This window comes from Amycolatopsis sp. NPDC104775 (assembly GCF_055583325.1).
In genome coordinates, this window is the sequence record NZ_JBVJOE010000002.1 from 286,153 (window position 1) to 401,082 (window position 114,930).

At 68.8% G+C, this 114,930-nt stretch carries 99 protein-coding genes and 1 pseudogene (1 of these 100 only partly in view); 61 read left to right on the forward strand and 39 right to left on the reverse strand.

Annotated features, from left to right (window positions below):
• Positions 1-207: 207 nt before the first annotated feature.
• Complete coding sequence (locus tag ACZ63D_RS10150) at positions 208-2,445, reverse strand: hypothetical protein (RefSeq protein ID WP_465353955.1); 2,238 nt, start codon at positions 2,443-2,445, stop codon at positions 208-210.
• Between the two features lie 128 nt (positions 2,446-2,573).
• Here ACZ63D_RS10150 and ahcY point away from each other — a divergent pair, with 128 nt between their 5' ends.
• Complete coding sequence (gene ahcY, locus ACZ63D_RS10155; RefSeq protein WP_465353956.1) at positions 2,574-4,046, forward strand: adenosylhomocysteinase; 1,473 nt, start codon at positions 2,574-2,576, stop codon at positions 4,044-4,046.
• Between the two features lie 51 nt (positions 4,047-4,097).
• On the opposite strand, the gene ACZ63D_RS10160 is transcribed toward ahcY, so the two are convergent.
• Positions 4,098-4,640, reverse strand: a complete 543-nt coding sequence (locus tag ACZ63D_RS10160) for a helix-turn-helix domain-containing protein (protein ID WP_465353957.1) — start codon at positions 4,638-4,640, stop codon at positions 4,098-4,100.
• Between the two features lie 47 nt (positions 4,641-4,687).
• Here ACZ63D_RS10160 and ACZ63D_RS10165 point away from each other — a divergent pair, with 47 nt between their 5' ends.
• Positions 4,688-5,152 (forward strand): YbaK/EbsC family protein, encoded by a 465-nt coding sequence (locus ACZ63D_RS10165; protein WP_465353958.1) that lies wholly within the window; start codon positions 4,688-4,690, stop codon positions 5,150-5,152.
• Between the two features lie 3 nt (positions 5,153-5,155).
• Here the strand turns inward: ACZ63D_RS10165 and ACZ63D_RS10170 are convergent, their stop codons facing one another.
• The gene (locus ACZ63D_RS10170; protein ID WP_202508091.1) at positions 5,156-6,118 is read right to left on the reverse strand and encodes a hypothetical protein; all 963 of its coding nucleotides are present in this window, start codon (positions 6,116-6,118) and stop codon (positions 5,156-5,158) included.
• A 290-nt stretch (positions 6,119-6,408) separates the two neighbouring features.
• Between ACZ63D_RS10170 and ACZ63D_RS10175 the strand changes: the two genes are divergently transcribed.
• A complete protein-coding gene (locus tag ACZ63D_RS10175) occupies positions 6,409-6,729 on the forward strand; it encodes a hypothetical protein (protein ID WP_465353959.1) in 321 nt (106 codons plus the stop codon).
• Positions 6,730-6,755: 26 nt separating this feature from the next.
• Positions 6,756-7,397: a dTMP kinase gene (locus ACZ63D_RS10180; RefSeq protein WP_465353960.1), complete on the forward strand. Its 642-nt coding sequence runs from the start codon at positions 6,756-6,758 to the stop codon at positions 7,395-7,397.
• On the opposite strand, the gene ACZ63D_RS10185 is transcribed toward ACZ63D_RS10180, so the two are convergent.
• A complete protein-coding gene (locus ACZ63D_RS10185; protein WP_465353961.1) occupies positions 7,394-7,966 on the reverse strand; it encodes a TetR family transcriptional regulator in 573 nt (190 codons plus the stop codon). The two genes, ACZ63D_RS10180 and ACZ63D_RS10185, sit on opposite strands and share 4 nt — an antisense overlap.
• 84 nt (positions 7,967-8,050) lie before the next feature.
• Between ACZ63D_RS10185 and ACZ63D_RS10190 the strand changes: the two genes are divergently transcribed.
• Positions 8,051-8,953, forward strand: coding sequence for an SDR family oxidoreductase (locus ACZ63D_RS10190; RefSeq protein WP_465353962.1), 903 nt, complete (start codon positions 8,051-8,053; stop codon positions 8,951-8,953).
• Here the strand turns inward: ACZ63D_RS10190 and solA are convergent.
• The 3 genes from solA to ACZ63D_RS10205 all read right to left on the reverse strand — a co-directional run bounded on the left by solA (position 8,943) and on the right by ACZ63D_RS10205 (position 13,274).
• Positions 8,943-10,067: an N-methyl-L-tryptophan oxidase gene (gene solA / locus ACZ63D_RS10195; protein ID WP_465353963.1), complete on the reverse strand. Its 1,125-nt coding sequence runs from the start codon at positions 10,065-10,067 to the stop codon at positions 8,943-8,945. The genes ACZ63D_RS10190 and solA overlap by 11 nt on opposite strands.
• Entirely contained in the window at positions 10,064-12,298 is a 2,235-nt protein-coding gene (locus ACZ63D_RS10200) for an FAD-dependent oxidoreductase (protein WP_465353964.1), read from the reverse strand. The genes solA and ACZ63D_RS10200 overlap by 4 nt, the downstream gene beginning before the upstream one ends.
• A 190-nt stretch (positions 12,299-12,488) precedes the next feature.
• On the reverse strand, positions 12,489-13,274 hold the full coding sequence (locus ACZ63D_RS10205) for an IclR family transcriptional regulator (RefSeq protein WP_465353965.1): 786 nt from the start codon (positions 13,272-13,274) through the stop codon (positions 12,489-12,491).
• A 173-nt stretch (positions 13,275-13,447) separates the two neighbouring features.
• Between ACZ63D_RS10205 and mtrA the strand changes: the two genes are divergently transcribed.
• The 6 genes and pseudogenes from mtrA to secA form a co-directional block, all read left to right on the forward strand.
• Entirely contained in the window at positions 13,448-14,125 is a 678-nt protein-coding gene (gene mtrA / locus ACZ63D_RS10210) for an MtrAB system response regulator MtrA (protein WP_005150760.1), read from the forward strand.
• 7 nt (positions 14,126-14,132) lie between these two features.
• The gene (gene mtrB, locus ACZ63D_RS10215) at positions 14,133-15,863 is read left to right on the forward strand and encodes an MtrAB system histidine kinase MtrB (protein WP_465353966.1); all 1,731 of its coding nucleotides are present in this window, start codon (positions 14,133-14,135) and stop codon (positions 15,861-15,863) included.
• Positions 15,860-17,629: an LpqB family beta-propeller domain-containing protein gene (locus ACZ63D_RS10220; RefSeq protein WP_465353967.1), complete on the forward strand. Its 1,770-nt coding sequence runs from the start codon at positions 15,860-15,862 to the stop codon at positions 17,627-17,629. Before mtrB ends, ACZ63D_RS10220 begins: the two co-directional genes overlap by 4 nt.
• Positions 17,630-17,878: 249 nt before the next feature.
• The gene (locus ACZ63D_RS10225) at positions 17,879-18,361 is read left to right on the forward strand and encodes a ComF family protein (RefSeq protein WP_465353968.1); all 483 of its coding nucleotides are present in this window, start codon (positions 17,879-17,881) and stop codon (positions 18,359-18,361) included.
• Positions 18,362-19,503: 1,142 nt separating this feature from the next.
• The gene (hpf, locus tag ACZ63D_RS10230; protein ID WP_465353969.1) at positions 19,504-20,187 is read left to right on the forward strand and encodes a ribosome hibernation-promoting factor, HPF/YfiA family; all 684 of its coding nucleotides are present in this window, start codon (positions 19,504-19,506) and stop codon (positions 20,185-20,187) included.
• A 262-nt stretch (positions 20,188-20,449) separates the two neighbouring features.
• Positions 20,450-23,006, forward strand: a pseudogene (gene secA / locus ACZ63D_RS10235) (preprotein translocase subunit SecA); the annotation flags it as partial.
• Between the two features lie 581 nt (positions 23,007-23,587).
• Here secA and ACZ63D_RS10240 read toward each other — a convergent pair.
• Complete coding sequence (locus ACZ63D_RS10240; protein WP_465353970.1) at positions 23,588-24,067, reverse strand: Rv3235 family protein; 480 nt, start codon at positions 24,065-24,067, stop codon at positions 23,588-23,590.
• A 169-nt stretch (positions 24,068-24,236) separates the two neighbouring features.
• Between ACZ63D_RS10240 and ACZ63D_RS10245 the strand changes: the two genes are divergently transcribed.
• On the forward strand, positions 24,237-24,620 hold the full coding sequence (locus ACZ63D_RS10245; protein ID WP_465353971.1) for an HAD-IA family hydrolase: 384 nt from the start codon (positions 24,237-24,239) through the stop codon (positions 24,618-24,620).
• On the opposite strand, the gene ACZ63D_RS10250 is transcribed toward ACZ63D_RS10245, so the two are convergent.
• Positions 24,613-25,377 (reverse strand): TrmH family RNA methyltransferase, encoded by a 765-nt coding sequence (locus tag ACZ63D_RS10250; RefSeq protein WP_465353972.1) that lies wholly within the window; start codon positions 25,375-25,377, stop codon positions 24,613-24,615. The two genes, ACZ63D_RS10245 and ACZ63D_RS10250, sit on opposite strands and share 8 nt — an antisense overlap.
• A 34-nt stretch (positions 25,378-25,411) precedes the next feature.
• Between ACZ63D_RS10250 and ACZ63D_RS10255 the strand changes: the two genes are divergently transcribed.
• Positions 25,412-26,809: a WS/DGAT/MGAT family O-acyltransferase gene (locus ACZ63D_RS10255; RefSeq protein ID WP_465353973.1), complete on the forward strand. Its 1,398-nt coding sequence runs from the start codon at positions 25,412-25,414 to the stop codon at positions 26,807-26,809.
• Positions 26,806-27,297: a DUF6912 family protein gene (locus ACZ63D_RS10260; RefSeq protein WP_465353974.1), complete on the forward strand. Its 492-nt coding sequence runs from the start codon at positions 26,806-26,808 to the stop codon at positions 27,295-27,297. The genes ACZ63D_RS10255 and ACZ63D_RS10260 overlap by 4 nt, the downstream gene beginning before the upstream one ends.
• Positions 27,298-27,392: 95 nt before the next feature.
• On the opposite strand, the gene ACZ63D_RS10265 is transcribed toward ACZ63D_RS10260, so the two are convergent.
• The 3 genes from ACZ63D_RS10265 to rsgA all read right to left on the reverse strand — a co-directional run bounded on the left by ACZ63D_RS10265 (position 27,393) and on the right by rsgA (position 30,511).
• The gene (locus tag ACZ63D_RS10265; protein WP_465353975.1) at positions 27,393-28,190 is read right to left on the reverse strand and encodes an SCO4651 family lipoprotein; all 798 of its coding nucleotides are present in this window, start codon (positions 28,188-28,190) and stop codon (positions 27,393-27,395) included.
• Between the two features lie 152 nt (positions 28,191-28,342).
• Positions 28,343-29,251, reverse strand: coding sequence for an SCO4651 family lipoprotein (locus ACZ63D_RS10270; protein WP_465353976.1), 909 nt, complete (start codon positions 29,249-29,251; stop codon positions 28,343-28,345).
• A gap of 240 nt (positions 29,252-29,491) precedes the next feature.
• The gene (rsgA, locus tag ACZ63D_RS10275) at positions 29,492-30,511 is read right to left on the reverse strand and encodes a ribosome small subunit-dependent GTPase A (protein ID WP_465354745.1); all 1,020 of its coding nucleotides are present in this window, start codon (positions 30,509-30,511) and stop codon (positions 29,492-29,494) included.
• A gap of 112 nt (positions 30,512-30,623) precedes the next feature.
• On the opposite strand from rsgA, the gene ACZ63D_RS10280 reads away from it, so the two are divergent.
• The 3 genes from ACZ63D_RS10280 to ACZ63D_RS10290 all read left to right on the forward strand — a co-directional run bounded on the left by ACZ63D_RS10280 (position 30,624) and on the right by ACZ63D_RS10290 (position 32,817).
• The gene (locus ACZ63D_RS10280) at positions 30,624-31,379 is read left to right on the forward strand and encodes an SOS response-associated peptidase (protein ID WP_465353977.1); all 756 of its coding nucleotides are present in this window, start codon (positions 30,624-30,626) and stop codon (positions 31,377-31,379) included.
• Positions 31,376-31,984, forward strand: a complete 609-nt coding sequence (locus ACZ63D_RS10285) for an alpha/beta hydrolase family protein (protein ID WP_465353978.1) — start codon at positions 31,376-31,378, stop codon at positions 31,982-31,984. The genes ACZ63D_RS10280 and ACZ63D_RS10285 overlap by 4 nt, the downstream gene beginning before the upstream one ends.
• A 155-nt stretch (positions 31,985-32,139) precedes the next feature.
• Positions 32,140-32,817: a response regulator gene (locus ACZ63D_RS10290; RefSeq protein WP_465353979.1), complete on the forward strand. Its 678-nt coding sequence runs from the start codon at positions 32,140-32,142 to the stop codon at positions 32,815-32,817.
• 3 nt (positions 32,818-32,820) lie between these two features.
• On the opposite strand, the gene ACZ63D_RS10295 is transcribed toward ACZ63D_RS10290, so the two are convergent.
• Positions 32,821-33,993: an alpha/beta hydrolase gene (locus ACZ63D_RS10295; protein ID WP_465353980.1), complete on the reverse strand. Its 1,173-nt coding sequence runs from the start codon at positions 33,991-33,993 to the stop codon at positions 32,821-32,823.
• A gap of 156 nt (positions 33,994-34,149) precedes the next feature.
• Between ACZ63D_RS10295 and ACZ63D_RS10300 the strand changes: the two genes are divergently transcribed.
• The gene (locus ACZ63D_RS10300; RefSeq protein WP_465353981.1) at positions 34,150-36,132 is read left to right on the forward strand and encodes an ATP-binding protein; all 1,983 of its coding nucleotides are present in this window, start codon (positions 34,150-34,152) and stop codon (positions 36,130-36,132) included.
• A gap of 280 nt (positions 36,133-36,412) precedes the next feature.
• On the opposite strand, the gene ACZ63D_RS10305 is transcribed toward ACZ63D_RS10300, so the two are convergent.
• Together ACZ63D_RS10305 and ACZ63D_RS10310 are read right to left on the reverse strand one after the other, a co-directional pair.
• Complete coding sequence (locus ACZ63D_RS10305) at positions 36,413-37,828, reverse strand: carboxylesterase/lipase family protein (protein WP_465353982.1); 1,416 nt, start codon at positions 37,826-37,828, stop codon at positions 36,413-36,415.
• Positions 37,825-38,721 carry an MBL fold metallo-hydrolase gene (locus tag ACZ63D_RS10310; protein WP_465353983.1) on the reverse strand — a complete coding sequence of 299 codons (897 nt, stop codon included), beginning with the start codon at positions 38,719-38,721 and terminating at the stop codon, positions 37,825-37,827. Before ACZ63D_RS10310 ends, ACZ63D_RS10305 begins: the two co-directional genes overlap by 4 nt.
• 169 nt (positions 38,722-38,890) lie before the next feature.
• On the opposite strand from ACZ63D_RS10310, the gene ACZ63D_RS10315 reads away from it, so the two are divergent.
• Both ACZ63D_RS10315 and ACZ63D_RS10320 read left to right on the forward strand, forming a co-directional pair.
• Entirely contained in the window at positions 38,891-39,865 is a 975-nt protein-coding gene (locus ACZ63D_RS10315) for an Lrp/AsnC family transcriptional regulator (protein WP_465353984.1), read from the forward strand.
• 26 nt (positions 39,866-39,891) lie between these two features.
• Positions 39,892-40,611 (forward strand): class I SAM-dependent methyltransferase, encoded by a 720-nt coding sequence (locus tag ACZ63D_RS10320; protein WP_465353985.1) that lies wholly within the window; start codon positions 39,892-39,894, stop codon positions 40,609-40,611.
• Here ACZ63D_RS10320 and ybaK read toward each other — a convergent pair.
• Positions 40,608-41,087, reverse strand: coding sequence for a Cys-tRNA(Pro) deacylase (gene ybaK / locus ACZ63D_RS10325; protein WP_465353986.1), 480 nt, complete (start codon positions 41,085-41,087; stop codon positions 40,608-40,610). The genes ACZ63D_RS10320 and ybaK overlap by 4 nt on opposite strands.
• Before the next feature lie 188 nt (positions 41,088-41,275).
• Here ybaK and ACZ63D_RS10330 point away from each other — a divergent pair, with 188 nt between their 5' ends.
• Both ACZ63D_RS10330 and rsrA read left to right on the forward strand, forming a co-directional pair.
• Positions 41,276-41,902 (forward strand): sigma-70 family RNA polymerase sigma factor, encoded by a 627-nt coding sequence (locus tag ACZ63D_RS10330; RefSeq protein ID WP_451997833.1) that lies wholly within the window; start codon positions 41,276-41,278, stop codon positions 41,900-41,902.
• The gene (rsrA, locus tag ACZ63D_RS10335; protein WP_465353987.1) at positions 41,899-42,222 is read left to right on the forward strand and encodes a mycothiol system anti-sigma-R factor; all 324 of its coding nucleotides are present in this window, start codon (positions 41,899-41,901) and stop codon (positions 42,220-42,222) included. Before ACZ63D_RS10330 ends, rsrA begins: the two co-directional genes overlap by 4 nt.
• A 71-nt stretch (positions 42,223-42,293) precedes the next feature.
• Here rsrA and ACZ63D_RS10340 read toward each other — a convergent pair whose 3' ends face one another.
• Positions 42,294-42,368: a 50S ribosomal protein bL37 gene (locus ACZ63D_RS10340; protein WP_098515123.1), complete on the reverse strand. Its 75-nt coding sequence runs from the start codon at positions 42,366-42,368 to the stop codon at positions 42,294-42,296.
• A gap of 193 nt (positions 42,369-42,561) precedes the next feature.
• Between ACZ63D_RS10340 and ACZ63D_RS10345 the strand changes: the two genes are divergently transcribed.
• Positions 42,562-44,082 carry a sensor histidine kinase gene (locus ACZ63D_RS10345; protein ID WP_465353988.1) on the forward strand — a complete coding sequence of 507 codons (1,521 nt, stop codon included), beginning with the start codon at positions 42,562-42,564 and terminating at the stop codon, positions 44,080-44,082.
• 44 nt (positions 44,083-44,126) lie between these two features.
• Entirely contained in the window at positions 44,127-45,086 is a 960-nt protein-coding gene (locus ACZ63D_RS10350) for a GNAT family N-acetyltransferase (protein WP_465353989.1), read from the forward strand.
• 261 nt (positions 45,087-45,347) lie between these two features.
• On the opposite strand, the gene ACZ63D_RS10355 is transcribed toward ACZ63D_RS10350, so the two are convergent.
• Both ACZ63D_RS10355 and ACZ63D_RS10360 read right to left on the reverse strand, forming a co-directional pair.
• Positions 45,348-45,602 carry a WhiB family transcriptional regulator gene (locus tag ACZ63D_RS10355; RefSeq protein ID WP_009082948.1) on the reverse strand — a complete coding sequence of 85 codons (255 nt, stop codon included), beginning with the start codon at positions 45,600-45,602 and terminating at the stop codon, positions 45,348-45,350.
• A 271-nt stretch (positions 45,603-45,873) separates the two neighbouring features.
• Entirely contained in the window at positions 45,874-46,800 is a 927-nt protein-coding gene (locus tag ACZ63D_RS10360) for a diacylglycerol/lipid kinase family protein (protein ID WP_465353990.1), read from the reverse strand.
• A gap of 333 nt (positions 46,801-47,133) precedes the next feature.
• Between ACZ63D_RS10360 and ACZ63D_RS10365 the strand changes: the two genes are divergently transcribed.
• Together ACZ63D_RS10365 and ACZ63D_RS10370 are read left to right on the forward strand one after the other, a co-directional pair.
• Positions 47,134-47,616 carry a hypothetical protein gene (locus tag ACZ63D_RS10365; RefSeq protein ID WP_465353991.1) on the forward strand — a complete coding sequence of 161 codons (483 nt, stop codon included), beginning with the start codon at positions 47,134-47,136 and terminating at the stop codon, positions 47,614-47,616.
• Positions 47,617-47,736: 120 nt separating this feature from the next.
• Positions 47,737-49,320 (forward strand): alpha/beta hydrolase, encoded by a 1,584-nt coding sequence (locus ACZ63D_RS10370; RefSeq protein ID WP_465353992.1) that lies wholly within the window; start codon positions 47,737-47,739, stop codon positions 49,318-49,320.
• 41 nt (positions 49,321-49,361) lie between these two features.
• Here the strand turns inward: ACZ63D_RS10370 and ACZ63D_RS10375 are convergent, their stop codons facing one another.
• Positions 49,362-49,844, reverse strand: coding sequence for a GNAT family N-acetyltransferase (locus ACZ63D_RS10375; protein ID WP_465353993.1), 483 nt, complete (start codon positions 49,842-49,844; stop codon positions 49,362-49,364).
• Between the two features lies 1 nt (position 49,845).
• The gene (locus ACZ63D_RS10380) at positions 49,846-50,436 is read right to left on the reverse strand and encodes an acid phosphatase (protein ID WP_465353994.1); all 591 of its coding nucleotides are present in this window, start codon (positions 50,434-50,436) and stop codon (positions 49,846-49,848) included.
• A gap of 86 nt (positions 50,437-50,522) precedes the next feature.
• Here ACZ63D_RS10380 and ACZ63D_RS10385 point away from each other — a divergent pair, with 86 nt between their 5' ends.
• Positions 50,523-50,999 carry a hotdog fold domain-containing protein gene (locus ACZ63D_RS10385; protein WP_465353995.1) on the forward strand — a complete coding sequence of 159 codons (477 nt, stop codon included), beginning with the start codon at positions 50,523-50,525 and terminating at the stop codon, positions 50,997-50,999.
• 124 nt (positions 51,000-51,123) lie between these two features.
• A complete protein-coding gene (locus tag ACZ63D_RS10390; protein WP_465353996.1) occupies positions 51,124-52,746 on the forward strand; it encodes a GMC oxidoreductase in 1,623 nt (540 codons plus the stop codon).
• Here ACZ63D_RS10390 and ACZ63D_RS10395 read toward each other — a convergent pair.
• Complete coding sequence (locus tag ACZ63D_RS10395; RefSeq protein ID WP_465353997.1) at positions 52,743-53,351, reverse strand: dTDP-4-dehydrorhamnose 3,5-epimerase family protein; 609 nt, start codon at positions 53,349-53,351, stop codon at positions 52,743-52,745. The genes ACZ63D_RS10390 and ACZ63D_RS10395 overlap by 4 nt on opposite strands.
• Positions 53,352-53,727: 376 nt before the next feature.
• Between ACZ63D_RS10395 and ACZ63D_RS10400 the strand changes: the two genes are divergently transcribed.
• Together ACZ63D_RS10400 and ACZ63D_RS10405 are read left to right on the forward strand one after the other, a co-directional pair.
• A complete protein-coding gene (locus tag ACZ63D_RS10400; protein WP_465353998.1) occupies positions 53,728-54,909 on the forward strand; it encodes an NAD(P)-dependent malic enzyme in 1,182 nt (393 codons plus the stop codon).
• 108 nt (positions 54,910-55,017) lie between these two features.
• Positions 55,018-55,887, forward strand: a complete 870-nt coding sequence (locus ACZ63D_RS10405) for a TIGR03620 family F420-dependent LLM class oxidoreductase (protein ID WP_465353999.1) — start codon at positions 55,018-55,020, stop codon at positions 55,885-55,887.
• 7 nt (positions 55,888-55,894) lie between these two features.
• On the opposite strand, the gene ACZ63D_RS10410 is transcribed toward ACZ63D_RS10405, so the two are convergent.
• Both ACZ63D_RS10410 and ACZ63D_RS10415 read right to left on the reverse strand, forming a co-directional pair.
• Positions 55,895-57,148: an ATP-binding protein gene (locus ACZ63D_RS10410; RefSeq protein ID WP_465354000.1), complete on the reverse strand. Its 1,254-nt coding sequence runs from the start codon at positions 57,146-57,148 to the stop codon at positions 55,895-55,897.
• A gap of 155 nt (positions 57,149-57,303) precedes the next feature.
• Positions 57,304-58,728, reverse strand: a complete 1,425-nt coding sequence (locus ACZ63D_RS10415; RefSeq protein ID WP_465354001.1) for a bis-aminopropyl spermidine synthase family protein — start codon at positions 58,726-58,728, stop codon at positions 57,304-57,306.
• Between the two features lie 96 nt (positions 58,729-58,824).
• Between ACZ63D_RS10415 and ACZ63D_RS10420 the strand changes: the two genes are divergently transcribed.
• The 4 genes from ACZ63D_RS10420 to ACZ63D_RS10435 are packed head-to-tail and all read left to right on the forward strand — an operon-like array spanning position 58,825 to position 62,196.
• Positions 58,825-59,913: an ABC transporter ATP-binding protein gene (locus tag ACZ63D_RS10420; protein WP_465354002.1), complete on the forward strand. Its 1,089-nt coding sequence runs from the start codon at positions 58,825-58,827 to the stop codon at positions 59,911-59,913.
• Positions 59,913-60,605, forward strand: a complete 693-nt coding sequence (locus ACZ63D_RS10425; RefSeq protein WP_465354003.1) for an ABC transporter permease — start codon at positions 59,913-59,915, stop codon at positions 60,603-60,605. Before ACZ63D_RS10420 ends, ACZ63D_RS10425 begins: the two co-directional genes overlap by 1 nt.
• A complete protein-coding gene (locus ACZ63D_RS10430; RefSeq protein WP_465354004.1) occupies positions 60,602-61,306 on the forward strand; it encodes an ABC transporter permease in 705 nt (234 codons plus the stop codon). The genes ACZ63D_RS10425 and ACZ63D_RS10430 overlap by 4 nt, the downstream gene beginning before the upstream one ends.
• Entirely contained in the window at positions 61,303-62,196 is an 894-nt protein-coding gene (locus ACZ63D_RS10435) for an ABC transporter substrate-binding protein (RefSeq protein ID WP_465354005.1), read from the forward strand. The genes ACZ63D_RS10430 and ACZ63D_RS10435 overlap by 4 nt, the downstream gene beginning before the upstream one ends.
• Before the next feature lie 19 nt (positions 62,197-62,215).
• On the opposite strand, the gene ACZ63D_RS10440 is transcribed toward ACZ63D_RS10435, so the two are convergent.
• The 3 genes from ACZ63D_RS10440 to ACZ63D_RS10450 form a co-directional block, all read right to left on the reverse strand.
• The gene (locus tag ACZ63D_RS10440; RefSeq protein ID WP_465354006.1) at positions 62,216-62,743 is read right to left on the reverse strand and encodes a GNAT family N-acetyltransferase; all 528 of its coding nucleotides are present in this window, start codon (positions 62,741-62,743) and stop codon (positions 62,216-62,218) included.
• A gap of 67 nt (positions 62,744-62,810) precedes the next feature.
• Positions 62,811-64,010, reverse strand: coding sequence for an MFS transporter (locus ACZ63D_RS10445; RefSeq protein ID WP_465354007.1), 1,200 nt, complete (start codon positions 64,008-64,010; stop codon positions 62,811-62,813).
• Positions 64,011-64,069: 59 nt separating this feature from the next.
• Positions 64,070-65,308 (reverse strand): FAD-dependent oxidoreductase, encoded by a 1,239-nt coding sequence (locus tag ACZ63D_RS10450; protein ID WP_465354008.1) that lies wholly within the window; start codon positions 65,306-65,308, stop codon positions 64,070-64,072.
• Positions 65,309-65,457: 149 nt separating this feature from the next.
• On the opposite strand from ACZ63D_RS10450, the gene ACZ63D_RS10455 reads away from it, so the two are divergent.
• Positions 65,458-65,907 (forward strand): nitroreductase family deazaflavin-dependent oxidoreductase, encoded by a 450-nt coding sequence (locus ACZ63D_RS10455; protein ID WP_465354009.1) that lies wholly within the window; start codon positions 65,458-65,460, stop codon positions 65,905-65,907.
• 58 nt (positions 65,908-65,965) lie between these two features.
• Here ACZ63D_RS10455 and ACZ63D_RS10460 read toward each other — a convergent pair whose 3' ends face one another.
• Positions 65,966-69,661, reverse strand: coding sequence for a multifunctional oxoglutarate decarboxylase/oxoglutarate dehydrogenase thiamine pyrophosphate-binding subunit/dihydrolipoyllysine-residue succinyltransferase subunit (locus ACZ63D_RS10460; RefSeq protein WP_465354010.1), 3,696 nt, complete (start codon positions 69,659-69,661; stop codon positions 65,966-65,968).
• A gap of 580 nt (positions 69,662-70,241) precedes the next feature.
• On the opposite strand from ACZ63D_RS10460, the gene ACZ63D_RS10465 reads away from it, so the two are divergent.
• From ACZ63D_RS10465 to ACZ63D_RS10485, 5 genes are all read left to right on the forward strand, one after another.
• Entirely contained in the window at positions 70,242-70,514 is a 273-nt protein-coding gene (locus tag ACZ63D_RS10465) for a hypothetical protein (RefSeq protein WP_465354011.1), read from the forward strand.
• 239 nt (positions 70,515-70,753) lie between these two features.
• Positions 70,754-71,095, forward strand: a complete 342-nt coding sequence (locus ACZ63D_RS10470) for a PadR family transcriptional regulator (RefSeq protein ID WP_465354012.1) — start codon at positions 70,754-70,756, stop codon at positions 71,093-71,095.
• Positions 71,085-71,468 (forward strand): DUF1048 domain-containing protein, encoded by a 384-nt coding sequence (locus ACZ63D_RS10475; RefSeq protein ID WP_465354013.1) that lies wholly within the window; start codon positions 71,085-71,087, stop codon positions 71,466-71,468. Before ACZ63D_RS10470 ends, ACZ63D_RS10475 begins: the two co-directional genes overlap by 11 nt.
• Before the next feature lie 26 nt (positions 71,469-71,494).
• A complete protein-coding gene (locus ACZ63D_RS10480) occupies positions 71,495-72,235 on the forward strand; it encodes an ABC transporter ATP-binding protein (RefSeq protein ID WP_465354014.1) in 741 nt (246 codons plus the stop codon).
• Positions 72,232-72,993, forward strand: a complete 762-nt coding sequence (locus tag ACZ63D_RS10485; RefSeq protein ID WP_465354015.1) for an ABC transporter permease — start codon at positions 72,232-72,234, stop codon at positions 72,991-72,993. The genes ACZ63D_RS10480 and ACZ63D_RS10485 overlap by 4 nt, the downstream gene beginning before the upstream one ends.
• A gap of 408 nt (positions 72,994-73,401) precedes the next feature.
• Here the strand turns inward: ACZ63D_RS10485 and ACZ63D_RS10490 are convergent, their stop codons facing one another.
• Positions 73,402-77,157, reverse strand: a complete 3,756-nt coding sequence (locus ACZ63D_RS10490) for an ABC transporter ATP-binding protein (RefSeq protein ID WP_465354016.1) — start codon at positions 77,155-77,157, stop codon at positions 73,402-73,404.
• Positions 77,158-77,705: 548 nt separating this feature from the next.
• A complete protein-coding gene (ald, locus tag ACZ63D_RS10495; RefSeq protein WP_465354017.1) occupies positions 77,706-78,821 on the reverse strand; it encodes an alanine dehydrogenase in 1,116 nt (371 codons plus the stop codon).
• Between the two features lie 191 nt (positions 78,822-79,012).
• Between ald and ACZ63D_RS10500 the strand changes: the two genes are divergently transcribed.
• Positions 79,013-79,954: a zinc-binding dehydrogenase gene (locus tag ACZ63D_RS10500; protein WP_465354018.1), complete on the forward strand. Its 942-nt coding sequence runs from the start codon at positions 79,013-79,015 to the stop codon at positions 79,952-79,954.
• Complete coding sequence (locus ACZ63D_RS10505) at positions 79,951-80,403, forward strand: pyridoxamine 5'-phosphate oxidase family protein (RefSeq protein ID WP_465354019.1); 453 nt, start codon at positions 79,951-79,953, stop codon at positions 80,401-80,403. Before ACZ63D_RS10500 ends, ACZ63D_RS10505 begins: the two co-directional genes overlap by 4 nt.
• Here ACZ63D_RS10505 and ACZ63D_RS10510 read toward each other — a convergent pair.
• Both ACZ63D_RS10510 and ACZ63D_RS10515 read right to left on the reverse strand, forming a co-directional pair.
• A complete protein-coding gene (locus ACZ63D_RS10510) occupies positions 80,372-81,940 on the reverse strand; it encodes a PucR family transcriptional regulator (protein ID WP_465354020.1) in 1,569 nt (522 codons plus the stop codon). The two genes, ACZ63D_RS10505 and ACZ63D_RS10510, sit on opposite strands and share 32 nt — an antisense overlap.
• A 71-nt stretch (positions 81,941-82,011) precedes the next feature.
• Positions 82,012-82,500 carry a hypothetical protein gene (locus tag ACZ63D_RS10515; RefSeq protein ID WP_465354021.1) on the reverse strand — a complete coding sequence of 163 codons (489 nt, stop codon included), beginning with the start codon at positions 82,498-82,500 and terminating at the stop codon, positions 82,012-82,014.
• 170 nt (positions 82,501-82,670) lie between these two features.
• Between ACZ63D_RS10515 and ACZ63D_RS10520 the strand changes: the two genes are divergently transcribed.
• Complete coding sequence (locus ACZ63D_RS10520) at positions 82,671-83,978, forward strand: bifunctional o-acetylhomoserine/o-acetylserine sulfhydrylase (RefSeq protein ID WP_465354022.1); 1,308 nt, start codon at positions 82,671-82,673, stop codon at positions 83,976-83,978.
• On the forward strand, positions 83,975-85,102 hold the full coding sequence (gene metX, locus ACZ63D_RS10525; protein WP_465354023.1) for a homoserine O-acetyltransferase MetX: 1,128 nt from the start codon (positions 83,975-83,977) through the stop codon (positions 85,100-85,102). The genes ACZ63D_RS10520 and metX overlap by 4 nt, the downstream gene beginning before the upstream one ends.
• 60 nt (positions 85,103-85,162) lie before the next feature.
• Here the strand turns inward: metX and ACZ63D_RS10530 are convergent, their stop codons facing one another.
• Positions 85,163-85,936: an SGNH/GDSL hydrolase family protein gene (locus tag ACZ63D_RS10530; protein ID WP_465354024.1), complete on the reverse strand. Its 774-nt coding sequence runs from the start codon at positions 85,934-85,936 to the stop codon at positions 85,163-85,165.
• Positions 85,937-86,131: 195 nt separating this feature from the next.
• Between ACZ63D_RS10530 and ACZ63D_RS10535 the strand changes: the two genes are divergently transcribed.
• From ACZ63D_RS10535 to ACZ63D_RS10575, 9 genes are all read left to right on the forward strand, one after another.
• Positions 86,132-86,722 (forward strand): SACE_7040 family transcriptional regulator, encoded by a 591-nt coding sequence (locus tag ACZ63D_RS10535; RefSeq protein WP_465354025.1) that lies wholly within the window; start codon positions 86,132-86,134, stop codon positions 86,720-86,722.
• Between the two features lie 52 nt (positions 86,723-86,774).
• Entirely contained in the window at positions 86,775-87,272 is a 498-nt protein-coding gene (locus ACZ63D_RS10540) for a hypothetical protein (protein WP_465354026.1), read from the forward strand.
• 120 nt (positions 87,273-87,392) lie between these two features.
• On the forward strand, positions 87,393-89,006 hold the full coding sequence (locus ACZ63D_RS10545) for a carboxyl transferase domain-containing protein (protein WP_009082875.1): 1,614 nt from the start codon (positions 87,393-87,395) through the stop codon (positions 89,004-89,006).
• A gap of 5 nt (positions 89,007-89,011) precedes the next feature.
• On the forward strand, positions 89,012-90,997 hold the full coding sequence (locus ACZ63D_RS10550) for an acetyl/propionyl/methylcrotonyl-CoA carboxylase subunit alpha (protein ID WP_465354027.1): 1,986 nt from the start codon (positions 89,012-89,014) through the stop codon (positions 90,995-90,997).
• On the forward strand, positions 90,994-92,151 hold the full coding sequence (locus tag ACZ63D_RS10555) for an acyl-CoA dehydrogenase family protein (RefSeq protein WP_465354028.1): 1,158 nt from the start codon (positions 90,994-90,996) through the stop codon (positions 92,149-92,151). The genes ACZ63D_RS10550 and ACZ63D_RS10555 overlap by 4 nt, the downstream gene beginning before the upstream one ends.
• A 70-nt stretch (positions 92,152-92,221) precedes the next feature.
• Positions 92,222-92,731 (forward strand): GNAT family N-acetyltransferase, encoded by a 510-nt coding sequence (locus ACZ63D_RS10560; RefSeq protein ID WP_465354029.1) that lies wholly within the window; start codon positions 92,222-92,224, stop codon positions 92,729-92,731.
• A 61-nt stretch (positions 92,732-92,792) separates the two neighbouring features.
• The gene (locus tag ACZ63D_RS10565; RefSeq protein ID WP_465354030.1) at positions 92,793-93,659 is read left to right on the forward strand and encodes an SDR family oxidoreductase; all 867 of its coding nucleotides are present in this window, start codon (positions 92,793-92,795) and stop codon (positions 93,657-93,659) included.
• 103 nt (positions 93,660-93,762) lie between these two features.
• Positions 93,763-94,818 carry an alpha/beta hydrolase gene (locus tag ACZ63D_RS10570; RefSeq protein ID WP_465354031.1) on the forward strand — a complete coding sequence of 352 codons (1,056 nt, stop codon included), beginning with the start codon at positions 93,763-93,765 and terminating at the stop codon, positions 94,816-94,818.
• A 97-nt stretch (positions 94,819-94,915) separates the two neighbouring features.
• Entirely contained in the window at positions 94,916-95,863 is a 948-nt protein-coding gene (locus ACZ63D_RS10575; RefSeq protein WP_465354032.1) for an NADPH:quinone reductase, read from the forward strand.
• A 10-nt stretch (positions 95,864-95,873) separates the two neighbouring features.
• On the opposite strand, the gene ACZ63D_RS10580 is transcribed toward ACZ63D_RS10575, so the two are convergent.
• Positions 95,874-96,800, reverse strand: a complete 927-nt coding sequence (locus tag ACZ63D_RS10580) for an NADP-dependent oxidoreductase (RefSeq protein ID WP_465354033.1) — start codon at positions 96,798-96,800, stop codon at positions 95,874-95,876.
• A gap of 76 nt (positions 96,801-96,876) precedes the next feature.
• Between ACZ63D_RS10580 and ACZ63D_RS10585 the strand changes: the two genes are divergently transcribed.
• The 3 genes from ACZ63D_RS10585 (at position 96,877) to ACZ63D_RS10595 (ending at position 100,605) form a co-directional block, all read left to right on the forward strand.
• Positions 96,877-97,245, forward strand: coding sequence for a winged helix-turn-helix transcriptional regulator (locus ACZ63D_RS10585; RefSeq protein WP_465354034.1), 369 nt, complete (start codon positions 96,877-96,879; stop codon positions 97,243-97,245).
• 314 nt (positions 97,246-97,559) lie between these two features.
• Complete coding sequence (locus ACZ63D_RS10590) at positions 97,560-98,300, forward strand: hypothetical protein (RefSeq protein ID WP_465354035.1); 741 nt, start codon at positions 97,560-97,562, stop codon at positions 98,298-98,300.
• 637 nt (positions 98,301-98,937) lie between these two features.
• Positions 98,938-100,605 carry a P-loop ATPase, Sll1717 family gene (locus ACZ63D_RS10595; protein ID WP_465354036.1) on the forward strand — a complete coding sequence of 556 codons (1,668 nt, stop codon included), beginning with the start codon at positions 98,938-98,940 and terminating at the stop codon, positions 100,603-100,605.
• Between the two features lie 159 nt (positions 100,606-100,764).
• On the opposite strand, the gene ACZ63D_RS10600 is transcribed toward ACZ63D_RS10595, so the two are convergent.
• The 5 genes from ACZ63D_RS10600 to ACZ63D_RS10620 all read right to left on the reverse strand — a co-directional run bounded on the left by ACZ63D_RS10600 (position 100,765) and on the right by ACZ63D_RS10620 (position 106,575).
• Positions 100,765-101,133, reverse strand: a complete 369-nt coding sequence (locus ACZ63D_RS10600; RefSeq protein ID WP_465354037.1) for a hypothetical protein — start codon at positions 101,131-101,133, stop codon at positions 100,765-100,767.
• Between the two features lie 278 nt (positions 101,134-101,411).
• Positions 101,412-102,623: an acyl-CoA dehydrogenase family protein gene (locus tag ACZ63D_RS10605; protein WP_409462718.1), complete on the reverse strand. Its 1,212-nt coding sequence runs from the start codon at positions 102,621-102,623 to the stop codon at positions 101,412-101,414.
• A gap of 28 nt (positions 102,624-102,651) precedes the next feature.
• Positions 102,652-103,947: an acyl-CoA dehydrogenase family protein gene (locus ACZ63D_RS10610; protein WP_465354746.1), complete on the reverse strand. Its 1,296-nt coding sequence runs from the start codon at positions 103,945-103,947 to the stop codon at positions 102,652-102,654.
• Between the two features lie 101 nt (positions 103,948-104,048).
• Positions 104,049-105,227 (reverse strand): low temperature requirement protein A, encoded by a 1,179-nt coding sequence (locus tag ACZ63D_RS10615; protein ID WP_465354038.1) that lies wholly within the window; start codon positions 105,225-105,227, stop codon positions 104,049-104,051.
• Between the two features lie 163 nt (positions 105,228-105,390).
• Entirely contained in the window at positions 105,391-106,575 is a 1,185-nt protein-coding gene (locus tag ACZ63D_RS10620) for a TetR/AcrR family transcriptional regulator (protein ID WP_465354039.1), read from the reverse strand.
• Between the two features lie 159 nt (positions 106,576-106,734).
• On the opposite strand from ACZ63D_RS10620, the gene ACZ63D_RS10625 reads away from it, so the two are divergent.
• The 5 genes from ACZ63D_RS10625 to ACZ63D_RS10645 form a co-directional block, all read left to right on the forward strand.
• Positions 106,735-107,946, forward strand: a complete 1,212-nt coding sequence (locus ACZ63D_RS10625) for an acetyl-CoA C-acetyltransferase (protein ID WP_465354040.1) — start codon at positions 106,735-106,737, stop codon at positions 107,944-107,946.
• Between the two features lie 8 nt (positions 107,947-107,954).
• Positions 107,955-110,126, forward strand: a complete 2,172-nt coding sequence (locus ACZ63D_RS10630) for a 3-hydroxyacyl-CoA dehydrogenase NAD-binding domain-containing protein (RefSeq protein ID WP_465354041.1) — start codon at positions 107,955-107,957, stop codon at positions 110,124-110,126.
• 256 nt (positions 110,127-110,382) lie between these two features.
• On the forward strand, positions 110,383-113,196 hold the full coding sequence (locus tag ACZ63D_RS10635; protein WP_465354042.1) for a hypothetical protein: 2,814 nt from the start codon (positions 110,383-110,385) through the stop codon (positions 113,194-113,196).
• A 124-nt stretch (positions 113,197-113,320) separates the two neighbouring features.
• On the forward strand, positions 113,321-113,857 hold the full coding sequence (locus tag ACZ63D_RS10640) for a DUF3761 domain-containing protein (RefSeq protein ID WP_465354043.1): 537 nt from the start codon (positions 113,321-113,323) through the stop codon (positions 113,855-113,857).
• A gap of 52 nt (positions 113,858-113,909) precedes the next feature.
• Positions 113,910-114,930: the 5' portion of an MFS transporter gene (locus tag ACZ63D_RS10645; protein WP_465354747.1), read on the forward strand. It continues 461 nt past the right edge of the window; 1,021 of the gene's 1,482 nt are visible here — the first part of the coding sequence; the start codon lies at positions 113,910-113,912; its stop codon lies beyond the right edge, outside the window.

Sequence of the window (114,930 nt, forward strand, 5' to 3'; positions counted from 1 at the left end):
AAGATGCCTTGACAAGCACCCGCCGCCCGCGTTTTTGGCTTCGTATCGGGGTGCGGGGGAGTGTGGGTGCCTTGGGGGGTTGGGTGCGTGGGGTGCGGTTTGGTGGGTGGGGCGCGGGGGGTGGGTGTTGGCGGGGTGGGTTCGCGGGTGCGGTTGAGTGGTGGGTTTGCGGGTGGGCTGTGAGGGGGCCGCACGGAAGTTCTGGGGTTAGCGGGGGCGGGGTAGGTCGCCGAAGAGGGAGCCTTGTTCGCCTAGAGCTTTGGCGCGGCCGTTGGGGCGGCCTAGGCCTGCGGCCATGGCTACGGCGTTGTCCCATTCCGGATCGGCCAGGTACTCGGTGTGTTTGAGGACGCCGGGGGCCCAGCGGCGGCGGCCGTCGGGGGCGCGCAGGGGGTCGGGGACCCAGTGGTCGCCGCCTAGGACCAGGACTCCCGCGTCGTCTGGGGTGGCTTCCAGGGCTCCCCATTTGCCTTCTGGGAGGTAGCCCTCGCCTAGGAGGTGGCCGTTGCTTGTTTGGTGGCGCCAGGTGGTTACGCCGCCGCCGAAGATGTCGGTGCCTCGGCATAGGGCTCGCCAGCGGCCGTCCAGGGAGGCGAACAGTTCCGCCAGCGAGTCTTGGGGCAGGACTGCGGGGAAAGCGCGCTGGTAACCCCATTGAAGAGGCGAGCCTGCGGTGAGGAGGCCGACTCGGTCGCGTTCGTCGGGGGGTAGTTCCGCGCACAGTTGGGCGGCGGTGAGCACAGTGAGGATGCTGCCCAGGTTCAGGCCGGACAGTACGACTCGCGTGCCGGGTTCGGCGAGGTGTTCCTTGACGCGATCTGCCAGTTCGGGCACGACCTTGAGGGCGTAACAGGGTGGTACGCCGGGGTGTGCGGCGCGTGGCCAGAAGGACACGAGGTCCGACAGTGCGCCCAGGTGCCGGCTGCGCTGCGGGGATTTGGCTGCGGAGTAGACCACTCGGAGCAGTCCGGCGGCCAGTGCGCCGAGGGCGAATACGCCGATCGCGGAGACGGTGGTGAACCAGCCTGGTTGCAGGTTGAAGCCGAAGCGTACGACTAGCAGTGCGATCGCGCCGACGCACAGGCCCAGTGCGACGATCACCGCCAGGTGGTGCAGGTGGCGGCGTTCCCAGGCGGAGCGGGCCCAGGCTCGGGCGGCGTCTTGTTCTTGCTGTTCGTCGTGTTCCATCAGTTCGACGATGGGCGGGATGCCGCGTCGGCGGCGACGCAGGGGGACGCCGATGGCGTAGCCCGCGATGGCGAGCAGGGCCATCAGGCCCAGTCCGCCGCCCCACAGGACGGTGACCAGGTCGTACGTCGTGGGCAGGGCGAGCTTTTCAGCGCGGAGCAGTTTTCGGATGGCGATCGCCAGTCCGGCGCCGAAACCGCCGCCTAGGAGGCCGGCCAGGGCGAGGACGGGGGCCGCTGCCCAGCCGCCGAGCCAGGGGCGGAGCCGGCGGGGGCGGTCGCGCCAGGCGGGGCGGGCCAGCAGGGCTGACGGGATGAGGGCGAGCGCGAAAAGCAGGGTGACTACCAGCAGCGAGCCGCCGAGGCCTTCGACGGTGTTGTCTACGCCGGGGAGCCGGTCGCCGACCGGTGCGGCCAGCACGGTGGCGTAGATGACCAGCAGCGTGGCGAAGGTGAGCAGGCTCCGGCGCGCGATGGGGCCGGTGTCGCTGCCGATCGCACCGCCGACCAGTACCGCGAGGACCAGCGCGAGCGTGCAGATCCAGCCGATCAGCTGCGGGATTTTCGTCGGCACGTGGAACGGCCCGCCCAGCAGCAGCAAGGAGATGCAGGCGAGTGCGGCGACCGCGTGCGTCGCGGACATCCCGGGCGCTTCCGGATCGGCGCGCAACCGCATCGGGACGCCTTTGCGGGCGGGATGACCAGACTGGCGCACCCGCCAGTTCGTGGACGAGATCCGGTGCAGCGTATAGACCAGCGCGAGCAGCACCGCCACGCCGACGCCGATCCGCAGCGGTCCCTTGCGCAGTTCCGGGGTCACCCAGGTGAGGCAGGCGCGTCCGGGTGCGAGGCATTGCGTCGCGACGAGGTCCAGCACCGCTGCCGCGACCTGGCTGACCAGCAGCATGGTGAGCAGCACCGACGCGATTCGCAGCAGGCCGCGGCACAGGCCGCCGAGCCAGTGGGCGCGGTGGACCGGGGGCAGCATCCAGAACGCGACGTTCGCCAGCGAGAACGGGAACAGCAGCGCCCAAGCGGCCTTCGCGACGCCGCCGGAGGTCATGCCGCTCCACAGGTAGCCTTCGACAGTGCGCGGGACCGACCGGCCGAGCGCGGGCACCACCGGACCGGGAGCCGGACGCCGCAGCCGGTCGGCCGGGCGCACCACGCGGCCGAGTTCGTCGCCGGCGACGTCGACGGTCTGGACCGTGTCGAGGAGCGTTTCGCCGCTCGTGCCCACGAGTCCGGACACCCTCATTTCGACGATGCGGGTGTCAGGGCCGGGGAGCGGGGCGGGCACGGTGTATTTCTCCTCATCCGTTCAAGTCAGGGTCGAGCCGACAACGGTACTGTTCAGGTGCCATCAAACCTTGGAGGAACCGCACTATGACCCCCGAAAGCGTTGTCAAGCGGCACGACACCCGGGGCGGCCTCGAATTCGCCGTCGCCGACCTCGAGGCCGCCGAGTTCGGCCGCAAGGAGATCCGGCTCGCCGAGCACGAGATGCCCGGGTTGATGGCGCTGCGTCGCGAATACGCTGAGGTATACCCGCTGCGCGGGGCGCGAATCGCCGGCTCGCTGCACATGACCGTGCAGACCGCGGTGCTGATCGAGACGCTGGTGGCGCTCGGCGCGGAGGTGCGCTGGGCTTCGTGCAACATTTTCTCCACCCAGGACCACGCCGCGGCCGCGGTCGTCGTCGGACCGCACGGCACGCCCGAGGAGCCCAAGGGCGTCCCGGTGTTCGCGTGGAAGGGCGAGACGCTCGAGGAATACTGGTGGTGCACTGAGCGAATGCTCACGTGGGAGGGCGAAGGCCCGAACATGATCCTCGACGACGGCGGCGACGCCACCATGCTGGTGCACAAGGGCACCGAGTACGAGAAGGCGGGCGTCGTTCCGCCGGCCGACGACGAGGACCCCGAAGAGTGGAAGGTCTTCCTTGAGCTGCTGCGCGCTTCTGTCGCGGCGGACAAGGGCAAGTGGACCGCCATCGGGCAGAGCGTCAAGGGCGTCACCGAGGAAACCACCACCGGCGTGCTGCGGCTGTACCAGCTGGCGGCCGCGGGCGAGCTGCTGTTCCCGGCGATCAACGTCAACGACTCGGTGACCAAGTCGAAGTTCGACAACCGCTACGGCATCCGGCACTCGCTGATCGACGGCATCAACCGCGGTACCGACGTGCTGATCGGCGGCAAGGTCGCGGTGGTCTGCGGCTACGGCGACGTCGGCAAGGGCGCGGCGGAATCGCTGCGCGGCCAGGGCGCCCGGGTGATCGTCACCGAGATCGACCCGATCTGCGCGCTGCAGGCGATGATGGACGGCTACGAGGTCAAGCGCTTGGAATCGGTGCTGGACGAGGGCGACATCTACGTGACCACCACCGGCAACAAGAACGTGGTGATGGTCGAGCACATGGCGCGGATGAAGCACCAGGCCATCGTCGGCAACATCGGCCACTTCGACAACGAGCTCGACATGGCCGGCCTCGCGCGCTACCCCGGCGTGCGGCGCGTGAACATCAAGCCGCAGGTCGACGAGTGGGTGTTCCCGGACGGCAAGAGCATCCTCGTGCTGTCCGAGGGACGGCTGCTGAACCTCGGCAACGCGACCGGGCACCCGAGCTTCGTGATGTCGAACAGCTTCGCGAACCAGGTCATCGCGCAGATCGAGCTCTTCACCAAGACCGAGGAGTACGACAAGGAGGTCTACCGCCTCCCGAAGAAACTGGACGAAAAGGTCGCCCGGATTCACCTCGAAGCGCTCGGCGGCGAGCTGACGAAGCTGTCGAAGGAGCAGGCGGAATACATCGACGTGGACGTCGAGGGCCCGTTCAAGTCGGAGCACTACCGTTACTGATCGCTGATCCCGAAGCCGCCCCGGAATACGTTTCGGGGCGGCTTTTGCGTTCTAGCGCGGATACCGCATCGTCAGCACCGCAGTAGCCGGTCCGCCGATTCCGCGGTACACATGGTCCGTTTCCGCGATAAACGTATGCGTCTCCGCCGCGGAAACCGTCGCTGGCGAGTCAGCCGGACCCACCTCGGCTGTCCCGGTCAGCACTGTCAGCACCTCCCGCACGCCAGGACGGTGCGGCTGCGACACCTGAACCCGCTCGTGGATGGTCAGCCGGTACACCTCGGTCACGCCGTCGGCGTCCTCCCATCGCCCGAGCAGCGTCGCCGCCACGCTGTCGCCGTGCGCTTCGGCCACCCCGTCGTCGCCGAAGAGCAAGTCGCTCAACGGGATCGACAGCGCCGTGGCGATGGCGAACAGCGTGTCCAGTGTCGGATTCCGGCGGCCGTTTTCCAGTTCCGACAACGTTCCCTTGCCGAGTCCGCTGTCGGCGGCGAGCGTGGTCAGGCCGACGCCCGCGCGGGTGCGCAGCGTCCGGATGCGGGTACCGACCGCCGCGGCGAGCGCGCGGCCGTCCGGGGCGGATGACGTCGACACCCGGCCTAGTCTAGTGTTCTGTTTACAGAACAGTTGGAGGTGTTCGGATGTCAGCAGTGCGAAACGTGCAGGACGCGCTCGACGCGGCGGGGGTCGAGGGCCGGGCGCGGACCCTTCCGCAGTCCACGCGGACGGCGGCCGAGGCGGCGGACGCGCTCGGCTGCCCGGTCGGCGCGATCGCGAACAGCCTGGTGTTCCTGGCCGACGACGCCCCGCTGCTGGTCTTGACCAGCGGCGCGCACCGGGTGGATGTCGAGGCGCTCGCCGCGCGGCTCGGGCGCGGCCGGATTCGCCGCGCCAAGCCGGACGAGGTGCGCGCGGCCACCGGGCAGGTGATCGGCGGGGTGTCGCCGGTCGGGCATCCGGCTCCGCTGGAGACGGTGGTCGACGAGGCGTTGCGGCAGTATTCCGAGGTGTGGGCCGCGGCCGGGACGCCGAACGCCGTCTTCCCGACGACGTTCGACGAACTGGTCCGGATCACCAAGGGCACGCCGGCGCGGGTGGACGGGTAGAGCTCAGTTCCATTCCACCGCGATGCCGGCCAGCCCCGGTCCGGTGTCGCGGAAATACCCGCTCGTCACGCCGCCGGTGTCGCACGGCAACTCCTCCGCCTCGACCGGCAGCGCGTCGTCGCGGGCGCGGACCTCCCGGGTGATCCGGGCGGGCATCGCGGTGGGCGCGAACTGCAGTTGCAGCAGATAGCTCGCGCACTGGTCGCGCAGCATCCGGTAGTACCCGGGGAACGTCACGGCGGAATTGTCGTGGATTTCGAAGCAGAAAACGTGGATCTCGCCCTCGGCGAGCTTCCGGTCGAAAAGCAGCTCCGTCGCCATCGTCTCGCGGGCCGGATGCCTGCGGATCCGGCCGACGCGGCAGCCTTCGGCGGTGATCAGCTCGACGTCGTCGATCCGGCAGCCGGGATCGCCGTTGTAGACCGCCACGTACCGGTCCGGGCCGTGCCGTCGCGCGCGGGTGACCAGCCGGGTGCGAAATTTAACCTGATGTTTTTGCTCGTCGATGGTGATCTGGTCGTGCACCGACAGCATTTCCAGGTCGGAGTTCGACTGCCGCGACGTCGGCGGCGCGCCGAGATCGCTCATCAGCTGCTCGACGATCGCGCCCATCTCGCCCGAGCGCAGGTCGTGGAACGACGCCGCGGCCTGGTGCCCGCGCGGGCGCGCGGTACGCGGCCCGATCAGCACCACGAGCGAGTCCGCGGGCAGCTGCAGCACCGACTCCAGCGCCCGGACCGCGGGCAGCGCCTTCGGCACCTCGGGCTGGCGCAGGCCGCGCTGCCAGTAGCTCAGCGTCGACTGTCCGATGTGGACGCCGCGGAGCGCGAGGTGCGCCCGCAGCCTGGCGAGCGACAGGCCGCGATGCGCGATCGCGAGCCGCAGCGCCTGGTGAAATTCTCCGGATCGCAGTGCTTCGCCGAGCTCGGGCGGCAGTTCACCCGCGCCGCGCCGGCCAGGTTCCATGATCAGTGGGCCATCCCCGTCTCGTGCCACCGCTGTCCCTTCAACGCGCCCGTGCGCTGGGCGTGAATGCCGCGGAACGTTCACGTTAGCAGCGCGCGGTAACGGGTCCGGCCCCCGTTTGGTGTGCTTGGCCACGGAAGGGTAACCGTTCCGTGTTCCACGGCCGACCCGGAACACCCTCGTCACCGGACGGGCATCTTGCTCGGAGTGATCGACCAGTTCACCGTTGTGACCACCACTGGCCACGTCTAGGCGGGAGGTGCGTCGTGGGTCTGGGGAAACCGAATCACGTGGAGAGCACTGCCGGGCGGGTCCGGCGGTCCTCGACCACTTGCCGAAGGCACGTCGGACGCTTGCTGCTCCTCGGGGCGTTCACGGGCCTGGCGTTGCCGGTGTCGGCTCCGGGCGCGGGCGCGGCGCAGCCCGCTGACACCGGCAACGCCCACCTCACTGCCGTGCCGCGCGGCGAGGTGGTGCCGAGGGACGGCCAGAGCACGCCGGCGCAGCCGCACGGCGACGACTGGATTCCGCTGCTCTGTCTCGCCGGCCTGCTGGTCGCGGTGCCGGTGGGCTACTTCGGCTACGTCCGCGCCCGCCGAGAGACGGCCTGAGCACGCCACCAAGTATCTTCGACAGCGTGGGGCGACTGGTCGTAATCGAAGGTCTGGACGGCGCGGGCAAGCGCACGCTGTCCGAGGGGCTGACCGCTGCGCTGAAAGACATCAGCGCGAGCGTTGGCAGTCTCGCCTTCCCGCGTTACGGCCGCAGTGTGCACGCCGACCTGGTGCGGGAAGCGCTGCATCGCGGGCACGGAGACCTCGCCGACTCGGTGTACGGGATGGCGATGCTCTACGCCCTCGACCGCAGCGGTGCCGCCGACGAGATCCGCGCGCTGCTCGCGGCCAACGACGTTGTCCTGCTGGACCGTTACGTCGCCTCGAACGCCGCGTACGCGGCCGCGCGCCTGCGTGAGCACGCGGATGGCGCTGTGGTGCAGTGGGTTTGGGACCTTGAGGTGACGCGGTTCGGGTTGCCGCGGCCGGACGCGCACCTGCTGCTGCGGGTGAGCCCGGAGGTCGCGGCCGAGCGGGCCGTGCGCCGGGCGGAGTCGGACGCGGCGAGGACGCGGGACGCGTTCGAATCGGACGATTCGCTGCAGCAGCGTTGTGCCGCGGTGTACGACGAGCTGGCCGCGGTGTCGTGGCTCGCGCCGTGGCAGGTGCTGGACGGTGTGGCCGGCGTCGATCTGCCGACGCTGGCGAAATCCTTGCTCGCTTAGCCGAGTGCCGCGGTCGCCGCGCGCAATTCGCCGAGCGTTTCGGCCGCCAACGCGCCGAACTCCCGCCGATTGCCCGGCTCGACCCAGCGGTGGAAGGCCGTCCCGAACGCGAGGCAGCCCAATTCCGCCGCGACGTGCGCGGCCGGTTCGTCGATCCCGCGCGCGGCCAGCGCGTCGTGCATGGCCGCGACCATCTTGGTGCGTTTGAGCAATTCGCGTTCGAGCAGTTCGCTGTTCGCCGCCACCACCGGCTGCCGGGCGCGGGCCTGAGCCAGCCGCTCGCCGGTGAAAATCGCCGCCACGGCATCCAGTGCCCCGCCGACCGCTTCGAACGGCGTCGCGCCCGCTGGCGCTCCGGCAATGCCTTCGGAGAACAGCCGGGTCAGTTCCTCCTGTCCGCCGAACAGCACTTCGCGCTTGTCGGCGAAATAGCGGAAGAAGGTCCGTTTGGTGAGCCCGGCGCGTTCGGCGATTTCGGCGACCGTGGTCTGGTCGTAGCCGCGTTCGGTGAACAGGTCGAGCGCGGCCTGCTCCAAGCGGTGGCGTGCGTTCGGTTCCCAGCGGCCCATGCCGGCCAGTCTAGGTGATGACACCAGATGACATCCGGCGTACGGTGATGGCACTAGGTGTCATCAACTGTGGAAGGACAGCCCATGCGGGTTTTCGTCACCGGGGCCAGCGGTCACCTCGGCTCGGCCCTCGTCCCCGAACTGCTCTCCGCCGGACACGAGGTGATCGGCCTGGCCCGGTCGGACGCCTCCGCCGCGCAGCTCGCCGAACGCGGTGCGCAGGTCCGGCGTGGCGACCTCGACGATCTCGACGGCCTGCGCGAAGCGGCGGCCGAGGCGGACGGGGTCGTGCACTTGGCGTTCAAGCACGACCTGATGGCCAGCGGCGAGTTCGCGGAAGCGGTCGAAGCGGACCTCTCCGCGCTTAAAGCACTCGGCGAGGCCCTCGCCAACTCCGGCAAACCGTTGGTCTCGACCTCCGGGACCTTGATGTTCGCCGGGCTCGGCCACACCGTGACCGAGGACGACCGGCTTCCCGGCGGCGGGCGGATCGACGCGGAGAATTACGTCCTCGGCCTCGCCGAACGGGAAGTCAAGTCGTCGGTTGTCCGGCTGCCGCCGTCGGTGCACAGTTCGCTCGACAAGAGCGGTTTCGTCCCGACCATGATCCAGTTCGCCCGCGCGGCCGGGGTTTCGCCGTACGTCGGCGACGGGGCCAACCGCTGGTCCGCTGGCCACACGCTCGACGCGGCCCGGCTCTACCGGATGGCCTTGGAGAACGCTCCGGCCGGGAGCATGCTCCACGCGGTCGGCGACGAGGCCATCTCGCTCCGGCAGATCGCCGAAACGATCGGAGCCCGGCTCGGTGTCGCGGTGAAGTCCATCGCGCCGGAAGAAGCAGCGGCGCACTTCGCGTTTCTCGCGCCGATGGTGCAGGCGGACGCGCCGACCTCCGCCGCACGCACGCGCGAACTTCTCGGTTGGCGGCCAGAACACCCTGGCTTGCTTGAAGATCTGGCGGCGGAGCACTACTTCGCTACTGCGTGAACCTCGCCGGGTCGAACAGCGAGATCGGGTGCCGGGTCGTGCCGTCGACGATCAGGTCGGCGAGGATTTCCCCGACCACCGGCACGAACTTGAAGCCGTGCCCGGAAAACCCGCACGCCACCACGACGCGCGGATGCCGCGGATGCGGGGCGATCACGAAGTGCTCGTCCGGGGTGTTGGTGTAGAGACAGGTCGCCGCGCGGCGGAAAGTCTTCGGGAGTGTCGGCATCCGGGAGCCGACGACCTCCGCGACCGCGCGCACCTCGTCGTCGTGGATCCGCCGGTCGATCGTGTCGGCGGTGCACGGCGTGCCGCCGAGGTGCACCGCGACTTTGACGCCTTGCGCGGTGTGCGCGGGAAATCCGTAGAACTGGCCGCCCTCAGCGGTTTCCCAGATGTACACGGGATGCTCGGTAAACGGCCGCACGTCCTCCGGTTCGAACCAGTACTGGACCTGGCGCCGCACCTCGAAGTCGACGCCCAGGTCCGCGAGCAGCACGGGCGCCCACGCGCCGGGGCACAGCACGAGCCGCTCGGCGGTGTAGTAGCTCGAAGCAGTCCCGACGCGCACCCCGGTTTCCGTGCTGGTCCAGGTGAAGACCTGCTCTTCGTGGTGCAGTTCGGCGCCGTGGCGCGCGGCGAGCTGCAGATGTGCGGCGACGCTTCCTTCCGGCGACACGAATCCGGCGCCCGGTTCCCACAACGCCAGCTCGTTCTCGGCCGGGGCGATGGTGGGGAACCGGTGCCGGATTTCGGAAGCGTCCAGGATTTCGTGCGGGATATCGAATTTCTCCGCGGAAAGCGAGCTCCCCGCGATCGTGCGCGACTCCGGCGGTCCGCCCATCACCGCGCCGCAGCGGGTGAACAGCGACCGTCCGGTGTCGCGTTCGAGCTGGTCCCACATCTCGTGCGCGCGAAGCAGCAGCGGTACGTAATCCGGACCTTCGAGGTACGCCTGCCGCGTGATCCGCGAACCGCCGTGGCTCGAACCGAGGTTGTGGACCGGCGCGAACTGGTCGATCCCGAGCACCTTCTGGCCCCGCCGCGCCAGCCGGCAGGCAGCCGCGCTGCCCATTCCGCCGAGACCGATCACGATCACGTCGTAGTGCGTCATCCACCGCTCCTCAACGGCTCCGCGGCCACCTTCGCCGCGAACCGCTTCCCGAAGTGCTCGATTTCCACTGGCGTGCGCGGCCGGGCGTCCTCCACTGGAAGCCAGGCGTAGGCCAGGTTTTTGTCAATGGTGTAGCCGTACGCGCCGCTCGTGACGTACCCGGCCGGGAGGCCGTCGACATACACCGGTTCCCGGCCTCGCATTACGTGCTGCGCGTTGTCGATGACCAGACACACCAGTTTCCGGCGCACCGTTGAAGGAGAACGGTGGAGAAGCGTGTCCCGGCCGAGGAAGTAGCCCTTGTCCATCCGCACCGCGAAGCCGAGACCAGCCTCGTACGGATCGTGCTCGGTGGTCACGTCTACGCCGCATCGCCGGTGCCCTTCCTCCATCCGGAGGCTGCGCCGTGCTTCCTCTCCGGCCGCGACGATCCCGTACGGCTGCCCGGCCGCCCAGAGCGCGTCCCACAGCGACCGGCCGAGATCCGCGCTGGTGTGCAGCTCCCAGCCAGGTTCGCCCACGTCGGAAACTCGCAGCACGGTCACCGGCACGTCGCCGACGTAGGTGCGCCAGGCTTGAGAGTCCGAAGTGGACAGTTCAGGCAGCGTCTGCTCGGCGAGCGGCCCCCACAGGCCGAGACAGCAGGTGCCGCCGGTCGTTTCGCGCAGCTGGACCGAGCCGTCGCCGGGCAGATGACGGCGCAGCCAGGCGACGTCGCGGTGGTGGTGCGCGGCGACGTGAAACTGTTCCACGCCGAGCCGGGCGACAGTGAGATCGCTGCGGATCCCGCCGTCTTCGCCAAGCAGCAACGTGGTGGTGACCGAGCCGGGCGGACGGTCGAGCTGGTTCGTCGTCATCGTCTGCAAGAACGGCAGTGCGCCGCGACCGGTGATTTCCAGCCGTCGCCGCGGGGTCAGATCGAACAGCGCCACCCGGCTTCGAGCCGCGACGGCCTCCGCGCGCCTGTCGGTGTACTTCTGCGGCTGCGCCCAGCCGTCTTCCTCGCGAAACTCCGCGCCCAGCGCGACTTCGCGCTCGTAGCAGGGTGCGGTCCGCGCCAGTTCCGTCACCGGGCGCTGATGGCCCGCTGCCGCCAAACTTCGCTCCCGCACCCGGCCGGGCGCGAGCTGCAGCCGATCGAACCGGGCGAGATCGACGGTGTGCAGGTCAAGGTGTGCTTGCCCCTCGATGAGCCAGCGCGCCAATTCCCGGGCGACCCCGGCGGACCACGCGCAGTCCACCGCTTCGGCGACCCAGAACCCGTCGAGCTCCGGATGTTCGCCCAGCAGCGGCAACCCGTCCGGCGTACCCGGGACCAGCTGCCGGACGCCTTCCTCGACCTTCGCGTCGGCGAGCGCGGGCACCAGCTCAAGCGCGGCCGCCCACGATTCTTCGAAGCCCGCCGGAGCGAACGCGGTGCTGGTTTCGACCGGGCCCAGCGCGCTGACGCCCAGCCGGTCGACATGCTCGCGCAGCGACAGCCCGGCCGTGCGCAGGATCGGTTTGTCCGCCTCGGTGAAGTGATCGTTGTCCCCGGCGAGCCGCGGCAACGGCGTGGTTCGCGCGTGATCGACGGCGATCGGCACCACCGGCACCGCGAGATCGACCAGCCGCCCGAACTCCGGCCCGCGCACTCCGGCGCACGAGATGACCACGTCGGCACGGAATCGGTCGGTCTTCGTCGCCACCGCGGTCACCCGGCCCGCCGAGCGCACGATCTCGAGGATCTCTTGCCCGGTAACGAACTTCGCGCCTCGCTCCTTCGCGCGACGGGCCTGGGCGAGCGCCGCGCGGATCGGCTTGAGGAGCCCGTCGCCCGGGAGGTGCAGGCCGCCGACGACCTTCGCGGGGTCGAGCAGCGGATGCAGCTGAGCGCATTCGCCCGGTTCCCGCGGATAACCTCGCACGCCGGACGACGTCGCCCAGCCAAGCCGTTGCCGCAGCTGGGAAAGCTGCTCCGGCGCGGTGGCGAGTTCCAGGCTCCCGACCGGCTGGAAACACCAGCCGCCGTCGACGGTCAGCCCGCTGAACTTCTCCGCGGTGTACTTGGCGAACTCGGACGCCGTGCGGTCCGCGTGCGTGCGCAACAGCAGACCTGGCCCGGCGGCGGCGATCGCCGGTTCGGATTCCAGGACGGTGACGTCGGTCCAGCCTCGTTCGGTCAGTTCGTCGGCGACCGCGCAGCCGAGGAGGCCGGCGCCGAGCACAACCACCCGCGGTCGCACTGCCATCGCGAGGTACCTCCTGCCTGCCGGCCGTCGCGCGGACGGCCCGGCTCGGGGGACGAGACAGGCATGCCGGAACGCCCCCCCGCCGGGGAACGGGACGCGTTGCGGATGGAGATCGATGTTCCGTCTGCTGCAACTCACAAATTGCGGGATCGCGGGCGCGCTGTCAAGAGAGCCGCCGGGGCCGCCGGATTCAGGCGGAAAAGTAGCCAAGCTGAGCGGAAAGCTCCCGGGCCGCCTCGGCCATCGGCGCGACGATCTGCCGGATCCGCTGTTTGGACAGCCGGTAGGACGGGCCGGACGCGCTCATCGCCGCGACGACGTCTCCGCCGGGGCCGCGCACCGGCACCGCGACCGCGTGCATGCCCAGTTCCAGTTCCTCGAAGGAGGCCGCGTAGCCGTCCTCGGCGACGCGTTCCAGCTCGGCCGCCAGTTCCTCCCGGTCGACCGTGGTGCGCGGCGTGTACTGCTCCAGTTCGTGCGCGAGCATCCGCTTGCGCTCGGCCTCGTCCATCGCGGCCAGCAGGACCTTGCCGCTGGAGGTGGCGTGCAGCGGCGTGCGCTGCCCGGTCCAGTTCTGCGTGGTGATCGCCGCCGACCCGCGGGCCTGGCTGATGTTGATCGCGACGCCGTCGTCGGCGATCGCGATGTTGACCGTCTCGCCCAGTTCCTCGGCGAGCGTCTGGCAGGTCTGCCTGCCGAGCTTCGCCAGGTCCATCCGGCCGGTCGCGGCACCGGCAAGCCGGACCACGCCGAAGCCGATCGCGTACTTGCCCCGTTCGCCCAGTTGCTCGACCAGTCCGTGCGCTTCCAGCACGCTCAACAGCCGGGAAGCAGTGGATTTGTGCACCCCTAGCGCGCTGGCGATCTCGGTGATGCCGGCTTCGCCGCCCGAGGCCAGCAGTTCCAGGACCGTGATCGCCCGGTCGACGGACTGCACCGCGCTCCCCGTTGCGTTTCCCGAGTCCTGGTTCCGCATGGCGCAACAGTAACCGTTCGGCTGCGATCTGTTCGGCTGAGCGGGCGAATCCGGCCGCGACCGGACGCCGGACGCGTCCGGATGGCCCAACCGGGCCGGTGATCTTGATCTTTCCGGTGGTCAAACGCGCGGGTCGTGCGCGCGGGTGCGGAAGGTAGTGCGAACATGTGGTCATGAAGGCACGTGTCTTGGTGGTCGACGACGACCCGGCGCTGGCGGAGATGCTCACCATCGTCCTGCGCGGCGAAGGGTTCGACACCGCGGTGGTCGCGGACGGTTCACGGGCGCTGCCCGCGCTCCGGGAGCTGAAACCGGACCTGGTCCTGCTCGACCTCATGCTGCCCGGGATGAACGGCATCGACGTCTGCAAGGCGATCCGCGCCGAGTCCGGCGTGCCCATCGTCATGCTCACGGCCAAGAGCGACACCGTGGACATCGTGCTCGGGCTCGAATCCGGCGCCGACGACTACGTGGTCAAGCCGTTCAAGCCGAAGGAACTGGTCGCCCGCGTGCGCGCCCGGATGCGCCGCACCGAGGCCGAGCCCGCCGAATCGCTCACCATCGGCGATCTCGCGATCGACGTTCCCGGACACGAGGTCACCCGGGAGGGCAAGGCGATCCCGCTGACCCCGCTCGAGTTCGACCTGCTCGTGGCGCTGGCCCGCAAGCCGCGCCAGGTGTTCACCCGCGAGGTGCTGCTCGAACAGGTGTGGGGCTACCGGCACGCGGCCGACACCCGGCTGGTGAACGTGCACGTCCAGCGCCTGCGCTCGAAGGTGGAGAAGGACCCGGAGCACCCCGAGGTGGTGCTGACGGTGCGCGGAGTCGGATACAAGGCCGGCCCGCCGTGAGCGTGCGATGACCGGTTTCGCGGGGCGGCTTCGCGCCGCCGCCCGCGCCACGGCCCGGCTTTCGGCCCGGGTCGTGGTTTTCGCCCGCCGCCGCGCGGTGGCGTTCAACGAGCTGTGGAAGCACTCGCTGCAGTTCCGCGTCACGATCTCCACGCTCGCGCTGTCCTCGGCCGTGGTGTTCGTGCTGGGCATGGTCCTGCAGAACCAGATCACCGAACGGCTGCTGGACACCAAGCGCCGCGCCGCGATCGAGCAGACCCAGGCGCTGGCCGACACCGCCGCGCGCGAGCTGGTCGGCGTCGGCGGCGAGTCGGCGGAGGCGCTGCACACGCGGCTGCAGAACGCGCTCAAGAAGATTTCGACTACGTCGTCGTCGGGCGCGGGATCCACCGCGGGCACCTTCGAACCGGTGCTGGCCAGCGTCGGGCGCGGTCAGTCGGACACGGACCCGGTGTATGTCGGGCCGTTCACCTCGGTGCCGGAGCGGCTGCGCCAGTTCGTCGAGGCCGACCACCTCGCGCGGGTCGAGCACACCGTCGACGAGAACGGCGTGCGGACCACCTACCTGATCGTCGGCACCTCGTTGCGGTCGGTGCCCAGCCCGCTGCAGCTGTACTTGCTGTTCCCGCTCACCAGCGAGCAGACCACCGTTTCGACAGTGCAGAACACGTTGTTCGTCGCCGGGATCGTGCTGCTGCTGTTGCTCGCCGGCATCACGAACCTGGTGGTCCGGCAGGTGGTGCGGCCGGTCCGGCAAGCCGTCGCGGCGGCCGAGCAGTTCGCGGGCGGCGACCTGGACCAGCGGCTCGCCGTCGTGGGCGAGGACGATCTCGCCAAACTCGCGGTGTCCTACAACAGCATGGCGGCCAGCATTCAGAACCAGATCCGCCAGCTCGAGGAATTCGGCGGCCTGCAGCGCCGGTTCACCTCCGACGTGTCGCACGAGCTGCGCACCCCGCTGACCACCGTGCGGATGGCCGCCGACGTGCTGCACGCGTCCCGCGAGCAGTTCCCGCCCGGCCTCGCCCGCTCCACCGAGCTGCTGGTCGACGAGCTGGACCGGTTCGAGGCGCTGCTCGGCGACCTGCTGGAGATCAGCCGCCTCGACGCGGGGGTCGAGGAGCTGTCGGCCGAGTACATCGACGTGCGGCCGATCGCGACGCGCGCGGTCGAGCAGGTGCGGGTGCTCGCCGGAAACGCGGGCAGCGCGGTCGAACTGGTGCTGCCGGACGAGGACGCCTCGGCGGAGGTGGACGCGCGCCGGATCGAACGGATCCTGCGCAATCTGCTGGCCAACGCAGTCGACCACAGCGAGGGCAAACCGGTGGTGCTGACGGTCGCGGTGAACGAGAGCGCGGTCGCGATCACCGTGCGGGACTACGGCGTCGGCCTGCGGGCGGGAGAGGCCGAGCTGGTGTTCAACCGGTTCTGGCGCGCCGACCCGTCCCGCAACCGGCGCACCGGCGGCACCGGGCTCGGGCTCGCGATCAGCCAGGAGGACGCGCGGCTGCACGGCGGCGTTCTCGACGCGTGGGGCGAGCCGGGGCACGGCGCGTGCTTCCGGCTCGTGGTGCCGCGCAGGCAAGGCGTGCCGATCGCGGACAGCCCGCTCGTGCTGCCGCCGCCGGACGCCGTTTCGGAGATCACCCTGTCGCCGTCGTCGGTCGCCGAACTGCAGCCCGCGCCGGAAGCGATCCTGGCCGATCCGGCCCCGGACCGGGAGGAGGTCGGGCAGTGAGGCGAGTGCTGCTCCTTCTCGCCTGCGCACTGGTGCTCGTGAGCTGCGCGAACGTCCCGCAGGAATCGCTGCCGGTCGTGGTGTCCGCGGAAAAGGCGCCCCAGCCGGCCAACAACGCGCCGGAACCGCCGGCCAACGCCGAACCGCTCGACATCGTGCGGCTGTTCATCAAGGCCAACGCCGACCCGCGGTCGGGCAACGCGGCCTCGCGGGCGTTCCTCGACGACAAACAGCGCGGCGCGTGGCGGCCGAACCGCTCGTTCACGATCATCGACAAGACCTTCAGCACGGTCTACGAAACCGCCCCCAGCACCGGTCCCACCGCCACGGCCACGCCGTCGTCGGCCGCCCCGGATCCGAACGTGCGCACGGTTTCGGTGCGCGGTTCGGTGCTCGGCACGCTCAGCGCGGATTCCGCGTTCATCCCCGGCACCGGCCCGGCCGAGCAGACCTTCCAGGTGCGCAAACAGGCTGACGGGCAATGGCGGATCTCCAGCCCGCCCCCGCCGGTGCTGCTGGTGACCGACGACGAGTTCGACGGCAACTACAACCCGGTCGCGGTGAGCTTCTACTCGCCCGATTCCGGGGCCTTCGTGCCGGACCTGCGCTACGTCCCGGCGAAACCGCAGTCGGGCATGCCGGGCCGGGTGATGGACCTGATCCTGCAGGGACCGTCGGCCGGGCTCACCGGCGCGGTGAAGAACCTGTTCGGCGACGGGGTGCAGCTCGAAAGCAACGTGAAGAACAACGACGACGGCTCGCTCACCGTCTCGCTGACCGGGCTCACCGGCGTCGGGCCGGAGACCCGGTCGCTGATCGCCGCGCAGATCGTGCTGTCGATGCAGACCGTCACCTCGACCCGGATCCGGCTGCTCGCCGACGGCGGGCCGCTCGTGCGCAACCACGAGTACTGGCGCAGCAGCGACGTGCCCTCCTACACCGCTTCCTCCTCGCCGAGTCCGGACCTGCGGGGCCTGATGACCGTCGGCGGCCGCGTGCGCTCGCTCAGCGACGGCGGGCCGATCGCGGGCGCGGCGGGCAACGGCGCGTACCCGGTGGTGAGCGCGGCCCAGTCGATCGACGGCAAACGCCTCGCGGTGGTCGAGCAGGACGGCGACCGGGTCCGGCTGCGCATCGGCGACCTCGGCCGCGACCTGCCGACAGTGGACCTCGGCGGCGGTTCGCTGAGCCGCCCGACCTGGCGGCCCGCCCAGGCTGGCGCCGGTCCGTCGAACGAGGTGTGGACGGTCGTCGACCATTCGATCATCGCCCGGATGGTTCTCGACCCGAACGGCCGCTGGCTGCGCCAGAGCGTCAACGCGAACGACCTGCTGGCGCTCGGGCCGATCGGCGTTCTCCGGCTTTCCCGGGACGGCGCCCGCGTGGCCGCCACGGTGAACGGCCAGCTGGTCGTGTCGTCGGTGGTGCGCAGCGGCGACACGGTCACCTTGCGCGAGCCGCGGGTGCTGCAGCCAGGCGTCCTTTCCGATGTTTCGGACGTGGACTGGGGTTCGACGCCGGACACGCTCGTCGCCGCGACGTCCTCGCCGTCGCAGCCGGTCCAGCGGCTGTCGGTGGACGGACGGCGGATGGACGCCTACAACAGTTCGAACCTCACCGCTCCGGTGCGCGCGGTCGCGGCGGCCCCGAGCCAGCCGATCGTCGTCGCGGACGCCGGAGGCCTGTGGACGGCGACCGAGCTGGGCGAGGTGTGGCGGCCGCAGGCGCACTCGATGCAGAACGCGGAGCCGTTCTACCCGGGCTGATTCCTCGGCGTTCGGCGCTCGGCCAGGACGGATTTCGGTCTTTGGAGTGCGCGCGGGCCAAAACTTTCGGTGGTCGGGTGCACACTCGGAGTCATGGTGCTTCGACTGCTTCTGAACCTGCTCCTGCCGACCTACTGCGCAGGCTGTGAAACCCGCGGCGCGCCCGTGTGCGCCGGTTGCTCCACGACGTGGGGGTCCCCCACTGCGGTGCTTCGCGCGCCGCTGGCGGCGTTGGCCCCGGCTTACGCCATGGCTCGGTACACGGGCGTCGCACAGCGGATCTTGATCGCCTACAAGGAACGTCGGCGGCGGGACCTGGCCCCGTTCTTGGGCCGGGTGCTGGCGGCTGGCTTGCTCGCGTTGCCCGCCGCCCGAGCCAGTCCGTGGTGCCTCGTCCCGGCTCCGAGCAGGCGGACCGCTTCGCGGGTTCGCGGCGGCCCGCACGTGCAGCGAATCGCTTGGGAAGCCGCTCGGCTGACCGGGGCGTACGTCGCACCCGCGCTGGTGGTGAAGGGCGGACGGGACGCGGTGGGCCTGAGCCGGGCGGAACGCGTGGCCAACCTGGAAGGCCGGCTGCGCTTCGCGGCGGCTGGTCGTCCGCCGCCCGGTGCGCGAGTCGTGGTGGTGGACGACGTGATCACCACAGGGGCCACATCCGCCGCATGCGTCACTGCGTTGAAAAACGCGGGCGTGCCGGTGGTGGCGGTACTCGCCCTGCTGGCGACAGTCTGAGGGGCAGCAGCCTGAGGGGAGCGAGACTGAGGGGCGGGCAAACCCGAGGGCAGCAGTCTGTCCCACGACCGGAGCCTGACCGCGCCGTCCCCCACGCCCGGAGCCTGACCGCGCCGTGCCCCACGCCCGGAGCCTGACCGCGCCGTGCCCCACGCCCGGAGCCTGACCGCGCCGTGCCCCACGCCCGGAGTCTGACCGCGCCGTGCCCCACGCCCGGAGTCTGACCGCGCCCTGTCCCACGTCCGAAACCCGAACACGCCGTGCCCGCGTCCGGAGTCTGACCGCGCCGTGCCCCACGCCCGGAAGCTGGACGCGCCCTGTCCCACGTCCCGAACCTGACCGCGCTCCGGTCCTAGTCTCGAATCCACCGCGCCGCGACCAGCGGCGTCCGGAACACAACGTGCCCTGGCCTCGGTCCGCGAATCCGCCGCGGGCCGCGACCAGCGGCCTCCGAACGGAGTCCGAAACCGAAATCCGTTGCCCGGAAACGGATCGCCGCGTCCGTCTCCGGCCGAAACCGGAATGATTCCCCGCACTGTCCGCCGGAAAACCTTCGCCCGCTTTCTCGCCAGGGAGGCAACTCACGTTCGAACGCCCACTACTGCCAGGTGTCACCTACACGAGTGATGTCAAGAGGGAACCCTCGGCCCTCGTCGCCCGTTGTCCGGATATGAGGGCCAGGGCCGGAATCACCCCCGCGACAGGGCAGTCCACCGAGGTGGCGGCTGTGTTCGGCGGGCCGGTCACCCTCGGCGTCCGAGGTGCCGCCGCGTTGAGCCGTCCGCGTGAAACTTGGGCGCGCGCGCTCGGCCTTCCGAGCGGCGGTTCCAGGCCGCGCACGCATGATTCACTGCGCCCCGTGACGGGTTCCCGAATCGTGACATCCCCCGGCTCGGGGGCTGTTGCGGACGGCGTGATGAAGCTAACGTGCTCCGCTATCAGCAAAACCCGCAGGCAGGGAGGTGTGCAGCCCATGTCCCTGGCGCCGGCGGCCCGCTGAGTCCGCGTTCGCTTCCGCCACGAGACGTCGTGATCCGGTCGCCGAATTCTTTTCAGCCCGCCGAACCCGTGCAGTAACCGCTGTAGTACCGGTGCCGAGAGAACACAACAGCTCGCAGTTTCCTCAGCGAGGGAGGTCGTGTATGGACATCGTCGTTAAGGGCCGCAACGTGGAGGTGCCCGAGCATTACCGGGCGCTTGTCAGCGAAAAGCTGGCCCGCCTTGAGCGCTACGACAAGAAGGTCATCCGCTACGACGTGGAGCTCTTCCACGAGCCCAACCGCAGGCAGGCCAAGAGCTGCCAGCGCGTCGAGATCACCGGGAAGGGCCGCGGTCCGGCTGTTCGCGCCGAAGCGAGCGCAGCCGACTTCTACGCAGCGCTCGACTCCGCCGTCACCAAGCTGGAAAACCGGCTCCGGCGGACACACGACCGCAGGCGCGTGCATTACGGGCGCAGCCGTCCGGAGTCGGTCGCCGAGGCGACGTCGATGGCCGGCGGATCCGACGCGGTCTCCGGGCCCGTGCTGGGCACGGCTGTCCTGGACGCACCCGACGCGACCGAATCCATGGCGAACGGTTTCGCGGCGACGAGTGCGGGCGACATTCCCCGGCAGGGGCGTTGGGAAGACGAGGACCTGGGCCATCAGCCCGGCCGCGTCGTCCGCGAGAAGCAACACGACGCGGATCCCATGACGGTGGACCAGGCTCTCTACGAGATGGAGCTGGTCGGCCACGACTTCTACCTGTTCAACGACTCCGAGGCCGGCCGGCCGAGTGTCGTCTACCGGCGAAAGGGCTTCGACTACGGCGTGATCCGGCTGGGCTGACCCCCGTCCGGGACAACTTCACCGGCGGCCCGCACGCGAAGGCGTGCGGGCCGTCCGCGTGCCCGGCGCGCGACCCGGCGCACGACCTTCGTCGGGACCTGTGCAAACCTCCCGTGACCTTCTGCGACGACGTGCGTGCGCGGACCAGCCCGCGTTCCCTACGATGGGGAGACGGCGGCGGCGCACACGGGCGCCAGCCGTGGCGATTTACTGCCCGGGAACGGCCTGGGCGCGATCATGATCAGCTAGTGAGGTCGACCGGATGGTGCTGAACCGCCTGCTCCGCGCGGGCGAGGGCAAGATGGTGAAGCGGCTGCGCAACATCGCCGATCACATCAACACCCTCGAAGACGACGTGACGGGCCTGTCGGACGCCGAACTGCGGGCCAAGACCGACGAGTTCCGCGAGCGGTACGGCAAGGGCGAATCCCTGGACGAGCTGCTGCCGGAGGCGTTCGCCGTCGCCAGGGAAGCGGCGCACCGCGTGCTCGGCCAGCGGCCGTACGACGTCCAGCTCATGGGCGGGGCGGCGCTGCACCTCGGCCAGGTCGCCGAGATGAAGACCGGTGAGGGCAAGACGCTCACCTGTGTCCTCGCGGCCTACCTGAACGCCATCCCCGGGGACGGCGTGCACGTCGTCACCACCAACGACTACCTCGCCAAGCGCGACGCGGAGTGGATGGGCCGCATCCACCGCTTCCTCGGGCTCGAGGTCGGCGTCATCATCGCCGAGCAGGACCCGCAGGAACGCCGCAAGCAGTACAACGCCGACGTCACCTACGGCACGAACAACGAGTTCGGTTTCGACTACCTGCGCGACAACATGACCTGGTCGCTCGACGAATGCGTGCAGCGCGGGCACAACTTCGCGATCGTCGACGAGGTCGACTCGATCCTCATCGACGAGGCGCGCACCCCGCTGATCATCTCCGGCCCGGCGGACCAGTCGTCGCGGTGGTACGTCGAGTTCGCCCGGCTCGCTCCGCTGATGCAGGGCATCGACACCACGACGATGGGCACGCGCGAACGGGTCGAGAAGGCCAACCTGATCAACTCGAAGTACCACTACGAGGTCGACGTCCGCAAGCGCACCGTCGCGGTCACCGAGAAGGGCGTCCGGTTCGTCGAGGACCAGCTCGGCATCGAGAACCTCTACGAGGCGGCGAACACCCCGCTGGTCGGCTACTTGAACAACGCGCTGAAGGTCAAGGAGCTCTACCACAAGGACAAGGACTACATCGTCCGCGACGGCGAGGTCATGATCGTCGACGAGTTCACCGGGCGCATCCTCGTCGGCCGCCGCTACAACGAGGGCATGCACCAGGCGATCGAGGCCAAGGAAGGCGTCGAGATCAAGGCGGAGAACCAGACGCTCGCCACGATCACGCTGCAGAACTACTTCCGGCTCTACAAGAAGCTGTCCGGCATGACCGGTACCGCCGAGACCGAGGCGGCCGAGTTCCACCAGACCTACAAGCTCGGCGTGGTGCCGATCCCGACGAACCGGCCGATGGTCCGCGCGGACCGCGCCGACCTGATCTACAAGAACGAGCAGGCCAAATTCGAGGCCGTCGCCGAGGACATCGCCGAACGGCACGAAAAGGGCCAGCCGGTGCTGGTCGGCACGACGAGCGTGGAGAAGTCCGAGCACCTGTCGAAGCTGCTGCTCAAGCTGGGCGTGCCGCACGAGGTGCTGAACGCGAAGTACCACAACAAGGAAGCGCTGATCGTCGCGCGCGCCGGCCGGAAGGGCGCGGTCACCGTCGCCACGAACATGGCCGGCCGCGGTACCGACATCGTGCTCGGCGGCAACCCGGACATCATCGCCGACGAGGTGCTGCGCGAACGCGGTCTCGACCCGGTCGAGAACTCCGAAGAGTACGAGGCCGCGTGGCCGAAGGTGCTCGAGGAGATCAAGGAAGAGGCACGGGCCGAGGCCGAGGAAGTACGCGAGGCGGGCGGGCTCTACGTGCTCGGCACCGAGCGGCACGAATCGCGGCGCATCGACAACCAGCTGCGCGGTCGTTCCGGCCGCCAGGGCGACCCCGGCGAATCGCGGTTCTACCTGTCGCTGGGCGACGACCTGATGCGCCGGTTCAACGCGGTGCTGGTCGAACGCATCATGACCACCATGCGGCTGCCGGACGACGTGCCGATCGAGCACAAGATGGTCTCCAAGGCGATCAAGAGCGCGCAGACCCAGGTCGAGCAGCTCAACATGGAGACCCGCAAGAACGTCCTCAAGTACGACGAGGTCATGAACGAGCAGCGCAAGGTGATCTACGCCGAGCGGCACCGCGTGCTCGAGGGCGAGGACCTGCGCGAGCAGATCGAGCACATGATCGTCGACGTGGTGAAGGCGTACGTCACGGGCGCGACGTCCCAGGGCTACGCCGAGGACTGGGACCACGAGCAGCTGTGGACCGCGTTGAAGACGCTGTACCCGGTGAGCCTCGACTGGGACGACCTGATCGAGGACGGCGATCTCGACGCGGAGTCGCTCACCCAGGCGCTGGTGGACGACGCGCTCGCGGCGTACGCCAAGCGCGAGGCCGAGATCGACGAACTGGTCGGCGAGGAAGGCTCGATGCGCCGCCTCGAACGCCAGGTCATGCTCACCGTGCTGGACCGCAAGTGGCGCGAGCACCTCTACGAGATGGACTATCTCAAGGAGGGCATCGGCATGCGGGCGCTCGCCCAGCGCGATCCGCTGATCGAGTACCAGCGCGAGGGCTTCGACATGTTCCGCGCGATGCTCGACTCGCTCAAGGAGGAGGCCGTCGGCTTCCTGTTCAATCTGCAGGTCGAGCGCGCCGAGCCGGAACCCGTGCAGCAGCAGGAACCCTCGGCGCTCCCCGGCGGGGTCACCTCCGCCACCGCCGCGGCGGCCGGAGCCTTCGGGGCCAAGAGCGAGGACGAGGGCAAGCACGCCCGCCCGGCCCCGCCGCAGCCCCCGGCCACCGACTCCGATTCGGTCCCGTCCGCCTTGCGCGGCAAGGGACTCGGCGGCGGTGTCCAAAGCGGACTGACGATGTCCGGCCCGTCCGAGGGCGGCGGCGTCGAGTCCCATTCGGACAGTGCGAACGACTCGGACGCGGGCGGCCAGGGCGGCACCCGGCGCGAGCGGCGGGCCGCTGAACGGGCGCAGTCGAAGAAGGGCAAGAAGGGACCGCGTCGCTGACGCGACCTTGAGCCGTCCACTATGGACGGTGTGGGACGGAGAACGGCAGCACGAGAACGCTCGTGCTGCCGTTCTTTTATGTCTGCGGTCAAACACAGAGTCCACAGTGGACCCCGCGCTCGGTGGGAGCGAGCGGGATGGGTGGCTTGAACCCGCTCGCCCGGACCTGGCCGGGTTGATTCTGGACAGCTGTCCCACCCTTTGGGTCAGCTGTCCCAATCAAGCTACCGATGGCCGACCAGTCTGCGTACCCTCGCCGCGCGGCGCGAGAATGTGAAACCGCGTGCACACCCAGCCCGTCCGCGTCCTCTCGAACCGGGCCGCCAGCGCCAGCACGCGAGGTCCGGAATGGATGATCGTGCTGGTCTCCATCGCGGTCTCGGCCGGACGGCACACGCGCAGCTCTCCGGCGACGTGGTGGCGGATGCCCGGCATCAGTCCCTGGCTGCTGAGCCGGGAAAACAACGCCTCGTCCACGAGCGGGCGGATCTGCCCGGCCGCCCGCCGCCCGGCGAGGACTTCGAGGATGGCGTTGAGCCGCTGGCTGAGCCGCCGTCCCGTGGGCGGATCGGTGAGCCGCAGCAGCCGGTGCCCAGCGGGCGGCAGATCGTCCGGCGACGGCCACGTGCCGCGGCGATGTTCGCGCCGGCCGGTGACCCCCGGGACGGCAGTCAGCGGCCGGAGGCTGTGGTTGGTCATGGAGTTCCTCCCCGAAACATGGATGTCCACCCGTGGGTTAGTGCGTCTCGGGGAGGGTTTACGGGACATCGACTACCTGATCCGGCTAAAAGGGCAGAATGGGGCGGACAGGACGAGTCAGGTGCGCTAAGAGAGCCTCGCCCCGCGGAACAGCGGATAGGCTGGCCAAGTGCTCAAAGGCTTGCTCGTCGACTACGCCGGGGTGCTGACCGACCCGGACGCCGCGTTGCTCTACGAATACCTCCGCGACGCCCGCGCGAACGGCACTCGCACCGCGCTGGTCTCCAACGCGCCGGGAGCCGCGCCAGGGGTGAAAACCGAGCTGGCGCAGTACTTTGACGCCCTTGTCTTCTCCGGCGAGGTCGGCGTGGCCAAGCCGAACCGCGAGATCTACCTCGTCGCGGCGGAGCGGATCGGGTTGGCCGCGCCTCGGTGCGTGTTCGTCGACGACGCCGAGCGGAACGTGCGCGGGGCCGTTGCCGCGGGAATGGTCGGCGTGCACCACCGCACTGTCGCCGAGACTCTCGACGAACTGGCGGCGTTGTTCAGCTGACCCCGCGCCGCACGAGTTCGAAGGACAGCACGGCGGCCGCGGCGGAGACGTTCAGCGATTCGACGTCGCCGGGCATCGGGATGGACAGCCACTCCGTCACCAGCTCAGCCACGGCCTCGCCGACGCCTTCGGTTTCGCCGCCCAGCACGAACGCGGATCGTTGCGGTAGCTCCGCGTCGAAGATCGACGTCGACGCCGAGGCACCCAGCGCGAACAGGCTGTATCCGGCCTCCACGAGCATTTCCGCCGCTTCGCGCGCCGATCCGCAGCGCAGCACCGGTGCCCGGAAGGCAACGCCTGCCGAGGATTTCACCACCATCGGGTCCAGTGCGGCGACACCCCGGCGCGGCACGATCACGCCGGACAGCCCGGCGGCCGTCGCGGTGCGCAGGATCATGCCGACGTTGGCCGGGGTGGTGATGCCGTCGAGGAGCAGCAGCCGGGCTGGCGGGCGACGGTCGTCGAGGGCAGCGGAGAGGGCGCGCATCCGCGGCGCGACGACGTCGGCCAGGACGCCTTGGTCCTGTTTTCCGTTGCCGGCCAGCACTTTCACCCGGTGCGCACTCGCGCGCTGCACCGGCACCCCGGCGGCTTTCGCGGCGCGCTGGATCTCCGCGGCGGCGGGGCCGCGCGCGGTGTCGGCGAGGATCACCTTGTCCACGCGCAGGTCCGGATCGCCCAGCGCCTCCAGCACGGGCTTGCGCCCGTATACGGTCAGGAAGCGGTCTTTCGGCGAACCCGCCAGCTCATCACCCACACCGGCCAGTCTCGCATTGTGTAAGGATCGGCTCATGCCCGACCGCCTGTCCGCGCTGGACGCCTCGTTCCTGTACGTCGAGGACCAGACGACGCCGATGCACGTCGGGGGCGTGGCGATCTTCGAACGGCCGTCGTCCGGATTCGCCTACGAGCAGGTGCTCGACCTCGTCGGCGCGCGGCTGGCGTTCCTGCCCCGCTACCGCCAGCGCGTGCTCGGCGTGCCGGGGCACCTCGCGCGCCCGGTGTGGGTCGACGACGTCGACTTCGACCTGAACTACCACGTCCGCCGCTCCGCGCTGCCCCAGCCGGGCACCGACGACCAGCTGTTCGACCTGGTCGCGCGGCTGATGTCGCGGCGGCTCGCGCCGGAACGCCCGCTGTGGGAGGCGTATTTCGTCGAGGGGCTGGCCGGCGACCGGGTCGCGATGGTGACGAAAACGCACCAGTCCGTTGTGGACGGTGTCGGCACGATCGACCTCGGCCAGCTCATCCTCGACGAGACCCCCGAGGCGCCCGAGCCGTTCGAGGACATGTGGGCGCCGCGGCGAGAACCGAGCCGCGCGCAACTGGTTCTCGACGCGATGAGCGAGACCGTGCAACGGCCGGGCGAGCTGATCGAAAACGTGCGTTCGATCGCCGGCGACGCGGTGACCACGGTGAGCAAGGCCGTCGAGACGCTCGGTGGCGTCGCGGCGACGATCACGCGACCCGCTCCGCCCGGGCCGTTGAACGTCCGGGTGTCCGGCGGCCGGGTGTTCTCGGTCGTGCGGACGCGGCTGGAGGATTTCCGCAAGATCCGCGCCGACCACGGCGGCACGGTGAACGACGTCATCCTCGCCGCGATCACCGGTGCGCTGCGGGAGTGGCTGCTCTCGCGCGGGGAGAACCTCACGCCGACCGAGACCGTGCGCGCGCTCGTGCCGATGGCGGTCACCGACGCCGAGACCGCCGAGTTCGCCACGCCCGCGCTGGTCGGCAACGAGGTCGCGGCCTACCTGGTCGACCTGCCGGTCGGCGAGCCGAGCGCGGTGCTGCGGTTGCAGCACATCGGCCACGCGATGGCCGAGCACCTGAATTCGGGAAGATCGGTGGCCGCGCGCGGGTTGCTGAAGGTGAGCGGGTTCGCGCCGGCGACGCTGCATTCGCTCGGCGCGCGGGCGGGCGGATCGCTGTCCGGGCGGATTTTCAACCTGATGATCACGAATTCGCCGGGGCCGCAGGTGCCGATGTACGCGGGGGAGGCGAGACTGGTGGAGATGTTCCCGGTGATGCCGCTGATGCGCACGCAGGCGCTGGCGATCGGGGTCACCTCCTACCACGGCGGTGTCTACTTCGGACTCAACGGCGACCGCAAGGCCGCGTTCGACGTCGGGCTGCTCGGCGGGATGATCGAAGAAGCGCTGGAAGAGCTGAAGGGTGCGCACTGGTGAGGGTTTATCTGCCTGCGACGATCGCGATGCTGCGAGACCTGGAGGCCTCTGGCGAATTCCGCGCTCGCAGCGGCACCGGTTTCGCGCTGACGCCCGCCCTGCGCGAGGCGTACGCGAGCGGTTCCGACGAGGAACTGGAATACGCGGCTTTGCTGGACGCGGCTCGTGCTTCGCTGCGCCTGATCGCCGCGGAGGAGAAGGCGGAACCGCGGCGAGCGGTGGTGTCGGTGGACGTCGACGACGCGACCCTGCGGCCGGACCTGGACGCGGCGGTCGTGCGCCTCGCCGGTCCGGTGCCGAAGTCCCAGATCGCGGCGATCCACGTGGACGCGGCCGAGGCGGAGCCCGCGGTAGCGGCCGCGGCGGCGGTGATCGACGCGGCGGACCTCGGCGACGAGGACGCCGAATTCACCCTCGGCGACGCCGAAGACCACGAGCTGGCGTGGTACGCACTGCAGGAGTTGCCTTTCCTGCTCGAACTGCTCTAACGCTGTCTGGGTGGCCCGGGTTGTTGTCCGTGAGGGGAACCCTGAGGGAATCAGATTCCCTCAGGGTTCCCCTCACGGACGGTCGGCGGCGGGGGTCAGCCGCCGGTGAGAATGCCGATTTCGGCCGGGGCGGGCGGGTCGACCGTGACCGGCGTGTTCCAATCCGTGTAGCGCGCCTTGACCGTGGCGACGCCGGTCTGGCCGGTGGCCTGCATGACCGGCGTCAGGTCCAGAACCAGCTGCATCGGCCGGTGCTGCGAGTCCAGCCAGAGGTCGAACGGGATCGTTTTGCCGCGGTCGCCGAGCCGGGCGAGTGCTTCGGCGGGCAGGCTGCCGGGCAGTTCGGAGCCGAGTTTCGCCAGGTCGACGGTCAGGTGGTAGTGCTCGGCCGAGGCGCCGTCGAGGGTGGTTTCCTCGCTTGAGGCGACCGTCCCGGCCGTGCGGACCTGAGCCAGCGTGCGGGCCGGGTCGTTCTGCTCGGCCAGTTGCGCCAGGCTGCTGCCGAGCACCTGCGAAAGCGGATCGGTGCCGTCCGGTGATACCTTCACCCACGCTTTGTGGTCGCTGACCTGGTCTCGTGTGCTTTCCGGGACTTTCGCGTACAGCGTCTTGTCGACCAGGCGCAGTTCGAGCGGCTCGCCGACGTAGTCCGTCGTCATCGACAGCGACGTTCCGGCCGGGTCGAATTTCGCCTGGCCCTGTCCATGGGACACGAGGGTGCCGGTGGTGACGTCCGCGGTGAACTTCGCGGTGTGCCCGGCCAAAGTCGCGGCCGAAGCGGCGTCGGCGAGCGCGCGGGCGTCGGTGAAGCGCTGGGGTTCCGGGGTGCTGGAACAACTCGCCGCCACGACCGCCAGCAGTGCGGCGACTCCCGCCACGGCCGTCCTGCGCATCCGAAAAACCCTCTCTGACCGGCCGAAAGTGCTTCAAGCCAAGCACAACGGGCGAGGGCGACCCGTTCGGGGGAACGCGTGCTACCGGCAGTAGCGCACGAAAAACGGGCCCCGAGCCGGAGTGGCTCGGGGCCCGCGAAAGGCAGCGGAGATCAGCGGCCCATCTTCTTCATGATCTCGCCGAAGTCGGTGACCTGGTCGGCGGACGGCGCGGCCACGTCGACCGGCTTGCCCCAGTCGGTGTACTTGACGGTGATCTTGCCGCCCGCGGCGGCCGCGGCGCTCGAGCCCGTCGACGCGCCGAGCGACTTCATCATCTCGGACTGGTCCATCGTGACCTGCAGCGGAAGCTGGTCCTTGTCGATCCAGATCTCGGCCGGGATCTTGATGTTCTTGCCCGCGAGCATCTTCTTCATCTGCTCCTGGACCGCGGCGGGCTGGCCCTTCGAGTAGGTCTCGACGGACTTGCTGACGTCCAGTTCGACCTTGTAGTGGTTGACCTTCTCGCCGTTCAGCTCGACCTGGTCGGCCCCGATGATCTGGCCGGTCTTCGACACCTGGTCGAGGATCTGGGTCGGGTCGCTCTGCTGGGTCGACTGCGCCATCGCCTTGCTGAACGACTGCGACATCGGGTCGGTGGCGTCCGGCGAGATCTTCAGCCACGGCTTGTCGGTGCCGAACTGCTTGGACTGCTCGGCCGGGACCTTCATGTAGAGGGTCTTGTCGACGTAGCGCATCTCGGTGGAGCCCTGCGGGGTGTTCATCGTCATCGACATGGCGGAGTTCTCGCCGTCGAAGCGCATCGCGCCCTCGGCCTTGATGGACTGGCCGCCCATGGCCATGTCCATCGACATCTTCGCCGACTTGGCCTTCTCCGTACCCTGCTTGGCCGCGTCGGCCAGCTTGAGCGCGTCGCTGAACGGCGACGCCAGGCCGGACCCGCCGTCCTTGGACTGGCCGGCCGGAGCCGCGGTGCCGTTCTCGGCGCTCGAGCCGCAGCCCGTCAGCACCAGCGCCAGCGCCGCACCCGCGGCGACAGCGAACGTCGTGGTCTTGCGCATGGTTCTCCCCCTAGGAAGGAATCGGTCTTTCACCTGCGTTGTCGCCGGTCGGCCTTGGGCGGGCCGCGTCCTTGCGGTCCGGCGCGCGGGCCACTGGCGAAGTGACTCCGCGAGGTTGCTTCTGTGACGCCGTCCGGCGGGAAAAGGTTCCCTCCGGACGGAGGAATTTCCCCCGGTTCGTCCCCCACCGGGCACTCACCCGCATATCGGCGACAGCCGCGCGAGGTTACCGCTTTCAGGTCACGATTCGGCGCGCATTTCCGCTCCGCCCGCCCGCGACACCAGCAGCCGGCGCAGCGAAGCCAGCCGCTCGGCGCCGGCGTTGCCGTCGGCGACCACGTCGTCCAGCGCGCAGTCCGGGTCCTCGGGCGGCCCGAGGTGACCGCAGTTCGGCGGGCATTCCTCGGCGGCCTCGGCGAACTCCTCGAAGGCGTTCACGATGTCGTCCGCGGTCACGTGCGCGAGCCCGAACGACCGGACGCCGGGGGTGTCGACCACCCAGCCGCCGCCCGCCAGCGGCAGCGCCACCGCGGCCACCGAGGTGTGCCGGCCTTTGCCGACCGAGCTGACGACGCCGGTCGCCAGTTCGGCGGCGGGCACCAGGCGGTTGACCAATGTCGACTTGCCGACTCCGGAGTGCCCGACGAGGGCGGTGATCCGGCCGCCGAGGCGTTCGCGCAGGCCCTCGGGTTCCTCGTCGTGCCGGGTGACGATGGCCGGGACGTCCAGGCCCGCGTAGCCGGCGAGCAGCGAATCCGGGCTGGCGAGGTCGGCTTTCGTCAGGCACAGCACGGGTTCCAGGCCGCCCGCGTAGCACGCGACGAGGCAGCGGTCGATGAATCCGGGCCGGGGAAGGGGATCCGCCAGCGAGGTGACGATCAGCAGCTGGGCGGCGTTGGCGACGACCACGCGTTCGTACGGGTCGGTGTCGTCGGCGGTGCGGCGCAGCACGCTGGTGCGCTCGTCGACGCGGACGATCCGGGCGAGCGTGTCCGGGCGTCCGGACACGTCCCCGACCAGCGCGACCGTGTCCCCGACGACCACCGAGACGCGGCCCAGCTCGCGGGCCCGCATGGCCATCACGACGCGGTCCGGATCGGCGTCCACCGCGCACGTCCAGCGGCCGCGGTCCTTGCCGATCACCATCGCGGTGACCGCGTCGGCGTGCTCGGGCCTGCGCTTGCTGCGTGGCCTGGTGCCTTTGCCGGGACGCACTCGCACGTCGGATTCGTCCAGCCGCTTCCAGTCGCCTCGCGCCAAGCCGCCCACGTCCTCCCGGTCTCCCTTTGCCTGGCCGAATGATCCCATGCCGGTCGCGCCGGGCCCGGTTTGCGTGCGACGATGGCCGCTGAGGCACTTCGAGGAGGTTGGCATGTGCGGCCGTTACGCCGCGACGAAAGACCCGGCGAAGCTGGTCGAGGAGTTCGCCGCGGTCGACCTGACCGAGGGCCGGGCGCGAGTGGACCACAACGTCGCGCCGACCAAGAACGTCGTGACCGTGGTGCAGCGGCATCCCCGCGACGCCGACGGGCTGGTCCTCGAAGACGAACCCGCGGAGCGCTCGCTGCGGATCATGCGTTGGGGCCTGGTTCCGTTCTGGGCCAAGGATCCTTCGGCGGGTTCGCGGATGATCAACACCCGCGCGGAGACCGCGAAGGAAAAGCCCGCGTTCAAGCGCGCGCTGGCCTCGCGCCGCTGCCTGGTTCCCGCTGACGGCTGGTTCGAATGGCGGCGCACGGGCAAGGAGAAGGAACCGTTCTACATGACGGATCCCTCCGGGAATTCGCTCGCGTTCGGCGGAATCTGGGAAAGCTGGCGGCCGAAGGACGACGCGGACGCCGAACCGCTGATCACCTTCTCGATCCTGACCACGGACGCACAGGGCCAGCTCACCGACGTGCATCACCGGATGCCGCTGATCGTGCCGCGCGAGCACTGGACGGGCTGGCTCGACCCGGACCGGTCCGAAGTGGACGAACTGATGACGCCGACCCCGCCCGCGATCGTGGAATCGCTGGAGCTGCGGCCGGTGTCGAGCCTGGTGAACAACGTCCGCAACAACGGCCCGGAGCTGGTGCGGCGCGCGGAAACCGAGCAGTCCGTCGACTCGCTCTTCGACGTGCCATGACCACGCTCGAGATCGACACCGAACACGGCCTCGCGCGGGCCGAACTGCATTGCGCGCCCGACGGCGACGCGGTGCTGATGCTCGGCCACGGCGCGGGCGGCGGCATCGGAGCGAAGGACCTCGTGGCGGTGGCCCAGGCGGCGAAAGCGGCCGGGATGCACGTGGCGCTGGTGGAACAGCCGTACCGGGTGGCCGGCCGCCGGGCCCCGGCTCCGGCCAAGCAATTGGACACGGCGTGGCTGACGGTGGCGGACGAGATTTCCGCCCGATTCGACGATTTGCCGCTGGTGTTCGGCGGTCGTTCCTCGGGGGCCCGGGTGGCGTGCCGGACGGCTTCGGCCGGGCAGGCGGTCGCCGTGCTGTGCCTGGCTTTTCCGGAACACCCGCCGGGGAAGCCGGAGAAGTCGCGCCAAGCCGAACTGGACGCGGTCGAGGTGCCCGCGCTGGTGATCCAGGGGGAGCGGGACCCGTTCGGGCGGCCTTCGGCGGCACCGCACCATGAGATCGTGGTAGTGGCGGGGGACCATACGCTGGCCGCTGATCTGGACGCGGTGGCCCGGGCCGCGGCGGAGTGGCTGGGGCGGGTCGTCCGGCCGCATCTGTGACGCTGCTGGCGGTGGCTAGTTGCAGTTCAGCGCTCCTCGGACAGAGTTGTCCACAGCTCGGTGAGCCGGTGGGCAACTGTCGTTGGCCCCGGTGCTGCGCAGGCGGTGGCGGATAGACTCGGCAGCGCACAGCCGTCGGATTCGGAGACCGCGACATGACCGAGCAGTTGCGTGTCGTTATCGCCGACGATCACTACCTGGTCCGGGAAGGCACCCGCAAACTTCTCGAAGACTCTGGCCGCGTCACGGTCGCCGCCACGGCGGGCTCCGGCGAGGAACTGCTCGCCGCGGTCGAGAGCGAACGTCCGGACGCGGTCGTCGCCGACATCCGGATGCCGCCCGGCCACCACCTCGAAGGCATCACCGCCGCCCACGCGATCCGGGCCGGTCACCCCGGGATCGGGGTGGTGGTGCTGTCCCAGCACGCCAGCGAGCAATACGCGTTCTCCCTGTTCCAGCACGGCACGTCCGGGCTGGCTTACCTGCTCAAGGAACGGATCGGCGACGTCGACGAACTCGTCCGCGCTCTCGGCGAAGTCGCCGCGGGCGGATCGGTGGTTGACCCGCGGGTCGTCGAAGTCCTCGTGCGCAGCCGTACCCGTGGCGCCGCGTCGCCGCTGGCCCAGCTGACTCCCCGCGAACTGGACGTGCTCCGGCTCATGGCCGAGGGTCGGAACAACCGCGGCATCGCCGAGTCCTTGAGCCTGGCCGAGTCGACCATCGAAAAGCACGTCAACTCCACTTTCGCGAAGCTCGGGCTTGCCGAGGAACCCGGCCAGCACCACCGCGTGGCGGCGGTGCTGACCTACCTGCGCCACGCCCGCCCCGCCTGACCGTCAGCGGGTGCGCAGGTGCCGATCGAAGAACGACAGCACGCGCTCACGCACCGCGGTCGCGGCATTCCCGGCAGCTCCGACGAGCTTGTTCCGGTTCTGCGGGCTCATCAGCCCGGCGGCTTCCAGTTGGGGCGCTTCGACGCCGAAGTCGGTGAGTGCCCAGTGCGCGGCATCGTCGATCTGCGACCAGCGCGTGCACCCGCCCCGGTGGGCGAGCAGCGCGTCCCAGGTCCGGGTGATCCGCGCGTCCCGGAATCCGGCTGTGCCCAGCAGCAAGACCGGCCGGTGCACCCCGTGCGCGGCCACCGGGAGCAGTTCGCCTTCCTGGCCGGGCGAATCCGGGAGATAGTCGAGATATCCGTCCAGGTCGGCCGCCGCGTCGACTCTCCGGTCCTCGTACAACGCCTCGGCCGCCGCCGCGCCGCCCGCTCCGTGGCCGTACATGCCGATTCGCCGCGGATCAAGGGCCCGGCTCAGGTTTTCCGGCAGAGCGCGGTTCTCCGCATCCGGATTCCCGCCTGAGGCAAGGATTTCCAGCTCGTCGACGGCGAAGCGGAGGTCGGCGAAGCGCGTGGTCATCATGGTGCGGAAAACCGATGGACTGGTCCGGGGATCGGCGGGCAGTTCCTTGATGGTGCGCATCCGGCCGGGCAGTTCGACCTCGCTCGTCTCGCCGGGGTGGTCGACGGTCACCACCACGTAGCCGTGGCTGGCCAGGTCTTCCGCGACGCTGGTGCCGAGCGTGCGCGGGTCGCCGAAGCCCGGGCTGTAGAGCACCACCGGCCGCCGGACCGGTTCGGCGGGCGCGCCGGTGTGCGCGTGGGTCGTCGTGGCCGCCCAGTCCACCCCTGACGCGGGCAGTTCCGGATGCAGCCACGGCACGTCTATCGCGGAAAACAATCCGGCCGCGGCGGCGGTCATCTGCGGAGCGAGCGGGTAGCCGCGAGTGTCGGCGGCTGGATAGAACACGGTGGTCATCAGCTCTCGGAAGCCCAGCTTGGCATCCCACGGATCGGGCCTGGCGCGGTCGACCAGATGCAGTTCGGTGACCCCGACCCGATGCGGGCCGGTCGGCATCGGCAACTCCAGGACGAGCGAATGCGGCTGGGCCTGCGCGGTGCCGCCGCCCGCGAGCAGTGAAGCGGCGACGAACACGATCAATCCACGAAACATTGCTTCCTCCGCGACTGTTCGGGAAGCCGGGTCGAGCCGGCTTCCCGAACTCTCGCGTGCTGCCGCGGCCGGGAACATCCGAAGAACCTGCCTTCTCGGTGGAGGTTTGCCTCTACCCAGAAGACCGGCGAGCATGGTGGCCACTGGGGAGGGAAGATGCGGTGGTTGCTCCGGACGTCCGCGCTGGCCGGCGCGGCCTGCGTGCTCTGGTCGGTCGTCGCGGCGCTGACCGTGCTGGACAGCCCGCTGGCCTTGGCGGTCGCGGTCGCCGGGCCGCTGCCGAGCTGGCTGGTCGGGGTTTTCGCGTGGCGGCTCGCGCCGCGGCATCCGGTCGCGCGGCAAGCGCTGGCCACTGGTGTGTTGTTCGCGATGCTGGCCGCTGTCGCGTTCCTCGCCGCCGCCGCGGGCAACGCGTTCGATTTCGTTCACCTGCCCCGAGTCTGGCGAGTGCTGATCGGCGGGATCGCGGCCGTTCTCATCGTTGCGGTGGTGCGGTTGGTGGGTTTGCTGCCGGACGGCCGCTACCGGTTCGCCTACGAGAAGGCGGTGCTGCGCTCGCTGTGGCTGGTGGTGCCGTTCGCGCTGGTGCTCACCTTCGCGGGCGGGCCGCTCCCGGTCAGCCCGATTCCGCTGGGCCTGTGGCTGCTCGTGCTGGGACCGGTTTTGCTGGCCGCACGGTACTTTCTGCTGCCGCGGGCGCAGCGACGTCTCCTGCGCTGGCTGCTGGGGACGGCGCTGCTCGTCGGCGCGACGGTGCTGGTGCCGCTGGTCGTGGCGAGCAGGCTGGTGCCCGGCGCCGGACCGGTCGCGCCGATCCTCGTCCTGCTGGCGACCACCGTCGTTCCGGTTTCCCTGGCGGCAGCGGCTTTCCGTTACCGGCTGCTCGGCGTCGAGGTCCGGCGCTCGACCCGGTACCGATTGCTCTGGCTGCTCATCGCGCTGTGGTACACCGGCGTGGTGGCCGGGCTGAGCATCGCCGCGAGCCGCTTTCTCTCGCTCGGGCCGGCGATGCTGGTCACGGTCGCCGCGACACTGGCGGTCTTGCCGATCCGGGCTCGGCTTTCCCGCGCCGCCGCCCGGCGGGTGTTCGGTCGGCGGCCCAGCAGCTACGAACTCCTGGTGCACCTCGGCGGCACGCTTGAGCAGGCCTTCGATGTGCCCGCGCTCGCCGATCAGCTGGCCAGCGGTCTGCGCGAGGCCTTGGATCTGCGCTGGGCACGCGTGCGCCTGCTGCCGCCGCGGCCGATCGTCGCGACGGCGGGCGAACCGACCGCGACTGCTTCCCTCGAAGTGGCCCTCCGGCACGGTGGCGCCCAGCTGGGCGTGCTCGAGTGCGGTGCCAAGACCGAGGGCGAGTTCACCGCCGCGGACGAGGAACTGGTCGCCACCCTTGCCCGGCAGAGCGCGGTAGCGGTGCACAACGCCGGCCTCACGGCCGAGCTGCGGACCCGAGTGGACCAGATCGAACGCCAGGCAAGGGAACTGGAGGAGTCGCGAGCACGCATCGTGCACGCCCAGGACAGCGAGCGGCGGCGGATCCAGCGCCGCCTGCACGACGGCATCCAGCAGGAGCTGATCGTCCTGCTGACCACGCTTCGGCTTGCCCGCAACCAGCTCCGGCGGGACCCCGGCCAGGTCGATCCGGCACTCGGCGCGGCACAGGAGACGCTCTGCCGGGTGGTCGAGGAAGTCCGCGAGGCGGCCCACCGCATTCACCCCGCCGAACTCACTGATCAAGGCTTGGCGGCCGCGGTGGAGTCCCGGGCCCGGCGGATGCCGATCCCGGTCGAGGTCGTCGCCGATCCGGAAGTGTGGACGACCCGGTTTTCGGTCGACCTCGAGGAAGCCGCCTACTTCATCGTCTCCGAGGCGTTGGCCAACGTGCTCAAGCATGCCCAGGCCACGCAGGTGACCATCCGGCTTTCCCGGCAAGAGGGCGAGCTGCTCCTGGAAATCCGCGACAACGGCCGCGGTTTCCCGCCGGATGCCGCCAAGGGAGCCGGTCCGGCCGGGCTGCACGACCGCGCGGACACTGTCGGCGGCAAGCTGACGATCCTCAGCGCGCCGGACTCCGGCACTACGGTGCGCGCCCAGTTGCCGACCCAAGAAAGCTCCGCCGTGCCAGAGGCAATCCCGTGATTGCTGACGCCTGCTACCCCCGTCCAGCGATTCTGGGTCTCGCCGGAGGCGGAGCAGGCATGCCGCATCTGTGATGCTGCTGGCGGTGGCTAGCTCGCTTCGGGCAGTTCGGTCGCACCGCTGGCAGACGACTGGCTGTGGACAGTTCGGCTAGGCATTTCCCCTGCTCAGCGCCAGTTCTCTGGAGTTATCCACAGCTTTGCTGGCCTGTGGGCAACTGGCGCTGAGACAGGGATCGGGTGAAGGGCACCGGATAGCCTGGGCAATACCCGGCGCGGCGTCAGATCCTCAATTCCCAGTCTTCGGAAATGCGCATGACCGTGGTCGTGTCCGGGCGGTAGGCGGGCCAGCCGGGGTCGCCGGTCGTGACGTAGGAGACCCAGGCAGCGTGGGTGCGGGCGGCCAGCTCGGAATCCGGTCGTTCGCTGCCGAGCAGGCCCGAGCGGCCGTAGAGGCCAGGAAGGGATGCGTGGTCGAACACGAAGGGCAACTCGACGCAGTGGCACGCCCCCTGCGGGTGGTCTTGGCCGGGCGCGGGCCACGCGAACTCGCAGACGTGGGTGCGGTTTCCGGCTCCGCTGTGCGCGTCCGCCAAGAGGCGATTGCTCGCCGTGTATGCCTCGGTCATCAAGCGCGCGGCCAGTTCGGCGGGGGACGAGCCGGGGTGTCTCTCTCGTGCGCGGGCGATGGCCATCTCGGGGTCCGGGAACCGGCGGGCCGCGGCGGCGTACAGCTGGGTCTCGTCGACGTTCGCGGTGTACAGCCGCGCCTCGTCGGCGTTGGTGCCGATCAGCAGGCTGACCGGGGCCGTGCGTCCTGAGGCGGGCTGGTCCGGCAGCGTCTCCTCGTCCAGGACTGGTTTGTACGGGCTGTTGCCCAGTGACGTGTCGCGGAATCCGGCGATCGCCGCCGGGGGCATCGCGGCCGGTGCGGAGAGCAGACGCTCGTCGTTCAGTTCGCTCAGCGCGGCGGCGGTGGGTGCCACCCCGAGTGCGTCGGCCGTCGCCTGGGTGATCAGGTCGGCCTTTTCCGCGGGGAAGGCGAATTCGCCGCTGCCGCTCTGGCTGATCGCGCGGCGGAACAAGCCCTCGGCACCCGGAGTGGCGAGCAGCGCGGCGACAAGCATGGCCCCGGCGGACTGCCCGGCCACCGTGACGTTGCCAGGGTCGCCGCCGAACGCCGCGATGTTGTCGGCCACCCAGCGCAGAGCCGCGAGCGCGTCGAGCAGGCCGCGGTTGGCTGGGGCGTCGGGGAGCCGCAACCACCCGGCGACACCCAGGCGGTACTGCACCGTCACCAGGACGACGCCGTCGCGGGCGAAGGTATCGCCGTCGTAGAGCTCCGTCTGCCCGGTGCCCGCGGTGAACCCGCCGCCGTGGAAGAAGATCAGCACCGGCAGGCCCGCGGTGGCCGGGTCGGGCGTGCTGACGGTGACCGACAGGTAGTCCGGGCCGGGAATCCAGCCGGAACCCAGCACCGGCCGCAGGTCGGTGGCGCCGAAATCGCGCCGCGCGGCCGGCGCGGTCGGGCCGGGCCGGGTGGCGTCGCGCACGCCATCCCAGCGCGGTGCCGGGGCGGGCGCGCGGAACCGCGCCGCGCCGGACATTGGTGCGGCATAAGGGATCGCGCGGAACGTGTGCACCCCGTTCCGCGCCGTGCCCCGGACTCGCCCGGAGGCAGTGGAGACCACGGTCATGCGTCAGACCCCCATCGCGTCACGGCGAACTTCGATCCGTCGCGGACGACCTCCACGGCCGGTCCGGCTCCGACGTGCGCGGGGAAGACCAGCGCGCGGTCCTCGGCGGCCTGGCCGAGCAACCGGCGCCGGGTCGCCGCTGCCTGCGCCGGATCCTCGCAGAAGCAGCTGTTGAGGCCGGGCTCGGCGAACTGCAGCGGGTGGTGCAGCAGGTCGCCGACGAACAGCGCCCGGTCGGTTCCGGAACCTACGGTCAGCACGCACGATCCGGGCGTATGCCCGGGTGCCGGTTCGAGCCGGAGCGCGCCGTCGATGTCGTAGCTGCCCTCCCACAACCGGGCTTGTCCACTGTGGACTACCGGGGCGACGCTGTCGGCGAAGACATTTTCGTTGATCTGGGCCAGTTTCGGCCGGTGCGGACCAGCCGGGTCCCAGTAGTCGTGGTCGGCGCGCGGCAGCAGGTAGGTCGCGTTCGGGAACGTCGGGCGCCACTCGCCGTTGTCGAGGCGGGTGTTCCAGCCGACGTGATCGGCGTGCAGATGCGTGTTCGCGACGATGTCGACGTCTTCGGGTGCGACACCCGCCGCGGCCAGCCGGTCGAGAAACCCGGTCCGCAGCTGGTGAAACACCGGGGTGCCGGGCCGGTCCTTGCCGTCGCCGGCGCCGGTGTCGACCAGGATCGTGGCGCCCCCGCTGCGCAGCACCCACGTCTGCACGCAGGTGCGCAGCAGTCCGGACTGACGGTCCCAGGAGCCCGGAGGAAACCCGGATTCGTGCGCTCGCCAGGTGTCTTGCGCGAGGCCGGGGAACATCGCTTCGGGCGGGCGGGTGGTTCCTTCGTACTCGACGACGCGCGTCGCGGTCACCGAGCCCAAGACGATCGTGTCGGTCATGCGGTCACTTTCTCCGTCCAAGACAAGCTCGACACCTCTGTTCGACCGTTTTCCTGCACCAGAGTTCCACGAAGTGCCGCATTCAGGCAATGAGAAGTGATATTCGCCTGATTCAGTCAGAATCCGGCTTGGGTAGGCTGCGCTGCACGAACCCGAAGGAGGGCACCCGGTGGCCGACGACGGCGTACTGGACGACTTCGACCTCGACCTGGTCGCCGCGCTGCAGCACGCGCCCCGCGCGCCCTTCGACGTGCTGGCCCGCGTCCTGGACAGTTCGGCGCGCACGGTCGGGCGGCGCTACGCCCGGATGCTGGAGGACGGCCTGCTCCGGGTCATCTGCGAGGTCGACTGGTCGCTGCTCGCCGAGGCTCCGCCAGTGCACGTGTGGATTGGCGCCGAGCCCGGCCGGACCCGCGCGGTGGCGGAGGCTCTGGTGCGCCGCGCCGACACCACGCACCTCGCACTCGCCGCCGGTCGCGGAGAGGTGTACGCCGTGGTCCACGGGATGACCCGCGCCGCGACGGCACACGCGCTGGTCGACGAGATCCCTGCCGTGCCCGGCATCCGCTCGGTCCGCGCGGAGTGGGCGTTGCGGCGGCTCACCAGCTCCGCGGCGTGGCGGCTGCGGCGGCTGACCCGCGAGCAGGAGGAACTGCTTGCCTCGCACGCGGGTGCCGCGGGGGAGGATCCCGGCGCTGAGCTAGGCCCGTTAGAGCGCGAAGTCGCGGCGGTGCTGCGCGACGACGCGCGGACGCCGTACTCGGACGTCGCTCGCGTGCTCGACATCTCCGAGTCCCGGGCCCGCCGCGTCGCGACCGCGATGTTCGGTTCCGGGCTGCTGCGGCCTCGCGTCGAGATCGAGCCGGGGAAGCTCGGCTACCGGGTCGAGGCCGTCCTCGGCATTTCCTGTCCGCCGGCTGCGACGGCCCGGCTCGGCGCCGCGATCGCCGCGCACCCGACGACCCGGTACCTCGCGCTCACCGCGGCGTCGTCCACCTTCGTCTACGACGGCGTCTTCCGCGGCGAAGACGACCTGGCCGATTTCGTCAGCGGCGGCTTTCCCGGCAGCGACGACGTCACCGCCGTCGAGTGCACCCTGCAACTGGCGATCCTGAAACGCTACTGGCGCGCGCCGACCCCCTGACCGAAGTCCGTGCCAGGGTGGATCCCATGACTGCCAACGCTTCCGACGAGGGCCTCGCCAATGACTACGACACTTTCGGCGAGGCTTACGCGATCGAAACCGAACACAGTCTCATCAACGCCTACTACACCCGTCCCGCGATTCTGGATCTAGCCGGAGACGTCGCAGGCAGACGGATTCTCGACGCGGGCTGTGGTGCTGGCCCGCTGTTCGCCTCCCTGCGGGAGCGCGGCGCGCTCGTGAGCGGCTTCGATTTCAGCGCCACCATGGTCGAGATCGCCCGGAAACGACTGGGCGAAGACGCGGACCTCCGGGTCGCCGATCTCAGCCAGCCGCTGCCCTACGCCGACGAGGCGTTCGACGACGTCATCGTCTCGCTGGTGCTCCACTATCTGGAGGACTGGATCGCCCCGCTGACCGAACTGCGGCGGATCCTCCGGCCCGGCGGACGGCTGATCCTGGCCGTAAACCACCCGACTGTCTACAAGCTGCTCCGGCCCGAAGGCAACTACTTCGCCATCGAACGCTTCTCCGAGGAATACACCTTCAACGGCCAAAAGGGCGTGCTCGCGTACTGGCACCGTCCGCTGCACGCGATGACCGACGCCTTCACCCAGGCGGGTTTCCGCGTTTCGGTGCTCAGCGAGCCGTATCCGGCCGAGGGCGCCCGGGAGAAGTTCCCCGAGGAGTTCGGCGAGAAGGAAGCCTTCCTCTGCTTCCTGTTCTTCGTTCTCGAAGCCGCTTAGCCCGCCGCGATTCCGGCCACCGCCGCGCCGGTCAGCCGGACCAGTTCGGCCGGGTCCAGTTCCACTTCGAGTCCGCGCCGGCCACCGGAGCAGAACATCGTCGGGTAGTTCAGCGCCGAGCTGTCCAGCACCACCGGCAGCCGGCTCCGGTGGCCGAGCGGCGAAATCCCGCCGAGCACGTAGCCGGTGGCGCGCTGGGCCGCGGCCGGGTCGGCCATTTTCGCCTTTTTGCCGCCCGCCGCGGCGGCCAGCGCTTTCAGGTCCAGCTGGCCGGTGACCGGCACCACGCCGACGACGAGTTTTCCGTCCACGTCCGCGACCAGCGTTTTGAACACCCGGCCCGGCTCCAGGCCGAGGGCTTCCACCGCTTCCAGGCCGAACGACTCCGCCCGGGGATCGTGGTCGTAGGTGTGCACGGTGTGCGCCACCTTCCGCTTCTGCAGCAGTGCCGTCGCCGGAGTGCCCTTGCCCGCCATGGCGGCGAGTCTACGAACCGGCCGGGAATGCCCGGTCGGGGCGCTCTGTTGTAGACATCGTGACCACCACGCTCGCCACCCCCCGCCCCGCAAGGAGCCGTCCCGGGACCGGCTTTCCGAATCCCCGCGTAAACTCGGTGCTGCCGTATGCGCAGACGCGCATCGACGCCGAACGGGAAGGGAACGGTTTGCCGAGCACCCCCAACTCCGCGCCGGAGACGGCGGCCGACGAACTGGAGCTCGCCGAGCGCTTCGAGCGCGACGCGATGCCCCTGCTCGACCAGCTCTACGCGGCCGCCATGCGGATGACCCGCAACCCGTCCGACGCCGAGGACCTGGTCCAGGAGACCTACCTGAAGGCGTACGCGGCGTTCGCGTCCTTCAAGGCGGGCACGAACCTCAAGGCGTGGATGTACCGCATCCTCACCAACACCTACATCAACGGCTACCGCAAGCGTCAGCGGCAGCCGGTACAGCAGCCCACGGACGAGATCAGCGACTGGCAGATCGCCCGGGCGGAGAGCCACACCTCGAGCGGGCTGCGCTCGGCCGAGGTCGAGGCGATGGACAACCTCCCGGACACCGACGTGAAGGCGGCGCTGCAGAAGCTGCCCGAGGAGTTCCGGCTCGCGGTCTACCTCGCCGACGTCGAGGGCTTCGCGTACAAGGAGATCGCCGAGATCATGGACACTCCGATCGGCACCGTGATGTCCAGGCTGCACCGCGGCCGCGCGCAGCTGCGCGACCTGCTGGCCGACGTCGCGCAAGAGCGCGGCTTCATCCGGGGGAACCGCGAGGAGGTGGCGAAACGATGAGCTCGGAAGACGTGCCCGCGGAGAAGATGCCCTGCGAGGACGCGCTCGCGGAGATCTACCTGCTGCTGGACCGCGAATGCAGTCCCGAGCGGGACGCCGAGCTGCGCAGGCACATCGAGGACTGCCCGCCGTGCCTGGAGGAATACGGCATCGACGAGCAGATCAAGGCCCTGCTGGCCCGCAAGTGCGGCGGCGACCTCGCCCCGGCGGAGCTCAAGAGCAGGCTGCGCGCCTCCATCCGGCAGACCGTCGCCACGCAGGGCGGCGTGACCGTGGAGCGCACCGAGATCACCGTGGAACAGCGCACCACCAGCGACTGAGCAGTGCCCCGGACGTGACAAGGCCCCCGTACCGATCCGGTGCGGGGGCCTTGTCACGTCCGGGCGCGGACTCAGGCGTTGGGCTTCTTGCCGTGGTTGGCGCCGTTCTTCTTGCGGTCGCGACGCTTGCGGGCGCGCTTCGACATGTTCTCTCCTCGGGTGTCCGCTGAATGTCCCGGGGCGGGGTTCGACACACCGACCGGGAACGGGTCAACCGTTCCAGTGTGTCATGCGGCCCGCACGCTCCTCGGCGGCACCCGCGCCTACGCTCTGGTTGGATGAACTGAGGAGGTGCGCAGGCATGAACGAACACACCGCATCAGAGGGCGGCCGGTAGCCTTGTCGACCCTTGCCGACCTGCTCGCCGAGAACACCGGCCTCCCCGGCGAAGCGGCCGACCACCTGCAGACCGTGGTCGCGGAGTGGCAGCTGCTGGCCGACCTGTCGTTCGCCGACTTCCTGCTCTGGGTCCCGGTTTCCGCTGAGCACCAGCCCGACGGCGGCGATTTCGTGTGCGTCGCGCACGCCCGGCCGACCACCGCGCCCACCGCCCATCCCGAGGACGTCGTCGGCACCCGGTTCACCGTGGACGAGCACCCGCAGCTGGCCAAGGCCATGCGCGAGGTCAAGATCTGCCGCGAGGAAGACCCGCATTGGTACCGCGACCTGCCGATGCGCCGCGAAGCGGTGCCGGTGAGCTTCGGCGGCGAGGTGATCGCCGTGCTGAGCCGCGAGACCAACCTCGCCGCGCCGCGCGTGCCGAGCCCGCTGGAGATCGCGTACCTGGGCAGCGCGGGCGACCTGTGCCAGATGATCGTGGACGGCACCTTCCCGCCCGCCGGGGGCAACCAGACCGACACGCACACCAGCCCGCGCGTCGGCGACGGCCTCGTCCGGCTCGACCAGGCCGGCACCGTCGTCTTCGCCAGCCCCAACGGCCTGTCCGCCTACCACCGGATGGGGCACGAATCCGACCTCGTCGGGCAACGGCTGGCCCCGCTCACCCGGTCGCTGATCCGCGATCCGTTCGACGCCACCGAGGTGTCGCACCGGATCATCGAAGCCCTCGACGGCAAGCCGTCCACCCGCACCGAGGCCGATTCGAAACGGGGCGCGGTGGTGCTGTTCCGTGCGCTGCCGCTGCGTCCGGCCGGGCAGCCCGCGGGCGCGCTAGTGCTGGTCCGCGACGTCACCGAGGTCAAGCGCCGCGACCGCGCGCTGATGTCGAAGGACGCCACGATCCGCGAGATCCACCACCGGGTGAAGAACAACCTGCAGACCGTCGCCGCGCTGCTGCGGCTGCAGTCGCGGCGTACCTCGAGCGAGGAGGCCCGGCTGGCGCTGGGCGAATCGGTGCGGCGGGTGTCGTCGATCGCGATGGTGCACGAGGCGCTGTCGATCTCCGTCGACGAGCGCGTGGACCTGGACAAGCTGCTCGACAACGTGCTGCCGATGGTCGGCGAGGTCGCCACCGCGGAATCGCAGGTCGGGCTCACCCGCAAGGGGTCGTTCGGCGTGGTCGTGGCCGAGATCGCGACCCCGCTGGTGATGGTGCTGGCCGAACTGGTGCAGAACGCGATCGAGCACGCCTTCCCGCAGGGACGGCCGGGCAAGGTCGAGCTGATCGTGGAACGGTCGGCGCGCCGGCTGGACATCCTGATCCGCGACAACGGCCGGGGCCTGCCGTCCGGGTTCTCGCTGGAACGCAGCGACGGGCTGGGGCTGCAGATCGTGCGGACGCTGGTGGAATCGGAACTGCGCGGATCGCTTTCGCTGCGCCAGGTCCGGACCGACGAGGAGGGCAACCGGGTGCCGGGCACCGAGGCGGCGCTGCGGATCCCGTTGTCGCGGCGGCTCTAGAAAACCCGGCGACAGCCCGGGTGCGCCGGATTACTGTCCGGCGCATGCCTGACCTCACGTGGCGGCCGCTCACGAAAGCGGACGCCCAGTCCTCGGCCGATCTGCTCAACGCCATCGAAACGGTCGACCGGATCGGCGAGAACTACACCGCCGACGACACTCTTCAAGAGCTGATCGATCCATTCTCCGATCTCGAACGCGCGAGCCTCGCCGCGTTCGACGGCGACCGGATGGTCGGCTACGTGAAGACCCGGCACAAGCAGTACCCCGAGAAGGTCCATCGGGTTTTCCTCGACGGTGGGGTCGATCCGGACTACCGCCGCCGCGGGATCGGCACCCGGCTAGTGGAAGCGGGGATCGCCGGGGCGAAGACAGTACACGAACTGTATCACCCGACGCTGCGGCTCGCCGTCGACATCCACAAGGCCGAGCACATCGCCGGGACGAAAGAACTCTTTGCCGCGCAGGGCTTTTCGCCCGCCCGCTATTTCCAGCGCATGGAACATCCACTCGGGACAGCCGGCGAGGCGGCGATCCCGGACGGATTCCGGATCGACCAGTGGACGCCGGACCTCGACGAGGATTTCCGGCTCGTCCGCAACGAGTCCTTTCAGGACCACTGGGGGGCGACCCCACTGGCCGCGAACGCGTGGCAGAACAAGTTCACCAACCACACGCTCCAGCCCGAGATCAGTTTTCTGCTGCGGGACAAGGCATCCGGTGCTCCGGTGAGTCTCGTGCTGACCCTGTCCTGGGCGGCCGACACCGAGACGACCGGAATTCGGGACGCGCACTTCATGGTGGTCGGCACGATTCCCGGCTACCGGAACCGCGGACTTGCCAGCGCGGTCGTCGCACACGCGCTGCGGGCCGCTGCCGAGCACGGGTACGACCAAGCCAGCCTCACCGTGGATTCGGCGAGCGCTTCCGGAGCCCCCGGCGTTTTCGAGCGCGCCGGGTTCACCCCGAAAATGCGATACGTGCGCTGGGCGCGCGAAGCCTGAGTGTCCACATCGGACTGCGGACACGGTGAAGGGCCGGTACCAGTGAAGCGTGGCGGTACCGGCCCATTCAACGTTCCGCGGGAGGACATGGATAGTCCTGGGCGAGGCGGCACCCGGATGCGGGGTGGCCGACCTCGGTTGTTACGCTCGTACCGGGTATGTGTCGCCATGTGCGGCACGGGCACGCGAATGCCCGCCGGGCGAAAGTCCGGTTCGAGGTGGTGCAGCTGATTCTGGGTGCTGCAGCTGAGCCGAAAAGGCTCAGGCGGTGGTACGCGTGCCGATGTGCGTACGGCGGCGCTTGAGCGCGCGTCGCTCGTCTTCGCTCATTCCGCCCCAGACGCCGGCGTCCTGGCCGCTGGCCAAAGCCCAGGCCAGGCAGTCGGAAGCCGCAGGGCAGCGGTGGCACACGGCCTTCGCCTCGGAGACCTGCAACAGAGCCGGACCGCTGGTTCCCACCGGGAAGAACAGCTCGGGGTCCTCGTCTCGGCAGGCCGCGTCGTGGCGCCAGTCCATGTTCGTGAGCTCCTTCACAGTGACGCGGGAGGGCCGCGCCACAGTAGTGGCGGTCGTGTTTTTGGGTGCTTGTGAATGCTTTCACGAAGCACCGCGTTCGACAAGGGTTTGGACAAGATCGGTGAGTCAGCTCACCCGGCCGAGCTATGCCTCTGACCTGCGGTTTCGTTCTGAAAAGCTCCGCTCGCCGGAAGGGGCGTGCGGTGAACGGAGGGTTTGCGTCGCCGAGCGGCAGAACGCACTTTGCCGCGGGCGATCAGGGGTCGCCGGGCTATCCGACTACGGTGAGTGCGTCCGGGACGCTCTGGAACTCGACCCGGGTGCGTTGCCCGACGAGGTCCCCGTCGACCTGGAAGTTGACCGGTTCAGCTGCGTCGATGCGGATCAGAGGCACATCGTCGCGGCGGAGCAGACGGCGGCCGTGCTGATCGCTCTCCGTGAGCAGAGCTTGCCGTACATGCGTGAACACGGTGGGCAATCGCAGACCGTTCAACGCGAACAGGCCCAATCCGGTCTCGAACGAGCAGCCGGAGTTGAGGTGGACCGGACGTTCCCCGAGGTAGGTCCACGGATCGGTGTTCGACACGAAAGCGGTCACCGCCTCCGCCGGTTCCTCGCCCGGGATCCGGACGGTGAGCGTCGGCCGCCCGAGCGGCGGGCGGAAGTAGGAGCGCACCGCGGCGCGCAGATAGAGGCTCGCGCTGGTTTGCTTGCCCCGCCGTTTCGCGACGCGGCCGACCACGTCGGCGTCCCAGCCGAGGCCCGCGTTGAAGGTGAACCAGTGCCCGTCGGCCAGCCCGAGGCCGATCCGCCGGGTCCGCTCGGTCTCCAGCGCGGTGAGCAGTTGGTGGGTCGCCTCGACCGGATCGGCGGGAAGGCCGGCCGCGCGGGCGAACACGTTGGCCGAGCCGCCCGGCACGACGCCGAGCATCGGGACGGACCCGGAACGTCCGGGAGTGCCCGCGGAATCGGCGAGCAGGCCGTTGACGACCTCGTTGACCGTGCCGTCGCCGCCGTGCGCCACCACCAGGTCGTAGCCGTCGCGAGCCGCCGAACGGGCTACCGCGAGCGCGTGCCCGCGGTAGTCGGTTTCGACGACGTCGAGCTTCACCTGGCTGGCCAGCGCGTGCGCCAGCACGTCCCGGCCACCCGCGGTGGTCGAGGTGGCCTGGGGGTTCACGACGAGGATGGCGCGCACTACCGCAGGGTAAGTGCTTTTCGCCCGGCGGACGTACCTCCAGCGCCACATGGTGACGCGAAGCTCAGCCGCTTGCGCGCGCCGTCCCGGCTCGGTGACCTGTGGCAACCCTGTGGCGGGCGGTCCTCCTCTGCGAGACGGCGAAACTTCCGCGCGTCGTGACAAGTGCACCCGGGCCGACCGCCCGCTCATCGACGACTACCCCGATTTTCTCGGTGCCGCCGCCCCGGGAAAACGGCCGACCGGGTGGCATACGATCAGTAGTGCTCACGCACGGTGACTCGCGCTGGTCGGGTGGCTGTGCCCCCGCCCGCAGCTGAAAGGGCCGCGCCCGTGTCGCATCCCGAGAACCCGCCGCCCACCCCGTTCGAGGTCCGCCTCGCCGGCGTCCTGACCGGACTGCCCGGGCTGGGCCTGCTGGTCCTCGGCGTGGTGCTGCTGGTGCACGGACTGTCGACCCCGCCGATCCCGGGCAACAACGTCTGGGCCGAATTCGGCACCTACGCGGTGCTGGCGCTGGTCTTCCTGGCCGCTTCGGTCGGGCTGCTGCTCGGCCAGACCTGGGCGCGTTCGCCCGGCGTCGTCGTGGCGTTGCTGCTGATCGGGGTCGGCTGGTATCTGCTCGGGCCGTCCGGGCAGCCGCTGTGGGGCGTCCCGATCGGGCTCTGCGGGCTGGCGGCGCTGGTGCTGCTGTTCCGCCGTCCGTCGCGGGCCTGGGCGCTCGGCATGCACGACGACGAGACCGAGGAAGAAGCCGCCGAGCGCGGCGGTCTCGCGGGCCGGCGCGCCGAGCGGGAGCGGCGCGAACAGGACTGAGCGACAGTGACGTCACGTCATCACCGGCGGTGACGCGGCGGCACTGTCAGCGGCACCCCCTCAGCCGATGGAATCGGGACTGCGCAACCGAATTCACCCGAATTCCGAAGAGGGGAACCCATGAGGAGACTGCGTCTCGTCGTGACCAGCTCAGCGGTCGTGTGCGGGCTGCTCGCCGGGGTGGTACCGGCAGCGGCGGACACCGCCACGATCCCGGCCCGCTATGCCGGGCAGACGTTGGATTGGCACGCCTGCGCCCCGGGCGAGCTGGCCGACCTGCCACCGGGCACTGACATCTCGGGGCTCGAATGCTCCGCCTATCGCACGCCGCGGGACTGGGACCGTCCGGACGACGGGCAATACCTGACCATCGCGATCAGCAGGCTCAAGTCCACTGGTCCGGCGACCGCCTCGGTGCTCACCAACCCGGGCGGACCCGGCGGTGCGGGCCGCTGGTTCCCGGTCCTGCTGCGCGGCCAGAAAAAGCTGCGCGAGCACCAGGAAATCATCGGCATCGACACCCGCGGCACCGGTCGCAGCACCACCGTCACCTGCGGCGGCGCGGCCAGCACCGGAGCCGATCTGGACCCGCGCGACCGCGATCCGCGCAATCTGAACCAGATCGTCGACGCGGTCCAGTACGTCGCGACCGCCTGCCACCGAGCCGCGGGCGAGCTCGGATCGCTGATCAGCACCTTCCAGAACGTCCGGGACCTGAACCTGCTGCGGACCCTGCTCGGCCGCGACCGGATCAACTGGATCGGGTACTCGGCGGGCACCTGGCTGGGCGCGCATTACGCCCAGCAGTTCCCGCGGCACACCGGCCGGTTCGTGCTGGACTCCTCGACCCAGTTCACCGGCACCTGGCAGCAGTCGTTCGACTTCCAGCCGGTGGGCTACGAACGCCGCTGGCGGCAGGATTTCCTGCCGTGGCTGGCTCGCTACGACGCGAAGTTCCACTTCGGCGCCAGTGGCGAAGCGGCCCGGCAGACCTATGAGAGCGTCCGCTACGCGCTGACTCGCGAGCCGGTCGAGGTGAACGGCACGAAGCTCGGGGCGGTGGCGCTGGACTCCTTCCTCGTCGGCGCGCTCAAGGCGAAGAGCCAGTTCCCGACGATCGCCTCCGTGCTGGTCCGGGTCAAAACGCTGACCGACGCGCGGGCCTCGGCCCCGGCCAAGGAAGCCGCCCGCGAGACGCTCGGCACAACGCTGGCGGAGGCGAAGAAGTCTGGTCCGATGGGCGTAGCGGCCGAGGCCGGTGCGGATGACGCGATGGTGTCCACGTTGATCACCACCCTGTGCAATGACGGGCCGTGGAAGGGCGACCGGCGATCGCTGATCCGCCGGTCGCAGGAATACCTCGACCGGGGCGTGACCCTGCACAGTTCGCTGTGGATGGGGCTGCAGGTCTGCGCGTTCTGGCCGGGTCAGCCGCGGCCGATGCCGGTGCTGACCGGCAAAGGCGTGCCGCCGGTGGTGATCGTCCAGTCCGAACACGACCCGGCCACGCCGATCGAGGGCGCCCGGCAGGCGCATGCCGCGTTCCAGAACTCGCGGATGCTGACCGTCACCGGGGAAGGCGACCACGGCATCTACGGGATCGGCGGGAACCAGGCTGTGAACAAGGTCGTCGACGACTATCTGGTGGACGGGATCGTGCCGCGGGACCAGAGCCTGCCGGGGCTGCCGCTGCCGACGCCGTGAAGCTCGTGAGCGCTGATCGCGGTTCTCCCCGCGATCAGCACTCACGCTTCTTTGGCCAGCACCTTCAACGGCTCGTCAGTCAGCCGGTACACCGACCATTCGTCCTGGGGCAGCGCGCCCAGCGCCCGGTAGAACCCGACCGCCGGGTTCCAGTTCAGCACCGACCACTCCAGCCGGTGGTAGCCCTTGGCCACGCACTCCGCGGCCAGCGTCGCCAGCAGCACCTTGCCGAGGCCCGAACCGCGCTGTTCCTCGCGCACGTACAGGTCTTCCAGGTAGATCCCGTGCGTGCCGCGCCAGGTGGAGAAGTTCAAGAACCACAAGGTGAATCCGGCGATTTCACCGTCCACTTCGGCCACGTGGCCGAAGAGCGCCGGCGCCTCGCCGAACAGCGCGCCGTGCAGCTGTTCGGAGGTGAGATGGCATTCCTGCGGAGCGCGTTCGTACTCGGCCAGCGCGTAGACGAGCTCCACGACGGCGTCGACGTCTTCCGGCCGGATCCGCCGTACGCGGGGGTCGGTCACTTCATCCCTCCAGGGCGGGCAGCAGGTTGAGGTGTTCGATCTGCGGTTCGCCGCGCTCGTCGCCGAGCACCGCGAGACCGGCCGGGTCCAGTCCGAAGTGGACACCCGAGGCGCCGGGAAGGCCGAGCCAGCGGGCGACGAGCACGCGGCTGAAATGCCCGTGCCCGACCAGGACGACGTCGCCGTTCTCGATTTCGCGCCGGGCCCGGTCGAGCACCTTGTCCGCGCGCGCCTGTACGTCTTCCGCGCTTTCGCCGCCGGGCACCGGATGCGTCCAGACGGTCCAATCCGGAACCGTCTCGCGGATCGTCGGCGTGGTGACGCCTTCGTAGTCGCCGTAGTCCCATTCGGCCAGATCTTCGGTGACCTCGTCCACGCGCAGGCCGGCGAGTTCCGCCGTGCGCAGCGCGCGCCCGCGCGGGCTGGACAGCACCAGCCCGGGTCCGCCGAGCAGGGTCCGCAGGGTGCCGCCCGCCGCGCGCGCCTGGTCCTCGCCCGCCGGGGTCAGCGGGATGTCGGTGCGCCCGGTGTGCCTGCCGTTCGACGACCACTCGGTCTGGCCGTGCCGGAGAAGAAAGAGCCGATGTGCCACGCGGCCGAATATAGCCGGGGCGGGTTTGCCCGGCAGGTTCGTCGTGTGCTTCGCTACTGGAGAGTAACTTCACTTCGGGAGGACTGATGGGTACGCCGTCGACGTACGGGCTGTGGCGCAAGCTGGTCGCCAAACCCGGCGGCAAGCAGCTGTTTTCGGCCGCGATGTGCTTGCGCGTGCCCTACTTCGGCACCGTGCTGCCGACCATCCGGGAGATCCGCCCCGGCCACTGTTCGGTGACCGCGCCGAAGTGGTGGGGTGTCCACAACCACATCCGGACCTTCCACGCGATCGCCGCCTGCAACCTCGCCGAGATCGCGATGGGGATGCTGGCCGAGGCCACGGTTCCGGCCACGCACCGGTGGCTGCCCAAGGGCATGGAAGTGAGTTATGTCGCGAAGGCCGAAACCGGGCTCCGCGCGATCGCCGAATTGCCGGAGATTCCGGAGTTCGGCGACCAGGGATTCGATCTTCCGGTCCCGGTGCGGATCGTGGACGCCCGCGGGACCGAGGTGGTCACCGCGACGATCACGGTGTGGGTCACGCCCCGGAAAGCCGCCTGACCGGCGCAACCTGTCCGTCCCGTTCCCCCGGCCGAGTGAAACTTAACACCGTTTACTGGGCAAATGCGAATAGCGTTCGTTTTAACCTTGCCAGGGTGCGCGGCACCACGTCAGCATGCCGGGCATGGCCTCCCTCAACCGTCGCCGATTTCTCGGCCTCGCCGCGCTGAACTCCGCCGCGGCCCTCGGACTGACCAGCATTTCGGCGACGACCGCGCGTGCCGCGACCGTCGCGCCGCTGCCGGAGTATTCGCCCGCCGTGGTGATCGGCACCGGCTACGGCGCGGCGGTCACCGCGTTGCGGCTCGGCGAGGCGGGCGTGCCCACGGTGATGCTCGAAATGGGCCAGCTGTGGAACGAACCGGGCCCGGACGGCAAGGTCTTCTGCGACATGCTGAAACCGGACCGGCGGTCGATGTGGTTCAAGAAGCGCACGGAAGCGCCGCTCGCGTCGTTCCTGTGGCTGGACGTCGCGAACCATGACATCGACCCGTACGCCGGGGTGCTGGACCGGGTGAACTACGGCGGGATGTCGGTGTACGTCGGCCGCGGCGTCGGCGGCGGATCGCTGGTGAACGGCGCGATGGCGGTGCAGCCGAAGCGTTCGTACTTCGAGGAAATCCTGCCGCAGGTGGACGCCGACGAGATGTACGGCAAGTACTACCCGCGCGCCAACGCGGGCCTCGGCGTCAACCACATCGACGAGGACTGGTTCGAGACCTGCAAGTCCTACCAATTCGCCCGGGTTTCCCGGAAAGCCGCGCAGAAAACCGGGTTGAAGACCACCTTCGTGCCGAGCGTCTACGACTTCGAGTACATGAAGAAGGAAGAGGCGGGCACGGTCGAACGCTCAGCGCTGGCGTCCGAGGTCATCTACGGCAACAACCACGGCAAGCGCTCGCTCGACAAGACGTATCTCGCCGCCGCGCTCGGCACCGGGCACGTGACCATTCAGACGCTGCACGAGGTGCGCGAGATCATTCAGCAGCAGGACGGCACGTACACGCTGGTCGTGCGCGAGTCCGACGCGCTCGGGAACGTGCTCTCCACCAAGCATCTGTCCACGAAGTACCTCTTCCTCGGCGCGGGCAGCCTCGGCTCCACCGAACTGCTGGTGCGCGCCCGCGACACCGGACGGCTGCCGCGGTTGTCCGAGGCCGTCGGGCAAGGCTGGGGCACCAACGGCAACGTGATGCTCGGCCGCGCCAACCACGTCTGGGACACGACCGGCAGCCTGGAAGCCGGGATGCCCGCGCTCGGCATCGACGACTGGGACAACCCGGCACATCCGGTGTTCGCCGAGATCGCGCCGGTGCCCGCCGGGCTCGAAACGTGGGCGAGCCTGTACCTGGCGATCACCAAGAACCCCGAACGCGGCCATTTCACCTACGACGCGGCGAGCGATTCGGCGAAACTGCAGTGGACACCGGACCAGGGGCAGCCGTCGATCGACGCGGCGAAATCGCTGTTCGACCGGATCAACCAGGCGAATTCGACGATCTACCGCTACGACCTCTTCGGCGACACCCGGGCGTTCGAGAACCGCTTCACCTACCACCCGCTCGGCGGATTGGTGCTGGGCGACGCGACCGACAACTACGGGCGCGTGAAGGGCTATCGGAACCTGTACGTGATGGACGGTTCGCTGATTCCGGGCAGCACCGGCGTGAACCCGTTCGTGACGATCACCGCGCTGGCCGAGCGCAATATCGAACGGGTCATCGCCGAGGACGGCGTGCGCGCCTAGCGGTGCGCTGACCGCAGCTTTTCGTAGTACGCCACGCAATCGGTGTAAGACGGCAGCAGGCCCTGGCCGAGCGCTTCGGCCAGGGTCGGCGCCGCTTTGTCCTTTTCGGACACGATGGGCTCCAGTCCGGCGGGCCACGGCAGGTCCAGCGCCGGGTCGAGCGGATTGACGCCGTGCTCGCCGGCCGGGTTGTACGGCTCCGAGCAGAGATAAGTCATCACGGTGTCGTCTTCGAGCGCGAGGAAGGCGTGCCCGATTCCTTCGGCGATGTACATCGCGCGAAACTCGGTCGAGTCGAGCTTTACCGCGTCCCATTCGCCGAACGTCGGCGAGCCGACGCGCAGGTCCACCACCACGTCCAGCAGCGATCCGAGCGGGCAGTAGACGTACTTCGCCTGTCCGGGCGGAGTGTCGGCGAAGTGCACGCCGCGAATCGAGCCCGCGCGGGAAACACTGTGGTTCGTCTGCGCGACGCGCAGCGGATGCCCCACCGCGCGAACCATCGCCTCCTCCTGGAACGGCGCGACGAACAATCCGCGTTCGTCGGGGAACACGCGCGGGACGAACTCGAACGCGCCGGAGACCTTGAGCGGGCGGAAATCCATGGCCACCACCCTATCGAGGGTGAATTCCGGACCCGGAACGGAACCGCTTACGAAACCGGACGGACGTCTTGGGAAGCGCGAATCTGTGACATGAACCGCACCGAGGGGTCGGGCCCGGCCGGGCGCCTGTCATGATTGACGGACCGCAGCGTCGGCGGCCATCGCCACACCCCACGGATCGGATGGCCGCGCAGACGCCTCGCCGACAGGCCGGCGCTACCGCGCTGGGCTGCCGTCCGGAGGACGAGTTCCCACTCTCGACGCGCGCGTTTTCCGCCCCCGTCGACCAGGTGGTCCCCCGATCGCAGTCCCAGGAGTACGTTCGATGACCCAGACCCATCCGCCCGTTTCCGTCAATCCCACGACAGGTTCTCCGATGACCGACCAGGCCAGCACCGTCGCGGCCGTGACCGACGCCGAGATCTTCACCGGGCACGAGGGCGGCAAGCTCTCCGTCGCGGCGACCCGGCCGATCTCCGACCCGCGCGACCTCTCGATCGCCTACACGCCCGGCGTGGCGAAGGTGAGCCGCGCGATCGCCGAGGACGCGGCCAAGGCGAAGCGCTACACCTGGGCGGACCGGCTCGTGGCGGTGGTCAGCGACGGCACCGCGGTGCTCGGCCTCGGCGACATCGGCGCGAGCGCGTCGCTGCCGGTCATGGAGGGCAAATCGGTCCTCTTCAAGACCTTCGGCGGGCTGGACTCGATCCCGCTGGTGCTCGACACCACCGACGTCGACGAGATCGTCGAGACCCTGGTGCGGCTGCGCCCGTCGTTCGGCGCGGTCAACCTCGAGGACGTCTCCGCGCCGCGGTGCTTCGAGCTGGAGGACAAGCTCAAGGAAGCGCTGGACTGCCCGGTCATGCACGACGACCAGCACGGCACCGCGATCGTCACCCTCGCCGCGCTGCGCGGGGCGAACCTGGTGCTCGACCGCGACATCGCCGGCGAGCGGGTCGTGGTGTCCGGAGCGGGCGCGGCCGGGGTGGCCTGCGCGAAGATCCTGCTCGCGGCCGGCGTCGCGGACGTCACGGTGCTGGATTCGCGCGGCATCGTGCACGCCGGGCGCGACGACCTGAACCCGATCAAGCGGCAGCTGGTGGAGACCACGAACAAGGCCGGGCTGACCGGCGGTCTGGCCGAGGCGCTGCGCGGGGCGGACGTGTTCCTCGGGCTGTCCGGGGCGACGATCGACCCGGAGCTGCTGTCGACGATGGCGGACGACTCGATCGTGTTCGCGCTGTCCAACCCGGATCCGGAGGTGCATCCGGCGGTCGCCGCGCAGCACGCCGCGATCGTGGCTACGGGGCGGAGCGACTTCCCGAACCAGATCAACAACGTGCTGGCGTTCCCCGGGGTGTTCCGGGGAGCGCTGGACGCCGGGGCCCGGGCGATCACGGAGAACATGAAGCTGGCGGCCGCGGAGGCGATCGTGGCGGTGGCTTCGGACGATCTGGGGCGGGACCGGATCGTGCCCAGTCCGCTGGATCCGCGGGTCGCGCCGGAGGTGGCGGCCGCGGTGGCCAAGGCGGCTGAGCAGGATGGCGTGACTGGCTGACGGTTTTCACTTCTCGGAACGGGCTTCCCGGCGGTGGTGCTGGGGAGCCCGTTTTCGTGGTTGCGTTTTGGACTTGCTGGTCCATTTTTTCGTTGCCACGGTGGGGTTATGAAGATCGGATTGCGCGGGTATGGCGTGTGGCAGGCCGGGGCGCTGACTACTCCGGCGATGGCCGCCGAGATCGAGCAGCTGGGGTATTCCGGGCTGTGGCTCGGCGGCCCTGGAGTGGATCTCGCCGGGATCGACGAGTTGCTGGCGGCTACCGAGTCGTTGGTGGTGGGGTCGAGCATCGTCAATGTGTGGTCGGGGGACCCGGCGGTGCTGGCTGCCTCGTATCAGCGGGTGGCTTCGCGATTCCCCGGACGGTTCGTGCTCGGGATCGGGGCTGGGCATCGGGAGCAGTCGGCGGGGTACGAGCGGCCGATGGACGCGGTTCGGCGGTTTCTCGATGCGCTGGACGACGGTGGGGTGCCGGTTTCCGGGCGGGTGCTGGCCGCGTTGGGGCCGAAGATGGTGAAGCTGGCCGCGGAGCGGGCTGGCGGGGTGGTGCCGTATCTGGTTCCGCCGCGGCATACCCGGATGGCTCGGGAGGCGTTGGGGGCGGGCGGGTTTGTGGCTCCGGAGCAGAAGGTTGTTCTGGATCCGGATCTGACTCGGGCCCGGGGCGTGGCTAGGCCTCGGGTGGAGCATCCGTATTTGGGGTTGGTGAATTATGTGAGCAATTTGCGGCGGTTGGGGTATGGGGAGGAGGATTTGGCTGGGTCTGATCGGTTGATTGACGATTTGGTGGCCATGGGGGATGTGTCCGCGATCGCTGCCCGGTTGGAGGAGCATCGGGCGGCTGGGGCGGATCATGTTGTGGTGCAGGTGGTTACGGGGAAGTACCAGATGCATCCGCGGTTGCCGGGGGTGCGGTTGCAGGTTTATGACGATGAGGTGAGTCGGGTTTATCGGGAATTGGCGGAGGGGTTGTTTTAGAGGCTGATCAAACTGTGAGCTGCCATAGCGCACTGATGGGCAGTGCGCGGAATTTCGCTCCGAACGGAAGTGTGCCGGGTCCGGTATGGAGCACATAACCGGCTAGGAAGTCGTCCCCGAGCCGTTGTTCGAGATGACGGAGGCCGCGGAAATCGCCGGAGGTCACAGTAGTGGCTGCCTTGACTTCGATGGCGACTACTTGGCCGCGCGGATTTTCGAGGACGGCGTCCACTTCGACTTTGTCTTTCGTCCGGTAGTGGTACAACTCGGCCCGGTGGTCGGACCACGTCAGCTGCCTGGCGAGTTCCATGAGGACGAATCCTTCGAGCAGAGAGCCGAATTCGCCGCCCGGCCGGATGAGGGCGGCGGGTTCGGCTTGCACTAGATCCGCCGCGATCCCGGTGTCCACGAACACGACCTTGGGCGTGTCGACAGCGCGCGCGGTGACGGTGCGGGACCACGCGGGGATCCGCTTGATCAAGAAGATCTCTTCCAGCAAGCTGAGATACCGTTGAGTGGTGTGATAGGTCAGGCCCGCGTCGTTCCCGAGCGAGTTCGGCACGAGCAAACCGGCGTTCCGGCCTGCTAGAAGCCGTAGCAGCGTACGAAGTTGAGCGAGCTTTTCAATCTCGCCCAGCTGCCGGATGTCCCGGGTGATCAAGTCTTCGAGATAGGACTGGAAGAAACGAGCACGCCTGCGTGGTGCGGTTCTCCGGACCGCCTCGGGGAACCCTCCTCGGACCGCTCGGTCGGCGTAGTCTCGACGGCCGAGTTTGGAGCGATGGTGGAGATCGGGACCCAGCGTGAACGCGGCGTCGACGAAATCGTCGGAGGTTCCGTCGATCTCGCCTTGCGAGAGCGGCCATAGCTCGATGGTTTCGCTGCGGCCCGGCAAGGTGTCGGGGAGGCCTCGAAGGGCAAGGATCTGTGACGAGCCGGTGAGAAGGTAGCGACCCGGGCGAGGGTCTGCGTCGACCGCGGCCTTGATCGGCAGGAAAAGCTCCGGTGCTCGCTGGATCTCATCGATGACCATCAGCCTGTCGAAGTCGACGAACCCGCTCGGGTCGACGCGGGCCGCCGCTAGATCCTGAGGATGATCGAGATTGCGAACCTCGACGGACGAGTCGTTCGCGATCAAGCGGGCAAGCGTGCTCTTGCCCGCTTGCCGCGCACCGTTGATCAAGACGACTCGGGTGTCGCCGAGCGCCTCGGCGACCAAGCCCTGCGCACGCCTGCCGAGTAGGTCGGTTCGTGGGATCACAGTCCGTTATTCTAGCAGTTCAAGCGCTCAAATTTGGCTCAAGTACAGAGATGATCTTCAATCTGGCCGCTAGAGTGACTGCAATCTGGCCGCTACGGTGTCTTCACTCTAGCCGCTCAAGCTGCTTCGTTCTGGCCGCTCACGGACGCGCGGGGTCAGCCGGGGAGCAACTCCGCCAGCCGGTGCCGGGGCACGTCCACCAGGCGGAGGTCGGCCAGGTCCTCGGGGACGTTCAGGGCGGCGTTCGCCAGTCGGGCGTGGGCGCGGGTGAGCAGTTCGGACGGGTGGTCGACCAGGTCGGCGGCGACGATGGCGTGGCGGTTGTCCGGGGTGCTGCGGAGCAGGCGGAGCCGGTATTTGTCCGCTACCAGCGAGGTGAGCGACGCTTGGGCGGCGGCGTCCGCTAGGTCGGGGTGGTTGTTCGGCAGCAGCAGCGCCAGGCGGCGGGCGTTTGTGCCTAGCAGGGTGCGCAGGAGCCACGGGCCGGGGTCTGCGGAGAGGTCCATGGCGATGGCGTCGCCTTCGGGGCCGGAGGTGGCCCACCCTACGGGGCGGGTTTCCAGGGCCAGGCCGCCTTCGGAGGCGATTTCCCGGGCGGCGGCCAGCAGGCCCGGTTTCGTCGCGGCTGATTCTACTGACTGGGGGCCGTGGGTGTAGATCGCGGAGCTTCCCTTGCGGGCGAACGATTTCTTCGCCTTCGCGGTGGGCTGGCAGACGTACAGATCGGCTGCGCTGCCGATTGCTTGGGCACCGGTGTAGCGATTGAAGTCCGGGAGGATTGCTTCGAAGGTCAGGCCGAGGGTGGCTAGGGAGCGCTGTACTTGTGCGCCTAGTGCGGGGTGGCGGGGGCTGTAGCCGTACGCGAGGAGGATTCTGCCTTCGGTGGGTTCGCGGAGAGCTTGCACCGCGCGGGCGGCGAAGAGGCCCATGCCTTCGGGAGTGTAGGGCGGGTCGCTGAAGACCAGGTCTGCTTTGCCGGTCAGGGCGGGTGGCAGGCCCACGCGCAGGTCGGCGTGGGCGGTGAAGATGGTGCGTTCGCCGGTGGTGTCCAGGTAGGACAGAACGCGTTCGTCCAGGTCCACTACGGACAGTTCGGCTTCGGGGCATACGGCGCGTACAGCCAGGGAGGTCAGGTCGTGGTCGCCAAGGAACAGCACCTTGCTGCGGCGGAGGTCGTAGCGAGAGTTCAGCCACAACGCGCGGCGCAGCACGGTCTCCGGGGTCGCTTGCACGTGGTCCAGCGCGGCGAGCGGGGGCGGGACGGCGGCGATTCGTTCGGCCAGCATGGTGAGCAGGGCGGGCTGGGCGGCGACCGCTGCGTCCAGGGGGTCGGAGAGGGCCGGCAGGGAGTACGCCGCGTAGGTGTCGCGCGAATCAGGGGCGATCCGGATGCCTGCGGGGGAGCGTTCCAGGTCCGGTTCCAGCGCCGCCAGGAGGTCTTCGACGCTTCGGCGCGGGGCAGCGGTGAGCCGCACTAGGTCGGCCAGTTCGTACGAGCCGCTGCGCAGCAGGCCGAGCACTTCGTAGAGCGGGCGGACGGCGGCGCCGTGTGCGGCGAGGACGTCGTCTAGGGCGGTCACGGGGTCCGAGAGTAGTAGGCCACCCTGCGGGACAGGCTGCCAAGGCTGCGCGAGTGGGCTACCGTCGGACTCGGCACCGCACGTGGGGAGAAGTCTGTGACCATCGAATTCCGAGACGTCGTCAAACGCTATCCGGACGGCACGGTCGCGGTCGACGGCCTCTCGCTCACCGTGGAAGACGGCACGATCACGGTGTTCGTCGGACCGTCCGGCTGCGGCAAGACCACCTCGCTGCGGATGATCAACCGGATGGTCGAGCCCACCTCGGGCGCGGTGCTGCTGGACGGCAAGGACGTCAGCGACGGCGACCCGGCGGTGCTGCGCCGCGGCATCGGGTACGTGATCCAGCACGCGGGGCTCTTTCCACACCGGACAGTGCTCGACAACGTCGCCACCGTGCCGTTGCTGTCCGGATGGGACAAACGCAAAGCGCGCGCCCGCGCGGCCGAGTTGCTCGAGACGGTTGGCCTGCCCGCGGAACTCGGGAAGCGGTATCCGGCGCAGCTGTCCGGCGGGCAGCAGCAGCGCGTCGGCGTGGCCCGTGCGCTCGCCGCGGATTCACCGGTGCTGCTGATGGACGAGCCGTTCTCCGCGGTCGACCCGGTGGTCCGGGAAGGACTGCAGGACGAGCTGCTGCGGCTGCAATCCCAGCTGGGCAAGACAATCGTGTTCGTCACGCACGACATCGACGAGGCGGTGCGGCTCGGGGACAAGGTCGCGGTGATGCGCGTCGGCGGGAAGCTCGCGCAGTACGGCACTCCGGCCGAGGTGCTGCGGCATCCGGTGGACGACTTCGTCGCGTCCTTCGTCGGCCGCGACCGGGGGTATCGCGGGCTTTCGTTCCTTCCGGCGAGCGGCGTCGAGGTGTCTCCGGCCAACACGATCGACCTCGGCAGCACGGTTTCCGGCCCGTCGGAGGGCTGGCTGCTCGCGGTGAACGAAGAAAAACAGCCGCGGGGCTGGCTCCCGCCAGGCTCCACTGTGGACGGACCGTTGGCCGAAACCGACCTCGTGGCAGGTGGCTCGCTGTACGTGCAGGGCACGCCGATCCGCGGGGCGCTCGACGCGGCGCTGTCGTCGCCGGCCAGCCTCGGCGTCGTGGTGGACGACGAGAACCGCGTGCTCGGGACGGTGGTCGCGCACCAGGTCCTGGATGTAATCGAGGCCTCACCGCAGGCGTCCTGATGGGCGACTTCTTCGGCGAACTCGGCCGGTATCTGTCGAGCTCCAACAACCGCGGCGAAATCCTCGCCAATCTTCTCGACAACATCTACCTCGCGCTGGTGCCGCTGGTCGCGGGCATCGTGCTGGCGATCCTGCTCGGCTGGCTGGGGCATCGCTGGCGACCCGCGCGCAGCGTGCTGCTGGTAGTGGGGAATCTGCTGTACACGATTCCGTCGCTCGCGCTTTTCGTGGTGATTCCCGGCATTATCGGCACGAAGATTCTCGACAGCGTCAACGTGATCGTCGCGCTGACCATCTATACCACCGCGCTGCTGGTGCGTCCGGTGCTCGACGCGCTGGAAGCCGTGCCCCCGCACATCGTCGCGGCCGCCACGGCGATCGGGTATCGCTCGCCGCGCCGGTTTTTCAGCGTGGAACTGCCGCTCGCGGTGCCGGTGCTCGCGGCCGGGGTGCGGGTGGCGTCGGTGAGCAATATCAGCCTGGTGAGCGTCGGTGCGCTGATCGGGACCGGGGCGCTGGGCGTGCTGTTCACCGACGGATTTCAGCGCGAATACTTCTCGCCGATCGTGGTCGGGATCGTGCTGACGATGCTGCTCGCGCTGATCGTCGATCTGCTGCTGGTGCTGCTGCGCAATCTGCTGACGCCCTGGGAGAGAGCGGGCCGTGCGCCGGCCGCGGAGGTGGCGGGATGATCGGCGACGTCTTCACCTGGTTCACCACCGGCGCGAACTGGCAGGGCCCGGGCGGCATCCTCGCCCGGCTCGCCGAACACGTCGGCTACATCGTGCTGGCACTGGTCATCGCGCTGGTGATCGCGCTCCCGATCGGACTGTTCGTCGGCCATACCGGCCGCGGCGGCGTGGTGCTGGTCGGGGCGGGCAACGCGATCCGCGCGCTGCCGACGCTCGGGCTCGTCACGTTCCTGTTCCTGCTCTTCACCGAAAGCACCACGGCGACGATCATCGGTCTCGTGGTGCTGGCGATCCCGCCGGTGCTGGCCGGCACCTACGCCGGTCTGCAGGCGGCCGAGCACGATGTCGTCGACGCCGCGCAAGGCATCGGGATGACCGGCTGGCAACGGCTGTGGCAAGTCGAGGTGCCGATCGCGCTTCCGCTGGTACTGGGCGGAATCCGCAACGCCGTCTTGCAGTTGATCGCGACCGCCGCGGTGGCCGCCTACGTCGGCCTCGGCGGCCTCGGCCGGTTCCTGCTCGACGGACTGGCCATTTTGGACTACACCGAGGTCGTCGCGGGCGCGATTCTCACCGCGCTGCTGGCGATCGTGGTCGACCTGCTGCTCGCCGCGGCGCAGCGGGCGTTGGTGCCCAAGGGGGTCCGGCTGGCCGCGCAGGCGGCGTCCGGCCGGGCAGTGGCTGCGGGAGGAGCGGCGTGAAACGGTGGGGGATTCTGGTGGCCGGGCTGGCGCTGCTGGCGTCGGCGTGCGGCAACCCGCTGTCCGGCGGCGGTGAGGGCGGCAGTACCGGGGACATCATCATCGGCGCTTCCGATGTCGGGGAAAGCTCTTTGCTGGCGCAGATTTACGCCGGAGCGCTGCGGAACGTCGGCGCGCACAACGTGACGGTGCGGCCGCCGGTCGGCAGTCGCGAGGTCGTGGTGAAAGCGTTGCAGGACAAGTCTTTGTCGGTGGTTCCGGATTACTCCGGAAACTTGCTGCGATACTTCGACAAGAATACCGCGGCGACCACTTCGGAAGACGTTTACGCTCAGCTCAAGCAGAAGATTCCGGCTGGGTTCACGGTGCTCGACCAGTCGCCCGCACAGGACAAGGACCTGCTCGTGGTGGGCAAGGAACTCGCGGCGACCGGGGTGAAGACCTTCTCCGACCTCGGGCCGCGCTGCAAGGACCTGGTGCTGGGCGGACCGGGGCAGTGGAGCAGCCGGTGGAAGGACCGGATCAAGCAGCTGTACGGCTGCGAGTTCAAGGAAATCCGCACCACGGACACCGGCGGCCCGGTGACGGTGGCGGCGTTGAAATCGGGCGACGTGCAGGTGGCGGATCTGTTCAGCACGTCGGCGACGATCGCGTCGAACGGCTTCGTCCCGCTGGAGGACGACAAGCACATGTTCCCCGCGCAGAACATCGTGCCGTTGGTGGCCAAGGGCACGTTGAACGACGCTGAGACGGCCGCGTTGAACCGGGTTTCGGCGGCGTTGACTACTGAACAGCTGACTGAGCTGAACGTGCAGTACACGGATGAGAAGCGGAACGCGAAGGATATCGCTGGGGAGTTCCTGCGGCGAAACGGATTGACGGCCTCGTGATGACGCTTCTCCGGACGGCTCAGAGCCGGTCGAAAGCCGCCGCATAACGGAACGCACCGCGGTTTTCCGGACGGTACGCGGCCAGCGGGAGGGCCTGGAAGTGCGGAGCCCATTCCGGTACCGGCGGAGTGATGTCGAGCTTCTCGGCCAGCACGAAGCCGAAGCGGGAGTAATAGCCCGGGTCGCCGAGCAGCACGATCAGGCCGTAGCCGAGTGCGTTGGCGGCGCCGATCGTCGCGTGCACCAAAGCTGAGCCCGCGCCACTGCGTTGCCGGTCGGGGAGGACGCCTAGCGGGCCGAAGCCGATCGCCGAGTCCGGGTCGTCGCCGAGGCGGCCTGGGCTGGAGCAGGCATGGCCGATCACTTCGCCGTCTTGGAGTGCGACGAGCGAGAGCGCGGGGAGCAGATCTCCGTCGGCGGTCAGTTCGGTGACTAGCTTCGCTTCCGGCATTTCGCCGGTGACGTCCGGGTTGTGGACGCGGAAAGCGGCGGTGTGCACGGCGTGGATCGAGGGTGCGTCGTCGGCGGTGGCCTGGCGGATCTGCATGCGCCCAGTTTCCCTGAGCAGCGAGCTGGGCGGAAATTAATTTGTCGTTCTGCTCAAAGAGCGCTGCTCAGGCCGTCGCGGTTTGCGGAGCGACCCGTGCCGGACGGTCATCGCGCATGAAGAGAAGAATCGCCGCCCCCACCAGCGGTCCGGCGGCCAGGGTGAGGAAAGCCTCGTAGAACGAGCCGGTCGCGTGGAAGACCGGGCCCACGACGGCGGGCACGATTACGCTGCCCAGTTGCCAAAAAGCGTTCACCGCACCGGCAGCGGAACCGGAGAGGGCCGCGCCGGTCAGTGCCGGGATCATGGCGGCGGTCAGCGGGCTGTAGGCATAGGCGCCGATGCCGAGAATCGGGGCTACCACGAGGAACGCGCCGTAGCTGCTCAGCGAACCGAAAACCAGCAGGGCGGCGGCGAAGAGGACCAGGACGGCGATGATGGGGATTCGCCTGCCCAATCCGGCTTTGTCGGTGAGCCAGCCGACTAGCGGTTTGACGACCACGGCGGTGCCGGAGAAGATGACCAGGACGACGCCAGCCCGTACCGGATCGATGTGCTCGCCGCGGATCATCAGGGTGTTGGACCAGGTGACGAAACCGTAGGTGCCCCACAGACCGCCGAAACCCGCGATGCCGAGCAAAAGCAGGTCGCGGTTGCGCAAAAGCGGGCGTGGATTGGGCAGGGTGCGGACAGGGTCAGCCGAGCGAGCGCCGTTGCGGACGAAGGCCAGGCACAGCAGGCCGAGCGCGACGGTAACCCCGCCGAAAAGGTGGTACGACACTGGCCATCCGCTGTTTTTCACGAGCGTGGGCACGACGGCGTTGGCCACGACGGTGCCCAGCGACGTCGCGGTCATGAAGACGCCGCTCGCGAGTCCGTGTTCTTCGGGCCGGAACCAGGTGGTGATCAGCTTCAACCCGGCGGAGAAATCGACTCCGGCGAAGAGGCCGAGCAAGGCCTGCAGGACCAGGCCCCAGGCGATGGAGGTGGTTGAGCCGAACCCCACCATCAGCGCGCCCGCGACCACGGAGCTGACGCCCAGGATCGCGCGGCTGCCCAGCCAGTCGGAGAGGAAGCCGCCCGCGGTGTTCGAAACCACGTAGCCGATGTAGTAGCAGGTGGCGAAAATCCCGAGCGCGGCCAGCGGGACGCCGAGGGAATCGCTGACCGCCGAGGACGCCGGGCCCCAGGTCGACCGGTCCACCGAGGTCATCGTGAACACTGCCCAGCAGAGCAGCAGGACGACCCAGCGATAGCGGCGCGGCATGGGGGCTCCTTCGGCCTGGAGAACGATCAGGGAAGGTTCCCGTTACCGGCGCTCGCGGGTCAAGCCAGGGCGTCCTGGCGGCGCAACTCGGCCCGGATCGCGTGGACGTCGTGGGCTCGGCCGCCGACGTACTGCGCGGCGGCGACTCCCGCGGCGTGACCAGTCGCGAAGGCGGTGCCCATCACGCGGACGGAAGCGTACGCGTCATCGTCGGAGCTGGTCAGACGGCCGGCTGCCCAGAGGTTCGCGGTGTCGGCCGAGCAGATCGCGCCGTAGGGGAGGTCGTACCAGCCTCGGCCGGCGATCGGTTCGTAGCAGGTGACGCCGGGTCCCGCGTGGTCTTCGATCGGCCAGCCGCACCGGCCGATGGACGTGCCGGGGCGTTTGCGGGCGGTCAGGACGTCGTGGCCGGTGAGCTGTTCGCGGCCCACGAGGTGCCGTCCTTCGCGGATGCCCAGCTGGGGGCCGGTTTCTTCGAGGCGTGCCGACGACCAGCCGGCCAGGTGTTTGCGCAGGGCGTCCAGGTATTGCCACGCCTGGCGTCGCGCGCTGGCTTCGTCCCGGCTTAACGCGGCGGGGTCCAAGACGTCGGTTTGTTCGTCTACCAGGAGCGCGATGACGTTGCGGGTCAACGGAAGGTGGACGGCGATGCCGTAGTCGCGAGGCAGCTGGACGCCGGTTTCCCGTTGGTACGCGGCGATGGCGGCACGCAGGCCGTCGCGCGACAGGTCGGCGTCTTCGGGAACACCGGAGAACCGGCAGACGAGTGTGCTGGTTTGCCGGTCGCTCAGCGGGGCGACGCGGACGGCGGCTCCAGCGGCGGCCAGGAGCGCGCCGTCGCCGCTGGCGTCGATGAACGCTCCGGCGGTGACCCGTTCCAGACCGCCGCGATGGTGCAGTTCGACCTCGGTGACGACGCCGTAGGTTCGCTTAGCGCCGATGAGCCTGGTGTGCAGGAGGACGTCTACCCCGGCGTCCGCGGTGAGTTCGTCGTAGACCAGTTTCGTGGTTTCGAGGTCGAGCAGGACGATCTTGTTGCCGGTCCAGCCCATCGTCTTCTCTTCGCAGGCGCCGCGCCGCCGCAGCCGCCGCAGCACTTCCTCGCCGACGCCCGCGACGACCTGTTCGCCGGTCTGGTCGAAGAACCCGCAGAACGTCAGCACGGAACTGATCGTCGCCGCACCGCCAAGGTACGGGTACTGCTCGACCAGCAGCACCCGCGCCCCGGCCCGCGCCGCCCCGGACGCGGAGGCGATACCCCCAGCACCGCCTCCGACTACGACGACGTCGTAGTGCACTCAAGCCCTCCTCGGGTGTTTGCCGACCAGTGAACTGGCTTCGGCGCGGGCGCCGCCACTGCCGTTCCGGCACCCCGGGCATACCTGGAAGGTATAGCTATGAATTCCAGAAAGTATGAAACTCATACTAGTTGGCGTACGCTGGTGGCATGGACACCAAGGCAGCCGGATACCGGCGCAAGGTCAACACGATCAACCGGGTCATCACCGCCCTGCAGCGCGCGGGGCTCGCGTTCGGCCCCATGGAACTGCTTACCGTCCCCGGACGGCGCAGCGGCGAACCGCGGACGTTTCCGTTGGCGGTATTGCGGGTTCAGGGCGAGGAATACCTGATCCAGGCGTTCCCGAAGGCGGCGTGGGTGGCGAATGTGCGCGCGGCCAAGGAGGGGACGCTGTCGCGGGGGCGGCGGTCGAGGCGGGTGCGGTTCGTGGAGGTGCCGGTGGCGGAGCGGGGACCGGTGCTGCGCGAGGTGGTGGCGGACGGGCCGCCGAGCGTGGGGAAGCGCTACGTGACGACCGGGCTGGCGGAGTCGCCGACGCCGGACGGGGTCGCGGCGGCTGCCGGGCGGATCGCGGTGTTTCGGGTGGAAAGCGTGTGAAAACGGCGAAGGCCGCCGCGGGAACGAGTCCCGCGGCGGCCTTCGGTGGAGACGAGGATCAGTCGAACGCCTTGGCGATCAGCGCCTTCTGCTCGACCTCGTGCACCTTGGACGAACCGGCCGACGGGGCGGCCATCGGGCGCCGCGCCACCACGTCGAGCCCGGCGAAAACCTCCGGGAACTTCCGGGGCAGGTTGAGGCCGAAGAACGGCCACGCGCCCTGGTTTTCCGGTTCCTCCTGGACCCAGGTGATGTTCTGCGCGTTCGAGTAGCGCTCCACCGCGGCCAGCAGCTTCTTCTTCGGCAGCGGGTAGTACTGCTCGATCCGCACGATCGCGACGTCGTCCGCGCCGCGCTTCTCGCGCTCGGCCACCAGCTCCCAGTAGAGCTTGCCCGAGGTGAGCAGCACCTTGCGCACCTTCGCCGGGTCCTGCGTCGCGTCGTCGATCACCGACATGAACCGGCTCTGGCCGGTGAAGTCCTCGACCGACGAGGTCGCCGCCTTGTTGCGCAGCATCGACTTCGGGGTGAAGACGATCAGCGGACGCTGGATGCCGTCGAGGGCGTGCCGGCGCAGCAGGTGGAAGTAGTTCGCCGGGGTGGAGGGCACCGCGACGGTCATCGACGCTTCCGCGCACAGCGAGAGGAACCGCTCGATCCGGCCGGACGTGTGGTCCGGGCCCTGGCCCTCGTGGCCGTGCGGCAGCAGCAGCACGACGTCCGAGCGCTGGCCCCACTTGGCCTCGCCGGAGGAGATGTACTCGTCGATCACGGTCTGCGCGCCGTTGACGAAGTCGCCGAACTGCGCTTCCCACATCACCAGCGCGTCGGAGTTCGCCACCGAGTAGCCGTACTCGAAGCCGACGGCCGCGTACTCCGACAGCGCCGAGTCGTAGATCATCACGCGGCCCTGGCCCTCGGCCAGGTGCTGCAGCGGCGAGTACTCCTGGCCGTTCTTGCGGTCGATGAACACCGAGTGCCGCTGGGTGAAGGTGCCGCGCCGGGAGTCCTGGCCGGACAGCCGCACGAGACGGCCTTCCAGCGCCAGCGACCCGAACGCGAGCAGTTCGCCGAAGGCCCAGTCGATGCCGCCCTCGCGGGACATCTTGTGGCGGCGCTCCATGACCGGCTTGACCCGCGGGTGCGGGGTGAAGCCTTCGGGCAGGTTGACGAACGCGTCGCCGATCTTCTCGACGACCTCGCGCGACACGGCGGTCGCGACCTTCGCCGGGATCTGCTGCTCGCCCTCGACCGACGGGCTCGCCTTCGCCGGGTGCCGCTCCAGTTCGCGGACCTCGTTGAAGACGTGCTCGAGCTGGCTGGAGAAGTCGCGCAGCGCGGCCTCGGCCTCCTCGACGGAGATGTCGCCCCGGCCGATCAGCGATTCGGTGTAGGTCTTCCGGACCGAACGCTTGGAATCGATGATGTCGTACATCGCCGGCTGCGTCATCGACGGGTCGTCGCCCTCGTTGTGCCCGCGACGGCGGTAGCAGACCAGGTCGATCACGACGTCCTTGTGGAACGCCTGCCGGTAGTCGACCGCCAGCTTCGCGACCCAGTGCGCGGCTTCGGGGTCGTCGCCGTTCACGTGGAAGACCGGCGCGCCGATCATCTTCGCGACGTCGGTGGCGTACTGGCTGGAGCGCGAGTGCTCCGGCGCGGTGGTGAAGCCGACCTGGTTGTTGACGATGACGTGCACGGTGCCGCCGGTGCGGTAGCCGCGCAGCAGCGCCAGGTTCAGGGTTTCGGCCACGACGCCCTGGCCCGCGAAGGCCGCGTCGCCGTGCATCAGGACCGGCAGCACGGTGTAGCCCTCGCCGCCCTTGTCGAGGATGTCCTGCTTGGCGCGGACGATGCCCTCGAGCACCGGGTCGACGGTCTCCAGGTGCGACGGGTTGGACGCCAGCGACACCCGGGTCTCTCCGTCGCCGAACATCCGGAAGTACTTGCCCTCGGCTCCGAGGTGGTACTTCACGTCGCCGGAGCCGTGCGCCTGGCCCGGGTCGAGGTTGCCCTCGAACTCCTGGAAGATCTGGCTGATCGGCTTGCCGACGATGTTCGCCAGCACGTTCAGCCTGCCGCGGTGCGGCATGCCGATGACGACCTCGTCGAGTTCGTGCTCGGCGGCCTTGTCCAGGATGGTGTCCAGCAGTGGGATCGCGGTCTCGCCGCCCTCCAGGGAGAACCGCTTCTGCCCGACGTACTTGGTCTGGAGGAAGGTCTCGAACGCCTCGGCGGCGTTGAGCTTCGACAGGATGTACTTCTGCGCGGACGGCTCCGGCTTGCTGTGCCGGACCTCGACGCGCTCCTGGATCCAGCCCCGCTCCTCGGGGTCGAGGATGTGCGTGTACTCCACGCCGACCGTGCGGCAGTACGAGTCGCGCAGCACGCCGAGGATGTCGCGCAGCTTCATCCGCTCGCGGCTGGAGAAGTCGCCGACCGCGAACTCGCGGTCCAGGTCCCACAGGGTCAGGCCGTGGCTGAGCACGTCCAGGTCGTGGTGGCTGCGCTGGCGGTAGTTCAGCGGGTCGGTGTCGGCCATCAGGTGGCCGCGCATCCGGAACGCCTCGATCAGCTCCATGACGCGCGCGGTCTTGTCGACCGGGCCGTCCGGGATGTCGGCGACCCAGCGGATCGGCTCGTACGGCAGCCGCAGGCTGGTGAAGACGTCGTCGTAGAAGCCGTCCTCGCCGAGCAGCAGCTCGTGGATGCGCTTGAGGAACTCGCCGGATTCCGCGCCCTGGATGATGCGGTGGTCATAGGTCGAGGTCAGCGTCATGATCTTGCTGACCGCGAGGTCGACCAGAGTCTTCTCGCTGGTGCCCTCGAACGACGCCGGGTACTGCATCGCGCCGACGCCGATGATCGCGCCCTGGCCCGCCTGCAGCCGCGGCACCGAGTGGTTCGTGCCGATGCCGCCCGGGTTGGTGAGCGAGATGGTGGTGCCCGCGAAGTCGTCCGCGGTGAGCTTGTTCGTGCGGGCCTTCTTGACGATCTCCTCGTAGGCCTGCCAGAACTGCATGAACGTCATGTTCTCGGTGGCCTTGATGGAGGCCACGACGAGAGTGCGGGAGTCGTCCTTGCCCTTCATGTCGATGGCGAGGCCGAAGTTCACGTGTTCCGGCGTGACCGCGAACGGCTTCCCGTCGATCAGCTGGTAGTGCCGGTTCATGTTCGGGAAGTCCTTCAGCGCCCGCACCATGGCGTAGCCGATGAGGTGCGTGAAGGAGATCTTGCCGCCGCGGGTGCGCTTGAGGTGGTTGTTGATGACGATGCGGTTGTCCGCCATCAGCTTCGCCGGGACCGCGCGGACGCTGGTCGCGGTCGGCACGGCGAGCGAGGCGTCCATGTTCTTGGCGATCGCCGCCGCGGCGCCGCGGAGCTGCTTGGATTCCGGCGCGGTCTTGGCGGCCGGAGCGGACGGCGCGGGCTTCTCGGCCGATGCGGTCTTCGCCGCCGGGGCCTTCGCCGCCGCAGCCTTGGCCGCCGGGGCCGCCGGGGACTTCGCGGCTGGCGCGGTCGGCGCGGTCGGCGCGGTCGGCGCGGACTTGGCGGCGGGGGCCGGTGCGGAGGTGGTGACCTCTCCGTTCCCTCCCGCTTGCGTGCCGTTGCCGCCCGGAGTGGGCTTGTAGTCGGCGAAGAAATCGTGCCAGGCGGCGTCTACCGACTGGGGGTCCGCGAGAAACCGCTCGTACATTTCCTCGACGAGCCACTCATTGGCACCGAACTGCGATGCGGGACTGCTGCTGGCCACGGCTGGCTCTCGCCTCTATCCATTCTCGATCCGATATCACAAGCATCTGCTGACCGCCAGGCTAGTCCCCTGCCGGTGGCCTGAAACACGCCACCTGGACGCTCGTGAGACAGGTCATTGTCTGGATCGGTTGAGAGGCCCAGCCTGACAGACAGCACGGCCCACCGTACGCGTCGCAAGGGCCGAATGCCCTCACCTCGGCCGGTTTGCGGTGATCCCGGACACACTCCCTGGTGGGCGCCGCCGTCTCGCTCGGCCGAGGGCGGCGGGCGGTGCTGGTCCGGACCACGTGGGCTGGCTTTCGCGGAGGCCCGGGGTGCGGTGACGGTCGGCCCTTCGCCGGGCCGCGGACTCGGGGGGCGCCTGGGTGGAACTGGCTGCGGGGTCGCGGTCCGCCGCCTCCGGCTCACGGTTCCGCGGCGGCGGTTCGCTCGATCGGGCCGTTCGGCATCGTCCGCGCCTGTTCCGGCCGAGTTGGGCTCGGTGTAGCGGGTCGTTCACTGAGCGGTGTTGTGCTGTCGAAAGGCTGCGGCCTCGCTCGGGCGCAGCGGTTTCCGAGGCGCGAGGCGGTGGTGACGCGATGTGGCTGGTCGAATGTCCGTCGTTCTGGGACCAGGGACTGATTCGCCCGCTCGTCACCGAGCACGGCAAGGTCGTGCTGATGTGCGATTCCTGCACCGCGGTGTGGCGGTCCCCGGCCGGGATCGAGGAGTTCGAGCACGTCGAGCCGGAAGCACCGGAGTGGTCCATCGGCCCGGACACGCACGTCCGCCCCGGGACGACTCGCTGGGCCGAGCTGGCCGATGTCGCCTCGGCTGGCTGGGGCGACCTCCGCTGGCGCGAACTGCCCTGAATCCCGGCGCGAGTTCCTGAGTACCCCTAGCGCGACGCTGGGCTGAATCACTGCTGCCCGAACCTGTTGCGGGACAACGGCATTAGTCCGCGCCTCGGTTCTTTGCTGGTCATTGCTGGCGCGCCGGACCCATCCCGGCGGGCCTCGTCGAGCGCTCAGCAAAAGCCTCTGCGCACCACCGGTAGTCAGTGATACTATCTACCGGTACTCAGCAACACTGACTAGTTGAAGGACGTTCGATGGGCAAGCAGGCGACGGAGATGCTCAAGGGGACCTTGGAGGGCATCGTCCTCGCGATTCTTGCCGGACGGCCTGCTTACGGATACGAGATCACCGCCTGGTTGCGCGAGCGGGGGTTCACGGATCTCGCCGAGGGCACCGTCTACGCGTTGCTCGTGCGGATCGAGCAGCGCGGGCTCGTCGACGTCGAAAAAGTGCCGTCCGAGAAAGGGCCGCCGCGGAAGGTTTACACGCTGAACGCGCCGGGGCGAGCGAGCCTCGACGAGTTCTGGCGGAACTGGCGGTTCCTCTCCGACCGGCTCGAACAGCTGCGCAAGGAGGGAATCGATCATGGGGAATGACGGGAAAAGCAAGTATCTGCATTATCTGGAAGTGGTCACCGGGCCGCTGGAGGACAAGAAGCGGTACCGCCGGTACAAGGCGCGCGTCGAGGAGCTGCCGCCGGACTACCGGGCGGCGATCAAGGCGTTGCACCGGTACGTGCAGTACTTCGGGCCGGGGACGGCGGACGGGCATCTGCGGATGCTGGACGATCTCATCGACCTGTTCGAGCAGAGCGTGGCGAACGAGACGACAGTGCGCGAAATCGTCGGCGACGATCCGGTCGAGTTCGCGGAGGAGTTTCTCCGGAGTTATCCCGAGGGGAACTGGATTTCCCGGGAACGGACGCGGCTGACCGAATCGATCGACCGCGCGGTGGGAGGTGCGCTGTGACGGCGCCGGCGATTCGAGTGCGGGGGTTGCGAAAGTCGTACGGCAAGCTGGAAGTGCTGCGCGGCGTCGATTTCGAGGTGGCGCGGGGCAGTATTTTCGCGCTGCTCGGGTCGAACGGCGCGGGCAAGACCACCGTCGTGCGGATTTTGTCCACGTTGCTCAAGGCCGATGCGGGGGAAGCGGAGGTCAACGGGTTCGCGGTGGCGGGCCAAGGAGAGCGGGTGCGCGAGTCGATCAGCCTCACCGGGCAGTTCGCGGCGGTCGACGAAATCCTTACCGGACGTGAAAACCTGGTGCTGGTCGCGAAGCTGCGGCATCTCAAGAACCCTGGCGAGATCGCGGACGGCCTGCTTAAGAGGTTCGCGTTGACCGACGCCGGGGCGCGGAAAGTGTCGACGTACTCCGGCGGCATGCGTCGCCGGCTCGACATCGCGATGAGCCTGATCGGGGACCCGAAGGTCATTTTCCTCGACGAGCCGACGACCGGGCTCGATCCGCAGGCGCGCAACGACGTCTGGAAGGCGGTCGAAGAACTCGCCGAACAGGGCGCGACGGTGCTGCTCACCACGCAGTACCTGGATGAAGCCGAACACCTCGCCGACCGGATCGCGATCCTGCACGAGGGGCGGGTGCTCGTGAACGGGACGCTCGACGAGCTCAAGAAGCTGCTCCCGCCTGCCAAGGTCGAATACGTCGAGAAGCAGCCGACACTGGAAGACGTCTTCTTCTCCCTGGTCGGTACCGGAAGCAAGGGGGACGGGCAATGAGCAGCCACTTCGTCGGCGACAGTACTGTCCTGTTAGGACGGTCGCTGCGGCACATCACGCGCAGCCTGGACACGATCATCACGACGACGATCACGCCGATCGTCATGCTGCTGCTGTTCACCTACGTTTTCGGCGGCGCGATCAACACCGGCTCGGAGTCGTACGTGACCTACCTGCTGCCGGGCATCCTGCTGATCACCATCGCTTCCGGCATCGCCTACACCGCGTTCCGGCTCTTTCTGGACATGAAGGGCGGCATCTTCGAACGCTTCCAGTCCATGCCGATCGCGCGCTCGGCGGTGCTGTGGGCGCACGTGCTCACCTCGGTGATCGCGAACCTGATCTCGGTCGCCGTCGTGGTGCTCGTGGCGTTCGCGATGGGCTTCCGCACCAGCGCCGGACCGCTGGCCTGGCTCGCGGTGCTCGGCATGCTGGTGCTGTTCACGCTGGCGCTGACCTGGATCGCGGTGATCCCCGGCCTCACCGCCAAATCCGCGGACGGCGCGAGCGCGTTCTCCTACCCGCTCATCTTCCTGCCGTTCGTCAGCTCGGCCTTCGTCCCCACCGCGACGATGCCCGGGCCGGTGCGCGCGTTCGCCGAGCACCAGCCGGTGACGTCGATCGTCAACACCATCCGCGATCTGTTCGCCGAGCGCCCGGTGGGCAGCGGAATCTGGACCGCGCTGGCGTGGTGCGTGGGGATCTTGGCGGTGGCGTATGTCTTCGCCAATCTGATTTACCGGCGCAAGATCTCCTGAGTTGCCGTAGGGCTCGCGGTCAGCGGCTTCGGTGGTGTGTCGGGTTTCGGTGAGGTGGTCGTGGTCGAGTACTGCGGCGGGTGTCCGGGTGGCAGTCGGGCATGGGGGTCTCGATGCGCCGGGCATCCGCGGGCAGGCGTCACGCGAGCGTCTGATGGGCAGAGCGTGCGCATGATGGGTCAGCGCTCGGGTGGCGGGTTCTTCGCCGATCTGATTTACCGGCGCGAGATCTCCTGAGTTGCCAGCGTCTGGCAGGCAGTCGGGCATGGGGGTCTCGACGCGCCGGGCATGCGCGGGCAGGCGCTACGCGAGCGTCCGATAGGCCGGGCGCTCGCGTGGCGCGTCAGCGCCCGGCGGTGGCACAGGTCCCCGCCGGGTGCCGACCTACTGTCCGCCTGCCCTCCTGACTCACCCCAGCGCCCACAGCCGCGCGTAGTGGCCGTTCGCCGCGACCAGTTCCGCGTGCGTGCCCTGTTCCACGATGCGGCCGTGGTCGAGCACGACGATCCGGTCTGCTTTCGCGGCGGTGGCCAGGCGGTGGGCGACTACGAAGGTGGTGCGGCGCCGGGCAAGGTGTTCGGTGGCGCGGAGGACCGTGGCTTCGGTGGCGGGGTCCAGGGCGGCGGTTGCTTCGTCCAGCAGGAGGACGTCCGGGTCGACCAGTTCGGCTCGGGCCAGCGCGACGAGTTGCCGCTGTCCGGCGGAGAGGGAGCGGCCGCGTTCGCCTACTGGCTGGCGGAAGCCGGCGGGCAGCGCGGCTACTCCGTCCAGCACGCCGACTGCGCGTACGGCGGCCTCGACTTCCGCGTCGGAGGCTTCGGGGCGGCCGTACCGCACGTTGTCCGCGACGGTGCCGGAGAACAGGTGTGCTTCCTGCGGCACCACGCCCATCCGCGCACGCAGCGCGGGCAGGTCGTACTCGCGTACGTCGACACCGTCGATCAGCACCGAGCCGCCGGTGGCGTCGTAGTAGCGCGCGACGAGCTTCACGGCGGTGGACTTGCCCGCGCCGGTCGCGCCGACCAGTGCGATGGTTTCGCCGGCTGCGACGTCGAGGGTCAGGTTCTCCAAGGCGGGCTTTTCCGCGCCGGTGTAGGAGAAATCGACGTCCTTGAACCGCACTTCGCCGGAAAGGCGGGCGGGCAGTTCGACCGGGTGCTCGGCTGGGGGCACCGACGTCGGCGTGCGCAGCAGGTCGCCGATGCGGCTCAGGCCGACGCGTGCCTGCTGGTAGCCGTCGAACACCGACGACAGCTGCTGGATCGGCGAGAAGAACTGCTGCAGGTACAGCAGGAAACCCAACAGCACACCGGCTTCGAGCGTGCCGCCCGCGACTCGGTGGGCACCGACGACCAGCACCGTGGTGGTCGCCAGATCCGACAGCAGCGAGACCAGCGGGAAGTACGTCGCGATGTACCGTTGCGCGCGCAGCCGCGAGCGGCGGTAATCGTCGCTTCGCGAAGCGAAGACCTCGGCCGAACGCTCTTCGCGCGTGTACGCCTGTGCGACGCGCAGACCGCTGACGTTCTCCTGCATGTCCGCGTTGACGACGCTCACCTTCTCGCGCGCCTCGCTGTACGCACGCGAAGCGACGCGGCGGAAGATCAACGTGGCTACGAGCAGGATCGGCAGCATGGCCAGCGCGTACCCGGCCAGCGCGGCGTCGGTGACCAGCAGCGCGACCGTGATGCCCACCAGCGTGAGCGCGCTGACGACCGCGGTGGCGAGGCCGGTCTGCAGGAACGTGGACAACGCGTCGACGTCAGTGGTCATCCGGGTCATGATCTTCCCGGACAGCTCGCGCTCGTAGTAGTCCAGCCCGAGCCGTTGCAGGTGGGCGTAACTGCGCACCCGCAGCGAGTACAGCACCGTCTCGCCGACGCGGGCGGTGAGCCGCGTCTGCCAGCGCACCACGAACCAGTCGGCCGCCACGACGAGCGCGCCGATCCCGGCCAGCAGCCACACGACGCTCGCCACGCCGGGCAGCACGCCGTGGTCGACCCCGCGCTGGTACAGCGCGGGCAGCGCGAGCGAGGCCAGCGCGTCGGCCGCGACCAGGCCGATCACCCCGATGAGCGGCCACCGCACCGGACGCAGGATCCGGGACAGCCGGAAGCCGGGGTCCGGGGCCGTGACGTCCACATCGGACAGTCGGGGCCGGTCGGTCGCCGGGGGCAGGCGGCGCACGCCTTCCAGCAGTTCCGGGGTCGGCGGCACGTCCGCGCCGCCGCTGCCCGCGAAGCCGCTGCCGCCGCCGGGCACGCCGCCGCGGGACTGCGCTGCCTCGGCGAGAGCGTCGACCTCGTCGCGGTTGTCTTCCGGCCACAGCACCGCCGTGGTGCCGTCCGCCCCGGGCTCAAGATTGTCGCAACGGTGCGGCTTTTCGACGTCGTCACCCGGCCCGGCGACCAGCTCGCGGAACAGCGCGCAGCGCGCCAGCAGCTCGTCCTCGGTGCCGATGTCGACGACTCGGCCCTGATCCATCACCGCGATCCGGTCCGCGAGCTGCAACGTCGACCGGCGGTGCGCGATGAGCAACGTGGTGCGTTCGGCGGTGACCGCGCGCAGCGTGTCGTGGATCGCGGCTTCGGTGACGGTGTCGATCGCCGACGTCGCGTCGTCCAGGATCAGCACGCGCGGATCGGTGAGCAGCGCCCGGGCGAGCCCGAGCCGTTGCCGCTGCCCGCCAGACAGCGTGAGCCCGCGTTCGCCGACCTCAGTGGCGTACCCGTCCGGCAGCGCGCGGATGAACTCGTCCGCCTCCGCCGCGCGGGCGGCCGCGAAAACCTCCTCGTCGCTCGCGTCCGGGCGGCCGTACGCGATGTTGTCCCGCACCGACGTGGAGAACAGGAACGCTTCCTCGAAGACCACGCCGATCGCTTGCCGCAGGTCTTTCAGCGGCACGTCGCGCACGTCCAGCCCGCCGACCCGCACCGAACCCGAGTGCACGTCGTAAAACCGGGGCAGCAGCAGGGAAATCGTGGACTTGCCGGACCCCGCCGTGCCCACCAGCGCGAGCGTTTCGCCCGGCCGCGCCTCGAGCGTGAGCCCGTCGAGCACCGGATCGCTGCGGGTGTACCCGAACTTCACGTCGTTCAGTTCGACGCCCAGCGTGCCGGGCGGCAACGGCCGCGCGTCCGGACTGTCGGCGACTTCCGGCTGCGCGTCGATCAGCTCATACACCCGCTCCGCGCCAGCGCGCGTGAGCTGCGCCTGCACGACCAGCCCGGACAGGAACCGCGCCGGGCCGATCAACGCCGCGAGATACGTGGCGAAGGCGAGGAACGTGCCCAGGCTGATCTGCCCGTTCAACGCCAGCACACCGCCGATCGCCAGCACCGCGACCTGACCCGCGGCGGGCAGCGCCGACGTGGTCGCCGTCGGCAGCGCGGACAGCTTCGCCGCGCGCAACCGCTCCGCGAAGAGCTTCCGAGCCGTGCGCTCCAGCCGGGCGACTTCGCGCGCCTCCTGCCCGAACCCCTTCACCACGCGCACGCCGGTGACGGTTTCTTCGACCTGCTGCGCGACATCCGCCGCCCGCTGCTGCGCCGACCAGGTCGCCGGGAACAACCGCCGCCTGCTCAACGCCACGACGATCCCCACCGCGGGCGCGACCACCAGCGCGATAAGCGTGAGCAACGGCGACATCCACACCATCGCACCCAGCGACAGCACCGCGAAAATCACCGAACCCGCCGACAGCGGAACCTGCATCAGCAACCCGGTGACCAGCTGCAAATCCGAAATCGCGCGCGAGACGACCTGCCCGGTGCGCAGCGCGTCCTGCTTCCCGCCGTCCAGCCGCGAAACCGCGCCGAACACCCGGTTGCGCAGATCGTGCTGCACGTCCAGCGCCAGCCGCCCGCCGACATACCGGCGCAGGAACGCCGACCCGAACGCCACGAGCTGCAACGCCACCAGCGCCACCGCGAGCCCGGACAGCTGCGACGTATGCCCGGCCACCGCGTCGTCCACCGCCGACCGCACCAGCAGCGGACTCGCCGCCTGCACGCCGACGCTCAAGATCGCCGCGGTCATCGCGAGCACGACAACGCCGCGATGCTCCCAGCAGGCAGCGGACAACCGGCGCACCCAGCCGACCGATGGGGGCGCCGTCTCAGCAATCGGACGGTCTTGACGCGCGGGCGTCGCAGTGGTGGTCACATCACAAGGTTAGGGAGCGGCACCGACAATTTATTCCCGAGCGAGCCCGCGGCCCCGACCAAACGGGCACAACCGGCCCGCCGCCAGCCGAGGTGACGAACGGCACTCCAGCGGGTTGCCGACGACTCTCGAAGCCGCGCGGACCAGGGAAAGCCTCGCTCCGCCAGCACAGGTAAAAGGTTGAACGTTCACCTGGTCACGGGTAAGAACCCCGGCAAAATCCACCCCCGGGCGAGCGCGCCAGCCGAATGTTCTTTAAGCTAGGACCCGGCGACCCGCTCCCAGTGACCCCCAGGCTGGTTGAGCGGGTCGCCCCTTCTTCCCTTCCTGTGCTCGCGCGTGGCCGCGCTTCGCCCAGGAAGGGGCGTCATATCGCCCGGGGGGCCGAGCCCCCCGGACCCCCGCGGTGCTGGTGAGTGGCGGTTGGGTAGTGGGGTGGTTGGAACAAAAGGTGTTTCGGCTGGGCGAGGCTGGGCGGAACAGAAGGTGTTGGGGGATAAAGGAAGCGGCGAGGACCAGGGGGTCCTCGCCGCTTTGTTCGGGGGGTGTCAGGCCAGGGCGGTTTCGACGGGGGTGTGGGGGAGGTTGTGGGCGGTGGCCACCGGGGCGTTGGTCAGGGCGCCGGAGTGGGTGTTCAGGCCCAGGGCCAGGGCGGGGTCGGCGGAGAGGGCGGCCTTCCAGCCCTTGTCCGCCAGTTGCACGGCGTAGGGGAGGGTGACGTTGGTGAGGCCGTAGGTGCTCGTGCGCGGGACCGCACCGGGCATGTTGGCCACGCAGTAGAAGACCGAGTTGTGGACCGTGTAGGTCGGGTCGTCGTGGGTGGTCGGGCGCGAGTCGGCGAAGCAGCCGCCCTGGTCGATGGCGATGTCGACCAGGACACTGCCCGGCTTCATGCGGGAGACCAGGTCGTTGGAGACCAGCTTCGGGGCCTTCGCGCCGGGGACCAGGACCGCGCCGATGACCATGTCGGCTTCCAGAACCGATTCCTCCACCGACAGGCGGTTCGAAGTCACGGTGCGGATGCGGCCGCCGAAGTCGTTGTCGATCTGGCGGAGGCGGTCGACGTTCGTGTCCAGGATTTCCACGTCCGAGCCGAGGCCCAGCGCGACGCGGGCGGCATTGAGGCCTGCCACGCCGCCGCCGATGACGACGACTCGCGCGGGGTGCACGCCGGGGATGCCGCCGGGCAGAACGCCCCGGCCGCCGCTCGGCTTCATCAGGGCGTAGGCGCCGACCTGCGGGGCGAGGCGGCCCGCGACCTCGGACATCGGGGCCAGCAGCGGCAGCGCGCCGTTCGGCTTCTGCACCGTCTCGTAAGCGATCGCGGTCGTGCCGGCGGCCAGCAGCGCGTCGGTCAGCGGGCGGTCCGCGGCGATGTGCAGGTAGGTGAACAGCACCAGATCCTTGCGCAGCCGCGGGTACTCCTCGGCGATCGGCTCCTTCACCTTCAGCACGAGCTCGCCCTCGGCCCACGTCTCGTCCGCGGTGGCGAGCACCTTGGCGCCCGCGGCGACGTACTCCTCGTCCGTGATGGACGACCCGATCCCGGCACCCGTCTCGACGAAGACGTCGTGCCCGCGACCGACCAGCTCGTGCACGCCGGCCGGGGTCAACGCGACCCGGTACTCGTGCTTCTTGATCTCACGGGGAACGGCGATGCGCACTGTCCTGCCTCCTGGCGGCGGTTCTGGTCGAAGGTGTTGGCACTCACGGTGATCTACCCGGACAGCGGTGTCATCATCCCCTCGCCACAGTCTTGCGCCCGGTCAGTAGTGCTGCCAGGACAACGCTCTTGACCTCGACCGCACTCGAGGTAGTTGGCTGACGCCCGGCGGAGACTCGAGGAAGGGCTTACATGCGAGCGGTGTGGCTGCGGGAGTTCGGCGGACCGGCGGTGCTGGAGGCGGGGGACGCTCCCGATCCGGTACCCGGGCCGGGGCAGGTGCTGATCGAGGTGGCGTTCGCCAACGTCACCTTCGTGGAAACGCAGTTCCGGGCGAGCGGGACCGGGCCGTTCGCGGGCTCGCTGCCGATGGTGCCGGGGAACGGCGTCGGGGGAGTGATCAGCCGCGCAGGGGAGGGCGTTGATCCGGCGCTGGTCGGGAAACGCGTGGTGACGTCGACCGGCGGCAGCGGCGGCTACGCCCAGCGCGCGGTCGTGGACGCGGCGTTGGTGTTCCCGGTGCCGCAGGCGCTCAGTCTCGACGTGGCTGTCGCGTTGCTGGCCGATGGACGGACGGCGACCGGGCTGGTGCACGCGACGGCGGTGGCGCCGGGGGAACGGGTCCTTGTCGAGGCCGCTGCGGGAGGGGTCGGCAGCCTCCTGGTGCAGCTGGCGAAGGCCGCTGGTGCGGAGGTGGTGGCGGCTGCGGGCGGGGCGGAAAAGCTTGCGCGGGCCCAGGAATTGGGTGCGGACGTGGTGGTCGACTACACCGATCCGCAGTGGACCGCGGCGGCTGGGGAGGTGGATGTGGTGTTCGACGGTGTGGGAGGCGCGGTCGGCACCGCGGCGTTCACTCTCCTGCGGCCCGGCGGGCGGATGGCGATGTACGGCCTGGCAAGCGGTTCGTGGGCGGAAGTGTCCGAAGAGGACGCTGCCGCGCGGGGGGTGAAGCTGGTCCGGTCGATTGGCGACGCGGCGGCGATGCGGGAGTACACCGAATCGGCGTTGGCGGCTGCCGCGGCGGGACAGCTCACGCCGGTGATCGGGCAGCGTTTCCCGCTGGAGCGCGCGGCCGATGCGCACGCGGCGATCGAATCTCGCGGCACGATCGGGAAGACGTTGTTGATCGCGTGACCGGTTTCGACGTCGACACCTTCCTCGCCCAGCCGCTGACCGCCCGGGTCGCCACCGCGGGTCCGACGGTCCGGCCCACCTGGTATCTCTGGGAGGACAAGGCGTTCTGGATCCTCAGCGGCCCGTGGTCGCGGCTGCCCGGCCGGGTGCGCGCGGAGCCGCGGATCGCGGTGACTGTGGACGTTTGCGATCTCGCGACCGGCTTGGTACGGCAGGTGATCGCGCGCGGGCAGGCCGCCGTCGAGCCGTTCGACGTGCCGCGGGGGCGGCGGAAACTGGTGCGGTACCTGGGGCCGGACGAGTCCGCGTGGGACCCGCGGTTTCGCGCCTATCTGCTCGACGACCCGGCCGAGCGCGGCACGGTGTGGATCCGGATGGCCCCGGAATCGTTGCGGGCCACCGATCTCAGCTACCAGGTCAGTTCCAGCGGAGAGCGATCAGCTGGGTGAGCAGGGCGAGCCGGACGTCGGGGTCGTCTAGGTTCAGCGGGACCAGTTCCAGCAGGCGTTTCATCCGGTACCGCAACGTGTTCGGGTGAATTCGCAGGCGTTCCGCGGCGGCGCGGGGGTCGCCGGGGTGGCGGAGCCATTCGTAGAGAGTGTCGACGTACCCGGCGTTGCTCGCTTCGTCGTGCGCGCGCAGCACGCCGAGTGGGCCGAGTTCGGATACCTGCGCCGCCGCTGCTCCGGCGGCGGCGCGGTGCAGAACTAGCGCGGTCCACGCCTCGTCGTAAGCCACGACTCGGCCTTCGACCAGGCCTGCCCGCAACAGCCCCAGCGCTTCGTCTGCTTGGGCTCGCGACGCGGCCAGCGCGGTCGGATCGCCCGGGGCACCCGCGGCCGCACGCGGAAGCCCGCCTCGGCGAGACGCGGGTTGGGCGAGCAGGGCCGCCCGCAGTTCCGGCCAGCCGCCCTCGCCGTCGCGATCTGGCACCACGACGTACAGCAGTCCGCCCAGATCGGCCGCGACCGGGCGGCGTCCGAAGCCCTGCGAAATCCGTTCCAACAACGCCAGCAACAGTCCTTCGGCGTCCCGGCTGTCGCCGCCGCTGACGTCCACGACGACGACTCGGTGCGGTTCGTCGGACAGGTCCAGCTCGGCGACCACTCGTCGCGGCGGGACCTGTCCTTCCAGCACCGCGCGCAGCAGTTCCGCGGAGGCCCGGCGCTGCGCGTCCGTATGTGCGCGCCGCCGCAGCAGGTGCAGTGCGACCACTGGGGCCGCGTCCGCGAAAGCCGCCGCGCGTTCCTCCGAAACCGGGCCGGGGACGACGGCCCACATCGAACCCAGCAGTTCGCCGCCCATCCGGATCGGCACGATCAGCCGCGGCAGGGTCCCGTCGCGCTGGGCCGGGACGAAAATCGTCTGCCTGCCCCGGGAGAGCTCGCGGAAAACGCCGCGCGAGCGGAACCGGGCCAGCACGTCGTCCGGGATGCGGCGGCCCATGATCGTCGCCACGCGGGCCGGGTCGGTGAGGTCCTGGCGTGCGGAGTAGGCGAGCACGCGCGAGTTGGTGTCCTCGATCGTCACCGACGCGTCGACCACCGCGGCCACGGCGTCGGCGAGCCGGAAGAGGTCGCCGGATCCCGGGTCGCCGCCTTCTTCGAGTGCTTCGGATTCGTCGGCGAGCGCGTCCAGGACCGTGCGCAACAGCCAGACCAGCTGCGCCCACGACGTCGCCGCGTGCACCTGGATCAACGCGATCCCCGCCGACTTCGCCGCGCGTCGCACCGATTGTTTCGCGGCCAGCGGCGGTTTCAGCAGCACTGCCGCCGCACCCCGCCCGGCGCTCACCCGGACGAGTGCCGCGGCGTCCGCCGCCTCGATCGTGGCGACGCCCAGTACCAGGTCGCCCGCGGCGATGGCGGACTCCGCACCCGGCTCGGCGATCACCACATCACCGACCGCTGGACAGTCGTCCGGCACGAGAAGCGCGTGGAGCAGCGTGGGACCGACCCGGTCCACGACGCTGCGTACCGAGACCACAGCTACCTCCAGCGCTTCTGACGTTCTTGCTGGAACGGTAGAAGACTGCCCCGGTTTCGCCACCCGCGGCACTAGTTAGCGCGAAAGAGCTTCGGCCACGGTTTGAAGTACGACACCAGCGTCGCCGCCAGAAGCAAGGTCAGGCCGACGCTCATCGCCCCCGTGCCGGACACCGCGCTCGCCCCGACGATCTCGCCGCGCGACGCCTGCTCGCCGTGCGCGACGAAAGAAGGGACCACCAGCAGGTTTCCGCCGACGAAAAGGGCAAGTGTCGCCAGCAGTTTCCACAGCACCCAGTGGTAGCGCACCAGCTTCCACTTCGTGCCGAGCCCGAGCACGACCCCGGTCGCCAGGGCGAGCAGGCTGGCCGGGAAGTAGAGCGCACCGGCGAGCACGCCGGCGATGACGTTCGCGCTGCGCACGGTCACCGGATCGGAGCCGGCGATCGCGAGAACGCTGCAGATCAGCACCGCGAGTTCGGCTCCGAGCCAGCCGACCGACGTGACGACGTGGCCGAACAGGAACCACTTCCGGGTCGCCGGCCGCATTCTCCAGTCCATGCGCCTGAGCGTGCGCCGCGCGGCCGGGTCGCGTCGTCCGCCCGCGCTCGGCACTTGTTCCTACGTTCGGGTGCGTAGGGCTCTCATCCCGTGAGAGCGGTTGGGCGGTTCGTCCGGCCTGGTTAGCGTCGCCGCCAGCCGACCCGATCCCGACCGCTAGGAGCGAGCAGATGCCGGAAGACACCACGAGCTGGTCCTTCGAGACCAAGCAGATCCACGCGGGGGCGGCACCCGACCCGGCCACCGGCGCCCGCGCGACGCCGATCTACCAGACCACGTCGTACGTCTTCCGCGACACGCAGCACGGGGCCGATCTGTTCAGCCTCGCCGAGCCCGGGCACATCTACACCCGCATCAACAACCCGACCCAGGACGTGCTGGAGCAGCGCGTCGCCACCCTCGAAGGCGGCGTCGCCGGGCTGGCCTTCGCCTCCGGTTCGGCGGCGGTCACCGCGGCGATCCTGACCCTGGCCAACTCTGGCGACCACTTCGTCACCAGCCCGTCGCTGTACGGCGGCACCTACAACCTGTTCCACTACACGCTGCCGAAGCTCGGCATCGAGGTCACCTTCATCGACGACCAGGACGACGCGGAGCAGTGGCGGGCCGCGGTCCGGCCGAACACCAAGCTGTTCTTCGCCGAGACGCTGGCCAACCCGAGCAGCGCCGTCCTCGACATCCGCAAGGTCGCCGACCTCGCGCACGAAGCCGGGGTCCCGCTGGTCGTGGACAACACGGTGCCGACGCCGTACCTGGTCCGCCCGATCGAACACGGCGCGGACATCGTCGTGCACTCGGCGACGAAGTACCTCGGCGGACACGGCACGACTGTCGCCGGCGTTCTGGTCGACGGCGGCACCTTCGACTTCGGCAAGGACCCGGGCCGGTTCCCGGGCTTCAACGAGCCCGACCCCAGCTACCACGGTCTCAAGTACTGGGAGGCGCTCGGGCCGGGCGCGTTCGCGGCCAAGGCGCGCGTGCAGATCCTGCGCGACACCGGCGCGGCGATCGCTCCGCTGAACAGCTTCCTCATCCTGCAGGGCATCGAGACCCTGTCGCTGCGCGTGGAGCGGCACTCCGCCAACGCGCAGGCCCTCGCGGAATGGCTGGAAGAGCGCGACGAGGTCGAGAAGGTCTACTACGCCGGGCTGCCGTCGAGCCCGTACCACGCGGCGGCGCAGAAGTATCTGCCGCGCGGCGTCGGCGCGGTGCTGTCGTTCGAGCTTCGCGGCGGAGTCGAGGCGGGCCGGAAGTTCGTCGACGGCACCGAACTGCACAGCCAGCTGGTGAACCTCGGCGACGTGCGCAGTCTGATCGTGCACCCGGCTTCGACCACGCACAGCCAGCTCGGCCCCGAGGAACAGCTCGCCTCCGGTGTCACGCCGGGTCTTGTGCGGCTCGCTGTCGGGCTGGAGGGAATCGAGGACCTGAAGGCCGATCTCGAGGCGGGCTTCCGGGCCGCCAAGGCGGCGCTGTGACGGATCCCGGCGCGAGTCTTCCGCCCGTCACCGGCGCGTGGCGGGCGGGGGACCCACCCGGCAGACGGCAGTGGTTCACCGGCCCCGGCGCGCTCGCGCTGGAGGCCGGTGCGACCCTGCCCGGCTACACCCTCGCGTACGAAACGTGGGGAACGCTCAACTCCGACGGTTCCAACGCCGTCCTCATCGAGCACGCGCTCACCGGCGACAGCCACGCCGCCGGTCCCGCCGAACCCGGACATCCGAGTTCCGGATGGTGGGACGGACTGATCGGCCCCGGCAAGGCTTTCGACACCGGCGAGCTGTTTGTCGTCGCCCCTAACGTCCTCGGCGGCTGTCAGGGGTCGACCGGCCCGTCCTCGCCCGCCCCGGACGGGCAGGCATGGGGAAGCCGATTCCCGGCGCTGACCGTCCGAGATCAGGTCAACGCCGAAGCGGCCCTCACGGACGCACTCGGCATTGAACGCTGGACCGCCGTCGCCGGCGGTTCGATGGGCGGGATGCGTGCCCTCGAATGGGCAGTAAGTCAACCCGATCGGGTTGCCTCCGCGCTCGTTCTCGCCTCGACCGCCCGGGCGTCCGCCGAGCAGATCGCTTGGGCCGCGCCTCAACTCCACGCGATCCGAGGAGATCCGGCCTGGCACAGCGGCGACTACTACGCTGCGGCCGAAGGCCCTTGTCGCGGCTTGGGCGTGGCCCGGCGGATCGCGCACGTCACCTACCGCTGCGAACCCGAACTGGAGACGCGTTTCGGAAACCGCGCGCAGCAGGACGAAAACCCGCTGACGGGCGGCCGGTTCGCGGTCGAGTCCTATCTGGACCATCACGCGGACAAGCTCGTCCACCGGTTCGACGCGGGTTCCTACGTGGTGCTCACCGAATCCATGAACACTCACGACGTCGGCCGCGGCCGAGGCGGGGTGGCGGCCGCGTTGAGCCGGGTCACCGCGCGCACCGTGGTCGCCGCGGTGGACAGCGATCGGCTCTATCCGCCGTATCAATCGAGCGCGATGGCGGCAGCGCTCGGCGGCGAGGCAACCGTGCTGACGTCGCCGTACGGCCACGACTCGTTTCTCATCGAAACCGAGCAGATCGCCGCGCTGGTCAAGACTCTGCTGGGCTGAGACGCGGTGAAGGCCGCCTTGAGCGAACTCAAGGCGGCCTTCACCGATCTTCGCGAAACGTCAGCCGATCGCCGAGGTCAGCGGCGAGTAGTAGCCGCCCCGCTGCCCGGCGGCAGTCGGGTGGTACGACTCGTCCACCGGCCAGGTCAAGCTGTGCAGGTAGTCGCTCGCCGAAGAGCAGATGTTGTGCCCGACGAACGCCGGCCGGACGTCCACGAACTTCCCGCCTGCCGCGGAAACCCGGGACGAAATCACCGAAGCGAGCGTGTCCGCGCCGGAGTTGATCGCCGACCGTTTCGTGTCGCTCAGCCCGACGCTGCACGACCCGGGCACGGTGTAGAACCGCGGGTAGGACAGCACGACCAGCTGAGCGCCGGGAGCCTTGCTCTTGGCCGCCGAGTACACGCTGTCCAGCAGCCCGGGCAGGGTGTTCTGGACGTAGGTCTTGGCGGTGTTGACCCGGTCCACGCAGGTCTGGTCGCTTCCCAGCGTGCAGGTCTTGATCACGTCGGTGAATCCGGCGTCGTTGCCGCCCACGGTGAGCGTGATCAAGGTGGCGTCCGACGGCATCGAGCCGATCTGGTTCAGCACGTCGCCGGTCTTCGCGCCCGAGCAGGCGAGGAAGGTGAAATTGGTGCCGGAGTGGGCGTTGGCCCACAGCTGGCCGTAGGCGTTGGCACTGCGTTTGCAGCTGCCGGAATCTCCGTTGTAGCTCCCGGCCCCCACTCCGGAGGAGTAGGAGTCGCCGAGCGCGACGTAGTTTTGCGACGCAGCGCTCGCCGTGGACGCGAGCCCGAGCGAGGTTGCGAGAGCGACCCCCAGGGCCGCGCACATCCGAAGGATGCGTCGTGATGGTTGACGGGTGTTTGCAGCCATAGGTCACTCCTGTCGTGACAGCTTGACGCGGTAAAGCTTTACCAGGTGCAATCCCCACGAGACACCCCTGAAATCCGGGTGCGTCCACTTGGCCCAGGCAGGAAGTAGGACGGGAAGTTAGCGCCCGCTAACCGCGGGACCTACTATGTGCGGATGTCGGCGAATTCCCTCCCACTGGTGAACGGCGCGAAGCCGAACAGACGGGAACAGATCCTCTCCGCCGCCGCCGAGCTGTTCGCCCACCACGGTTTCCACGGCGTCGGCATCGACGACATCGGTGCGGCAGTCGGCATCTCCGGTCCCGCGCTGTACCGGCATTTCCGCAGCAAGGACGCGATTCTCGGGGAAATGCTGAACTCGATCAGCCATTATCTGCTCGAAGGCGGCACCGCGCGAGCCGAGGCGGGCGGCACGCCGGACGAACTGCTGGCCGCGCTCGTGCGGTTCCATGTCGACTTCGCGCTGGAGCATCCTTCGCTGATCACCGTGCAGGAACGCAATCTCGCGAACCTCACCGACGGTGACCGCAAGCAGGTGCGCGCGCTCCAGCGGCAGTACGTCGAGGTGTGGGTGCGGGCGATTCGCGAAGCTGTGCCCGGGCTCGGCGAACGCCAGGCGCGGTCGGCGGCACACGCCGTGTTCGGCTTGATCAACTCGACGCCCTACAACCGCCATCTCGGTGACAGCGCACTGGCGGATCTGCTGTGCCGCCTCGCGCTGGGTGCGCTTTCCGCGGCGGGCTGAGGCCGCGATCCGGGGTATCCCGCCGACCGCCGGTCTGGTGTTTGATAGGCACGTGACCGCGGACCGGAGCGAGGGCGAGCAGCGGCTCGTCGAGAAGGCGCAGCGCGCGCTCGTCGCCATCAGCCTTGGCGAGGACACGGAGGCGCTGGAAGAGGTCACGCCCTCGTCCGCGGAGCCGGCCGAACGCGCCGAGGAAACCAAAGAGCTGATGCTGCTGCTCTTCGGCGAGTGCAGTGCGATGGTGTCCACCCTCGGTGACGGCGGCACCGCCCCGGTCAAGGTGCAGGTCTTCGACGAAGCGGGCGAAGAGGTTTCGATCGACCAGGCCGATCCGCCGGTGCGCACCGCCGTCCGCACGCTGCTCGCCGAGGTGCACGGCAATACGGCCGCCGCTCGCGAACAGGTCGAGATCGCGTTGGCGAGCGCCGCTCCGAATGAAGTCGACAGCCTCTTGCTGCAGGCGCTGCGCTGGACGATCCGGTTGTCGGTCGAATGCCTCGAACGGGATCTGCCGGTGGCCGGCTGGATCTCCGACGCCGTCGCGGGCTGACCTGTTCCCTCTTTCACCCGGCCGCGTGGCCGGGTGCCTTGTGCTGGGCTGGACACGACGGTTAACGAGCACTAACATTCTCGGCGGAGTTAACGACCGCTAACGTCTCGACGGAGAGCCATGGACACGCCGGTACTGCGCAGTTCCGCGGATCCGAGCAGCGACACCTTCGCCCGGAGCGTCACCTCGCACGGAGAACTGGTCGAGGATCTGCACAAGCGGCTCGCCGCCGCCCGGCTCGGCGGGCCGGAGAAGTCGCGCGCCCGCCATGTGGAACGCGGCAAACTGCTGCCGCGCGACCGGGTGGACGCGCTGCTCGACCCGGGATCCCCGTTCCTCGAGCTTTCGCCGCTCGCCGCGACCGGGCTGTACGACGACGAGGCCCCGTCCGCGGGCATCATCACCGGGATCGGGCGGGTGTCCGGCCGCGAATGCGTGATCGTGGCCAACGACGCCACGGTCAAGGGCGGCACGTACTACCCGATGACGGTGAAGAAGCACCTGCGGGCGCAGGAAGTCGCCCTGCACAACAACCTGCCGTGCATTTACCTGGTCGACTCGGGCGGCGCGTTCCTGCCGCGCCAGGACGAGGTTTTCCCGGACCGCGAGCACTTCGGCCGGATTTTCTACAACCAGGCCACCATGTCCGCGCGCGGCATCCCGCAGATCGCCGCGGTGCTCGGCTCGTGCACCGCGGGTGGTGCGTACGTCCCGGCGATGAGCGACGAAGCGGTCATCGTGCGCAATCAGGGCACGATTTTCCTTGGGGGACCGCCGTTGGTGAAGGCCGCGACCGGAGAGGTCGTGACGGCCGAGGAACTGGGCGGCGGCGACGTGCACGCCCGCCAGTCCGGTGTCACCGACCATCTGGCGGACGACGACGCGCACGCGCTCCGCATCGTCCGTGACATCGTCTCCACCCTTGGCCCGCGCACGCCGCGGCCGTGGGACGTGAAGGCGATCGAGCCGCCCGCAGTGGACGAACGCGAGTTGTACGGCGTGGTGCCGACGGATTCGCGCACCCCGTACGACGTGCGCGAGGTCATCGCCCGCATCGTCGACGGCAGCCGGTTCGCGGAGTTCAAGAAGGAGTACGGCTCGACGCTCGTCACCGGCTTCGCGCACATCCACGGCCACCCAGTCGGCATCATCGCGAACAACGGCGTGCTGTTCGCCGAGTCCGCGATGAAGGGCGCGCATTTCATCGAACTGTGCGACCGGCGCTCGATCCCGTTGGTGTTCCTGCAGAACATCACCGGCTTCATGGTCGGCCGCGCGTACGAGGCGGGCGGCATCGCCAAGCACGGCGCGAAAATGGTCACCGCGGTGGCTTGCGCGCGGGTGCCGAAGTTCACCGTGATCATCGGCGGGTCTTTCGGCGCGGGCAACTACTCCATGTGCGGCCGGGCGTATTCGCCGCGATTCCTGTGGATGTGGCCGAATGCGCGGATTTCCGTGATGGGCGGCGAGCAGGCCGCGTCGGTGCTGTCGACGGTGCGCCGCGACGCGATCGAGGGTCGCGGCGGCGAATGGTCCACAGAGGACGAAGAAGCGTTCAAGGACCCGATCCGCGAGCAGTACGAGGAGCAGGGCAGCCCGTACTACTCCACCGCGCGGCTGTGGGACGACGGCGTGATCGACCCGGCGGACACCCGCACGGTGCTCGGGCTCGCCTTGTCGGCCGCGGCTAACGCGCCTTTGCCCGAAGTCAACTACGGCGTCTTCCGGATGTGATGAGCGTGTTCGAGACTGTTCTGGTCGCCAACCGCGGGGAGATCGCGGTTCGCGTAATCCGGTCGCTGCGTGCGCTCGGGATCCGTTCCGTCGCGGTGTACAGCGACGCGGACGCCGACGCCCGGCACGTGCGCGAGGCCGACACCGCAGTGCGTCTCGGCCCGGCCGAAGCCGCGAAGAGCTACCTGTCGATTCCGGCGATTGTCGCCGCGGCGAAGGAAACCGGCGCACAGGCGGTGCATCCTGGCTACGGCTTCCTCGCCGAGAACACCGCGTTCGCACGGGCTTGCGCGGAGGCCGGGCTGGTCTTCATCGGCCCGCCGCCGGAAGCGATCGACAAGATGGGCGACAAGATCCGCGCGAAGGCCACGGTTTCCGCGGCCGGTGTCCCGGTGGTGCCCGGTGCGTCCGATGTGGACATTCCGGAGGGCGGTTTCGCCGAAGCGGCGGCTAAAGTTGGTTATCCGCTGCTGTTGAAGCCGTCCGCCGGTGGTGGCGGCAAGGGCATGCGCCTGGTGCACGAAGAGTCCGAATTGGACGCTGCGATCGAATCCGCGCGCCGCGAAGCGAAAAGTTCGTTCGGCGACGACACACTGCTCATGGAGCGGTTCGTCACCACGCCGCGGCACATCGAGATCCAGGTGCTGGCCGACACCCACGGCACCGTGCTGCACCTCGGCGAACGCGAGTGCAGCCTGCAGCGGCGGCACCAGAAGATCATCGAGGAAGCGCCGTCGGTGCTGCTCGATGAGGCCACCCGGGCGAAAATGGGCGCGGCGGCCGCGGAAGCCGCGCGGTCGGTCGGCTACGTCGGCGCGGGCACGGTCGAGTTCATCATGTCCGCGCACAACCCGGACGAGTTCTTCTTCATGGAGATGAACACCCGGCTGCAGGTCGAGCACCCGGTCACGGAAATGGTGACCGGCCTCGACCTGGTGTCCTGGCAGGTGCGGGTGGCGGCAGGGGAGCCACTCGGGCTGACGCAGGACGAGGTGCGCCTCGACGGGCACGCGGTCGAAGCCCGGGTCTACGCCGAGGATCCGGCGCGCGGCTTCATCCCGACCGGCGGCACGGTGCTCGCCGTGCACGAGCCCTCCGGCGACGGCGTGCGGGTGGACTCGTGGATGTCGGTCGGCGCGGTGGTCGGGTCGAACTACGACCCGATGCTGGCGAAGATCATCGCGCACGGCCCGGACCGGGCGTCCGCGCTGCAGAAACTCGACCGCGCGCTCGCCGACACCGCTTTGCTCGGCCTCGGCACGAACATCGCGTTCCTGCGCGGCCTGCTCGCCGACGAGGATGTCCGCGCCGGGAAGCTGGACACCGAACTGGTGGACCGGCGACTGTCCGAATTGGTCTCGTCGGAGGTTCCGGCCGGATTTTTCGTCGCCGCGGCAATGGACCGGCTGATTTCGCTCCAGCCGACCGGCGCGATCGTGGACCCGTGGGACGTCCCGAGCGGATGGCGGCTCAGCGGTCCCGGCGGAGTCACTTTCCGCTTGCGCGCGGGGGAAACCCAAGCCGTCGTGCGGGTCGAAGGCACGCCGTCGGACGCTTCGGTGCGGGTGGACGACGCCGAGCCGGTGCGCGTTTCCGCTCGCCGGGAAGGTGATCTGCTGGAGGTGCGCCGGGCGAACGGCGTGGAGCGGTACCGCTGCGCTGACGGTCCACAACGGACAGTGTGGCTGGCCCGCGAGGGACAGTCGTTCGCGTTCGCCGACCAGGAACAGACGCTGTCCGCACGCGGTGAGGCGGCGGGCGCTGGTCCGGTGAAAAGCCCGATGCCGGGAACGGTGCTGGTGGTGAAGGCGGCCGAAGGCGACGTGGTGAGCGCGGGGACGCCGCTGCTGGTCGTCGAGGCGATGAAGATGGAGCACACCGTGACCGCGCCGATCGACGGTGTGGTGACTGAGCTTTCCGTGCGGGTCGGCCAGCAGGTCGCGCTCGACGAAACGCTGGCCGTGGTGAGCGCAGCAGAGGAGAAGCAGTGATCGACTTCCGGCTGGACGAGGAATACGAAGCGCTTCGCAAGACGGTCGAGGACTTCGCGCAGGCGGAGGTCGCGCCGGTGATCGGGCCGCTGTACGAAAAGGAAGAATTCCCGTACGAACTGGTCGCCAAGATGGGCGAGATGGGCCTGTTCGGCCTGCCGTTCCCGGAGGAGTTCGGCGGCATGGGCGGGGATTACTTCGCGCTGTGCCTGGCTCTGGAGGAACTGGCGCGGGTCGACTCCTCGGTCGCGATCACGCTGGAGGCGGGGGTTTCGCTCGGCGCGATGCCCATTTACCGCTTCGGCACCCAGGAACAGAAGGAAACCTGGCTGCCCATGCTGACCACCGCCGAGGCGCTCGGCGGGTTCGGGCTCACCGAACCCGGCGGCGGCTCCGACGCGGGAGCCACCCGCACGCGCGCCCGGCTCGACGGCGACGAATGGGTCATCAACGGCAGCAAGGCGTTCATCACCAACTCCGGCACCGACATCACGAAGCTGGTCACCGTCACCGCGGTCACCGACGTGATGGAGAACGGCCGCAAGGAGATCTCGGCGATCATCGTCCCGTCCGGCACGCCGGGCTTCACGGTGGCCCCGAAGTACTCGAAGGTCGGCTGGAACTGCTCGGACACCCACGAACTGTCCTTTTCGGACGTCCGCGTGCCCGCGGAGAACCTGGTCGGCAAGCGGGGCCGCGGCTACGCCCAGTTCTTGTCCATTTTGGACGAGGGCAGGGTGGCGATCGCCGCGCTGAGCGTCGGCCTCGCGCAGGGCTGTGTGGACGAATGCCTGAAATACGCGAAGGACCGCGTCGCGTTCGGCCACCGGATCGGCGAGTACCAGGCGATCCAGTTCAAGATCGCGGACATGGAAGTGCGCACGCACACCGCTCGGCTGGCGTACTACCAGGCGGCGTCGAAGATGCTGCGCGGCGAACCGTTCAAGAAGGAAGCGTCGATCGCGAAACTGGTGGCGTCGAACGCGGCGATGGACAACGCCCGCGACGCGACGCAGATTTTCGGCGGCTACGGCTTCATGAACGAATTCCCGGTCAGCCGCTTCTACCGCGACGCGAAGATCCTGGAAATCGGCGAGGGCACCAGCGAGGTGCAGCGGATGCTCATCGCGCGCCACCTCGGGGTCGGCGCCTGAGACCCAGCGCCGCCGGGGCGTCCGGGCGGAGTCCCGGCGGCGCTGCTTCACTTGTCCCTATTGTGGGCTTATGGAGTTCACCATCCGGCCTGGGGCCGCCGGAGACGCAGACGTTCTGCTGGGGTTTTTCGACGAGGCCGTCGAATGGCTGGTCGCGCGCGGCAGCGCGGGCCAATGGGGCACGCAGCCGTGGAGTACGAACCCGAAACGCGTCGAACGCGTGCACGAGTTCGTGGCCGAGCCCGGGTTCCGGATGGCGGAGATCGACGGAAAACCCGCGGGCGCACTGATCCTCGGGCAGCCCATGCCCTACACCCCGGCGGTCGACGAGCCCGAACTGTACGTGCGGCTGCTGATCACCTCCCGCCGGTTCACCGGGCACCGGGTCGGCGCGCGACTGCTTGAGCACGCCATGGCCGAGGCGCAACGGCGCGGGATCGACCTCGTGCGCGTCGACTGCTGGGCGGGCGGCGACGGCGATCTGCCGCGCTACTACGAGAGCCAGGGCTTCAAGCCGACCGAGCAGTTCACCGTCGACGGCTGGCTCGGCCAGGTTCTTGAACAACGGGTTGGGGGATAGCGGCAAGGCCGGGCACGGAGGACGATATTGGCTAAGTGTCAATAGAGTGGAGGAGTCCGCCATGGCCAGGCAGTCGCTCTCCGGGAAGGTCGTCGTCGTCACCGGCGGTGCGCAGGGCATCGGCGCGGCCACCGCCGCCGCCCTGCACCGGCGGGGCGCCCTGCTCGTGCTGGGCGACCTCGACCGGGTCCGTGCCGAGAAAACCGCAGGCGAGCTGGGTCCGGACGTGGTCGCGTCGCCGCTGGACGTCACCGACACGGCCGCCTTCACCGCGTTCCTGGACGACGTCGAACGCACCGTCGGGCCGATCGACGTGCTGATCAACAACGCCGGAATCATGCCGCTTTCGCCGCTGGACGAGGAGGACGACGCGGCGACGCGGCGGATGCTGGAGATCAACGTGCACGCGGTCGTGCACGGCACCCGCGAGGCCGTCAAACGGATGAAGCCGCGCGGCCGGGGGCACATCGTGAACGTGGCGTCGATGGCCGGAAAGTCCGGATTCGCCGGTGCGGCCACGTATTGCGCCACGAAACACGCCGTGGTCGGGTTGTCCGAGGCGGTGCGGCTGGAGCTGCGCGGCACCGGCGTCGAGGTGTCATGCGTGATGCCCGCGGTGGTGCGCACCGAACTCGCGTCCGGGCTGGGCGAGGCGCGGTTCATCAAGTCGGTTGGCCCGGAAGACGTCGCGGCGGCGATCGTCGATGCGTTGGAACGGCCGAAATTCGACGTCTTTGTCCCGAAATCGCTCGATCTGACCGGCCGCGTCACCCGGCTGTTCCCGCGCGCGTTCGGCGAATGGCTGGTGCGCGCGCTCGGCGGGGATCAACTGCTGGCTTCCGCCGCGCATTCGCCCGAGCGCGCGGAGTACGAGGGCCGCGCGGCCCGGAGCGCGCCGTCGGCCGTCCCGCCTGATGGGAGCGTCTGAGGCGGACGTGCGCTTGCCGGGTGCTTGCGGGAGTGGCGTGTTGATGCCGCGCCCGCGCGCACGGCAAGATGCCCGGCAGACGACGAGTTCCAGGAGGCGCTAGATGGTTTCCCCACCGGCCCGGTTGGCCGCCGCCGCGGCCAACGTCGTGGGCAAGGTGTTCCAGGGTGGGGTCGCCGATCTGCGGCCGATGCCGAGGGTGCTGATCGACCAGGGGCCCAACCGGTCGGTGTACCGGATGACCCACGGCGCGACCAAGACCTCCGGCCCGCCGGTGCTGCTGGTGCCGCCGCTGGCCGCCCCCGCGCTGTGCTTCGATCTGCGCCGCGGCTGCAGCCTCATCGAGCACCTGGTGGAGGGCGGACGGCCGACTTACCTCGTGGACTACGGCATGGTCGCGTTTTCCGACCGCCGGCTGGGCATCGAGCACTGGATCGACGAGGTGCTGCCGAGGGCGATCCGGAAGGTCAGCGAGGACGCCGGCGGCCAGGGCGTGCACCTGGTGTCGTGGTCGCTCGGCGGGATCTTCTCCATGCTGGTCAGCGCGGACCAGCCGGCCCTGCCGATCGAATCGATCACCGCGGTCGGCTCGCCGGTCGATTTCACCGCGATCCCGATCGTCGCGCCGTTCCGGCCGCTCGTGGACCTCACCGGCGGCCATCTGCTCACCCCGGTCTACCGGGTGTTCGGCGGCGCACCGTCCTATTTGGTCACCCGGGTGTTCCGGGCCACCGGGATCTCCAAGGAGATCACGAAACCGCTGGCGATCCTGAAAAACCTCGACGACCGCGACTACCTCGCGCAGATCGAGGCGGTGGACCACTTCATGAGCAACATGTACGCCTACCCCGGGCGGACGTTCGGCCAGCTGTATCACCGCCTGTTCCGCACCAACGACCTCGCCGAGGGCACCGTCGACCTGAACGGGCGCAAGATCAGCCTGTCCGACGTGAAGAAACCGATGCTGGTGGTGGCGGGCGAAACCGACACCATCGCGCCGCGGGCTTCGGTGGAACGTGTGGTGCAGCTGCTGGAAAACGCGCCGGAGGTCCGGTTCCGCACCGCGCCCGGCGGGCATCTCGGCGTCCTGACCGGACGCCGGGCCCGGGGCACGACCTGGCGCTACCTCGACGAGTTCCTGGACGATTTGTCCGGCTGACCGGGCATATCTGGGCAGTTACGCTGCTTTTCGCGCAGCGGGAAGCACTCCGATATCCGCGCGAAGCCGGTAAAAAAATCGGCGGTACCGTGGGCCGGTGATCGCTGCATACGTGACGTCGCTCGGCGACAGTTCCGAGATCAAGGTCGGCCCGCTTCCGGATCCGGAACCGGGTCCGCGCGAGGTGCTGGTGAAAGTCTCCGCGGTGGCGGTGAACCACGTCGACACCTTCATCCGCTCCGGCGCGTATCCCACCGCGGTTTCGTACCCGTTCGTCATCGGCCGGGATCTGGTGGGCACTGTTGTCTCATCGCCAGTAAACCGCTTCGCTCCCGGCGACCGCGTGTGGTGCAACAGCCTCGGCCACGACGGACGGCAGGGTTCCTTCTCCGAGTACTGCGCGGTTCCCGAAGATCGGCTTTATCCCTTGCCAGAAGGGGTTTCCGACGACGCCGTCGCCGTCCTGCACACCGCGGCCACCGCGTACCTGGGCCTCTTCGAACACGCCGACGCCGGTTACGGCGAGACGATCGCGGTGCTCGGCGCGGGCGGCGGGGTCGGCAGCGCGGTCGTCCAACTTGCTTCGACCGCCGGCCTGCGTGTCATCGCGACCGCCCGCGCCGAGGATGCGGAATGGTGCCGGGAATGCGGAGCCGACGAGGTTTTCGACTACGCCGACCCCGACCTCTACCGCAAACTCCCTGCGGTGGATTTGTTGTGGGACAACGCGGGCCAGCACGATCTGGTCTCGGCAGTGCCGTTGTTGTCCCGCGGCGGCCGCATCGTGGCGATGGCCGGGATGGAGTCGGCCCCGACGCTGCCGATCGGTCAGCTGTACACGCGCGACGCCAGCATCCGCGGTTTCGCCATCAGCAACGCCGGCATCGCCGCGTTGGGCTCCGCCGCCCGCGTCATCAACCGGGCGCTGTCCACCGGAATCCTCCGGCCCCGGATCAGCACCCGCCTGCCGCTGTCGTCGGCCGCCGAGGCGCACCGATTGATGGAATCCGGCGAGGCGCGCGGACGGATCGTACTGGAGGTCTAAAGCCGCGGTGTCACACGGTTAGGACGACCTTGCCCTGGAGATGACCGCGGTCCAGCAGCCGATGCGCGTCGGCGATGCGCTCGAACGGGAACGTCTCCTGCACGTGGACCCGGAGTTTGCCCTGCTCGACGAGAGCGACCAGCCCGCGCAGGCCGATCGGATCGGGCTCTACCGCGATGCCGCTGAACCGCATCCCGGCCGCCTCGAACTTCGCGATCAGCTCGGTGTCTTCGTCCGCGACCGCCGTCACCAAATGCCCGCCGGGGCGGAGAACATCGAGCGACCGCTCGACGGTGTCGCCGCCGAGAGTGTCGAGCACAACGTCGATCTCGCGGACCACCTCAGCGAAGTCGACCTTCGCGTAGTCGATGACTTCGTCGGCGCCGAGCCCCTCGACGAACTCCCGCTTGCTCTCGCTGGCGGTCGCGATCACGTGTGCGCCAAGCGCTTTCGCGATCTGGATGGCGACGTGCCCGACCCCGCCGCCACCGCCGTGGATCACCACGCGGTCGCCAGCCCGCACGTCGCTGAGGTCGACCAGCCCCTGCCACGCCGTCAGTCCGACGACCGGCAACGCGGCGGCCTCGAGGTGGGAAAGCTGCTTCGGCTTGCGCAGCAGATGCAACGCCGGCGCCGCCACGACCTCGGCGTAAGCGTTGGCCGCGCGGGGGAACAGCGGCATCCCGAACACCTCGTCGCCCGGCCGGAACCGCCAGGTCAACGCGTCTTCGACCACGCCGCTGACGTCCCAGCCGAGGACGAACGGCGGCTGGCCGAGCAACGGGAACTCACCTTCGCGCAGCCGCGCCTCCAACGGATTCAGCCCGATCGCCTTGACACGGACGAGGACCTCGGTCGGCAGTGCCCGCGGTTTGGGTGCGTCCACGATCGTGAGCACTTCGGGGCCGCCAAGCTTCTGCTGGGTGATGACTCGCATGACTCTCCTGGTTTTTCGGAGGGGGACGAAAACCAGGCTAGGAATCCGATAGGTACCTGGGAGTACCTTTGCCGCTATGAGCGAATGCGGTCCCGGTGGCGTCTTCCTGTCCGACTGCCCGGCGCGCCTGGCGGTCGAGCTGATCGCCGACAAGTGGACGGTGGTGGTGCTCGCCGGTCTCAGCAAGGGTCCGGTCCGGCACGGCGATCTGGTCGAGCTGATCGGCGGGATTTCGCGCAAGGTGCTCACCCAGACGCTGCGTCGGCTGGAGGCGCACGGGCTCGTCAGCCGGCGGGCGTATGCCGAGGCGCCGCCGCGGGTGGAGTACGAGCTGACTCCGCTGGGTGCGACGTTGATCGAGCCGATCCACACCCTGACGGAGTGGGCGCGGGCGAATGGGGACGCGGTTCTGGACGCCCTGGATTCTGCTGCCCAAAAAGCCTGAATGAGCTTTCATCGCAGCGTTTTGCTGTGCTTCTCACGACGATTACTGCACTTTTCGCAATTGACCTTGCGGCGGCCGTGGTCACGGTTCGAGCTCGGAACGGCGACGGCTGGCCACCGTCCGCAACGAAGGAGTCCTCGCGACCGACCCGGAGGTCAGTGCAGTCGGCAGAGGGAGGCCGATGGTGACCCAGGGGGCAAGCGTGCCGCCGCTGACCGCAGCGGCGGGCGAGGGGCTGCGTAGACAACCGGCGCGTCGCTGACGGCGCGCAGTCGGTTCCGCAATCACGCACCCCTCGTCAAACGGAAAACACCATGAGCGTTTCAGAAGATCGCGAAGTAGTTGAGTTCGAAGAAGCCGACGACCGGCACAGCCGGTTGAGACGGAGAATGGAACTGGAATTCGTCAAAGACGGACTGGACAGTTCCTCGCTCGAGACGCAGTCCGTCGACGACCTTCACTCGTCGCTGACCCGGCTCGACGGGATCATCGCCCGGCAGCGGAAGAAACTCGCGCTGCACAAGGAGGCGCTGGCCGCGGCGAGAGCGTCGAAAGGACGTTCGGACGTCGCACGCAAGGTGAATTCCAACCGCGCTGCCTTGAAGTTCTGCCTGGAGCGGCGTGAGCAGATCCTCGAATTGATCAACGGGCTGACCGTCGGACAGGAGATCGGCAAGCTCCGGTCCGCGGTGTCCGAAGTGGACGACGCCGGAGCCAAGGAGAAATTCCACCGGTTGCTCGGCGAGTTCGAAAGCAAGACCGGGGAGATCGACGGGGAACTGAAAGAAACCAGCCGGAAGATCGCCGAAGTCGAGGCCGCGGCGATGGCCGCGGAAATCGACAAGTACGAGCGGAAGGCCAAGGTGTGGCAGAACTTCCTCGCGAAGGAATCCGTGGCGACCTACGTCGGAGCGGCGATCCTGCTGGTCATGTGCCTGTCCGTGGTGGCCGCGATGTTCGCGCACGTGGAGATCAACCAGGTGCTGTCCAGTGCGTTCCTGCTGGTCCTGGGGTATTTCTTCGGGCAGTCCACGGGGAAGAAGCAACTGGACTGAAAGAGCCGCTCGGCCCGCTTCGCGGAGGCGGGCCGAGCGGGTCGGTCACTTGAGTTCAGCGGAAGTCTTGCCCAGCACCCGCCGAGCCACGATCAACTGCTGGATCTGCTGCGTCCCCTCGAAGCTGTTCAAGATTTCTCAGCTGGGTTTGATTGGCCTCGTTCGCTTCGCTGTCAATGGCCTCTGACCTGCGGTGATACGTCTCGTTAGCTCTCATTGTCTGTCGCTGCTCCCTGGCCTCTAACGGCCTGGAGACGGTCTGGCGGACCTGCGACACCTACCCCTGCATCCCGATGCGAAGCAAGCATGCGGCCGTTGTCACGATCAGGCTTCGGATGGAGGTCCCTCACGACGATGCGTAACGGAGCTCGAGTCACGAACGACCTTGTCCGTCACAGCCGCTTTAGAGGGAGGTCGACGTTGGCTCTGGGTACACACGTGCCGCGCGGCGCTGCGCCAGGCGACCCGCTGGCGGACGCACCGCCCGGCCGACGGGCGGAAGCGAAGCGGCAGCCCGCCGTGTCGGAAGCAGAGGCGGCCGCCCAGGCGAGGGCCTACATAGGCGACAGGCGCGCCGCGCGGGGACGCGTCCTTGATCCAGTAGAGCCAAGTTCGGCAGATCATACTTTTAGGAGCGATGGAATTGGGTAAACGGCGGACAAGTCCCGTTCTCTCTACCAAGATCACTCTTGGTAACGCGCAAGCGGAGTCGGACCCACTTCGTAGCGAAGCCTTCTATCTGTCGGGACACTATGAAGCCATCGAGTCGCGTGAAGATCCGAGATGCTTCGTAATCGGCCGTACTGGGAGTGGAAAAACTGCGATTCTGGAGCGCATTGAAGAGGAGTATTCAGACCATGTGATAAGGATCAATCCGGAAGATCTATCGCTCCCGTATATTGCGGAGCTCAACGCACTTCGCTATTTGGTGGACTTGGAAGTTCACCTTGATCCATTCTTTATTGCACTTTGGAAGCACGTCCTTCTTGTTGAGATCATCAGGCATCGGTACAAGGTTGACTCGCCGGCTGCAAAACAGAACTTTTTGTTAACCCTTCGAGATGCGATCAAGCGCGATAAGAGCAAGGTTGCCGCCCTTGATTATCTCGATGAGTTTGAAGGAAAGTTCTGGTGTGAAACTGACGAGCGAGTCAGGGAGATAACTGAAAAATTTGAGAAGCAATTAGAAGCTGGTGGGACAGGTAAATTCGGATTCGGCAAGGGTGAATTTGGCGGAAACCTGGCTCGAAAGAGTACGCAGGGAGGAGAGACTAAGAGTCAGCAAGTTGACCGATTTCAACGGATAGTCAACGAGAGTCAGATCGCGCGGCTAAATAAGATGATAAACGTTCTGAACGACAACATTCTCGATTCGCCTCAGCACTTCACTTATATCGTGATCGACGACCTGGATCGTGACTGGGCGGATGAGTACGTTCTGAACTCTTTGATTAGGTGCCTTTTTCGTGCTGTGTTAGATCTAAAAAGAGTGCGAAACTTGAAGGTGATCGTCGCGCTTAGGACAAACATCTTCCAACATCTAGACTTTGGACGATCGGGCGGTCAGGAAGAGAAATTTCGCTCGGCATCATTGCAGTTGCGCTGGAATCAATATGACTTAGAGCTTTTGTTGGACAAGCGAGTCGGCGCATTGAGGGCCAGGCATCCTGGAGTTGATGCTGGCGGAATCAAAGACCTGCTCCCTGTTGCGAACCGTGCGCGTGGCAGTGCTCTGGACTATGTTCTGCGCCGGACACTGATGAGGCCCAGGGATGTTCTAACCTTCATAAATGAATGCTTAGACTTTAGTGATGGTAGGCGCCGCCTTACGTGGGACATGATTCACGACGCTGAGATGCTCTACTCGCAGAACCGTCTGCTTGCACTCAGGGATGAGTGGAAACCTTCGTATCCTCGCATTGATGCGCTTTTTGGATTGTTCGAAGGTGCCCCGGCGATGATGGACCGCAGCATTATGTCCGATATTTTCGAGCAGGCTGCTCTACTTCTGAGTGATCCGGATCTGTCTCGAATCCAATGGATTATGGATTTAACTCAACCAATCTGGGATAACCTTGGCAGCAAGGATTGGGAGCGCATTCATCATCCTCTGATCGAGCTACTATTCAGGGTTGGTTTCATAGGTTTTGTTGGAGTTGAAAGGCGTGGCAAGGATTGGATTTTCTCGCAAGACAATGAGTCGCTTGCGGATCGCGCTACGGGTCTCAAAACCGTAGAAAGATTCGTTATCCATCCAGCCTTCTGGAAAGCGCTGGGCGTAGAGAAGATTCCAAATGGGAAGTGAGAGGTAACGAGATCTATAGCATCCTGCGTTTTCGGGGGGTATGTATAGATGCTCGAAGTTTCGATGACATTCGAAGAGGCGATCTCGGACAGCGATCCACGCGAGGTCGGTACAAGCGTACTTCTGGGCATACGTCTCGAACAGGTCCCCGCGGAGAGCCTACGCAGGTGGAGTGGTGGGGCGTGGGCTCCTGGAGTCTGTACACGTGCGTGTTGGTGACATCTCGTCGCCGAACCGGAAGATCGAGTCGTAGAGCGTCGTGTTGCGGAACCGCATCTCCACCCCTTCGACACCGATAAGCGGTTGGTAAAACGCCAGCGCGTTGCCGATGCGCGCTGCGCGCGTGCCTTCGCCGAGCTGCTCTTCCTCGCTACGCAGGGCGACGCTGTCGCCTTCCGGATCTCCAAATACGAGCCGGATTCGAGCGCCAGCCGCTGCCTTGGCTGTCAGGTCCTTGATGAAAAGCGGGCGTTCGACCGGGAGCACTGAGGTCGCGGGGATGGGATGCACGCGCTCCGTCACTTCCACGCCTCGACGCTCCTGGCGCGTGCGATATCGATTGCGGAGCTGGCCGACTACCTTGGGCACGCGGGCCCGGGCTTCACGCTGCGGACGCATACGCACCTCGTCCCGTCGAGTCACCAGCGGGTGCAAGAGGCCGTCGACGCGGTGTCGGACGGCCTCCCCTTGATGACAGCCTGGAGGCGGCCTGATCATGAAACCCGGTCCGTGCCGACGCGAAAGCCGCCCGGTCGCAGTGCGCCAAAGAATGGCAATCGACCGGGCGGCTTTCTGTTGCGTCACAACTACTTGAGTTCAGCGGAAGTCTTGCCCAACACCCGCCGAGCCACGATCAACTGCTGAATCTGCTGCGTCCCCTCGAAGATGTCCAGAATCTTGGCATCCCGGGACCACTTCTCCAGCAGCGATTCCTCCGTGTACCCATACGCCCCGGCGAGTTCGACGCACTTCAACGTCACGTCGACCACCGTCCGCCCTGCCTTGGCCTTTGCCATCGACGCCTGCAGGGAGTTCGGCTGACGGTTGTCCGCCATCCACGCCGATTCCAGGGTCAGCAGGTACGCCGCCTCGTAATCCGCTTCCAGTTGCAGGAAAGTCGCGGCCGCGGCGTGCTGCGTCAGGGCCGGGCGGTCGTAATCGATGACCACACCGGCTTCGGTCAGGATGCGGCGGGTTTCGTCCAGCGCCGCGCGGGCGACGCCGATCGCCATCGCGGCCACCAGCGGGCGGGTGTTGTCGAAGGTCTGCATGACCCCGGCGAAACCCTTGGCCGTGTCGATTTCCGGCGTGCCAAGGAGGTTTTCGGCAGGCACGCGGCAGTTTTCGAAGCGCAGCACGGCGGTGTCGGACGCGCGGATGCCCAGTTTGTGCTCCACGCGCACGACCTCGAAACCAGGTGTGCCCTTCTCCACCACGAACGACTTGATCGCGGCGCGGCCCTTCGTGCGGTCCAGCGTCGCCCAGACCACGACGGCGTCGGCGCGCTGGCCGGACGTCACGAAGATCTTTTCACCGTTCAGGATGTAGTCGTCGCCGTCCTTGGTGGCCGTCGTGGTGATGGCGGCCGAGTCCGAACCGCAGCCGGGTTCGGTGATCGCCATCGCGGCCCACAGGCCCTTGAACCGTTCGAGCTGCTCGTCGGTCGCCACCGAGCCGATCGCGGCGTTGCCGAGGCCTTGGCGCGGCATGGACAGCAGCAGGCCGACGTCGCCCCAGCACATTTCGATCGTGCCGAGCACCACGTTCAGGTTGGCGCCGTTGCGGTTTCCCTTGGGGCCGTCGTCCTTTTCGGACCTGCGCACGCCGGCCGCGCCCGCACCGCCTTCACCGGAGGAGTTCAGCCCGTCCAGCAGCGCGGCGAACATGTCCAATTCGGACGGATAGGTGTGCTCGGCGCGGTCGTACTTGCGCGAGATCGGCCGGAACACCTCGGCCGCGGCCTGGTACGCCTGGTTGATCAGCGCGCCGGCCTTCTTCGGAGCTTCCAGGTTGATCATCGGGTTGCCTTTCGCAGCAAGAAAAAGATCAGAGGAGGACGGCGCCTTCCATCACGCCGATCGCCCGCAGGTCGCGGTACCAGCGCTCCACCGGATGCTCCTTCACGAACCCGTGCCCGCCGAGCAGCTGCACCCCGGCGTTGCCGATCTGCATGCCCTTGTCCGTGGCGAGCTTCCGGGCGAGCGCGGCTTCCCGCGCGTACTCCTTGCCCTGTTCGGCCCGGGCGGCCGCGCGCAGCGTGACCAGGCGCAGGCCCTCCAGTTCGATCGCGATGTCCGCCACCGAGAAGGCGACTGCCTGCCGGTGGCTGATCGGCTCGCCGAACGCGGTGCGCTCGTTCACGTAAGGCACGACGTAGTCCAGCACGGCCTTGCCGACCCCGGCGGCGAGTGCCGCCCAGCCGAGCCGGGAAAGCCGGACCACCTCGGTGAAGACGTCCGCCTTGCCGCCGCCGAGCAGCGCGCCCGCGGGCAGCGAAACCTTCTCCAGGTGCAGCTTTCCGGTGGCCGCGCCGCGCAGGCCCATCGCGGGTTCGGACTCGATCGTCACGCCCGCGTTGGACGACTCGACCAGGAACAGCGCCGGGCCGCGGCCTTCCAGATCGGCCGAGACGAGGAACAGCTCGGCCTCCGCCGCGCGCGGGACGAGCGACTTCACGCCGTCGAGCTGGTAGCCCTTCGGGGTGCGCTTCGCCTTGGTGGCGGGCTTGAACGGGTCGAACAACGGCGTCCGCTCCAGCAGCGCGAGCGCCGCGGCGGGCACCTGCTCACCGGTGAACGCGGGCACGTAATCGGCTTGTTGCTGCTCGTCGCCCCACGCGACCAGCGCGGTGCTCACCGCGGACGGGGCCAGCACGGCCACCGCCAGCCCGAGGTCGCCGTGCGCGAGCGCCTCCGCGACCAGCGCGTTCGTGACGACCGAACGCTCCGTGCCCGCGCCGCCCAGCTCTTCCGGGATGCCGACGAGGCTGACGCCCAGCTCGGCCGCGCGGCTCAGCAGGCCTTCCGGCGCGGCGAGCTTCTCGTCGGCGTCGGCGGCGGCCGGTCGCAGCTGTTCGGCGGCGAATTCGCTGACCGTTTCGACGATGAGCTTCTGGTCCTCGTCCGGCGTCAGGTCGAACAGCCCGCGGTCGTCCGGTTTCGCCAGCCGCGCCGGCTTGCCCAGGCGCTGGACCGAGGTGAACGACCGGGTCGCCGCCCCGGCCGCGCGGAAACCGGTGCGGGTCCCCGTCTTGACCAGGTTCTGCACCGGTCCGCGCAGCCCGACCCGGTCGATCGCCTTGCTCCCGGCCAACCGGGTGAGCGCGGCCAGGCCGAGGCCCATCGCGTCTCGTTTCCTTGGCGCAGCCATGCAGCATCTCCCTCGCGTTACCTACTCACGAGTAGGTTAGCGCGGCCCCGAGGAATCCGCCAGTGCGGCCCGGCTCACTCGACCACCGGCCGCCGGGCCAGCGACGTGCGTTCGAACGCGATGAGCAGCAGTACCGAGGCAGTGACGATCAGCAGCAACAGGACCGCGGGCACGTGTCCCAGCAGCGGCGTGAGCGCTAGCAGCACCGCCGCGAGCACGAGCCGCTGCCGGTTCCAGCTTCCGAGGTTGCGCCGCCGCAGCGAGCTGAGCGCGACCAGGTACAACGCCAGTCCGCCGGTCAACGCCCACAGCGCGACGCCGTGCAGCGCCTCGGCCGGATTGGCGTGCAGCGACAGGAACGTCTTCTTCAACCCGAGCGCGACCAGGACGATCCCGGCGATGAGCGGCAGGTGCAGATAGGTGTAGGAGTCGGTGGCGAGCTTGGTCCGGGCGACGCCTTCGGCACTGGCCAGCCGGTGTTCGGCGACGTTCGCGACCAGGTCGAAGTACGTCCACCACATCCCCGCCGCGAGCGCGATCCCGCAAATCGCCGACCCGGCGACGAGCCAGGTGATCGGCACGTGCCCGATCCCGATGCCGATCGCCACGACCGATTCGCCCAGCGCGATGATCACGATCAGCCCGAACCGCTCGGCGAAGTGCGCGGGCGAGTTCAGCCGCCAGCCCTCGGGACCGGACAGATAGACGTTGAGGTAGTCCACCGCCAGCGCGACCACCCACAGCACCAGCTGCCACGGCCCGCCCACGACGTCGGCGACGACCAGCAGCGCCAGGCTTGGAAGCAGTCCGCGCAGCATCTTCAGCAGCACCCGGCGCAACGCGGCGTCGTGCCGTGCGGCCCCGAGGTAGGCGACGATGTGCAGCAGCCGCACGACGCCGTAACAGGCGACGAACAGCAATGGCCCGTCGAGCCCGCCGGGTTCGTTCGTGAGCGCCTGCGGCACCGCGAGTGCGACGAGGAACATCACCGCCATCGCCCCGAACATCGCCAGCCGCGCGATGCCGTGGTCGACGTGGATCATGGTGCCGAGCCAGGCGTAACTGCACCAGCACCACCACAGCACCATGAGCACCAGCAGTCCCTCGCCGATGCCGAGCAGGTTCAAGCGGCCGGACATCAGCTCGGTCGTCTGCGTGATGGCGTAGACGAAGACCAGGTCGAAGAAAAGCTCAAGGGTCGTGACGCGGTGGCCTTCGTCCGCGCGAACCAGATGCAACCGTCTCGTGGGCACGGCAGATGGTTACACGGCCGGGCGATCGGCAGGGGTCGTTTCGCCTGACCTGATCGTCAGCCGATATCGGGACGGCCGCCGGTCCTGGCCGCGAACTCCGAGAGTTCCGTGTCAGCGTCGGCGTGCTCGATCAGCTGCGGCCATTCCTCGTGGGCACGGGAACTCATCCGCCGAGGCCGAGGACCGCGTGCATTACCGCCGTCAGTTCCGTCTCCAGATGCGGCCTGCTCTTGATCCGCCCGGTCCGGCTGAGATCGTTCGCGATGGTCAGCGCGGCGTGCACCCGGATCTTCGCCTCGCGTGCCGGAAGCTCCGGAAACACCTTGCACAGCAAGGAAACCCACTGGTCGACGTAGTCGCGCTGCACGCGGCGCAGATCGGCTTTGTCCCGCTGCGGCATCGTCGCGCGGTCTGCGGTGAAGGACACCAGCAGTTCCGGCGTGCGCAGCAAAACATGGACGTACGACGCGGCGAGCCGTCTCAGTGCGGATCGTTCGTCGGGGGCCTGCAATGCCTGTTCGGCGGCGAGCGCGAGCCGGTCGGCCGCGCGGTGTCCGATCGCGACCATCAGCGCGGCCTTGCTGGGGAAGTGCCGGTACACGCTGGGTCCGGCGATGCCCGCCGCCGCGCCGATGTCCTCCATGCTCACGGTGTGGAAGCCGCGTTCGGCGAACAACCCGGTCGCGGCGGTCAGCACCTGTTCGCGGCGGGACGGCGTGCCGAGGCTGCTCGCGACCGGCGGTGCGGGTTCTTCCGGAACCGGCAGTGAGACATTGAGCACCGCTTGGGCCAGTTCGACCAGCAGCGGCACGAAGCGTTTGCGCGCCACCGAGGTGTGGTGCACCGCGACGCTTCCGAACACTGACAGCGCGGCCCAGCACAGCAGTTCAGCCTCGTCCGCGGACAGCTCTGGCCGCAGGGTGAGCTGGGCTTTCGTCCACGCGTCGAGCACCGCGCCGGACCGGCGGCGGATCTCGCGGCGTTGCTCGCGCGGCAGATGCGGGCCTTCCCAGCGCCACAGCGCGGCGATCTCCCGGCGCTCGACCGCCTGCGTCGCGAGGCCGGTGAGCAGGGAGTTCAGCTGCTCGGGCGGCGGCGCGGAATCGGCGAGCGCGGCCGCGGTGGCCGACTCCATGTCGTCGATCCCGGCGAGCACGACGTAGGCGAGGATCGCCTGCTTGTCGGCGAAATGCCGGTACAGCGCGGGGCCGGTCACGCCCGCCGCGGCGGCGATGTCGTTGATCCCGACGCCGTGGAACCCCCGCGCGCGGAACAGTTCGGCCGCGACGGCGGCGAGCTGGGCCTTGCGGTCGCGAGGGCGCGTGCCGCGGGCGGGATGCGTACTCATGGTGAACTGACCATAGCGCGTATTGAACACACGGCAACCCATTGACACCATGGGGTTCACCGGGGCTATGTTAATGGCCATTAGCACCTACTGGCCGGTATAGTCGGCGGCGAGATACACCGCAGTGTCCAACCATGCCGCTTCGCGGAGGAGTGTTCAGTGAGTAGCGAGGCCTACATCTACGAGGCGTTGCGCACGCCCCGGGGCAAGAACAAGGGCGGTGCCCTGCACGGCACCAAGCCGGTCGACCTGGTGGTCGGCCTCATCCAGGAGCTGAAGGTCCGCCACCCGAACCTCGATCCGCAGGCGATCGACGACATCGTGCTCGGCGTCGTGTCCCCGGTGGGCGAGCAGGGCGCGGACATCGCGCGCACCGCGGCGCTCGTCGCGGGCCTGCCGCAGACGGTCGCGGGCGTGCAGCTCAACCGGTTCTGCGCGTCCGGCCTGGAGGCCACGAACGTCGCGGCGCAGAAGGTCCGCTCCGGCTGGGACCAGCTGATCATCGCGGGCGGCGTGGAGTCCATGTCGCGCGTGCCGATGGGTTCCGACGGCGGCGCGCTGTTCATGGACCCGGCCACGGCCTACGACCACTACATCGCCCCGCAGGGCATCGGCGCGGACCTCATCGCGACGATGGAGGGCTTCTCCCGCGAGGACGTCGACGCCTTCGCGGTCCGCTCGCAGGAGAAGGCCGAGGCGGCCTGGTCCGGCGGCTACTTCGCCAAATCCGTGGTGCCGGTGAAGGACATGAACGGCGTCACGATCCTCGACCACGACGAGCACCGCCGTCCCGGAACCACCGTGGAGGGCCTGGCGAAGCTCAAGCCGGCCTTCACCACGATCGGCGAGATGGGCGGGTTCGACGCCGTCGTGCTCCAGAAGTACCACCAGGTCGAGAAGATCGACCACGTGCACACCGGCGGCAACTCCTCCGGCATCGTCGACGGCTCGGCCATCGTCCTGGTCGGGTCCGAGCAGGCGGGCAAGACCTTCGGCCTCACGCCGCGGGCGCGCATCGTCGCCACCGCCTCGATCGGCTCCGAGCCCACGATCATGCTGACCGGCCCGACGCCGGCCACCGAGAAGGTGCTCAAGACCGCGGGCCTGACCCCGGACGACATCGACCTGTGGGAGCTCAACGAGGCGTTCGCGTCCGTCGTGCTCAAGTGGCAGAAGGATCTGCACCTTCCGGACGAGAAGATCAACGTCAACGGCGGCGCGATCGCCATGGGCCACCCGCTCGGCGCCACCGGCGCGATGCTGGTCGGCACCGTGGTCGACGAGCTGGAACGCCGCCAGGCGCGCCGGGCGCTGGTGACCTTGTGCATCGGCGGCGGCATGGGTGTCGCGACCATCATCGAGCGGGTGTGAGGACCGAGATGACCGAGAGCAAGACCATCCGCTGGGACAAGGATTCCGACGGCATCGTCACGCTGACCCTGGACGACCCGGACCAGTCGGCCAACACGATGAACCAGGCGTTCCGCGAGTCGCTCGCCGCGACCGTGGACCGGCTCGAAGCGGAGAAGGACGACATCACCGGTGTCGTGCTCACCTCGGCGAAGAAGACCTTCTTCGCCGGCGGCGACCTGCGCGACCTGATCCAGGCGAAGCCGGAGCACGCGGCCGAGATCACCGCCTCCAGCACCGCGATGAAGGGCCAGATGCGCCGGCTCGAGCAGCTCGGCAAGCCGGTCGTCGCGGCCATCAACGGCGCGGCGCTCGGCGGCGGCCTCGAACTCGCGCTCGCGACGCACCACCGGATCGCGGCCGACGTCAAGGGCAGCCAGATCGGCCTGCCCGAGGTCACCCTCGGCCTGCTTCCCGGCGGTGGCGGCGTGGTCCGCACCGTGCGGCTGCTCGGCATCCAGAGCGCGCTGCTGAACGTGCTGCTGCAGGGCCAGCGGATGAAGCCGCGCAAGGCGCTCGAAGTGGGCCTGGTGCACGAGGTCGTGGACACCGTCGACGAGCTGGTGCCCGCCGCGAAGGCGTGGATCAAGGCCAACCCCGAGGGCGGCGTGCAGCCGTGGGACGTCAAGGGCTACAAGATCCCGGGCGGCACCCCGTCGAACCCGAGCTTCGCGGCGAACCTGCCAGCGTTCCCGGCGAACCTGCGCAAGCAGCTCAAGGGCGCGCCGATGCCCGCGCCGCGCGCGATCCTCGCCGCCGCGATCGAGGGTTCGCAGGTCGACTTCGACACCGCGATCCAGGTCGAGACGCGCTACTTCGTGAGCCTGGCCATCGGGCAGGTTTCGAAGAACATGACCAAGGCGTTCTTCTTCGACCTGCAGACGATCAACTCCGGCGGTTCGCGTCCGGACGGGTTCGAGAAGTTCACTGCCAAGAAGGTCGGCGTGCTCGGAGCCGGGATGATGGGCGCCGCGATCGCCTACGTGTCCGCCAAGGCGGGCATCGACGTGGTCCTCAAGGACGTCTCGCAGGAGGCGGCCGAGAAGGGCAAGGGCTACGCGGTCAAGATCGAGGAGAAGGCGCTCTCGCGCGGCAAGACCACGCAAGAAAAGTCGGACGCGCTGCTGGCGCGGATCAAGCCGACCGCCGACCCGGCCGACTTCGCGGGCGTCGACTTCGTCATCGAGGCCGTGTTCGAGAGCGTCGAGCTGAAGCACAAGGTGTTCGGCGAGATCGAGAACATCGTCAACGCGGACGCGGTGCTGGGTTCCAACACCTCGACCCTGCCGATCACCACCCTCGCCGAGGGCGTGCAGCGGACCGAGGACTTCATCGGAATCCACTTCTTCTCGCCGGTGGACAAGATGCCGCTGGTCGAGATCATCTGCGGCGAGAAGACGTCGCCCGCCACGCTGGCCAAGGTCTTCGACTACACGCTGCAGATCCGCAAGACCCCGATCGTCGTCAACGACAGCCGCGGCTTCTTCACCTCGCGGGTCATCGGCACCTTCATCAACGAGGCCGTGGCCGCGCTGGGCGAGGGCGTCGAGCCGGCGTCGATCGAGCAGGCGGGTTCGCAGGCCGGTTACCCCGCGCCGCCGCTGCAGCTGATGGACGAGCTGACCCTGACGCTGCCGCGCAAGATCCGCGCGGAAACCCGCGCCGCGATCGAGGCCGAGGGCGGCACCTGGACGCCGCACGCGTCCGAGGCCGTCATCGACACGATGCTCGACAAGTACGACCGCAAGGGCCGGTCCACCGGGGCGGGCTTCTACGAGTACGACGAGAACGGCAAGCGCACCGGCCTGTGGCCGGGCCTGCGCGAGGCGTTCAACTCGGGTTCGGCGGACGTGCCGTTCGAGGACCTCAAGGAGCGCATGCTCTTCGCCGAAGCATTGGAAACGGTGAAGTGCTTCGACGAGGGCGTCCTGACCTCGGTCGCGGACGCCAACATCGGGTCCATCTTCGGCATCGGCTTCCCGGCCTGGACCGGCGGCGTGATCCAGTACATCAACCAGTACGAGGGTGGCTTGCAGGGCTTCGTCGACCGCGCCCGCGCACTGGCGGCACGCTACGGCAGCCACTTCGAGCCGCCGCAGTCGCTGGTGGAGAAGGCCGCCAAGGGCGAGATCTACGAGTAAAGCGGAATATTCTTTTGCTGGCGGGGCCGTCTCGGGAATTTCCCGGGGCGGCCCCGTTTTTCGCATTTGGACTAGTCGCTGGCGGCAGATTTCGAAATATGATCATGAGTCCTTTCTGCTGGTCGCTCAGCGCACGTGCGACTGAGGCGAACGGCGGAACGCGAGTCGCCCGAATAGCCGGTGCCGATCCGGGAATCCGTGGCCATGTCGGCATAAATCCGGGACCCCTCCCGTCGCGCGCATGGGATAATTCGGCATGGACCAGACGGTGGCCGTCGCGGGGGAGCAGCTCGCGTTCGCTGGGGCGGATCGGCTCGTCAAGCTCATCGGGGCGCTTTATCAACGGCCCAAGATCGGCGACCGGCCGCGGGAATTGCAGGACAACGGGGAATGGCGGCCCGGTTATCACCGGGAGCGCGCCGGGCGGCGCGGGCTGCCCATGGTGTGTCTCGTCGGCGAGGCGCGCGAGGGGGTGCTCGAAGAGCTGGCCTCCCGGTTGCAGAACGCGAAACCGGCGGGCACGGTCCGTTCCGTCTACCTCTCGCTCGCCGACCGGCCGGACGTCGACGCTCCGGGCAAGGCGACCGAGGCGAGCGTCGAAGTCGTGCGCGACATCCTGTGGCGGATCCGCAACACTCTCGTCCGCAGCTCTCGCACGCGCGAAAGCCGGTTGCGGTTCCGGCTGTTCACGCTGGTCGATCAGCTCATGGCGAAGCGGTTCGAGGAGGGCGAAACCGACACCGAGCGCGTTCTGCTGCGCGAACTGCAGGAGAACGGCCTGCTGGTCCGCTTCCGCTCGGCCATCGACAGCGTCAGCCGCGAGCTGGTGCCGCAGCATCCGACGTGGCGGTTTCCCTTGCTGCTGCTGCGCTGGCTGACGATCGGCACCTTCCGGCTGGCCGTCACCGGGCGCGTGCCGGGACTGTCCGGGCGGTACCGGTGGTTCCTGCGCCAGCCGCATCTCGCACCGGAGATGTCCGGCAGCTTCGTCCGCTTCGCGATGCGGCTGACCGACGGCGAATGGCAGAAGGAATCGCCGCAGTACGTCGCGCGGCTGCTGGTCAACGCGTTCCTGGAGGACCTGCGGCGCGAATACCGGCTGCGGCCGTGGCAGTTCTGGCGGCGGCGCCGGATGACGTATCCGGTGCTGCTGCTCGACGAGGTCGGCCCGGCCAACGGCGGGTACCGGCTGCTGGAGCTGATCAACGAGGTCCGCAACCAGGTCGGGCTCTTCGATCCGCTGCTGGTGGTGAGCGCGAGCCAGGCGCCGCCGCCGGACGCCGCGCCGAGCGAGGACCGGCCGAAGTACCACGCCACCGACGCCGCCGGCGCGTACCGGGTTTGGCAGAACCGGCTCAACGCGGACCGCCGGGCCCGCCGCCCCACCGCCTGGTACCTGCCGATCGGCCTCGACACCCCGCAGACCGAGACCGAAAAGACCGAGGTGCGCAAGCGAATGCTGGCGCTCGGCGAGCACTACGACCTGTCCGGCGGGCGCGGGCGGACGGCGTGGTGGACGACGCGCTGGGTCCGGGCCGGGGTGCCCGCGGTGGTGCTCGCGCTGCTCGCCGGGTTCGTGGTTGTGCGCTATCAGTCCTTCTTGGACAGTCATTGCGGCACCTCGAGCGAATGGCTGACCCGGGTGGACGACCAGTGCGTCGGGGTGTCCGACGGTTCCTTCTCGCTGTTCTCCCCGGTGGACAAGGAGGGGACGATTCAGCAGGTCGAAGCGGTGATCGCGGACCAGAACCAGCGAGCCGAAGAACTACACCAGCAGTATCCGGAACGGCCCTTCATCACGCTGGTCGACCTGGAGGCGCTGACGTCGTCGAACGGCACCGCCGAAGGGCTCACCGCCGAACGGGAATCGCTGGAAGGTTTCGCGGTCGCGCAGTCGCGGCAGCTCGACGCGACCGCCGCGGCCGAACCGATCGTGCGCATCCTGATCGCCAACGGCGGCAAGGGAATGCATCAAGGCTCGCAGGTCGCGCAGACGCTGCTGGAAATGGCGAAACAGGATCCCAGCATCGTCGGCGTAGTCGGACTCGACATGAGCAGCGAGCCGACGTCCGACACCATCCGCGCGCTCGGCGACGCGGGCATCCCGGTGGTCGCCGCGACCCTCACCGCCGACCAGCTCGCGGATCAGAACCCGATCTACTTCCAAGTCGCGCCGCAAAACCGCCGCGAGGCGGCCGTGGCCGCGGCGTTCGCCGCCCAGCGGCCCGGGCCCCGTACGCTGCGCGTCTACTACTCCGACGACGACGCCGATTTCTACAGTACGAATCTCCGGGACGATGCGCTGAAAGCGTTTAAGGAGAAGGGTTTCACCGTCGAAGCGCGCGCGTTCGATTCGGATGGCGGAATAGCTGGGATGCCCGCGCATCTGCGGTACGGAGACCGGGTGGTGGGCAACGCGGGTGCTGCCGGACGGGACAGTTGCTCCTACGACGGCTTCGCGTTCTTCGCCGGCCGGGGAGTTCCCGACTTCGGAGCATTCCTCGCCGGCGCCGCGCAATGCGGTAGCACCGCGACGATCATCGGTGACGACGATGTGTCCCGTTACGTCGCGGACTCCGTTGCCCGAGAACGCAATCGAGCCCTGTCGTACTACTACCTCGCGCTCGCGACCGCCCCGGCCACGCCCGCGAAAGGACTCGCGCGCGACTTCTACGCCACGCTCAACACCAAGTTCGCCTTTGAACACACGGAAAAAGGCCGGTCGTTCGACGGCCACGCCGCGTTGTCCTACGACGCCGCGCTGGTGATGATCACCGCGACCGCGTACCTGCGGGAAACGTCGTCGAAGATCCCGGTGACCCCCGGTTCGGTCTGGCGCGAGATCACTGCGATCCATACTTCGCGGCCGGATGCCAATCAGACCAACAAATACATCGAAGGAGTCAGCGGAACCATCGATTACGGCGGCGACATCGGCAGGCACGTCCCGCAGGACAAACCGCTCGCGGTCCTGCGCGTCCAGGGCGGCGAGGTCGACCCGGAACTGCAGGGCTTCTGCGGCAAGGCCGTGGTCCGGGCTCCGGACCCGTGGTGCCCGGCGGACGGCTGAACCAGCTTCGCCGACTCGGTTTTCGTACTCTCTCCGTAACCGGCTGAATGGGCTGCGCACTCGCTGTAACAGTTTTCCACGGCTTTTCGACCTTCCCGATTACCTGGATCGAGGGAGGTTCCGCATGTGGCGAAAACTGGGAATGGCACTGGTCGCGGGCGTGCTGGTCGCCGGATGCGGAGCGGCGAAGGCTCCGGCAGGGGACCCGGCTCCGGTCATCACGAGCGATTACGCACCGTTGACCACCTACAGTCAGCCAGACACTTACTCGGACATTCCGACGACCTCGGTCACTCCGCCGGCGACCACCCAACAGCAGTTCGCGCCGCCGACCACCGCGGCGAAACCCAAGGCGGCACCGAAGACCCAGGCCGCGCCGAAAATCGACGTGCCCACCTTCGCCGTTCCTACGTTCGCGGTGCCCACGTTCGAGGTGCCAGACCAGGCCGCCCCGTACTCGGCCGCTCCTCCCGAACAGACAACGGCCGCGGCTGTCGACTGCGGTCCGGATTACTACCGCAACTCGTCCGGAACTTGCGTCCACAACCCGTCTTCGAACCCCTCCGGTGCGACCGCCCTCTGCAACGACGGCACCTACAGCTACAGCCAGCACCGTTCCGGCACCTGCTCGCACCACGGCGGCGTCAAGCAATGGCTCTGACCCCGCCGGACCAAGCAAGCATTGGGCCGAACGGACCAGTCCGGCAAGTCGGATCGATCACGAACCGCCCGTTCCGTCGCCCCGCCCGGTAGCGTGCGGATCCGGTACGGCATATGGGACGGGGGACGTGGTGGCGCGGGCGGGTTCGGGGCCGATCATCGTGGTGCTCGCTTCGTGCGGGCTCGTCGCTTCGTTCATGCAGACGCTGGTCATCCCGCTGATCCCGGCGTTCCCGCGACTGCTGAGCACCACGCCGACGGACGCTTCCTGGGTCGTCACCGTCACGCTGCTCGCGGCGGCGGTGTGCACCCCGGTCGCCGGGCGGCTCGGCGATCTTTACGGCAAGCGCCGCGTGCTGCTCGCGAGCCTGGCCGTGCTGATCGCCGGGTCCGTGGTCTCAGCGCTGACCAGTTCGCTCGCGCTGATGATCGTCGGCCGCGGATTGCAGGGCTGTGCGATGGGCGTCATTCCGCTCGGTATCAGCATCATGCGCGACGAACTGCCGCCGGAACGCGTCAGCGGCGCGATTTCGCTGATGAGCGCGACACTCGGCGTCGGCGGCGCGATCGGACTGCCGGTCGCGGCGATCGTCGCCGAGCACGCCGACTGGCACGTTCTGTTCTGGGGCTCGGCCGGGCTCGGGCTCGGTTGTGCGCTGCTGATCCTGCGGGTCGTCCCGGAATCGCCGGTCCGCGCGCCCGCGCCGTTCGATTTCCTCGGCACGCTCGGGCTGATCGTCGGCCTCACCAGTCTGTTGCTGCCAATCGTGAAGGGCAGCGAGTGGGGCTGGGGGAACCCGGCGACGCTCGGGTTCGCCGCGACCGCGGTGATCGTTCTCGCGGCTTGGGGCTGGTACCAGCTGCGCCGCCGCGATCCGCTGGTCGATCTCCGCGTTTCGGCGCGACGACCAGTGTTGTTCACGAACCTCGCGTCGGTTCTCATCGGCTTCGCGATGTACGCCATGGCATTGTCGTTCCCGCAATTGCTGCAGGCGCCTTCGGCGACCGGATACGGCCTCGGGCTCAGCATGGTGGAAGCCGGTCTGTGCCTCGCGCCGAACGGCCTGGTGATGA

Coding starts and splice junctions, on each gene's coding strand:
- ACZ63D_RS10635 (WP_465354042.1), top strand. CDS start 110,383: ATGGACCAGACGGTGGCCGTCGCGGGGGAGCAGCTCGCGTTCGCTGGG.
- ACZ63D_RS10595 (WP_465354036.1), top strand. CDS start 98,938: ATGGAATTGGGTAAACGGCGGACAAGTCCCGTTCTCTCTACCAAGATC.
- ACZ63D_RS10545 (WP_009082875.1), top strand. CDS start 87,393: ATGGACACGCCGGTACTGCGCAGTTCCGCGGATCCGAGCAGCGACACC.
- ACZ63D_RS10370 (WP_465353992.1), top strand. CDS start 47,737: ATGAGGAGACTGCGTCTCGTCGTGACCAGCTCAGCGGTCGTGTGCGGG.
- ACZ63D_RS10630 (WP_465354041.1), top strand. CDS start 107,955: ATGACCGAGAGCAAGACCATCCGCTGGGACAAGGATTCCGACGGCATC.
- ACZ63D_RS10425 (WP_465354003.1), top strand. CDS start 59,913: ATGGGCGACTTCTTCGGCGAACTCGGCCGGTATCTGTCGAGCTCCAAC.
- ACZ63D_RS10350 (WP_465353989.1), top strand. CDS start 44,127: ATGCCTGACCTCACGTGGCGGCCGCTCACGAAAGCGGACGCCCAGTCC.
- ACZ63D_RS10400 (WP_465353998.1), top strand. CDS start 53,728: ATGACCGACCAGGCCAGCACCGTCGCGGCCGTGACCGACGCCGAGATC.
- ACZ63D_RS10225 (WP_465353968.1), top strand. CDS start 17,879: ATGGCTCGGTACACGGGCGTCGCACAGCGGATCTTGATCGCCTACAAG.
- ACZ63D_RS10390 (WP_465353996.1), top strand. CDS start 51,124: ATGGCCTCCCTCAACCGTCGCCGATTTCTCGGCCTCGCCGCGCTGAAC.
- ACZ63D_RS10590 (WP_465354035.1), top strand. CDS start 97,560: ATGAGCGTTTCAGAAGATCGCGAAGTAGTTGAGTTCGAAGAAGCCGAC.
- ACZ63D_RS10520 (WP_465354022.1), top strand. CDS start 82,671: ATGCCGGAAGACACCACGAGCTGGTCCTTCGAGACCAAGCAGATCCAC.
- ACZ63D_RS10295 (WP_465353980.1), bottom strand. CDS start 33,993: ATGTTTCGTGGATTGATCGTGTTCGTCGCCGCTTCACTGCTCGCGGGC.
- ACZ63D_RS10470 (WP_465354012.1), top strand. CDS start 70,754: ATGGGCAAGCAGGCGACGGAGATGCTCAAGGGGACCTTGGAGGGCATC.
- ACZ63D_RS10500 (WP_465354018.1), top strand. CDS start 79,013: ATGCGAGCGGTGTGGCTGCGGGAGTTCGGCGGACCGGCGGTGCTGGAG.
- ACZ63D_RS10485 (WP_465354015.1), top strand. CDS start 72,232: ATGAGCAGCCACTTCGTCGGCGACAGTACTGTCCTGTTAGGACGGTCG.
- ACZ63D_RS10280 (WP_465353977.1), top strand. CDS start 30,624: ATGTGCGGCCGTTACGCCGCGACGAAAGACCCGGCGAAGCTGGTCGAG.
- ACZ63D_RS10565 (WP_465354030.1), top strand. CDS start 92,793: ATGGCCAGGCAGTCGCTCTCCGGGAAGGTCGTCGTCGTCACCGGCGGT.
- ACZ63D_RS10285 (WP_465353978.1), top strand. CDS start 31,376: ATGACCACGCTCGAGATCGACACCGAACACGGCCTCGCGCGGGCCGAA.
- mtrB (WP_465353966.1), top strand. CDS start 14,133: ATGACCGGTTTCGCGGGGCGGCTTCGCGCCGCCGCCCGCGCCACGGCC.
- ACZ63D_RS10530 (WP_465354024.1), bottom strand. CDS start 85,936: ATGTGCGCGGCCCTGGGGGTCGCTCTCGCAACCTCGCTCGGGCTCGCG.
- ACZ63D_RS10455 (WP_465354009.1), top strand. CDS start 65,458: ATGGACACCAAGGCAGCCGGATACCGGCGCAAGGTCAACACGATCAAC.
- mtrA (WP_005150760.1), top strand. CDS start 13,448: ATGAAGGCACGTGTCTTGGTGGTCGACGACGACCCGGCGCTGGCGGAG.
- ybaK (WP_465353986.1), bottom strand. CDS start 41,087: ATGGCGGGCAAGGGCACTCCGGCGACGGCACTGCTGCAGAAGCGGAAG.
- solA (WP_465353963.1), bottom strand. CDS start 10,067: ATGACGCACTACGACGTGATCGTGATCGGTCTCGGCGGAATGGGCAGC.
- rsrA (WP_465353987.1), top strand. CDS start 41,899: ATGAGCTCGGAAGACGTGCCCGCGGAGAAGATGCCCTGCGAGGACGCG.
- ACZ63D_RS10165 (WP_465353958.1), top strand. CDS start 4,688: ATGTCAGCAGTGCGAAACGTGCAGGACGCGCTCGACGCGGCGGGGGTC.
- ACZ63D_RS10355 (WP_009082948.1), bottom strand. CDS start 45,602: ATGGACTGGCGCCACGACGCGGCCTGCCGAGACGAGGACCCCGAGCTG.
- ACZ63D_RS10290 (WP_465353979.1), top strand. CDS start 32,140: ATGACCGAGCAGTTGCGTGTCGTTATCGCCGACGATCACTACCTGGTC.
- ACZ63D_RS10585 (WP_465354034.1), top strand. CDS start 96,877: ATGAGCGAATGCGGTCCCGGTGGCGTCTTCCTGTCCGACTGCCCGGCG.
- hpf (WP_465353969.1), top strand. CDS start 19,504: ATGGACATCGTCGTTAAGGGCCGCAACGTGGAGGTGCCCGAGCATTAC.
- ACZ63D_RS10185 (WP_465353961.1), bottom strand. CDS start 7,966: ATGGGCCGCTGGGAACCGAACGCACGCCACCGCTTGGAGCAGGCCGCG.
- ACZ63D_RS10150 (WP_465353955.1), bottom strand. CDS start 2,445: ATGAGGGTGTCCGGACTCGTGGGCACGAGCGGCGAAACGCTCCTCGAC.
- ACZ63D_RS10270 (WP_465353976.1), bottom strand. CDS start 29,251: ATGCGCAAGACCACGACGTTCGCTGTCGCCGCGGGTGCGGCGCTGGCG.
- ACZ63D_RS10310 (WP_465353983.1), bottom strand. CDS start 38,721: ATGACCGACACGATCGTCTTGGGCTCGGTGACCGCGACGCGCGTCGTC.
- ACZ63D_RS10610 (WP_465354746.1), bottom strand. CDS start 103,947: ATGGGCCTCGGCCTGGCCGCGCTCACCCGGTTGGCCGGGAGCAAGGCG.
- ACZ63D_RS10205 (WP_465353965.1), bottom strand. CDS start 13,274: ATGCGGAACCAGGACTCGGGAAACGCAACGGGGAGCGCGGTGCAGTCC.
- ACZ63D_RS10240 (WP_465353970.1), bottom strand. CDS start 24,067: ATGACCAACCACAGCCTCCGGCCGCTGACTGCCGTCCCGGGGGTCACC.
- ACZ63D_RS10515 (WP_465354021.1), bottom strand. CDS start 82,500: ATGGACTGGAGAATGCGGCCGGCGACCCGGAAGTGGTTCCTGTTCGGC.
- ACZ63D_RS10465 (WP_465354011.1), top strand. CDS start 70,242: ATGTGGCTGGTCGAATGTCCGTCGTTCTGGGACCAGGGACTGATTCGC.
- ACZ63D_RS10265 (WP_465353975.1), bottom strand. CDS start 28,190: ATGCGCAGGACGGCCGTGGCGGGAGTCGCCGCACTGCTGGCGGTCGTG.
- ACZ63D_RS10320 (WP_465353985.1), top strand. CDS start 39,892: ATGACTGCCAACGCTTCCGACGAGGGCCTCGCCAATGACTACGACACT.
- ACZ63D_RS10385 (WP_465353995.1), top strand. CDS start 50,523: ATGGGTACGCCGTCGACGTACGGGCTGTGGCGCAAGCTGGTCGCCAAA.
- ACZ63D_RS10475 (WP_465354013.1), top strand. CDS start 71,085: ATGGGGAATGACGGGAAAAGCAAGTATCTGCATTATCTGGAAGTGGTC.
- ACZ63D_RS10445 (WP_465354007.1), bottom strand. CDS start 64,010: ATGCCGCGCCGCTATCGCTGGGTCGTCCTGCTGCTCTGCTGGGCAGTG.
- ACZ63D_RS10255 (WP_465353973.1), top strand. CDS start 25,412: ATGCCCGACCGCCTGTCCGCGCTGGACGCCTCGTTCCTGTACGTCGAG.
- ACZ63D_RS10620 (WP_465354039.1), bottom strand. CDS start 106,575: ATGAGTACGCATCCCGCCCGCGGCACGCGCCCTCGCGACCGCAAGGCC.
- ACZ63D_RS10560 (WP_465354029.1), top strand. CDS start 92,222: ATGGAGTTCACCATCCGGCCTGGGGCCGCCGGAGACGCAGACGTTCTG.
- ACZ63D_RS10170 (WP_202508091.1), bottom strand. CDS start 6,118: ATGGAACCTGGCCGGCGCGGCGCGGGTGAACTGCCGCCCGAGCTCGGC.
- ACZ63D_RS10570 (WP_465354031.1), top strand. CDS start 93,763: ATGGTTTCCCCACCGGCCCGGTTGGCCGCCGCCGCGGCCAACGTCGTG.
- ACZ63D_RS10305 (WP_465353982.1), bottom strand. CDS start 37,828: ATGACCGTGGTCTCCACTGCCTCCGGGCGAGTCCGGGGCACGGCGCGG.
- ACZ63D_RS10190 (WP_465353962.1), top strand. CDS start 8,051: ATGCGGGTTTTCGTCACCGGGGCCAGCGGTCACCTCGGCTCGGCCCTC.
- ACZ63D_RS10640 (WP_465354043.1), top strand. CDS start 113,321: ATGTGGCGAAAACTGGGAATGGCACTGGTCGCGGGCGTGCTGGTCGCC.
- ACZ63D_RS10395 (WP_465353997.1), bottom strand. CDS start 53,351: ATGGATTTCCGCCCGCTCAAGGTCTCCGGCGCGTTCGAGTTCGTCCCG.
- ACZ63D_RS10580 (WP_465354033.1), bottom strand. CDS start 96,800: ATGCGAGTCATCACCCAGCAGAAGCTTGGCGGCCCCGAAGTGCTCACG.
- ACZ63D_RS10300 (WP_465353981.1), top strand. CDS start 34,150: ATGCGGTGGTTGCTCCGGACGTCCGCGCTGGCCGGCGCGGCCTGCGTG.
- ahcY (WP_465353956.1), top strand. CDS start 2,574: ATGACCCCCGAAAGCGTTGTCAAGCGGCACGACACCCGGGGCGGCCTC.
- ACZ63D_RS10200 (WP_465353964.1), bottom strand. CDS start 12,298: ATGGCAGTGCGACCGCGGGTGGTTGTGCTCGGCGCCGGCCTCCTCGGC.
- ACZ63D_RS10405 (WP_465353999.1), top strand. CDS start 55,018: ATGAAGATCGGATTGCGCGGGTATGGCGTGTGGCAGGCCGGGGCGCTG.
- ACZ63D_RS10535 (WP_465354025.1), top strand. CDS start 86,132: ATGTCGGCGAATTCCCTCCCACTGGTGAACGGCGCGAAGCCGAACAGA.
- ACZ63D_RS10605 (WP_409462718.1), bottom strand. CDS start 102,623: ATGATCAACCTGGAAGCTCCGAAGAAGGCCGGCGCGCTGATCAACCAG.
- ACZ63D_RS10440 (WP_465354006.1), bottom strand. CDS start 62,743: ATGCAGATCCGCCAGGCCACCGCCGACGACGCACCCTCGATCCACGCC.
- ACZ63D_RS10430 (WP_465354004.1), top strand. CDS start 60,602: ATGATCGGCGACGTCTTCACCTGGTTCACCACCGGCGCGAACTGGCAG.